Annotated in this window: 112 protein-coding genes (2 of these 112 running past the window's edge); 54 read left to right on the forward strand and 58 right to left on the reverse strand. The window is 66.1% G+C overall.

Going from position 1 to position 114393, the window contains the following annotated elements; translation table 11 throughout:
* The 3 genes from IPM80_01300 to IPM80_01310 all read right to left on the reverse strand — a co-directional run.
* On the reverse strand, nt 1–1879 hold the 5' portion of the coding sequence (locus IPM80_01300) for a PAS domain-containing protein (GenBank protein ID MBK8957079.1). 743 nt of this gene lie to the left of the window's left edge; the window shows 1879 of its 2622 coding nt (coding positions 1–1879); the start codon lies at nt 1877–1879; its stop codon lies beyond the left edge, outside the window.
* A 223-nt stretch (nt 1880–2102) separates the two neighbouring features.
* Nucleotides 2103–2738, reverse strand: a complete 636-nt coding sequence (locus tag IPM80_01305) for a glutathione S-transferase N-terminal domain-containing protein (protein MBK8957080.1) — start codon at nt 2736–2738, stop codon at nt 2103–2105.
* Nucleotides 2739–2771: 33 nt separating this feature from the next.
* Nucleotides 2772–4574: an ATP-binding cassette domain-containing protein gene (locus IPM80_01310; protein MBK8957081.1), complete on the reverse strand. Its 1803-nt coding sequence runs from the start codon at nt 4572–4574 to the stop codon at nt 2772–2774.
* Between the two features lie 120 nt (nt 4575–4694).
* Between IPM80_01310 and IPM80_01315 the strand changes: the two genes are divergently transcribed.
* From IPM80_01315 to IPM80_01325, 3 genes are read left to right on the forward strand one after another with little or no spacing between them, the layout of a single operon-like run.
* Entirely contained in the window at nt 4695–5288 is a 594-nt protein-coding gene (locus tag IPM80_01315) for a DUF938 domain-containing protein (GenBank protein MBK8957082.1), read from the forward strand.
* Between the two features lie 37 nt (nt 5289–5325).
* Nucleotides 5326–6930 (forward strand): AMP-binding protein, encoded by a 1605-nt coding sequence (locus tag IPM80_01320; protein ID MBK8957083.1) that lies wholly within the window; start codon nt 5326–5328, stop codon nt 6928–6930.
* Nucleotides 6927–7706: an SDR family oxidoreductase gene (locus IPM80_01325; protein ID MBK8957084.1), complete on the forward strand. Its 780-nt coding sequence runs from the start codon at nt 6927–6929 to the stop codon at nt 7704–7706. Before IPM80_01320 ends, IPM80_01325 begins: the two co-directional genes overlap by 4 nt.
* Nucleotides 7707–7755: 49 nt before the next feature.
* Here the strand turns inward: IPM80_01325 and gloA are convergent, their stop codons facing one another.
* The 9 genes from gloA to IPM80_01370 all read right to left on the reverse strand — a co-directional run bounded on the left by gloA (nt 7756) and on the right by IPM80_01370 (nt 15895).
* On the reverse strand, nt 7756–8262 hold the full coding sequence (gene gloA, locus IPM80_01330; GenBank protein MBK8957085.1) for a lactoylglutathione lyase: 507 nt from the start codon (nt 8260–8262) through the stop codon (nt 7756–7758).
* 97 nt (nt 8263–8359) lie between these two features.
* A complete protein-coding gene (locus tag IPM80_01335; protein MBK8957086.1) occupies nt 8360–9439 on the reverse strand; it encodes a DUF1631 family protein in 1080 nt (359 codons plus the stop codon).
* Between the two features lie 285 nt (nt 9440–9724).
* Nucleotides 9725–10291 carry a hypothetical protein gene (locus IPM80_01340; protein MBK8957087.1) on the reverse strand — a complete coding sequence of 189 codons (567 nt, stop codon included), beginning with the start codon at nt 10289–10291 and terminating at the stop codon, nt 9725–9727.
* A gap of 23 nt (nt 10292–10314) precedes the next feature.
* A complete protein-coding gene (locus IPM80_01345; GenBank protein ID MBK8957088.1) occupies nt 10315–10719 on the reverse strand; it encodes a hypothetical protein in 405 nt (134 codons plus the stop codon).
* A gap of 310 nt (nt 10720–11029) precedes the next feature.
* Nucleotides 11030–11431, reverse strand: a complete 402-nt coding sequence (locus IPM80_01350) for a carboxymuconolactone decarboxylase family protein (GenBank protein MBK8957089.1) — start codon at nt 11429–11431, stop codon at nt 11030–11032.
* Nucleotides 11432–11463: 32 nt separating this feature from the next.
* Nucleotides 11464–12546, reverse strand: coding sequence for a branched-chain amino acid aminotransferase (locus IPM80_01355; protein ID MBK8957090.1), 1083 nt, complete (start codon nt 12544–12546; stop codon nt 11464–11466).
* 34 nt (nt 12547–12580) lie between these two features.
* Nucleotides 12581–13519: an aminotransferase class IV gene (locus IPM80_01360; GenBank protein MBK8957091.1), complete on the reverse strand. Its 939-nt coding sequence runs from the start codon at nt 13517–13519 to the stop codon at nt 12581–12583.
* A 9-nt stretch (nt 13520–13528) separates the two neighbouring features.
* A complete protein-coding gene (locus tag IPM80_01365; GenBank protein ID MBK8957092.1) occupies nt 13529–14863 on the reverse strand; it encodes a hypothetical protein in 1335 nt (444 codons plus the stop codon).
* Between the two features lie 30 nt (nt 14864–14893).
* Nucleotides 14894–15895: an alpha/beta fold hydrolase gene (locus IPM80_01370; protein MBK8957093.1), complete on the reverse strand. Its 1002-nt coding sequence runs from the start codon at nt 15893–15895 to the stop codon at nt 14894–14896.
* Between the two features lie 270 nt (nt 15896–16165).
* Between IPM80_01370 and IPM80_01375 the strand changes: the two genes are divergently transcribed.
* The 8 genes from IPM80_01375 to IPM80_01410 are packed head-to-tail and all read left to right on the forward strand — an operon-like array spanning nt 16166 to nt 23283.
* Nucleotides 16166–17164, forward strand: a complete 999-nt coding sequence (locus IPM80_01375; GenBank protein ID MBK8957094.1) for a Gfo/Idh/MocA family oxidoreductase — start codon at nt 16166–16168, stop codon at nt 17162–17164.
* Nucleotides 17164–18297 carry an NAD-dependent epimerase/dehydratase family protein gene (locus IPM80_01380; protein MBK8957095.1) on the forward strand — a complete coding sequence of 378 codons (1134 nt, stop codon included), beginning with the start codon at nt 17164–17166 and terminating at the stop codon, nt 18295–18297. The genes IPM80_01375 and IPM80_01380 overlap by 1 nt, the downstream gene beginning before the upstream one ends.
* Nucleotides 18290–19000, forward strand: a complete 711-nt coding sequence (locus tag IPM80_01385) for an FkbM family methyltransferase (GenBank protein MBK8957096.1) — start codon at nt 18290–18292, stop codon at nt 18998–19000. Before IPM80_01380 ends, IPM80_01385 begins: the two co-directional genes overlap by 8 nt.
* Before the next feature lie 17 nt (nt 19001–19017).
* Nucleotides 19018–19878 (forward strand): DUF115 domain-containing protein, encoded by an 861-nt coding sequence (locus IPM80_01390; GenBank protein ID MBK8957097.1) that lies wholly within the window; start codon nt 19018–19020, stop codon nt 19876–19878.
* Nucleotides 19879–19886: 8 nt separating this feature from the next.
* Entirely contained in the window at nt 19887–20867 is a 981-nt protein-coding gene (locus IPM80_01395) for a glycosyltransferase family 2 protein (protein ID MBK8957098.1), read from the forward strand.
* A 57-nt stretch (nt 20868–20924) separates the two neighbouring features.
* Nucleotides 20925–21590, forward strand: coding sequence for an acylneuraminate cytidylyltransferase family protein (locus tag IPM80_01400; protein MBK8957099.1), 666 nt, complete (start codon nt 20925–20927; stop codon nt 21588–21590).
* Nucleotides 21587–22537: a phosphoglycerate dehydrogenase gene (locus IPM80_01405; GenBank protein ID MBK8957100.1), complete on the forward strand. Its 951-nt coding sequence runs from the start codon at nt 21587–21589 to the stop codon at nt 22535–22537. Before IPM80_01400 ends, IPM80_01405 begins: the two co-directional genes overlap by 4 nt.
* Nucleotides 22534–23283: an SDR family oxidoreductase gene (locus tag IPM80_01410; protein MBK8957101.1), complete on the forward strand. Its 750-nt coding sequence runs from the start codon at nt 22534–22536 to the stop codon at nt 23281–23283. The genes IPM80_01405 and IPM80_01410 overlap by 4 nt, the downstream gene beginning before the upstream one ends.
* A gap of 95 nt (nt 23284–23378) precedes the next feature.
* On the opposite strand, the gene IPM80_01415 is transcribed toward IPM80_01410, so the two are convergent.
* The 9 genes from IPM80_01415 to IPM80_01455 all read right to left on the reverse strand — a co-directional run bounded on the left by IPM80_01415 (nt 23379) and on the right by IPM80_01455 (nt 33055).
* Entirely contained in the window at nt 23379–24509 is a 1131-nt protein-coding gene (locus IPM80_01415) for a glycosyltransferase (GenBank protein MBK8957102.1), read from the reverse strand.
* Complete coding sequence (locus tag IPM80_01420) at nt 24506–26296, reverse strand: ABC transporter ATP-binding protein (protein MBK8957103.1); 1791 nt, start codon at nt 26294–26296, stop codon at nt 24506–24508. The genes IPM80_01415 and IPM80_01420 overlap by 4 nt, the downstream gene beginning before the upstream one ends.
* Nucleotides 26286–27437: a glycosyltransferase family 4 protein gene (locus tag IPM80_01425; protein MBK8957104.1), complete on the reverse strand. Its 1152-nt coding sequence runs from the start codon at nt 27435–27437 to the stop codon at nt 26286–26288. Before IPM80_01425 ends, IPM80_01420 begins: the two co-directional genes overlap by 11 nt.
* 34 nt (nt 27438–27471) lie before the next feature.
* Entirely contained in the window at nt 27472–28599 is a 1128-nt protein-coding gene (gene glf / locus IPM80_01430; protein MBK8957105.1) for a UDP-galactopyranose mutase, read from the reverse strand.
* Between the two features lie 116 nt (nt 28600–28715).
* A complete protein-coding gene (locus tag IPM80_01435; protein MBK8957106.1) occupies nt 28716–29000 on the reverse strand; it encodes a hypothetical protein in 285 nt (94 codons plus the stop codon).
* A gap of 14 nt (nt 29001–29014) precedes the next feature.
* Nucleotides 29015–29473 (reverse strand): flagellar export chaperone FliS, encoded by a 459-nt coding sequence (gene fliS, locus IPM80_01440; protein ID MBK8957107.1) that lies wholly within the window; start codon nt 29471–29473, stop codon nt 29015–29017.
* 121 nt (nt 29474–29594) lie between these two features.
* The gene (gene fliD / locus IPM80_01445; GenBank protein ID MBK8957108.1) at nt 29595–30974 is read right to left on the reverse strand and encodes a flagellar filament capping protein FliD; all 1380 of its coding nucleotides are present in this window, start codon (nt 30972–30974) and stop codon (nt 29595–29597) included.
* A gap of 141 nt (nt 30975–31115) precedes the next feature.
* Entirely contained in the window at nt 31116–31499 is a 384-nt protein-coding gene (locus IPM80_01450; protein ID MBK8957109.1) for a flagellar protein FlaG, read from the reverse strand.
* A gap of 80 nt (nt 31500–31579) precedes the next feature.
* Nucleotides 31580–33055 (reverse strand): flagellin, encoded by a 1476-nt coding sequence (locus tag IPM80_01455; protein ID MBK8957110.1) that lies wholly within the window; start codon nt 33053–33055, stop codon nt 31580–31582.
* 262 nt (nt 33056–33317) lie between these two features.
* Between IPM80_01455 and IPM80_01460 the strand changes: the two genes are divergently transcribed.
* Complete coding sequence (locus IPM80_01460; protein ID MBK8957111.1) at nt 33318–33773, forward strand: PaaI family thioesterase; 456 nt, start codon at nt 33318–33320, stop codon at nt 33771–33773.
* Nucleotides 33774–33840: 67 nt separating this feature from the next.
* Here IPM80_01460 and IPM80_01465 read toward each other — a convergent pair whose 3' ends face one another.
* Nucleotides 33841–34506, reverse strand: coding sequence for a glutathione S-transferase family protein (locus tag IPM80_01465; GenBank protein MBK8957112.1), 666 nt, complete (start codon nt 34504–34506; stop codon nt 33841–33843).
* Nucleotides 34507–34853: 347 nt separating this feature from the next.
* On the opposite strand from IPM80_01465, the gene IPM80_01470 reads away from it, so the two are divergent.
* Both IPM80_01470 and IPM80_01475 read left to right on the forward strand, forming a co-directional pair.
* Nucleotides 34854–36494 carry an AMP-binding protein gene (locus tag IPM80_01470; GenBank protein ID MBK8957113.1) on the forward strand — a complete coding sequence of 547 codons (1641 nt, stop codon included), beginning with the start codon at nt 34854–34856 and terminating at the stop codon, nt 36492–36494.
* Nucleotides 36495–36509: 15 nt separating this feature from the next.
* The gene (locus IPM80_01475; GenBank protein ID MBK8957114.1) at nt 36510–36734 is read left to right on the forward strand and encodes a hypothetical protein; all 225 of its coding nucleotides are present in this window, start codon (nt 36510–36512) and stop codon (nt 36732–36734) included.
* 66 nt (nt 36735–36800) lie between these two features.
* Here IPM80_01475 and IPM80_01480 read toward each other — a convergent pair whose 3' ends face one another.
* Entirely contained in the window at nt 36801–37565 is a 765-nt protein-coding gene (locus IPM80_01480) for a glucose 1-dehydrogenase (protein ID MBK8957115.1), read from the reverse strand.
* 113 nt (nt 37566–37678) lie between these two features.
* On the opposite strand from IPM80_01480, the gene IPM80_01485 reads away from it, so the two are divergent.
* A complete protein-coding gene (locus IPM80_01485) occupies nt 37679–38923 on the forward strand; it encodes a hypothetical protein (GenBank protein MBK8957116.1) in 1245 nt (414 codons plus the stop codon).
* A 12-nt stretch (nt 38924–38935) separates the two neighbouring features.
* Here the strand turns inward: IPM80_01485 and IPM80_01490 are convergent, their stop codons facing one another.
* Complete coding sequence (locus IPM80_01490) at nt 38936–39571, reverse strand: hypothetical protein (protein MBK8957117.1); 636 nt, start codon at nt 39569–39571, stop codon at nt 38936–38938.
* 147 nt (nt 39572–39718) lie between these two features.
* Here IPM80_01490 and IPM80_01495 point away from each other — a divergent pair, with 147 nt between their 5' ends.
* Entirely contained in the window at nt 39719–40387 is a 669-nt protein-coding gene (locus IPM80_01495; GenBank protein MBK8957118.1) for an EthD family reductase, read from the forward strand.
* 82 nt (nt 40388–40469) lie between these two features.
* On the opposite strand, the gene IPM80_01500 is transcribed toward IPM80_01495, so the two are convergent.
* The 3 genes from IPM80_01500 to IPM80_01510 form a co-directional block, all read right to left on the reverse strand.
* A complete protein-coding gene (locus IPM80_01500) occupies nt 40470–41579 on the reverse strand; it encodes an LLM class flavin-dependent oxidoreductase (protein MBK8957119.1) in 1110 nt (369 codons plus the stop codon).
* Between the two features lie 82 nt (nt 41580–41661).
* Nucleotides 41662–42963 (reverse strand): DUF1329 domain-containing protein, encoded by a 1302-nt coding sequence (locus IPM80_01505; protein MBK8957120.1) that lies wholly within the window; start codon nt 42961–42963, stop codon nt 41662–41664.
* Between the two features lie 11 nt (nt 42964–42974).
* The gene (locus tag IPM80_01510; protein ID MBK8957121.1) at nt 42975–43376 is read right to left on the reverse strand and encodes a VOC family protein; all 402 of its coding nucleotides are present in this window, start codon (nt 43374–43376) and stop codon (nt 42975–42977) included.
* A gap of 239 nt (nt 43377–43615) precedes the next feature.
* Here IPM80_01510 and IPM80_01515 point away from each other — a divergent pair, with 239 nt between their 5' ends.
* On the forward strand, nt 43616–44875 hold the full coding sequence (locus tag IPM80_01515; protein MBK8957122.1) for a polyhydroxyalkanoate depolymerase: 1260 nt from the start codon (nt 43616–43618) through the stop codon (nt 44873–44875).
* A gap of 108 nt (nt 44876–44983) precedes the next feature.
* Here IPM80_01515 and IPM80_01520 read toward each other — a convergent pair whose 3' ends face one another.
* Entirely contained in the window at nt 44984–45490 is a 507-nt protein-coding gene (locus IPM80_01520) for a TIGR00645 family protein (protein ID MBK8957123.1), read from the reverse strand.
* 259 nt (nt 45491–45749) lie between these two features.
* Here IPM80_01520 and IPM80_01525 point away from each other — a divergent pair, with 259 nt between their 5' ends.
* A complete protein-coding gene (locus tag IPM80_01525; GenBank protein ID MBK8957124.1) occupies nt 45750–46169 on the forward strand; it encodes an SRPBCC family protein in 420 nt (139 codons plus the stop codon).
* Between the two features lie 33 nt (nt 46170–46202).
* On the opposite strand, the gene IPM80_01530 is transcribed toward IPM80_01525, so the two are convergent.
* Both IPM80_01530 and IPM80_01535 read right to left on the reverse strand, forming a co-directional pair.
* Nucleotides 46203–47225, reverse strand: coding sequence for an LLM class flavin-dependent oxidoreductase (locus IPM80_01530; GenBank protein ID MBK8957125.1), 1023 nt, complete (start codon nt 47223–47225; stop codon nt 46203–46205).
* Nucleotides 47125–48402, reverse strand: a complete 1278-nt coding sequence (locus IPM80_01535) for an acyl-CoA/acyl-ACP dehydrogenase (protein ID MBK8957126.1) — start codon at nt 48400–48402, stop codon at nt 47125–47127. Before IPM80_01535 ends, IPM80_01530 begins: the two co-directional genes overlap by 101 nt.
* A 177-nt stretch (nt 48403–48579) precedes the next feature.
* Between IPM80_01535 and IPM80_01540 the strand changes: the two genes are divergently transcribed.
* From IPM80_01540 to IPM80_01585, 10 genes are all read left to right on the forward strand, one after another.
* Complete coding sequence (locus tag IPM80_01540; GenBank protein ID MBK8957127.1) at nt 48580–49746, forward strand: cobalamin-independent methionine synthase II family protein; 1167 nt, start codon at nt 48580–48582, stop codon at nt 49744–49746.
* Nucleotides 49747–49759: 13 nt separating this feature from the next.
* Nucleotides 49760–50761 carry a hypothetical protein gene (locus tag IPM80_01545; protein MBK8957128.1) on the forward strand — a complete coding sequence of 334 codons (1002 nt, stop codon included), beginning with the start codon at nt 49760–49762 and terminating at the stop codon, nt 50759–50761.
* 33 nt (nt 50762–50794) lie between these two features.
* Nucleotides 50795–51802: a hypothetical protein gene (locus IPM80_01550; GenBank protein MBK8957129.1), complete on the forward strand. Its 1008-nt coding sequence runs from the start codon at nt 50795–50797 to the stop codon at nt 51800–51802.
* Between the two features lie 78 nt (nt 51803–51880).
* On the forward strand, nt 51881–52837 hold the full coding sequence (locus IPM80_01555; GenBank protein ID MBK8957130.1) for a phosphotransferase family protein: 957 nt from the start codon (nt 51881–51883) through the stop codon (nt 52835–52837).
* Between the two features lie 9 nt (nt 52838–52846).
* A complete protein-coding gene (locus IPM80_01560; protein ID MBK8957131.1) occupies nt 52847–53221 on the forward strand; it encodes a hypothetical protein in 375 nt (124 codons plus the stop codon).
* Nucleotides 53222–53248: 27 nt separating this feature from the next.
* Nucleotides 53249–54022: an enoyl-CoA hydratase/isomerase family protein gene (locus tag IPM80_01565; protein MBK8957132.1), complete on the forward strand. Its 774-nt coding sequence runs from the start codon at nt 53249–53251 to the stop codon at nt 54020–54022.
* 129 nt (nt 54023–54151) lie between these two features.
* Nucleotides 54152–55330 carry an acyl-CoA dehydrogenase family protein gene (locus IPM80_01570; GenBank protein MBK8957133.1) on the forward strand — a complete coding sequence of 393 codons (1179 nt, stop codon included), beginning with the start codon at nt 54152–54154 and terminating at the stop codon, nt 55328–55330.
* A 5-nt stretch (nt 55331–55335) separates the two neighbouring features.
* A complete protein-coding gene (locus IPM80_01575; GenBank protein ID MBK8957134.1) occupies nt 55336–56220 on the forward strand; it encodes an SDR family oxidoreductase in 885 nt (294 codons plus the stop codon).
* A gap of 66 nt (nt 56221–56286) precedes the next feature.
* Complete coding sequence (locus tag IPM80_01580; protein MBK8957135.1) at nt 56287–57255, forward strand: phosphotransferase family protein; 969 nt, start codon at nt 56287–56289, stop codon at nt 57253–57255.
* Between the two features lie 10 nt (nt 57256–57265).
* Nucleotides 57266–57631 carry a hypothetical protein gene (locus IPM80_01585; protein ID MBK8957136.1) on the forward strand — a complete coding sequence of 122 codons (366 nt, stop codon included), beginning with the start codon at nt 57266–57268 and terminating at the stop codon, nt 57629–57631.
* 189 nt (nt 57632–57820) lie between these two features.
* On the opposite strand, the gene IPM80_01590 is transcribed toward IPM80_01585, so the two are convergent.
* From IPM80_01590 to IPM80_01600, 3 genes are all read right to left on the reverse strand, one after another.
* Complete coding sequence (locus IPM80_01590; GenBank protein ID MBK8957137.1) at nt 57821–58141, reverse strand: hypothetical protein; 321 nt, start codon at nt 58139–58141, stop codon at nt 57821–57823.
* 2 nt (nt 58142–58143) lie between these two features.
* Entirely contained in the window at nt 58144–58545 is a 402-nt protein-coding gene (locus IPM80_01595; GenBank protein ID MBK8957138.1) for an RNA-binding protein, read from the reverse strand.
* Between the two features lie 300 nt (nt 58546–58845).
* Nucleotides 58846–60069 carry an acyl-CoA dehydrogenase gene (locus tag IPM80_01600; protein ID MBK8957139.1) on the reverse strand — a complete coding sequence of 408 codons (1224 nt, stop codon included), beginning with the start codon at nt 60067–60069 and terminating at the stop codon, nt 58846–58848.
* Nucleotides 60070–60572: 503 nt separating this feature from the next.
* On the opposite strand from IPM80_01600, the gene IPM80_01605 reads away from it, so the two are divergent.
* The 10 genes from IPM80_01605 (at nt 60573) to IPM80_01650 (ending at nt 70517) form a co-directional block, all read left to right on the forward strand.
* Nucleotides 60573–61322, forward strand: coding sequence for an electron transfer flavoprotein subunit beta/FixA family protein (locus IPM80_01605; GenBank protein ID MBK8957140.1), 750 nt, complete (start codon nt 60573–60575; stop codon nt 61320–61322).
* Between the two features lies 1 nt (nt 61323).
* The gene (locus tag IPM80_01610) at nt 61324–62259 is read left to right on the forward strand and encodes an electron transfer flavoprotein subunit alpha/FixB family protein (GenBank protein MBK8957141.1); all 936 of its coding nucleotides are present in this window, start codon (nt 61324–61326) and stop codon (nt 62257–62259) included.
* Between the two features lie 137 nt (nt 62260–62396).
* A complete protein-coding gene (locus tag IPM80_01615; GenBank protein MBK8957142.1) occupies nt 62397–64013 on the forward strand; it encodes an electron transfer flavoprotein-ubiquinone oxidoreductase in 1617 nt (538 codons plus the stop codon).
* Between the two features lie 12 nt (nt 64014–64025).
* A complete protein-coding gene (locus IPM80_01620; protein MBK8957143.1) occupies nt 64026–64343 on the forward strand; it encodes a (2Fe-2S)-binding protein in 318 nt (105 codons plus the stop codon).
* 22 nt (nt 64344–64365) lie between these two features.
* The gene (locus IPM80_01625; GenBank protein ID MBK8957144.1) at nt 64366–65577 is read left to right on the forward strand and encodes an FAD-dependent oxidoreductase; all 1212 of its coding nucleotides are present in this window, start codon (nt 64366–64368) and stop codon (nt 65575–65577) included.
* 49 nt (nt 65578–65626) lie between these two features.
* Nucleotides 65627–65947 (forward strand): 2Fe-2S iron-sulfur cluster binding domain-containing protein, encoded by a 321-nt coding sequence (locus tag IPM80_01630; GenBank protein MBK8957145.1) that lies wholly within the window; start codon nt 65627–65629, stop codon nt 65945–65947.
* Nucleotides 65948–66006: 59 nt separating this feature from the next.
* Nucleotides 66007–66648 (forward strand): maleylacetoacetate isomerase, encoded by a 642-nt coding sequence (gene maiA, locus IPM80_01635; GenBank protein MBK8957146.1) that lies wholly within the window; start codon nt 66007–66009, stop codon nt 66646–66648.
* A 35-nt stretch (nt 66649–66683) separates the two neighbouring features.
* Entirely contained in the window at nt 66684–67724 is a 1041-nt protein-coding gene (locus IPM80_01640) for a peptidase M29 (protein ID MBK8957147.1), read from the forward strand.
* Nucleotides 67725–67752: 28 nt separating this feature from the next.
* Nucleotides 67753–69003, forward strand: coding sequence for an acyl-CoA dehydrogenase family protein (locus IPM80_01645; protein MBK8957148.1), 1251 nt, complete (start codon nt 67753–67755; stop codon nt 69001–69003).
* A complete protein-coding gene (locus tag IPM80_01650) occupies nt 69003–70517 on the forward strand; it encodes an AMP-binding protein (protein MBK8957149.1) in 1515 nt (504 codons plus the stop codon). Before IPM80_01645 ends, IPM80_01650 begins: the two co-directional genes overlap by 1 nt.
* Before the next feature lie 30 nt (nt 70518–70547).
* Here the strand turns inward: IPM80_01650 and IPM80_01655 are convergent, their stop codons facing one another.
* Entirely contained in the window at nt 70548–72911 is a 2364-nt protein-coding gene (locus IPM80_01655; protein ID MBK8957150.1) for a TonB-dependent receptor, read from the reverse strand.
* Nucleotides 72912–73157: 246 nt separating this feature from the next.
* On the opposite strand from IPM80_01655, the gene IPM80_01660 reads away from it, so the two are divergent.
* The 3 genes from IPM80_01660 (at nt 73158) to IPM80_01670 (ending at nt 76683) form a co-directional block, all read left to right on the forward strand.
* Nucleotides 73158–74843, forward strand: a complete 1686-nt coding sequence (locus IPM80_01660; GenBank protein MBK8957151.1) for an FAD-dependent oxidoreductase — start codon at nt 73158–73160, stop codon at nt 74841–74843.
* Complete coding sequence (locus IPM80_01665; protein ID MBK8957152.1) at nt 74836–75027, forward strand: hypothetical protein; 192 nt, start codon at nt 74836–74838, stop codon at nt 75025–75027. Before IPM80_01660 ends, IPM80_01665 begins: the two co-directional genes overlap by 8 nt.
* 132 nt (nt 75028–75159) lie before the next feature.
* A complete protein-coding gene (locus IPM80_01670) occupies nt 75160–76683 on the forward strand; it encodes a fumarate hydratase (GenBank protein ID MBK8957153.1) in 1524 nt (507 codons plus the stop codon).
* 121 nt (nt 76684–76804) lie between these two features.
* Here the strand turns inward: IPM80_01670 and IPM80_01675 are convergent, their stop codons facing one another.
* From IPM80_01675 to icd, 11 genes are all read right to left on the reverse strand, one after another.
* Nucleotides 76805–77467: a phosphoadenosine phosphosulfate reductase family protein gene (locus tag IPM80_01675; GenBank protein MBK8957154.1), complete on the reverse strand. Its 663-nt coding sequence runs from the start codon at nt 77465–77467 to the stop codon at nt 76805–76807.
* Nucleotides 77468–77575: 108 nt separating this feature from the next.
* Nucleotides 77576–78598 (reverse strand): LLM class flavin-dependent oxidoreductase, encoded by a 1023-nt coding sequence (locus IPM80_01680; protein ID MBK8957155.1) that lies wholly within the window; start codon nt 78596–78598, stop codon nt 77576–77578.
* A 44-nt stretch (nt 78599–78642) separates the two neighbouring features.
* A complete protein-coding gene (locus IPM80_01685; GenBank protein ID MBK8957156.1) occupies nt 78643–79407 on the reverse strand; it encodes an ABC transporter ATP-binding protein in 765 nt (254 codons plus the stop codon).
* A complete protein-coding gene (locus tag IPM80_01690; protein MBK8957157.1) occupies nt 79404–80405 on the reverse strand; it encodes an iron ABC transporter permease in 1002 nt (333 codons plus the stop codon). The genes IPM80_01685 and IPM80_01690 overlap by 4 nt, the downstream gene beginning before the upstream one ends.
* A complete protein-coding gene (locus IPM80_01695) occupies nt 80402–81175 on the reverse strand; it encodes an ABC transporter substrate-binding protein (protein ID MBK8957158.1) in 774 nt (257 codons plus the stop codon). Before IPM80_01695 ends, IPM80_01690 begins: the two co-directional genes overlap by 4 nt.
* Nucleotides 81176–81210: 35 nt before the next feature.
* The gene (locus tag IPM80_01700; protein MBK8957159.1) at nt 81211–82272 is read right to left on the reverse strand and encodes a 3-deoxy-7-phosphoheptulonate synthase; all 1062 of its coding nucleotides are present in this window, start codon (nt 82270–82272) and stop codon (nt 81211–81213) included.
* Between the two features lie 80 nt (nt 82273–82352).
* Nucleotides 82353–84479: a ferrous iron transport protein B gene (feoB, locus tag IPM80_01705; protein ID MBK8957160.1), complete on the reverse strand. Its 2127-nt coding sequence runs from the start codon at nt 84477–84479 to the stop codon at nt 82353–82355.
* 7 nt (nt 84480–84486) lie between these two features.
* Nucleotides 84487–84720: a ferrous iron transport protein A gene (locus IPM80_01710; GenBank protein MBK8957161.1), complete on the reverse strand. Its 234-nt coding sequence runs from the start codon at nt 84718–84720 to the stop codon at nt 84487–84489.
* A complete protein-coding gene (locus tag IPM80_01715) occupies nt 84717–84980 on the reverse strand; it encodes a ferrous iron transport protein A (protein MBK8957162.1) in 264 nt (87 codons plus the stop codon). Before IPM80_01715 ends, IPM80_01710 begins: the two co-directional genes overlap by 4 nt.
* A 115-nt stretch (nt 84981–85095) precedes the next feature.
* Entirely contained in the window at nt 85096–86790 is a 1695-nt protein-coding gene (aceK, locus tag IPM80_01720) for a bifunctional isocitrate dehydrogenase kinase/phosphatase (GenBank protein ID MBK8957163.1), read from the reverse strand.
* Between the two features lie 61 nt (nt 86791–86851).
* The gene (gene icd, locus IPM80_01725; protein ID MBK8957164.1) at nt 86852–88150 is read right to left on the reverse strand and encodes an NADP-dependent isocitrate dehydrogenase; all 1299 of its coding nucleotides are present in this window, start codon (nt 88148–88150) and stop codon (nt 86852–86854) included.
* A 226-nt stretch (nt 88151–88376) separates the two neighbouring features.
* Between icd and IPM80_01730 the strand changes: the two genes are divergently transcribed.
* A complete protein-coding gene (locus IPM80_01730; protein ID MBK8957165.1) occupies nt 88377–89234 on the forward strand; it encodes an NAD-dependent epimerase/dehydratase family protein in 858 nt (285 codons plus the stop codon).
* On the opposite strand, the gene IPM80_01735 is transcribed toward IPM80_01730, so the two are convergent.
* Both IPM80_01735 and IPM80_01740 read right to left on the reverse strand, forming a co-directional pair.
* Complete coding sequence (locus tag IPM80_01735; protein ID MBK8957166.1) at nt 89221–90186, reverse strand: beta-propeller fold lactonase family protein; 966 nt, start codon at nt 90184–90186, stop codon at nt 89221–89223. The genes IPM80_01730 and IPM80_01735 overlap by 14 nt on opposite strands.
* Before the next feature lie 20 nt (nt 90187–90206).
* The gene (locus IPM80_01740) at nt 90207–90740 is read right to left on the reverse strand and encodes an SRPBCC family protein (GenBank protein ID MBK8957167.1); all 534 of its coding nucleotides are present in this window, start codon (nt 90738–90740) and stop codon (nt 90207–90209) included.
* A gap of 160 nt (nt 90741–90900) precedes the next feature.
* Here IPM80_01740 and IPM80_01745 point away from each other — a divergent pair, with 160 nt between their 5' ends.
* Nucleotides 90901–92295 (forward strand): deoxyribodipyrimidine photo-lyase, encoded by a 1395-nt coding sequence (locus IPM80_01745; protein MBK8957168.1) that lies wholly within the window; start codon nt 90901–90903, stop codon nt 92293–92295.
* Nucleotides 92292–92774, forward strand: coding sequence for a DUF192 domain-containing protein (locus IPM80_01750; protein ID MBK8957169.1), 483 nt, complete (start codon nt 92292–92294; stop codon nt 92772–92774). The genes IPM80_01745 and IPM80_01750 overlap by 4 nt, the downstream gene beginning before the upstream one ends.
* Here the strand turns inward: IPM80_01750 and IPM80_01755 are convergent.
* Complete coding sequence (locus IPM80_01755) at nt 92715–93221, reverse strand: invasion associated locus B family protein (GenBank protein ID MBK8957170.1); 507 nt, start codon at nt 93219–93221, stop codon at nt 92715–92717. The two genes, IPM80_01750 and IPM80_01755, sit on opposite strands and share 60 nt — an antisense overlap.
* Before the next feature lie 30 nt (nt 93222–93251).
* Nucleotides 93252–93725: a tRNA (N6-threonylcarbamoyladenosine(37)-N6)-methyltransferase TrmO gene (gene tsaA, locus IPM80_01760; protein ID MBK8957171.1), complete on the reverse strand. Its 474-nt coding sequence runs from the start codon at nt 93723–93725 to the stop codon at nt 93252–93254.
* Between the two features lie 143 nt (nt 93726–93868).
* Here tsaA and IPM80_01765 point away from each other — a divergent pair, with 143 nt between their 5' ends.
* From IPM80_01765 to IPM80_01785, 5 genes are all read left to right on the forward strand, one after another.
* Nucleotides 93869–95086: an HDOD domain-containing protein gene (locus IPM80_01765; GenBank protein ID MBK8957172.1), complete on the forward strand. Its 1218-nt coding sequence runs from the start codon at nt 93869–93871 to the stop codon at nt 95084–95086.
* Between the two features lie 55 nt (nt 95087–95141).
* Nucleotides 95142–99509 carry a DEAD/DEAH box helicase gene (locus IPM80_01770; protein ID MBK8957173.1) on the forward strand — a complete coding sequence of 1456 codons (4368 nt, stop codon included), beginning with the start codon at nt 95142–95144 and terminating at the stop codon, nt 99507–99509.
* Between the two features lie 82 nt (nt 99510–99591).
* Nucleotides 99592–100749 carry a glycerate kinase gene (locus IPM80_01775; GenBank protein ID MBK8957174.1) on the forward strand — a complete coding sequence of 386 codons (1158 nt, stop codon included), beginning with the start codon at nt 99592–99594 and terminating at the stop codon, nt 100747–100749.
* Nucleotides 100750–100945: 196 nt separating this feature from the next.
* On the forward strand, nt 100946–101164 hold the full coding sequence (locus IPM80_01780) for a helix-turn-helix transcriptional regulator (GenBank protein MBK8957175.1): 219 nt from the start codon (nt 100946–100948) through the stop codon (nt 101162–101164).
* A 4-nt stretch (nt 101165–101168) separates the two neighbouring features.
* Nucleotides 101169–102920: a HipA domain-containing protein gene (locus IPM80_01785; protein MBK8957176.1), complete on the forward strand. Its 1752-nt coding sequence runs from the start codon at nt 101169–101171 to the stop codon at nt 102918–102920.
* 765 nt (nt 102921–103685) lie between these two features.
* Here the strand turns inward: IPM80_01785 and IPM80_01790 are convergent.
* Complete coding sequence (locus IPM80_01790) at nt 103686–104021, reverse strand: hypothetical protein (protein MBK8957177.1); 336 nt, start codon at nt 104019–104021, stop codon at nt 103686–103688.
* An 88-nt stretch (nt 104022–104109) separates the two neighbouring features.
* Between IPM80_01790 and IPM80_01795 the strand changes: the two genes are divergently transcribed.
* Entirely contained in the window at nt 104110–105363 is a 1254-nt protein-coding gene (locus IPM80_01795) for a valine--pyruvate transaminase (protein ID MBK8957178.1), read from the forward strand.
* 13 nt (nt 105364–105376) lie between these two features.
* On the opposite strand, the gene sohB is transcribed toward IPM80_01795, so the two are convergent.
* The 3 genes from sohB to IPM80_01810 form a co-directional block, all read right to left on the reverse strand.
* Nucleotides 105377–106375 (reverse strand): protease SohB, encoded by a 999-nt coding sequence (gene sohB, locus IPM80_01800; protein MBK8957179.1) that lies wholly within the window; start codon nt 106373–106375, stop codon nt 105377–105379.
* 117 nt (nt 106376–106492) lie between these two features.
* A complete protein-coding gene (locus IPM80_01805) occupies nt 106493–106777 on the reverse strand; it encodes a PilZ domain-containing protein (GenBank protein MBK8957180.1) in 285 nt (94 codons plus the stop codon).
* A gap of 319 nt (nt 106778–107096) precedes the next feature.
* Nucleotides 107097–107936, reverse strand: a complete 840-nt coding sequence (locus IPM80_01810; GenBank protein MBK8957181.1) for a PAS domain-containing protein — start codon at nt 107934–107936, stop codon at nt 107097–107099.
* A gap of 147 nt (nt 107937–108083) precedes the next feature.
* On the opposite strand from IPM80_01810, the gene queD reads away from it, so the two are divergent.
* Nucleotides 108084–108446 (forward strand): 6-carboxytetrahydropterin synthase QueD, encoded by a 363-nt coding sequence (queD, locus tag IPM80_01815; GenBank protein ID MBK8957182.1) that lies wholly within the window; start codon nt 108084–108086, stop codon nt 108444–108446.
* Nucleotides 108447–108464: 18 nt separating this feature from the next.
* Here queD and IPM80_01820 read toward each other — a convergent pair whose 3' ends face one another.
* Entirely contained in the window at nt 108465–109283 is an 819-nt protein-coding gene (locus tag IPM80_01820; GenBank protein MBK8957183.1) for an SDR family NAD(P)-dependent oxidoreductase, read from the reverse strand.
* Nucleotides 109284–109421: 138 nt separating this feature from the next.
* Between IPM80_01820 and IPM80_01825 the strand changes: the two genes are divergently transcribed.
* Nucleotides 109422–110438 (forward strand): hypothetical protein, encoded by a 1017-nt coding sequence (locus IPM80_01825; protein MBK8957184.1) that lies wholly within the window; start codon nt 109422–109424, stop codon nt 110436–110438.
* A gap of 4 nt (nt 110439–110442) precedes the next feature.
* On the opposite strand, the gene IPM80_01830 is transcribed toward IPM80_01825, so the two are convergent.
* The 3 genes from IPM80_01830 to IPM80_01840 form a co-directional block, all read right to left on the reverse strand.
* Entirely contained in the window at nt 110443–111690 is a 1248-nt protein-coding gene (locus tag IPM80_01830) for a lipoprotein-releasing ABC transporter permease subunit (protein ID MBK8957185.1), read from the reverse strand.
* Between the two features lie 270 nt (nt 111691–111960).
* Nucleotides 111961–112380 carry a GFA family protein gene (locus IPM80_01835; protein ID MBK8957186.1) on the reverse strand — a complete coding sequence of 140 codons (420 nt, stop codon included), beginning with the start codon at nt 112378–112380 and terminating at the stop codon, nt 111961–111963.
* A complete protein-coding gene (locus IPM80_01840) occupies nt 112373–112744 on the reverse strand; it encodes a DUF2237 domain-containing protein (protein ID MBK8957187.1) in 372 nt (123 codons plus the stop codon). Before IPM80_01840 ends, IPM80_01835 begins: the two co-directional genes overlap by 8 nt.
* Nucleotides 112745–112955: 211 nt before the next feature.
* Between IPM80_01840 and IPM80_01845 the strand changes: the two genes are divergently transcribed.
* Nucleotides 112956–113444 (forward strand): TlpA family protein disulfide reductase, encoded by a 489-nt coding sequence (locus IPM80_01845; protein MBK8957188.1) that lies wholly within the window; start codon nt 112956–112958, stop codon nt 113442–113444.
* A gap of 56 nt (nt 113445–113500) precedes the next feature.
* Nucleotides 113501–114145, forward strand: a complete 645-nt coding sequence (msrA, locus tag IPM80_01850; protein ID MBK8957189.1) for a peptide-methionine (S)-S-oxide reductase MsrA — start codon at nt 113501–113503, stop codon at nt 114143–114145.
* A 4-nt stretch (nt 114146–114149) separates the two neighbouring features.
* Here the strand turns inward: msrA and IPM80_01855 are convergent, their stop codons facing one another.
* Nucleotides 114150–114393, reverse strand: the 3' end of a protein-coding gene (locus tag IPM80_01855) for a xanthine dehydrogenase family protein molybdopterin-binding subunit (protein MBK8957190.1). Its footprint extends 1988 nt past the window's final position; 244 of the gene's 2232 nt are visible here — the last part of the coding sequence; its start codon lies off the right edge, out of view — the gene reads right to left on this strand; its stop codon occupies nt 114150–114152.

Raw genomic sequence — 114393 nt, forward strand, 5'->3', positions numbered from 1 at the left:
TGCCGGTATTGTCCTGTACGCGCTGGGTGAGTGACTGGATGGCCGCCGAGGTTTCTTCAATGGATGCCGCCTGTTCCTGGGTGCGGCGGTTGAGATCCTGGTTGCCCTTGGCGATTTCGGTCGCCGAGGTGCCGATGCTGTTGGCCGACTGGCCAATGCGCGTGACCATGTTCGCGAGGTTCTCGACCGAGGCGTCCATGGCATCGCGCAGCACCGCGAATTCGCCGCGGTAGTCGCCAGCCATGCGACCGCTGAGGTCGCCGGCCGCGAGACCGGTCATGACCGAGCGCGCCGAGCTGACCGGCCCGGCCATCGCATCGAGCATGGCGTTCATGCCTGCGACTATGCGACGGAAATCGCCCCAGTGGCGATCGAGTTCAGCGCGCTGGTCGAGCTGGCCGGCGCCGGCCGCCTCGACCAGCGCCGTGGCGTCTTCGATCATGGCGCGCAGTACGTCACAGCAGGTGTTGAGGTTGCTCTTGATGTCGTTGAACGCACCATGGAATTCGGTGGTGATCGGCGCCGGAATCTTGCCGTCGGCAATCGCCTTCAACTGCTCGGCAGCGATATTCAACGGCGCGGTGATGGCATCCAGCATATGGTTGACCGATTCGGCCAGCGCGCGCGTGAAGCCATGGAAACTGTCGGACTTCAGGCGACTGTCGAGACGGCCTGCGATGGCGTCGTCGAGCACTGACTGGATCTGACGCTCGGCTTCGCGCTGCTCGGTCAGGTCCACCCATTCGCATACCACGCCCAGGCGCTCGCCATGCTCGCCACGCACCGGCGTGGCAGTGACGCTGAAGGTCTTGCCGCCCAACAGCAGCTCATCGGTACGCGGCGCGCTGAGGCGCTCGAGCGCGGCGGGAATGCGGCGCTCGGTGTAGAACTGATCGATATTGCGGCCGACCATGGCGGCCGGGTTGAAATTCACGAGGTCGCGTTTGAGGTCGCCGGCGTAGCGCTGGAACATCGCCTGCGCGGTGTCGTTGACGTACACCACTTCCATGGCGTCGTTGCACAGCACGACGTTGGCGGCGGCGGCGTTCAATGCCTGCTGCACGCGCAGCGCGGCATCGGCACGTTCCTGTTCCACCCTGCGCCGCGCTTCCAGGTCGTCGAGCACGCCGTTGAACTCGGTCTGCACTGCTTCGAATTCGTGATGGAAACCGTCGAGACGCGTGGCGCTGCCTTGTTCGCTGCGCAGCGCGTGGATGGCCCGGTACAGGCGGTCGAGCGGTGAGGTGATGCCTCGGATCAGGAAGAACGACACCACGATGGCCGCCACCGCCGACAGCAGGAACATCGCCATGATCCATTTCGCGCCGCTTTGGGCGGCAGCGTCGGCCTCGACTTCAGCCTTCCGGGCGTCGGCTTCAATGAGGTCCGAGAGGCTGGACATGCGGCCTTCGAGTTCCTTGAAGGAGGCCAGGAAGCGCGGCATGCCGGCCTCGGCGACGCTGGCGTCCTGGAAGGCCCGAGTGGTGATTTCGCGGGCAGCGGTGGCGTAGGCGTCCAGCGCCGGGCGCACGTCTTCGATGGCGGTCTTGATTTCAGGGGACAGCGGCAGCGTGGCGTTGTGGTCGATGTTTTCGCGGAACGAAGTGATATGTTCCTCGACGTCGGCCACTACCTGCTTGTGGCCCGCCTCGTCACGGCTCTGCGCGGCGCGCAGGGCTGACAGCACATCGGCGCGCAGAGCGTCATGCATCATGTCGCTTTCCATGTGACCGCGCAGCGCGCCCATCTTGATGTTGACGCCAGTCAGCGCATCGCCAAGCTGCTTTTCACTGTGGTAGCCGACCAGCCCGACCACCAGTGTCGCGACGATTCCAAAGGCGGCAAATGCCCGCAGCTTCTCCTTTACGCCAAATTGCATGCTCAACGCCTGGTCAGTGTACGGAACGCACGTGGGCTCCAAGTTCACGGTGGAAGCGGCGCAGGTGCCGGTCGGCCGTGAACGACAGCCTCCCCATAGCGGCCGCCTGGCGACCGTGCTTGAGGTGAGGCGGCAAAGCTTGCCGCCATGGACGAGGAGTTGGGGCGAGGGGCTAGGCGAGCCGACGGACTGAGTGGGGATCAGATGTGCGGGGCAGCTTACGTCAGGCCTCGGCGCTGGGCCGCGCCGAGACCTTGGCGTACCAGGCGAGCGTGCGGGTGTTTTGCGGCGGGATGGCGAATTTGACCCAGGCCACGAAGTCGACGGCGCACAGCGCGGTGATGTCGGCCATGGTGTAGATATCGCCGGCCACGAACTCGCTTTCGTTGAGATAGATCTCCAGCCACTTGAAAAAGCGCGCGATGGATTGCGTGCCGCGCTCGACGAGCCCGGGAATGGCCGGTATCACCTCACCCCCGGCGCCCGGCAGCGAGCGCTGCGCAAAATTCGGATGCTGATTGCGAAATACTTCCGAGCCGCCAATCATGCCGTCGAATTCCATCTTGCGCTGGCGCGATTCGACGATCGCCATCTCCTTCGCATTGCGGCCGAGCAGCGGCGGCTCGGGTTGCACGCATTCGAAATAGCGGCAGATGGCCATCACCTCGTCGAAGCGCGTGCCGTCGTCGAGTTCCAGGGTGGGCAGCAGGCCGCGCGGATTGATGGCGAGAAACTCCGGTTTCAGATTGTCGCCCTCCAGGATGTTTACCTCGATGGTCGGCAGGCTGATGCCTTTCTCGGCAAGGAAGATGCGCGCGCGGCGCGGGTTGGGCGTGATCTTGCTGTCATAGAACTTCATTGCATGGGGCTCCTGGGATGACTGCGTCGGGAATCAGGCCGGCAGCGCCGGGTCGGTGGTCGCGCCGTCTTTGAACTGCAACTCGGCAAGCCGTGCATACAGGCCGCCTTCCTCGCTGAGATCGGCATGGGTGCCGCTGGCGACGATGCGGCCGGCATCCAGCACCACGATGCGGTCGGCGCTGCGCACGGTGGCCAGCCGATGGGCGATGACCAGCGTCGCGCGATCGCGCATCAGCGCTCTCAAGGCTTCCTGCACCAGCAGTTCCGATTCCGCGTCGAGCGCGCTGGTCGCCTCGTCCAGCAACAGGATGGCCGGCTGCTTCAATACTGCGCGCGCAATCGAGATTCGTTGCTGCTGGCCGCCCGACAGGCGCACGCCGTGTTCGCCAACCTCGGTCGCGTAGCCCTGCGGCAGCTTGTCGATGAAGTCGGCGGCCGCGGCGGCGCGCGCGGCGGCGCGCACTTCCTCGTCGCTCGCATCGGGCCGGCCGTAACGGATGTTCTCCATGATGGTGTCGGCGAACAGCACGGTGTCCTGCGCGACTATCGCGATGCGCTGGCGCAGCTCGCGCGGCGCGACGCGTGCGATGTCGACGCCATCGAGCAGGATGCGGCCCTGCTGCGGCCGATAGAAGGCCAGCGCCAGGGCCAGCACGCTGCTCTTGCCGGCGCCCGATGGCCCGACCAGGGCGATGGTCTGCCCTCGTTCGAGGTTCAGGTTGAAATCGGTGAGCGCCGGCGGCGTGGGGCGGGATGGATAGCTGAAGCCCACGCCTTCGAATCGCAACTCGCCGCGCGATGGCAGCGGCAGCGTGTCGGGCACCGCGGGCAGCGGGTGGTCGGGCTGCACCGCCAGCAGTTCGACCAGCCTGTCGGTCGCGCCTGCCGCTTGTTGCAAGGCGCCGAAGATCTCCGACAGGCCGGCGGTCGAGCCGCCGGCGAACACCGCGTACAGCAGGAACTGGCCGAGTTCGCCGCCGCTCATGCGACCGCTGACCACATCCTGCGCGCCGATCCACAGCACCAGTACCAGTGCGCCGAACACCATGGTGATGGCATAGGCGGTCAACAGGGCTCGCTGGCGGATGCGACGGCGCGCGGCGTCGAACGCGCCTTGCACGCTGGCATCGTAACGAGCGCCGTGCAACTGTTCGAGCGTGTAGGCCTGTACCAGCGGCATGGCGTTCAATACTTCGCCGGCGAGCGCCGAGGTGTCGGCCAGCCGATCCTGGCTGGCGCGCGACAAGGCGCGCACGCGACGCCCGGCAAGGATGATGGGCACCACCACCAGTGGGATCACGAGCAGGATGATGCCGGTCAGGCGCGGGCTCGTGATTGACAGCATCACCACCGCGCCAAACAGTGTCAGTGAACTGCGCAGGGCTATCGACAGGCTGCTGCCGACCACGTTCTGGATGAGCGTGGTATCGGTGGTGAGTCGCGACAGCAGTTCGCCGCTCTTGGTCACTTCGAAAAAGCTCGGGCTCAAGCCGAGCACATGGCGGAACACCGCGCTGCGGAGATCCGCCACCACCCGTTCGCCCAGCCACGACACCAGGTAGAAGCGCAGCGCGGCGAAGCAGGCGGTCGCCACCGCCAGCGCGAACAGGCCGAGGAAATAGCGGTTGACCGACGCACTGTGGGCGGCGCTCAAACCGCTGTCCACCACGTGGCGCACCGCGACCGGCATGGCGAGCGTCGACAGCGCCGCCGCCAGCAGCGCCAGCAAGGCCGCCGCAATCACCCGATGGTAGGGAGTGAGGAAGGGGCGCAGGCCACGCAGGCCGCTGAAGCGGTAGCGTGGCTTGGCGGCGGGGTCAACGGCTGCGTTCATGGCAAGGGAGGCGCGCTGCGCTTTCGAAGTGGCGCGTGACCATAGCACAGTGCGTTGTCGGCGCTGTCGCGCTATCGATCTGGCGGTGCCGAGCGCTGCGCCGCTGGATAGAATCGCGCCATGAGCCGACCGTTCAATCCCGCTGCCGAGCGCAACAAGGCGCCCATCCTTGCCGTCATCGAGCGTTACCTGCTGCGCGCCCGCACGGTGCTGGAGATCGGCGCCGGCAGCGGTCAGCACGCGCTGTTCCTGGCCGCGCAGTTGCCGCATCTGCGCTGGCAGGCGAGCGAACAGCCCAGCCAGGTGGCGGGACTGCGCGAGAATCTCGCCGGCGCGGGCCTCGCCAACCTGTGCCCCGCCATTGCGCTCGATGTGCAGCGCGAGCCCTGGCCGCTGGCGGTGGTGGATGCGGTATACGCCGCCAACGTCGTGCAGTGCATGACTTCGCCGGCATTGGCCGCGCTGTTTCGCGGCGTCGGCGCGCACCTGGCCGCCGCCGGCGTGTTCCTGCTGTATGGTCCGTTCAATCGTGACGGCCGTTTCACCAGCGAAGGCAACCAACAGCTCGACGCCTGGGCGCGCTCGTTGGATGCGGATTTCGGTCTGCGCGATCGCGCGCTGCTGGAGCAATTGGCCGCCCGCCACGGCCTCGTGCTGGACGACGATCACTGCATGCCGGCCAACAATCAGCTGTTGGTGTGGCGGCGCGCCTGATGCCGATGACTTCACCTGCCCTTGACGCTTTTTATCCATGACAGCCTCGCCCCTGCCACTCGCCGAACTGCTCGCCGCCGCGCCCGCCACCGACATCGCCGTCCATTACCAAGGCCGCGCGTTCACCCACGGCGAATTGCTGGCCGAAAGCCGACGCGTCGCGGCGGGACTGGCGGCGCGCGGGGTGGGTGAAGGTGATCGAGTAGCGGTGTGGTTGCCCAACATCCCGGCCTGGTTGTGCCTGATGTTCGCCTGCGCGCGACTCGGCGCCATCCTGGTGTCGGTCAACACGCGCTTTCGCACCCACGAAGTGGCCGACATCGTGTCGCGCGCCGGCTGCCGCGTGCTGGTGCTGTGGCCCGATTTCAAAGCCATCGATTTTGCCGGCATTCTCGCCGCCATCGAGCCGGCTGCCCTGCGCGGCGTGGAACAGGTGATCGTGTACGACGAAAGTGGCAACGCGCCGCGCGGCGAACTCATCACGGGCGTGCCGCATAGCCGCTACGCGGATCTCGCCACGCTCGAGGATGACGTTCCGCAACTCGGCAGCGCCGCACATCGCTGCGTGATCTTCACCACTTCGGGGACCACCAAGGCACCGAAGTTCGTCTGCCATGTGCAAGGCACGGTCGCGCGCCATGCCCACGACGTGGCGGTGGCCCTGGGCATGAACCGCGCTGGCGCAAAAGTGTTGCAGGCTTTGCCGCTGTGCGGCGTGTTCGGCTACACCCAGGCGCTGGCGGCGTTGGCGGCGCGCGCGCCCATGATCATGTTGCCGGTGTTCGACGCGGTACTGTGCGCGCGCCTGCTGCGCGAACTCGGCATCACGCACATGAACGGCGTCGACGACATGATGGACAGGATGTTGGCGGAAGTGGACGGGCCGCTTGCCTTTCCGAGCCTCGAACACTTCGGCTATGCGCTGTTCAACCCGGCGCTGGAGGACATCGTCGAACGCGCCGCCGCGCGCGGCGTCACACTACGCGGGCTGTACGGCATGAGTGAATGCCATGCCTTCTATGCATTGCAGCCGCTCGAACTGCCGGCCAGCGAACGCCGCAAGGGCGGCGGACGCCCGGTCGCCGCCGAAGCGCGCGTGCGCGTGCGCGATCCGGACAGCGGCGCGCTGCTCGGGGTCGGCGTCGCCGGTGAACTCGAGATCAGCGGCCCCAGCCTGTTGCACGAATATTTCGGCGACCCGCAGGCGACCGCCGCGACCTTCACCGCCGATGGGTTCCTGCGCACCGGCGATCTCGGCTACCTCGAAGCCGATGGCCGCTTCTGTTACGTGGCGCGCATGGGTGACGTGATGCGCCTCGCCGGCTTTCTGACCAGCCCGCTCGAGATCGAATCGGTCATCGACGAACACCCCGCGGTGCACAGCAGCCAGGTGGTGGCGGTCGAGGTCGACGGCGCGCCGGCCGCGGTCGCCTTCGTGCTGCCCGCCGCGGACAGTGTCGACGCGCGGCAGGTCATCGACTTTTGCGCGGCGCGGCTCGCCAGTTACAAGGTGCCGAAGCGGGTGTTCACGCTCGATGCCTTCCCGACCACCTTGAGCGCCAATGGCACCAAGATCCAGAAAAGCCGGCTGCGCGTGCTGGCGCAGGAATTGATCAACGACACGGGGGATAAACACGCATGACACGTTTGAGTACATTGAGTCGCAGCATCGCCGGCAAGGTCGCGCTGGTGACCGGCGCGGCGAGCGGCATGGGCCGCGCCACGGCGCACCTGTTCGCCGACGAGGGCGCGCATGTCGCCGTCACCGATCTCGATGCCGCCAAGGTGCAGGCGGTGGTCGACGAGATCAAGGCGGTGGGCGGTAGCGCCGAGGGCTGGACGCTGGATGTCAGTTCCAATGCCGATCGGGAGCGGGTGGTGGCGGGCATCGTCGCCAAGTGGGGCGGGCTCGACATCCTGGTCAACAATGCCGGCATCTCGAACGAGCTGCCGATCGAGGCCGCCGACTACGAGCAGGTGTGGGACCGAACCCTGGACGTGCTGCTGAAATCCCAGGTGATGCTGATCCGTACTTGCCTGCCGCACCTGCTGAAGTGCGGGGCGGGACGCATCGTCAACATCGCCTCGACCGAAGCCTTGGGCGCAAGCCGTGGCTACAGCCCTTACACCGCCGGCAAGACCGGCGTCATCGGCTTGACGCGTTCTTTGGCGGTGGAACTCGCGACGCGCGGCATCACGGTCAACTGCATCTGCCCCGGTCCCATTCGCACCGGCATGACGGCCGGCATTCCGGAAGAGGCCAAGGCGGAGTTCGCACGCCGCCGCGTGGCGCTGCGCCGTTATGCCGAACCCGAGGAGGTGGCGCAGGCGACGCTCAACTTCGTGCTGCCGGCCGCGCAGTACATCACCGGCCAGCACCTGGCGGTGGATGGCGGACTGACGATACGCAACGCCTGATGTTCAGCTGACGCCGGCCGCGTCGTCGGCCGGCGTCGAATGAGTGCGGTCAGGATGCGACGATCGCGCTCAAACCGCGCGGGCTCAGGATCTCTATCCAGTAGCCGTCCGGGTCCTTGATGAAGGCCAGTCCTTTCATCTTGCCGTCGTCGGCGCGCTTGACGAATTCCACGCCCAGTTTTTCGAATCGCTCGCAGGCGGCATAGACGTCGGGCACCGAGACGCCGATGTGGCCGAAGCCGCGCGGATCGCTGTTGCCGTTGTGGTAGCCGGCGAAATCGGGGTCGGACTCGCTGCCGTAATTGTGAGTCAGTTCCACCAATGCCGGACGGCCAAACACCCAACGCGCTCGCTCCGCGCGGTCGCTGGGAATGGTTTCACCTTCGCCCAGGTAGCCGACGAAATAGAGCGAGAACTGCATGTCGGGAAAGTCGTAGCGGTCGAGCAGGGTCATGCCCAGCACGTCCTGGTAGAAGGCAACCGAGACCTTGGGATCGCGAACCCTGAGCATGGTCTGGTTCATGACATATCCGGCGGTGGGTGAGGCGCTGGCCATCGCGTAACTCCGTAGTGCTGAATGAAGGCGAACCGACCGCGTATGACGCGGCGGCGGCAATATACCTTGCCGCCGGGCGCTTGGCAGCGCTCGTGGCTCAGTCGATGCGATCGAATGCGCGCGGCACGCGCTCGTCGTCGAGGGTCTTGTCGATGGCGTCGTAGAGTTCGCCCAGCAAGGGCACCACGCGCAGACGGATGGCGTCGTGCAGACAACGGCGCACACGCGGCGAATCGCAATACTCGACCGTCGCCTGCCACAGGATGCGGCATGCGGTGGCGGGTTGCAGCGGGTTCTCCTGCGGGTCCAATGGGTGGCCCAGCACGTTGGCCAGGCGCACGTTCAGCTGGAACAGCTTGAGCTTGAATTTCTCCGCGGCGGCGTGACCGATGGCGATGATGGTCGAATCCTGTTCAATCTCCTCATCGTCCACCACGCCGATGCGCGGACCGTCGCCGGCGTCGGCGCGCTTGAGCAGTATCGGGGCCACCGTCAGTTCCTGGGTCTGGTCGAGGTCGCTTACCACAGCGAAGGCCTGCAGGAACTGGCGTTCGATGGTACGCCCGATGGGAATGGCCTTTTCATCGAGCAGGTCGGCCTCGCTGCGCGCTTCGCGTGCCTGCGACGGCGTCGAGGTGTCGGCCTCGTGGCGCAGGCGGCGACCGGTCTCGGTGCGCAGCGTCCAGATGATGTTGGGCAGCAGTTTCTCGGCGGTCTTGCGGCAGGCGAGCATGATCTTGCGATGTTCGGCCGAACGGCCGCGGCGACTTTGCAGGGGATCACCGACACGCGCTTCGACTGCCGCCTGGGCGATGGCCTTGAGTGCGGTGCGGAGATTGTCGTCCTGGCGCTTGAAGCGCACGCCCAGGCCCACCGGCGTACGCCACATTATCTGCACTGGCGACTGCACTTTCTGGCTACTGCCGTCGGTCAGGCGCACGGAGAATTCCAGGCGCGCGCTGGTGCCCTGCTCGAGCGCTTCGCGGCCGGGCTCGGGCGTCTTCAGATCGATCTTGAGCGCCATGCCGGTGCTGCTGATGTCTTCGATCGTGCACGCAACCGCGTTGTTCTTGCGATCGAACACGATCGCGGGCAGCGAGACCTCATGTCTGATGCTGCCGCGACGACGACCCCAGTCATCGGGTCTGGTCAGGCCTTCTACTTGTTCGTCTATCACGCTGCCGTTGATTCCGCTCGCATTCGCCTATAGACCGGCTTGAACCGCCGCCGCGCTACCAGGCGCGACTTGGCTGCGGGTCACGAAGTGACCCGGTACCTTACCACCGCTGGCGCTGGGAATGGAATCAGGAATTTCGGAAAAACAGGAATTTGCGACGTACTGTCGATGGACTACATCGCGTGCGGGCAGCAAGCTACGGGTGAGATGCGCGATGCGCCGAGAAGAGTGCGTCGGGAGGGAGCGCCGGGGCCGCCGTGACGACGGCCCCGCAAGTATCTTCGATCAGTATCCGGGAGGCGCCGGTGTGCCGGGCGGAGGGTAGTTGCCGCCGGCCGGCGGCACGGTCACCGGCCCGCTCGGCGGCGGCGCGACGTAGCTCGGCTGGGTCTGCTGGTAGTTGGCGACGCTCGCCGGTACGGGCACCTGGTGACCCTTGGCATACATGCACTGGATGTAGGCGTCGTCGTAGCGTTGCTGTGCCATGTAGCCGCCCGAGGCATAGGCGTCGGTACCGGCGGCGCTGCCCAGCACCAGGCCGCTGCCGGCACCGATCGCGGCGCCGGCGCCGGCATTACCGGACGCCGCGCCGAGCAGCGCACCCGCGGCGGCGCCCACCGCCGTGCCGACCGCGGCGCTGTTGACGCCACTGTCGGACGCATTCTGCTGCGGCGACCTGATGCCCAGGGCCTGCTGCGCATAGCTCTGGCATTGGTAATCGTCGGCACGAAACTGGTCGAACGATGCGCCGTTGCCCGGCAGGGCCATCATGCTCGGGCCGCTCGGGTAAGTGGCGCAGGCGCCCAGCGCGCCGCACAGGGCGAGGACGGCGAAACGTGAGGGGGTATTCATCGGGTTCACTCCTGCGAAATGGATCAGCGCGCGGGCGGCTGCACGGTGCGCGGGTCTACCGACACCCACGGTTGGCTGCAGCTCTGCACGTAGGGGTAATAGCCGGCCGGATTCTGGCAGTAGTACCAGGTGGACGGCGCGGCGGCGGGCGCCGAGTACGAAGGCGCGGCCGGTTGACGCTGGATGTACACCGGCGGCTCGCGTTGTTCGATGATCACCGGTGGCGGACTGTAGACGTAGGGCCGGTAGGGATAGAAGAAAGGATCAGGACCCCAGTAGAAAGGATCGTTGAAGTAGAAGCCGATGCTGCCGCGGTAATGGCCGCCGTGGCCGTGACCATGTCCATGTCCGCCACGCGCGGCTGCCGAAGCGGCGCACGCGGTCAGCAGCAGCAGCACCAAGAGGCGTGCGGTCGACTGTTTGCCCATGTTTTGAACGCTCCTTTGTTGGATGTCGCGACCTCGCGGCCACCACCTTTGTGCAGGGTAGACGTCACGCGGCGCAAATGGTTGCCGGTGATACGCGCCGACTTTGCCCCCGATCATGATTGCGCTTACAGCGACATCGCGAGCCCGGGCGGCGCGTCGACCAACGACAGCGAAAGGCACACTAGGCCGGGCGACTAAACTCGTCCTGAACCAGACGCGCATGATCGCGCACGGCTACCAGTTTGATCATGACAGCCGCTCGCGAGGCGTGCCGTGATCGACGCCACGCCTCGGCCTGCAAGCGCCAGGCTCAGCTCCGCACTTTGAACAGCTCGTCGACCTCGACCTGCAGCGTCGACACCAGTCCGTTGGTGTGATGCGCCATGCCGATCACGGCCAGCAGTTCTCCATACTGCGCATCGCTCATGCCCTTGGCGCGCGCCGCTGCGGTGTGGGAGTGGATGCAATACTCGCAGGAATTCGCGACCGACACCGCGATGTAGATCAGTTCCTTGGTCAGGGGGTCGAGCGCGCCGGGCGCCATCACCGCCTTGGCGCTTTCCCAGGTGCGCTTGAGCTGCTGCGGGTTGATGGCCAGCGCTTTCCAGAAGTTGTTGATGAAGTCGGTGTTGCGGGTGGCGCGGATGTCGTCATAGACGGCGCGCACGTCGTCGTTGGCGTCTTCGTATTCAATGAGGTGTACGGTGGTCATGTCGCGTGCTCTGTCGTTCCAGGAAAAAGGACTTATGTGGCCGGCACGGTGATCTTGCGCGTCCAGCCATAGGGATCGGGCCGTTTGCCGGTCTGCAGACCGGTCAGTTCGGTGTGCAGGCGCCGCGCCACTGCCCCGGGTTGGCCGTCGCCCACCTGGATGTCGCGGCCTTCGAAGTACATATGGCCGACCGGCGCGATGACGGCGCCGGTGCCCATGCCGAAGATCTCGGTGATGCGGCCGTTGGCGAGCCCGTCCAACACCTCGCTGATGGCAATGCGGCGCTCCGTGACGGTGTAGCCGAGGTCCGGCGCCATCTGCAGCAGCGAGCGCCGCGTCACGCCATGCAGGATGGCGCCGGTCAAGACCGGCGTGACGATGTCACGGCCGTCGAACACGAAGGCGATGTTCATGGCGCCGACCTCGTCGATGTAGCGGCGCTCGACGCCGTCCAGCCACAACACCTGCTGGTAGCCCTTGGCCAGCGCCACTTCGGTGGCGGCGATCGAACCGGCGTAGTTGCCGGGCGTCTTGGCTTCGCCGGTGCCGCCACGCACGGCGCGCACGTAGTCGTCGGACACGTATACCGAGACCGGCGCGAAGCCGGCGGCGAAGTAGGGCGCGACCGGCGACAGGATGATGTAGTGCAGGTACTCGCGGCTGGCGCGCACCTCGAGGGTCTTCTCCGTGGCGATCATCACCGGGCGGATGTACAGCGCCGTGCCTTCGCGGTCCGGCACCCAGCGGTGATCGAGCGCCACCAGGGTTTCCATGGCCTCGACGTGCAGGGCCGCATCGACGCTCGGCATGCCCATGCGCCGCGCCGACTCGTTGAAGCGCTCTGCGTTGCATTGCGGGCGGAACAGGTTGATGTGACCGTCGGGACGTCGATAGGCCTTGGTGCCGTCGAAGATCATCTGGCCGTTGTGGTAGACCGTCGCCGCCGGGTCGAGCGTGATCGGCGCGTAGGCGTCGATGCGGGCGTCGTGCCAGCCGCGTTCCGGGTTGTAGCGCTGGGTGAACATGCGCGTGGAAAAGTGGCGGCCGAAGCCGAGCTGCTCGGGCAGCACCACGTCGCGCTCGGCGACGTCAAGGATGCGAATGGATGAACTCATGAAGGCACTCGTGGGTATCGATGAACAGGTTTGATCAGGGCAGCACGCGGGTGGTCCAGCGCGGGTCGTCGTGGGCATCCCAGTACGCCTGGCGCAGTGCCAGCGTGGTTTCACCGGGACGTCCGTCGCCCACCGCCTTGCCGTCCAGGCGCGTCACCGGCATCACGCCGCCGGCGGTGCTGGTGATGAAGATCTCGTCGGCCCGCGCGAGGCGCTCGGGCCCGAACATGGTGACCTCGGTGGCGATGCCCTGGCCGCGCGCGAGCTCCATGACGGTGTCGCGGGTGATGCCGAGCAGCACGCCCGAGGCCGGCGTCCAAAGGCGGCCTTCGCTCAGCACGAACAGGTTGAAGCCCGGCCCTTCCGTCACTTCGCCCGCCGCGTTCAGCAGCACCACGGTATTGGCCTCGCGCTCGAAGGCTTCGAACAGGCCGCGGGTCAGGTCCCCCCAGTGGAAGTTCTTGACCGTCGGGTCGACCGCGTCGGGCGCGATGCGCACCACCTCGCGGGCGATGGCGAGGTGCGTGCCGCGCAGTTGATCCTCGGGCTTCACCAGCCACACGTAGGGCACGGCGAAGGCGTAGAAGCGGTTCTTGAAGTTGCGTGGATCGCGGTCGCCGGGCGGCGGTGAGCCGCGCGTCACGATCATCTCGACATAGGCGTCGGCGAGGCCGCTGCGGCGCACGCATTCGATCAGCACTTCGCGCATGGCCTCGCGCGTGAGCGGCGGATTGAGTCGCAATGCGCGCCACGAACGCTCGAAGCGCGCGAGATGGTCGTCGAGGCGAAAGAAACTGCCGCGCCATGTAGCGATCACGTCGTAGGTGCAGTCGGAGCGCGTGAAGCCGGTATCGGTGATGGGGATGCGCGCCGCGTCTATCGGCACGAACTCGCCGTCGACGTGCGCGCAACCGGCGGCGTAGGCCGGATCGGATGTCGTACCGTGCAAGCCTGGGCTGGCGGGTGTGCTCATGGCCGGTCCTCAGAAGTTGTAGGACAGGTAGGTCTGGATGACCCAGAAATTCTTGTCGCCATAGACCTGGCGGGCCGCCGCGTTGGGCGTCGACCATGCCACGCCGGCGTAACCGAAGAAACGATCGCCGACGAAATGTTCGACGCCGAAGTTGAGTTCGTCCGCCCAGTTGGTCTCGGTCAAGGGCGTCGCGAAGTAATGGGGCTCTTCGAGCTGGTGATGGTAGTAGTAGAACGTCATCGACCACTGCGGGCGCGGGAAGGTCTTGAGCTTGACCATCTGCGTAATCTGGTTCTCGTTGTACAGATGGTATTCGCCGGCGATCTCGCCCTGGTACCAGGTGTCCCAGTCACGCCGGAAGATGGTGTAGAACAGGCCGCGATACTCTTCGTTGGCGCGCGTACCCGGATCGTCGCCCTGCATCCACGAGTAACGATAGGACAGGCGCGTCAGCCACGGCAGGCCGGGCACGGTGAATTCGCCCTCGGCGTACCAGGCGGTGGCATCGTTGGGCATGCCGCCGCCCTGGATGTCGCGGCCGCGCTCCAGCACCCATTCGCCATAAAGTTTCAGGGCCGGCACGCCCGGCACCTTGATGCCGGCGCCGCGCAGGTTCCACACCTTCATGCCGTCGTAGTTGAAGGCGCCACCCTGCAGGATCTCGAGGTACATCGCGCCCAAGGTGCCGAAGGTGTCGGCGGTGGTGGTCTCGATGTTGATGCCGGCGACGCGCGCGTCCTTGAAATCGGTGTCGGTGCGCAGCCAGAACAGGTCGGCGCGCAGTGGCTTGGTGTTGACCTTGAGGATGGCGGTGTTGCGCCAGGACAGGAATCCCCCTGACCAGTACTGGCCGTTCTCGCCGCCCTTGTTGTAATTGCCGTCGCCGATGATGAAGCCGTCGCCAACCGAGAATTCCTGGCCGCCCACCGACAGGTCGAGCACCTCGTTCTTCCAGCCGAGATAGGCATGATCGGTGCTCACCGCCCAATCACCGGCGCGCGCCACCTGACCCGAGAGCTCACCGTCAAGCTGGGTGGTGGCCGCCACCACCGACAAGGCGCCATAGAGCGATGAGTCTCCCACCAGCGCTTGATGCGCCAGCGGCAGGCTGAGATCCACCTTGGGCTTGGCGACGAGATAGGCCACCGAGCGCTCGGTTTCACCGGGGCTGTCGATGGCGCCGAAGCCGTAGTTGATGCCTTCGCCGTACTGCAGGGCGAGGATGGTCTTGAAACTGGGCTTGAGGTCGAGCTGCCCCAACCGCACCGATTCGAAAGCCTGCGCCGCATGCGTCGCGAGCGCGCTCGCCAGCAGCACGCCGAGCGCGCATGTGTTGTCTGTCATATCCCCTCCAACCGGCCGTTCGAACGCGCGTCAGCCCAGCAGTTCCGCCAGCGCCGCATCGATGAAGGCATTGTCCGCCGGGTCGATGCCGAAGCCGGCGCCGTGGCCCCACTTGGACGGTATCGGGCGCAGCTCGGCATTGGGCATGCGCGCGACTTCGTAGGCGTTGTCAGGCACACGGAAGTACAGATCGGTGTCACCCGGCATGACGATGGCGCGGCAGGTGATGGCTTTCAGGGCCGCCTCGAAGTCGCCGCCGAAGCGCGGGTTGGCGCTGATATCGCCGGCCATCCAGGTGCGGGCCATGGCAATCAGATCGTTCGCATCGTTGGCCAGGAAATAGCGCTGGGTGAACTTCACCACGTCATCGCGGCTGGCGAGGCCGAGCCTGGTGTAGAGCTTTTCGCGGAAGAAGTCCTGGGAGAACAGCCACGCCGAATAGACGTGACCGAAAGCCAGCACACCGCGCAGGGGCTGGCTTTCGTACCAGCCGTCTTTGAAGTCGGGATCGAGCGTGAGCGCGTTGACGGCGCTATCGACGAACACGTAGTTGTGTTCGGCCGTGCGCGCCGAGCCGCAGATCGGCGCGATGGCGTCGACCATGTCGGAAAACAGCGCGCCCCATTGGTAGCTCTGCTGCGCGCCCATGGAGAAGCCGCTCACCAGACGGATGCGTTTCACGCCCAGGTGCTCGGTCAGCAGGCGATGCTGGGCGAGCACGTTGTCGTAGACGGTGGTGAGCGGAAAGCCGCCGCGGCCATAGGGCGCGGGCGTGTTGCTGGGCGAGGTCGAGCAGCCGTTGCCGAGCATGTTGGGTATGACCACGAAGTACTTGCCGGTGTCGATGGCGCGCCCCGCGGCCACCATGAATTCCGTTTCGCCGTGGCGGCCACCGTAGAAGGTCGGCACCACGACGACATTGTCGGCGCGGGGCGCGAGGGTGCCGAAGGTCTTGTAGGCAAGCTTGACGTCGAGCGTGAAACCGCTTTGGGTGACGAAGCCCGGGATCTCGTAGTACTGCACTTCGGACATGGATGCTCCCCTTGGATGATGTTCGCCCGCGGCTGGGCGACGGCCGCCAAGCATGCATCCTAGCACCGTGACCGCGATCGCGACGCGCCTCGGGCAGCGCGCCTCGAGTCGTGCATGGCGGCGCGTTCAGAACCGTCCCGATTTGACCGCTATACAGTGGCCGGCCGGCGCGATGCCGCGTCGCGCTGCGCGCGCGGGGCGGGTATGCTTGCCGCCGACCGCATACAACAAGCAGCGGCACTATGGGTAGGGACGGCTAAGGGCGGGCGTGTGAGCGGACAATCTGCAGTCATTGTCGGTGGTGGCGCCGTCGGCGTCGATTTCCACCTGCCACGCCTCGTCACGCTGTGTGGCATGACCGCCGTGACCATCGTTGAGGTCGATGCGCGCCGCCGCGCCGAGCTTGCGATGAAGTTCGGCGCGCGCAAGGACGTGTCGGTGTTGCCGCGCTTGCCGGAAACGGCCCGCTACGACATCGCCGTCATCGCCACGCCCCCGCGCCTGCATGCGCCCTATGTCGATGACCTCAAGATGCGCTGTCGGCGACTCGTGATCGAAAAGCCGCTGGCCAACAACCTCGCCGGCGCCGAATCGATCGCGGCGAGTCTCGCCGACGCGCCCTGCCAGGCCTTCGTCTGCCACATCCGCCGCGCTCTCGGCAGTTTCGCGCTGGTGCGCGAACTGCGCCGACGCGCCACTTTCGGGCCTCTGCGCGCGGTGCAGCTCGCCGAAGGCGGCGTGTTCAGCTGGAAGGCGGCCTCGATAGGCTCGTTCTCGCGACAGCTCAACGGTGGCGGCGTGCTGCAGGACACCGGGCCCCATGCCATCGATCTGCTGTGCCAGGTTTTTGACCGACTGACGCTCGCGCGCAGTTGGATGGACGCCGATCTCAGGCACGGCGAGCAGGCCATCGAGGCCAACTGCGTGCTGCATCTGCGCGCAGACGGCGAACTGCCGGTGAGCCTGGCCCTGAGCCGCAATCGCAATTTCTCCAACCAGGCGCGTTTCGAATTCGAGGGCGCGGTGGTGAACGTCGACGTGCGCGACAACAGCCTGCGCGTCAGCCTCGATGGCGACACCGGTATCGAGGGCATCGCCCTCGGTGGGCCGCCGCAGCGCCTCGAATACCATGAATTGTTCGATGCCTTCTACCGGCGCTTCATCGTGGCCGGCGACAACCAGGGCGTGACGGTGCACGATGCGCTGCGTGTCGCCCGCATCATTGACGCAGCCTATGCCCAGGCGCTGCCGATGGCGGGGGGATTCTGATGAAGGTCGCGGTATTCGGCGGCTCGGGCTTCCTCGGCTACGACTTCGTGCGGCTCGCGCTGCGTGAGGGCGGCGTGACGCCGGTGGTGTATTCGAGCAGCGCCAAGAGCCTGTCCAATGTCGCGCGCCACGAGGTCGACGTCCGTCTCTACCCGTCGGCCGATCCGGTGTCCGTGGTGCTGGACGAAGACGTCGACCTGCTGGTCAATTTCTCTCATCCCTTCGAGCGGCGCGAGGGTATCAGCGGCCATGCGCAGGTGCAGCGCTTCGCCGAGTTCGTGGCGGCGGCGCGGCGCCGCAATCCGGACCTGCGCCTGGTCCATACGAGTTCGATGTCGGTCTACGAACCGTTCGCCAAGGGCCATGAATTCGACGAGGGCGCGCCCCTGCGCCCGCCGCGCCATGACCGCTACGCGCGCGAGAAGGTCGCCGCCGAACAGGCCTTGCTGAGCCTGCCCGACGCGCCCACCTGGCAGTTGCATGTGCGTCCGACGGTGGTCTACGGGCCGTTCTGCGGCGTGTGGACCGATCGCATCTTCGAAGCCTTCATGGCCGGTGATGTCGACTATCGCGACCTGTCCGGCCGGATCCAACCGCTCTACGGCGAAGACCTGTCGCGTTTGCTGCTCGGCGTGGTTCGTCAGTTTCGACCGGGTATCTACAACGTGCCCGGCCCCGAGAGCATGAGCTGGCAGACATTCTTCACCACTTTCGCCGACATCGTCGGCCACGGCCGCCTGCGCTTCCGCGCCGACGCCGGCGGCGCGCCCTCGTGGCTGGGTTTCTACTCGAGCAACCTGCGTGAGCTCATGCACGCGGTGCGCCGCGAGCCGGCCTTCAATCGCATCGCGCTCAGCATTGCCCGCCACCTGCCGGAGCGCAGCGTGCTGGCGATTCGCGACTTGCTGCTGGGGCGTGGCGAGCGCGCGCCGCGCGCCGCCGCAACACGCGGTTCGGAGGAATACCTGCGTGGCTTTTTCGCCGAGGATCGCGTGGTCAGCGCAGCGCGCCTTGCCCGCGACTTTCCCGATTTCCAGCCCCGTGCACTGGCCGCCTGCGCGGACGAACTCGGGCGTTACTTCCGTTATCGATTCAGTGACGACAGTTTCGTCGAGGAGCCCGCCCATGGATAAACAAGAAGTGTACGCGACGCTCAACGAGGCCTACTTTCGCGAGGATTGTCACGAGCGCCAGCTGCTCGACAACCTGCCGCGTTTCCTGGAGAACGCCGCGCTGTTCGTCGACGTCGGCGCGAGCCTTGGCCAGTACACCTTGACCGCCAGCCGCTGCATGCGCGGCGGGCGCATCATCGCGGTGGAGGCCGACCCCATCCGTCATGAAGAACTGACGCGCAATGCGGCGCGCTGGAGCGGCGAGAGCGGTCGTCGTATCGACGCGGTCTTCGCGGCCGTCGGTGACAGCGCCGGCACGGTGACCTTCTACACCACGCAATCGAACATCAGCGGTGGCCTGTTTCCGCGCCCGGCGGCGGACGGGCCGGCGTGGCAGGAGCTCACGGTGCCGAGCGTCACCCTCGACGAGCTGTGCGGCGATGAAATACCGGATTTCGTCAAGGCCGACATCGAAGGCGCCGAACTGCGCATGTTGCGCGGCGCGCGGCGCATACTCGAACACGGCCGCACCGCGTTCCTGCTCGAACTGCACGGCTGGAACGACCCGCAAGACCGCGGCGCGGAGTCGATTCCCGACTTCATGCGTCGCCACGGCTATCACGCGGTGGCGTTCTTTGAACATACCTTGTTCCTGCCGCTGGGGGCGACCTACCTGCGCGAGAAGGCCGCCGCCGGCCTGCGCCTGCTGACCGGCAGGCGCTGAGCCTCGCAGCCCACGCCATGAACGCCGACGCCCGCAGCACGCCGATGCTGCCGCATTACCTCGATGGTATGAACGCCGTCGAACGGGTGCTGTTCAAAGCGGCGCGGGCGGCACGTTGTTCGCGCGCCTTCTATGGCGCCTATTGCGGCTGGCATCGCGACCGGCCGGCCATCGCCCGCTTCGCTGGACGTCATGCCGGCCAGCGCTGTTTCATCCTCGGTGGCGGACCGTCGCTGAAGCTCATCGACCCGGCGCCGCTGCGCAACGAGGTGACTTTCGCCGTCAATGGCATTTTCCTCATCTACGACTGGCTGGGCTTCGAGCCGAGCTACTACGTGGTCGAAGATTTCCTGGTCTATGCCGATCGCTGGCGCGAGATCCGCGAGCAGGTGCGCGCCTCTAACTGTTTCTTTCCCGATCACTTCCGCTACGCGGCGTTCGATCGCGACAATCACCATTACTTTCGCGCGATTTACGACTTCGATCCGCGCTCGGGCTTCCCGCGCTTCTCGCGCAACGCGGCGCGGGTGTTGTGGATAGGCGGCACGGTCACCTATATCTGCCTGCAGCTCGCCTTGTACATGGGCTTCAAGGAGGTCTATCTCATCGGCATGGATCACAACTACCGGCGTCCGGCGCACGTCGAGAGCGTCGGCGATGTATGGACCTCCCACGGTGAAGACCCCAATCATTTCCACCCGCAGTATTTCGGCGCCGGCTACCGCTGGCACGATCCGCAGGTCGAGCGCATGGAGACCGCCTACCAGCGCGCCCGCGAAGTTTACGCGGAGGCCGGCGCACAGGTGTTCAATGCCACTGTCGGTGGGCACCTGGAAGTGTTTCCGCGCGTCGACTATGCGCAGCTCTTCTCGGCATGAGCCTGGCCATGAGTGACAGCGCGCCGCGCGTCAGCGTCATCATCCGCTGCTGCAACGAAGAGCAACACATCGGCCGCCTGCTGTCGGGCATCCTCGAGCAGACGCTGCGCGAGGTCGAGATCATCGTCGTCGATTCCGGCTCGACCGATGCCACGCTCGCCATCGCCTCGCGTTACCCGGTGCACATCCGCCACATAGCGCGCGAGGATTTCTCCTTCGGGCGGTCGTTGAACGTGGGCTGCGCGGCGGCGCGCGGCGAATTCCTGGTGATGGCCAGCGCCCACGTCTATCCCATCTACCGCGACTGGCTCGAAAAATTGATTTCGCCCTTCGCCAATCCCGAAGTGGCGGTGGTGTACGGCCAGCAGCGCGGCGACGAACGCACCAAGTACGCCGAGCAGCAGATCTTCGAGAAACTCTACCCGGCGGGCGGCATGCAGCTGATGCCGGGCTGGTTCTGCAACAACGCCAATGCGGCGGTACGCCGCGCGTTATGGCTGGAACTACCCTACGACGAGTCCCTGACCGGGCTCGAAGACCTGGCCTGGGCGAAAGCCGTTGGCCAACGCGGCCTGCGCGTCGCCTACCATGGCGAGGCGGGCGTCATCCACGTGCATGACGAGCGCTGGCGCCAGGTGCTGAACCGCTACCGGCGCGAAGCTATAGCCTTGCAACGCATCGCGCCGGAGCAGCATTTCGGCTTCGCCGATTTTGTTGCCTGCTTCGCGCGCAACGTGGTGTCCGACCTGCGTCATGCCAAGCGTGAGTCGCGCCTGCGCGAGGTCTGGCTGTCGGTGCTGCAATTCCGCTTCATGCAGTTGTGGGGCACCTATCGCGGCTTTGCGAGCGGTGCCGCGATCCCGGACAATCTCAAAGAGACTTTCTACTATCCCAAGGGGTGGGATCATGAGGCGGACATCTCGGGTGGTGAACAGCGCGCGGCGATGCGCATTCCCTACGCGGCCTTGGGCGAGGACGAGCCGGACTGAGTTCCGCGTGCGCGGGGCGTCGCGATGAGCGCGCGCAAACTGGTGGCGCTGCTGCCGATGAAGGCCCACAGCGAGCGGGTGCCGGGCAAGAATTTCCGCCTGCTCGGCAACAAGCCGCTGTATGCCTGGATGCTGGACACCTTGTTGGCGATTGACGACATCGCGACGGTGGTCGTCAATACCGACGCCAGCGCGGAACTCGTCGATGACCCGCGCTTTGCCCAGGCGCGCGTGCTGTTGCGCGAACGCAAGGCCGACCTGTGCGGGGATTTCGTCAGCATGAACCTCGTCATCGCCGACGACATCGCGGCGGTGCCTGCCGACAGCTATCTCATGACCCACGTCACCAACCCGTTCCTGTCGGCGGCGACCATCCGCGGCGCGCTGGCGGCCTACGAGGCCGGCCTCGCGTCGGGTACCGCCGATTCGCTGTTCACGGTCACCCGTCACCAGACCCGCTTCTACCGGGCCGACGGCAGCGCCATCAATCACGACCCGGCCAATCTCATCCGCACCCAGGATCTCGAACCCTGGTTCGAGGAGAATTCCTGCATGTACCTGTTCAGCGCCGCGAGCTTCGCGCGCAACCAGGCGCGCATCGGCGACCAGCCGATTTTGTTCCCGATCCCAAAACGCGAAGCGGTGGACATCGATGACCAGGATGACTGGAACGTCGCCGCCCTGCTTGCCGCCGGCATGGCTTCCGCGAGGGCCGTTTCATGACCGAATACAAGGTGCTGCTGAGTTGCCCGCCAATGCTCGGCATGCTGGGTGAATTTAGCGACGACTTCGCGGCCTGTGGCTTCGAGGTCGAGGCGCCGCAACTGGTGCAGGTGCTGAGCGAGCAGGAATTGATCGCGCGTCTGCCACACTGCGACGGCTGGATCATCGGCGACGACCCGGCCACGCGCGCGGTGCTCGAGGCCGGCGCCGCCGGGCGCCTCAAGGCCGCCGTCAAGTGGGGCATAGGCATCGACAACGTCGACGTGGCCGCTGCCCAGGCGCTCGGCCTCGGTTTCATCAACACGCCCTACATGTTCGGCGAGGAAGTGGCCGACTACGCGATGGCCTATGTCACCGGTCTCGCGCGCGAATTGTTCGTGGTCGATCGCGGCGTGCGGGCCGGGCAATGGCCCAAGCCCGCCGGCATGTCACTGCAGGGCAAGACCGTGGGGCTGGTGGGCTATGGCAGCATCGGGCGCGCCACCGCGCGGCGCCTGGCGGTGGCCGGGCTCGCGGTCCAGGTCTACGACCCTGGCGAGACCGCGGCCAGCGCCGCGCGCGACGACGGCCATGCGCCGCTGGCCTGGCCCGACGGCGTTGAACACTGCGATTTCCTGGTCTTCACCTGTGCGCTGACCGCTGCCAACCGTCACATGTTCAATGCCGAGGTGCTGGCGCGTTGCCGTCATGGCGTGCGCGTGGTGAACGTGGCGCGCGGTCCATTGATAGACACCGACGCGCTGCTGCACGGCCTTTCGAGCGGCCGCATCCACAGCGCCGCCCTCGACGTGTTCGAAGTCGAGCCGCTGCAGGGTGCGCATGCGCTGCGCAGCTTCGAGCGTGTGATCTTCGGCTCTCACAATGCATCCAACACCGCCGAGGCGGTGCGCCGCACCAGTCGCAAGGCCATCGCTGAACTGGCGCGCCTGTTGAGCGCCGCGCGATGAGCGGCAGCGTCGAAGCGGTGCTCATCACCGGCGCCGGTGGCGGCATAGGCACGGCGCTGTGCCGTGCGTTTCGCGCCGCCGGCTATCGCGTCATCGCCACCGATGCGGCGCCGTGCGAGTGCGAGTGCGACGAATTCATCGCGCTCGATCTCGCGCTGCTGGTCGCCGACCAAACACGGCGCGCGGCATTCAGCGCAGACGTCTTGGCCGCGGCGCGCGGCGCGGCCCTGCGTGTGCTCGTCAACAACGCCGCGGTGCAGACCCTGGGCGCGGCGGGCGAGGTATCGGTCGATGCCCTGCGTCACAGTCTCGACGTCAACGTCAGCGCGCCCTATGCCCTGGCGGCCTGCCTGCTCGACAGCCTCGCCGCCCACCAGGGCGTGGTGCTGAACATCGGCAGCGTGCATGCGCAGCTCACCAAGCCGGGTTTTCTCGCCTACGCGGTGAGCAAGGCCGCGCTGGCGGGCTTGACGCGCTCGATGGCGCTCGATCTCGCGCCGCGCGGCATACGCGTGAACGAGATCCGCCCCGGCGCCACCGCCACACCCATGTTGCTGGCGGGTTTCGCCCGCGACCCGCAGGCCTTGGCCGGGGTCGCCGCTATGCAGCCCCTGGGGCGCCTCGGCGAGCCGGCGGAGATTGCCGCGATGGCGGTCTTCATTGCTTCGCGCGAAGCCCGCTACGTGACGGGCGCCGCGCTACAGGTGGATGGCGGCATAGGCGCGCGCCTGCACGATCCGCTGTAGGTGCGAGCGCACGCGCAGGCTTCGGTGTCAGGCTGAAGCCTGACCCACAGGGACAGCACTTAAGAACGGATCTGAATGTGCGATTTAAATCGCACCTACAGTTTCAAGGCCAAGCGCGCCACTCGATAACGGTCGACGAGCGGCGCGCCGCCATCGCGGACGATGTCGGCCAACATCGCCACGCGGCGGGCCACGCGCGTGTCTTGAACGGTGATGCCCTGTCGTCGCAGGCGCGCCAGCAGCGCGTCGAATAGCGGCACGACGCGGGCATCGCGGCCGCGCAGCAGCGCGCCGGCATCCAGCAGTTTCAACAGGTAGTAGTCGCGCAGCACGCGGCGCGGCGCAATGCTGCTGGCCAGGCTCGTGTCGTCATCGGCCTGCATGGCCAACAAGCTCAACAGGCGCTGGTAGTCGTCGCCGGCGATACGCGAGAGGGTGGTAAAGGCGCCGGACACCGCCGCGAGCAGGGCGCAGGCCGGGTCTTCGCCCTGTGCCTGCGGACAACTTGCCAGCGCCGCGAACACCCGCTCATGCAGCAACACGTCGTGATGCTGCTGCTGGCGATTGTCGGCCGACATGCTTGCCGCATGCTTGCGGTAGTAGACGAGGCCCGCCGGGCTGTAGCGCGGCGCGTGGCCGAGGCACAGGGCGCGCAGCCAATAGTCGTAGTCCTCGCAGGCGCGCAGTTCGGTGTCGAAGCCACCCACCGCGTCGACCACCGCGCGGTGCAGCAGCCAGGCGTGGGGCGGGGCGATATTGAAATGCCACAGGCGCAGATCGAGATCGCGCGGCGCCAGCCACCACGGCGCCGCGGGCAGCGCCTCGCCGGCTTCGTTGGTGCGCAGGAACTGGCGCGTGCGGCACACGCTGACGCCGGGCCCGATCTCCGCGCGCGCGAAGGCCAGGCGCGCGGCCAGCGTGCCCGGCGCGAGCTGATCATCGGCGTCGAGAAACAAGAGGTATTCACCGCTGCACGCGGCGATGCCGGTATTACGCGCGGCGGACAGCCCCTGGTTGGCCTGGTGGATGTAACGCACGCCGGGCAGCGATGCCGCCACCGCGGCGCTGTCGTCGGTGGAGCCGTCATCGACCACCAGCACTTCGACGTCGTCCACGCTCTGTGCGCGTACGCTCTCCACGCAGGCGCGCAGAAAATGCGCATAGTTGTAGACCGGGATGATGACCGACAGGCGTCCGCGCACGCCGGCGCCGAGGCCCTGGCTCATGCGCTGCTCATCTCGCGAAATTCCGCATGGCCTTGCCGCAATTCGTCATAGGTGCCGATTGCGTCGACGGTGCCGTTTTTCAGGAACACGATGCGATCGCAGCGCCGCACGGTGCTGAGTCGGTGGGCGATCATGAGTATGGTGCGATTGCCCTTCAGCGCCGCCACCGCTTCGATGACGGCCGCCTCGGTGGTGTTGTCCAGCGCCGAGGTCGCCTCGTCCATCACCAGGATGTCGGGATTGTGATAGAGGGCGCGCGCGATGGCGATGCGCTGACGCTCGCCCCCCGACAGGCGAATGCCGCGTTCGCCGATGGCGGTGGCGAGTCCGTCGGGCAGGCGCGCCAGCAGGGGCCCGAGTTCGGCCGCTGCCGCTGCGCGCTCGACCCTTTCGACGTCGACCGCGGCCGGGTCGAGACCGAGCGCGATGTTTTCCGTCAAGCTGCCGTCGACCAGGAACAAGGCCTGCGGTACGTAGCCGAGATTGGCCTGCCACGCCGGCATGGCGTCGCGGATGTCCTGTCCGTCGACGCGAATGTGGCCGCGCGCCGGTTCCAGCACGCCGAGCACGAGATCGATGAGCGTCGACTTGCCGGCGCCGCTGGTGCCGACGATGCCGATGGCCTCGCCGCGCCGGATGACCAGCTCGACATCGCACAGGCTGTCGTGCGGCGCGCCGGGGTAGCGGTAGGCGAGGCCCGCGAGTTCCAGGCTGTCGCGGAACGGCAGCGGTGCGTGCGCAGCGGTCACGTCGTCCAGCAAGGGTTCGAGCGTGCGCAGGCCTTCGTACACGATGTCGAGCGAGGCGGCGTTGTGGCGCACTTCCGTGAAGCAATCCATGAGGCCGCGCACCGCGCCCTTCATGCGCGTCAAGGCCACCGCGAACACGCTCAAGGTCGCGATGATCTCCTGGTTGTCATTGCCGAGTTGATAGAGCATCAAGGTCACGCCGATGAGGCCGAAGATGCCGGTCAGCTCGATGAGCTGCGGGATCGCGCGCTGGATGATCTGCATGGTGCGCTGGATGCGAAACACGTTGATCAAGGCTTCACGCAGGCGTGCCAGGAAGTAGGCGGTGCGACCCAGCACGATGACTTCCTTGACGCCGCCCAAGCCCTCGGTGACGCTGCGGATCACCGCGCCGCGATAGGTCTGGGCGTCGACGCCGAGGCGTCGCACGCGGTTCTGCAGCAAGGTCGCGATGCCGATGCCGGCGCCGAGAAATCCCGCCAACCACACCAGCACGCGCAGGTCGAGGATGGCCACCAGCACCGCGCTGATGCCGCACAGGATGAAGCCGTTGCTCAAGAACTCCACCATCGGCATCAACACCCGCACCGCGAGCTGCTGACATTCCTGGTTGATGTTCCTTTGCAGCTCCGCCGAGTTGTTGCGCAGGTGGAAGACATAGGGCGCGCGCAGGTAGGCGGCGAACAGGCGGGTGCCGAGTTTCAAGGCGCGGGTCTGGGCGAAGCGCGCCTTCCAGTAGGCGAGAAACACCACGTAGGCGGTCTTGGCGCCGTACAAGGAAAACATCGCCACGCCGCCCCAGATCAGCAGGTGTTCGCGCGTCAGCCACGCCTGCCAGGCCGGCGACAGCGCATCGCGCAGCAGCGGGTTGTCGATGATCTTGTCGGGATAGGCGAGCACGGTGATGTAGAGCGGAACGACCGCCACGCCGGCCATCTCGAGGATGGCCTCGAACATCATGAGTACCACCAGCAGCACGAAGCTGCGCCGCTCGGCGCCGCTCAGCAGGAACAGGAGCTTCTGGAGACTAGTCCACATGGGCCAGGATCCGTTGCCGCGCCGGCGCGCCGGCGCAGGCTTGTTCGAGCACGGCTTCGAGGTGCGCGGCCTGCGCCGCCCAGTCCGGCACCGGCATGTCGCAGGGCGACGGCGCGGCGAGCTGCGCGGCGAGGCAGCGCTGCAGGCTGTCGATGTCATCGACCTCGTACAGACTGTGCGCCTGGCCGCTCAACAGCGTGGCCAGCGCGCCCACGCGCGCTGCCACCACCGGCGTGCGGCAGGCGATGATCTCGTAGGCCTTCTGCGGGAAGGCATAACGGCCGAAGGCGGTATCGCGCATGCAGATCACGGCCACGTCCAGCGCGCTGAACAGCTCGGGGATGCGCTCGTGGGGCAATTCGCCGAGATGGATCACGCGCGGCGCATCGGGCAGGGGCGTGGCGCCGGCGCGAGGACCTGCCAGCACCAGGTGCAGATCGGGATGCGCGGCCGAGAGCCGCTCGTAGGCGCGATACAGCGTGGCGATGCCGCGCGAGGCGTCGAGCGCGCCGGCGGTGCCGACCAGGCGTGCATTGGCCGGCAGGCCCAGGCGCGCGCGGCTCGCCGCGCGGTCGCGCGGGTGGAAGAGCTCGTGATTGATGGTGCTTTCCAGCGTGCTGACGCGTTCCGGCGGCGCGTGGCGCGCGGCAATCATGGCGCGCAGCGGCTCGCTCACGCAGGTCACCGCGTCGGCATGGCGCAGGGCATGGTGATAGGCGCGGGTCAGGCCGGGCAGGCGCGCCAGGCCAAAGCTCTCGTAGTTGTCGAACAGGTCGAGCGCGTAGGGCAGTCGCGCGGCGCGCGCGAAGTGCGCGGTCATGGCCACGTGCAGGCTGTCGGAACCGCCGAGCAGGATGTCCGGCCGAAATGCCGCGATGGCCTCATGCACGAGACGGCGGTAATCGAGCAAGCCGGGCAGCAGGGTGGCACCGAGGTCGCAGGACTGCCAGCGCAGACGGCCGGCGCCCTGTGCGTCCACGCTCGTGAAAGCCGCGGCTCGCCCACGATAGTTGAGGCACAGGCCGAGCACTTCATGGCCGCGCAAGGCCAGCTGGCGCGGCAATTCGTAGAGGCGCGCGTAGCGGTCGACGATGACGTCCTTGCGCATGTAGCGGCGTTTGAACAGGCACAGGATGCGCATCGCTCAGTCCGCGCGCCACCGCCGCCGGCGGGCGTCAGTTGTCGAGGCTGGTGTATTCATCGTCGATACCCGTCACGTCGCGCGCCGCCTTGAGCGCGGCCGCCACCACTTGGTCCATGTTGTAGTAACGATACTGTGCGAGTCGGCCGACGAACACCACGTCGCGTTCGTCGCGCGCCAGCGCCTTGTAGCGCTGGTAGCGGGATTCGTTGTCGGGATTGGGGATCGGATAGTAGGGATCGCCGTCGGCGCGCGGGAATTCCTTGACGATGGACGTGCCGCGCGTGTCCTGGCCGGTCAGGTATTTGAATTCCGTGATGCGCGTATAGGCGTGATCGTTGGGGAAGTTCACGGTGCCGGTGTGCTGGTAGCGTGGCAGGTCGTGATGTTCGTGCCGGAATTCCAGCGAACGATAGGGCAGTGCGCCGTGGCGGTAGTCGAAATAGGCGTCTATCGGGCCGCTGAAAACCGTCAGGCGCGGTCGCCAGCGCTGGCGTTCGGCAAAATAATCGACACCGGTTTCGACGCGGATGCGCGGGTGGCCGAGCATGCGCGTGAACATCCGCGTGTAGCCCTGCGCGGGCATGGCCTGGTGACGGTCGGTGAAATAGCGGTCGTCGTCGTTGCTGCGGGTCGGAATGCGCGCGGCGACGCTGGCGGCCAGTTGGTTGAGTTCGAGCCCCCATTGCTTGCGCGTGTAGCCGCGAAAGAACTTGTCGCACAGATCACGGCCGACACTCGCCAGCACCGCGTCCTCGCTGGTCAGGACCTCATCGCGCGGTTCGGCCACGCTGGCGAGGTAGGCAGCGACGCCGGCTTCGTCCAGGTCGAGGCCGTAGAGACTGTTGATGGTGGTGCGGTTGATCGGTATGGGATAGAAGCGGCCTTCCACCAGCGCCTGCACGCGATGTTCGTAGGGTCGCCAGCTCGTGAAGCGCGACAGGTAGGCGAACACGCGGCTCGATTGGGTGTGGAAGATGTGCGGACCGTAGCGATGCACGAGCACGCCGTGCGCGTCCGTCTCGTCGAAGGCATTGCCGCCGATGTGCTCGCGCCGGTCGATCACCAGCACTTGGCGTCCGGCGCTGGCCAGGCGTTCGGCGAGCACGGAGCCGGCGAAGCCGGCGCCCACCACCAGCACATCGAGCGCGGACCTCGTCATGACACTGACTGTGCCGCCGCGACAGGCCGAAGACGGAATGACGGGTAAATATCAATCACGGCGCGATTATGCCTGTGATTGGCGCGTCACGCATGAAGGCGCATGACGCGTATCGATCAGCCGTAGGCGGCCGCCACCTTGCGCGCGCTGGCCAGTTGCTGCAGTTCGGCGCGCACTTCTTCGTGGGCGGCGCGCGCCGCCGCGCTGACGCGGCCCACCGCCTGGTAGGCGTGAATGAATACCGCCTCGGTATGGGCGCGGTCGGTGTTGGGCGGCGTGGCGAGCAGCGCGGCGAGCGAAGTGGTGCACAGTTCCGCGCCGCTCCAGTCGGTGGCGATGGCGGCGGCTTCCAGCGCCCGCACCTGTTCGGCGACGGCGTCGGCCCATTCCTGCTCGCTCATCACGCGTGCCATGGTCAGCCGTAGATGCGCGCGGTCGCGCCGAGTTCGTTCTGCACCGGCACCGCGTTGCCGCGCTCGACCTGCGCTTCGATGCCCTTCCAACCGCTGCGAATTTCGCCGAGCAGCTTTTCGACTTCCGTGAGCTTGCCGTCGTCGTTGTGCAGGTTGGCCGTTACCAGCGTGCGCGTCATGTAGTCGTACAGCGCGTCGAGATTGGCGGCGATCTGTCCGCCACGCTCGTGGTTGAGGCTGGCGCGCAGGCCGTCGATGATCGACATGGCCCAGGTGATGTTGGAACCCTTGGCAGCGATGTTGCCGCGTACCATGGCGGTGCGCGCGGCGCGCAGCTTGTCGAGGGCGCCGTCCATCAGCAGCAGGATCAGTCGATGCGGCGAGGCGGTCTCGATATCGGTGCGCAGCGCGAGGCGGCTGTATTCGTCGATGGCGTTGAGCGCGTTGGGTGGGTAGCTCATCAAATCTCCTATCGGCCGTGGGGACCGTTGGTGGTCGTGGCCGCTTGCCGCGGTTCACGAACCAGCGCGTGTGAGTGCTCTTGTCTCAGTTTATCGACCTCGATCGTTCGTACTGAATCGATCAGGCGTCTTTATTTGCGTCGAATTGTTTCAATTGCGTCGTCAGGTAGTTGCTGGTGCTGTTGAGCCCGGCGACCAGTGCATCCAGCGCATTGAACTGCTTGTTCAGCGCCGCCTCCTTGCGATTCAAACGGAATTCGAGATTGGCGCGCGCGGTGGAATTGGCATCGATGCGCGCCTTCATGCTGGTTTCGCGCGCCGGGAAGATGCCGCCGGCATCGAGCATGCTCTTGGCCAGCGCCTTGAAGCGCACCGCCGCGCCGCTGGTGGCGTCGGTGAACATGCTGGCGACGCCTGCCGGGTCCTTGTTCAGCGCTTCCTGGAAAATCGCCGTGTTCAGCGCAAGACCGGTACCGTTGGCGCCATTGGTGATGCCGATCTCGGCCAGGAATTTGAACGCGCTCGAAGTGCCGGACTTGGCGTGCAGCGCATCGCGAAACTGCGACTCGATGTTCAACAGTGAACCGCGTTCGCTGCTCAGGGTTTTGCTCTTCAGATCGTTCGTCAGCTTGAAGATGGCGTTGTAGGCCGAAACCAGGGTTTGCACGTTGCTCTGGATCTTGCCGTCGTCGCGCGACACGTTGACGTTGACGGTGCCGGCGGTCACGAGGTCCAAGGTCAGTCCGGAAATCACGTCGGTGACCGAGTTGCTGGAGCTCGTCACGCTGAAGGTGTTTTCGAGTTTCAGTTCGGCGTCGAGATCGGCGCTGGTGAATCCGCCGCTGCCGTTGCGATCGGTATTGATGGTGGCCAGCGCGAAGGGATCGGGCTGATCCGTGACCGGATCGGCCAGGGTGTGGAACTTGACGTCGAGCAGGTTGGCCGAGCCGGTGCTTTTGGCCGACAGGCTCAGGTGATAACCCGAGGCATCCTTGATGGTCGAGGCGGTCACGCCGGTATTGGCGCTCGAGCTGTTGATGGCGGTGCGGATCTCGTCCAGCGTCTTGTTGCCAATTTCGATCGTGAAGCTCTTGGTGCCGACGGTGATGGCCATGGTGTCGCCCGCGGCGCCAATCTTGGTCGTGCCGGTGTCGGCGAACGTGGTGCCGGCGATCAGGCGATGGGTCTCGGCCAGGCGTTTGACTTCGATGCTGTAGGAACCGGCGCTGGCGTCGGCGCTGCCGGTGGCGGTCAGGATCTTGGCGTCGCTGGAGGTGGCCTTGGTGGCCTTGAACTTGGTCGGGTCGGAAAGATCGGAGACGGTGGTCTGGAACTGCGAGACGACGCTCTTCAATTGGCCGTAGGCGCTGAGCTGCGCCTGCATTTCGACCTGGGCGGTGCCCATCTTGACCCACGGCTGGCGCTCGATGGTCATGATCTTGCTGACGATGCCGGCGATGTCCAGGCCGGAACCGACGCCTTGGGTGCTTAGGGATGCCACGTATTCACTCCTTCAATGTCCTCGTCGGCGAACGGGTCACCGTGCGGCGATGCGCGGGAGGCGTTTCGCGAGAGAAACATTGCAAGTTCGGGGCCAAGGGCCGCGCGGCGATGCGGGGGCAAGCGGCACGCGCGCCGCGACTCAGGCCTCGTCTTGTACGAACACGCCGGCGCTTTGATCGAGGCGCGCCGCGAGTTCCAGCACTTGCTGTTCGGGGATCTGCCGAATGACTTCCTGGGTGTCCTTGTCGACGACCTTGATCACCGTACGACCGCTGCTCTCGTCCACGGAAAACTGCAGCGAGCGTTGCAGGTTCTGCACGCCCTTGCTGAGATCCTTGACGGCCTTCTCGAGCAGCTTCGCGTCGACCGGCGGCAGCTCACCGGAAACTTCCCGTGGCTGTTGCGCGGAGCGCTGCGGGGCGGTCGCCTCGGCGGTATTACTGTAAGCGGCCGCCGACGAGCGCTGCGTGCGCAACTCGGTGACGGTGGCCGGCAATTTTTGTATGGCGACATGAGTGACCATGACGCTACCTCTCCGTTGCAATGGCGCCCGGGGCACGAGACCCCGGGCGCGTCACACTGGCTTTCGCCGTCAAACTCCGCTTACTTGAGCAGCGACAGGGCCGCCTGGGGCAGGGAGTTGGCCTGCGAAACCATCGAGATACCTGCCTGCTGCAGGATCTGCGCGCGGGTCATGGAAGCCGTTTCCGCCGCGAAGTCCGCATCCTGGATACGGCCGCGAGCGGCGGAGATGTTTTCCGACACGTTCTGCAGGTTGCGGATGGTCGAATCGAAGCGGTTGAGCTTCGCGCCGAGTACCGCGCGGTTGCTGTTGATCTGGTCCAAGGCTGACTGGAAGGCCAGCAGGGCCAGGTTGGCGCCCGACTGCGTGGCAACGCTCTGCGCGTTGACCGGTGCATTCGCCAGCGTGGTGGTGGCGGAAGCGACACCCGTGATGGCCGTGCCGGTGGCGGCGGCGTCATAGGTGACGGTGGTCGAGTTCAACTTCTGGTTGAGCACGATGAGACCGTTGGCGCCGGCGTCGACCGAAGTCGTGCCCGCGGCGAAGCCGGTCGCGGTGGCGGCGGCAGCGGAGTTGATACCGACCGTGATGGCGGCGCCGGTGCGGTTGATCAGCACCAGGCGGCTCTGGTTGGCGGCGGCGCCTGCATCATTGACTGCAGTCACGCCGGTTTCACCGGACTTGGCGTTGATGTTGGCCACCAGGTCATCCATGGTGGTGTTGGCGCCGTTGCCGTCGATGGACACGCCGTTGATGGTCACCGCACCGTTGCCGATGGTCTGACCGGCGGCGCCGGTGGCGTCGGCGTCGAGCACGTCGTTGGCGGCCACGGCGGCGTTGCCGTAGGAGAACGCGTTCACGCCGGTGGTGCCGCTGACGGCGTTGATGGCGGTGATCTTGTTGACCGAGTTCTGGCCGGCGGTGACCGCTGCCAGCACGGTGCCGTTGATGCTGTCGGCGCTGCCGTCGAGGGCCGTGTCGCGGGTGTTGCGGATACGGTCGGCGAAAGTCGCGTTGGAAGCCGAGTTGATGGTGCTGTACTCGGAAGCCACACCGAGGCCGGTCGGCGACAGGTTGTTGACCGAGACGTTGATGGTTTCGTTGACGTTGGTGCCAACCTGCACGTCGGCGCTGAAGCCGCCGGTCAGGAGCTGCTGGCCGTTGTAACGGGTCTGGTTCACCACGCGCGACAGCTCGTCGATGATCTGCGTGACTTCCTGGTTCATCGAGGAACGGTCACCGTTGGTGTTGTAGCTGGCGGCCTGCAGGGCGAGGTCGTTGGCGCGCTGCAGCGACTTGGTCATTTCGTCCATCGCGCCTTCAGCGGTCTGGGCGATGGAAATACCGTCGTTCGCGTTGCGCACGGCGACCGCGAGGCCGCTGATCTGGGTGCTCATGCGCGTCGAAATCGCGAGGCCCGCCGCGTCGTCCTTGGACGAGTTGATGCGCAGACCGGAAGACAGGCGCTGGATGGAGGTGTTGAGATCCATCTGCGTCTTGTTGAGGTTGCGCTGTGCGTTGAGGGATGCGACGTTGGTATTGATTGACTGAGGCATGGAAATGCTTCCTATGAGAGGACGCCGAGAGTGTTGTGCGGCGTCATTTATCTTTGACGGATATATTCGATTTCGAATATTCACCGCCTCCGGGGAGAGTTATCGGTCGCTCGCGGCAAGAACTTTAGGACGCTATGGCAAGTGTTGCCGGGAATGCGGCAAACGCTTGCCGCGCCGCGTTTTTCCTGGCCTGCGCGCGCTGCGCGGCGCGTGTGGCATGATGCGCGGCCTGTGTCGATAAACGTGAACGGGGCCGCAATTCGTGCTTAAGGTCAATCATGAGGCGCTGGCGCGCCTCGCGCGCTATCAGTCGGGCGAACTACCGCCTCCGCCGATGTGGGAAACGGTGCCGCTGCGCCTGCTTTCCTTCGCGCCGGGACGCATAGAGATGCAGGCCCGCGCCGACGAACGGCATATCAATGCCATCGGTTCGGTGCATGGCGGCTTCGCGGCCACGGTGCTCGATACCGTGCTGGGGCTCGCCATCTACACCAGCCTCGGCGAGGCCTCGCGCCACATCACCGTCGACCTTGCGGTCAAGCTGGTGAAGGCCATCCCGCTGGCGACGCCGCTCATCGCGGCATCGGAACTGGTGCACATCTCGCGCAGCGTTGGCGTGTCGCAGGCGGTACTGCGCAGCGCCGAGGGCGTGATCTACGCCCATGGCACCACCACCTGCATGATTCAGCGCGGCGTGACCAGCACGGTCACGCCTTAGCGGCGCGCAGCCGCACCGACTTGAAAGCCGTGGCGGCGGCGCGCGCCACCGCCACGCTCGGCGCCGCTCAGGCGCTCTTCAGCGTCCACATCGGCGCTTCTTCCTCGATCAGCGCCTTGAAGCTCGGCCGCGCGAACATGCGCTGCATGAACGCCGCCAGTCTCGGGAAGCGCGCGGCGTCGACCTGGACTTGCGCATGCAGCAGGTTGACGTGCATCGAGGCGATGGCGATGTCGGCGAGCGTCAGCGTGTCGTTGACGAAGAACTGCCGGTCGCCGAGCTGCGCTTCCATGTAGGCCCAGAACGCCGGCAGTTCTTCGGCGACGGCCTTGGCGGCGTCGGCGCGCGTGGCGGCATCGGGCGGCGCCTTGCTGCGCAAGGGCGCGACGATCAACGGGAAGAACACCTTGGCGCCGGCCACCGGCACGAAGCCGCCGTCGATGTACTCCTCGAGCCATAGTGCGCGGATGTAACCATCGTCGTCGGCCGGCAGCATCGGCACGGCCTTGTTCTTGCGCTCGATGTATTGGCAGATCACGGTCGAGTCATTCACCACCTTGTCGCCGTCCATGAAGGCCGGGATCTTGCCGAGCGGGCTCACATCTCGCCAGTTGGGCGGCGGCGCGAAGGGGCTGACCGGTTCGAAATCGTAGGCAATGCCTTTCTCGGCCAGCAATACCCGCACCTTGCGCACGAAGGGCGAGACGTTGGCGCCCAGCAGTTTATATGTCATGGCGAGCTGTACTCCTTTGTTGAGGGGAATGACGCCGCGGCGCGCGGCGCGGGAAGCTGCAAGTGTATGCGCAGGAGCCCTCGTCGGGCGCGCTTGCCTGGCACGTCGACGCCCGTCACGCGCGCCGTCGTGGTGCGGGCGCGGCGATGCTGCAATGCACGCGAAAGCGTCGCTGTTTTGCCCGCCTGACAACCTTTCTAGGAGGGGTGGCGGGGTCACTTGCCATGCTATCTTTACGCCCCCGCGACAGGGCGGGAGACATACAACCAGCAGCGGGAGCGCACCGGGGGCGGATCAAGGCCCCACGCCCGGTCAACCTGCCAGTCAAACTCGAATCGGGGGAGTCAATGACGAATCTACTCAAACGCGGCACGACCTACGAAGAGGTCTACGGCAACTTCAAGTGGAACATTCCGGAGTTCTACAACATCGCCGACGATGTGTGTGACCGCTGGGCTGACGATGCCGGTCGCGTGGCGCTGGTCTATGAAGACGCGCAGAAGAAAGCTCACACCTATACCTTCGCCGACGTGCGCAAGTACGCCAACCAGCTCGCCAACACCCTCGCCAGCTGGGGCTTGAAGCGCGGCGACCGCGTGACCTTGCTGCTGGCGCAGGATCCGGAATGCGCAATCAGCCACGTGGCGTGCTGGAAGGGCGGCATGGTGTCGGGACCGTGCTCGGTGCTGTTCGGCGGCGACGCCATCACCTATCGCCTGAACGACAGCGGCGCCAAGGTGCTGATCACCGACAGCGCCAACTTTCCCAAGGTCGCGGCGCTGCGCAAGGACGCACCCAAGCTCGAGCGCGTGCTGGTGATCGACGGCGAACCGGAAGGTTCGCAGAACTTCTGGAAAGCCATCGAGGGCGCCAGCGACAAGTTCACCAACGTCAAGACCCGCGCCGACGACATCGCCTGGATCAGCTATACCTCCGGCACCACCGGTATGCCCAAGGGCTCGGTGCAGCCGCATCGCATGATGCTCGGCCACATGCCGAGCCTGGAATTCATCTACGACTTCTTCCCGCAGACCGGCGACTGCCTGTGGTCGCCGGCCGACTGGGCGTGGATGGCGGGCCTGATGGACGTCATCATGCCGGGCTGGTTCCATGGCTGTAAGGTCATCGCCACCGCCATGAAGGGCTTCGAGCCCGAAGAAGCCTATCGCATCCTCGACCAGCACGGCGTGACCCTGGCGTTGCTGACGCCGACCATGCTGAAGCTCATGCGCACCGTCGAGAACCCGCTCAGCCGCTACAACCTGAAGCTGCGCGCGGTGCTGTCGGGCGGCGAGTCGGTCGGCGCGGGCCTGCACGAGTGGGCGCTGAAGGAGCTGAAGATCAGCGTCAACGAAGGCTTCGGTCAGACCGAGTGCAACGTCATCCTCGGCAACAACGGCAAGGTGTTTCCGGTCAAGCCGGGTTCGCTCGGCAAGTCCACGCCGGGCACCATATGCGCCATCATCGACGACAACGGCAACGAAGTGCCGGTCGGCGTCGAGGGCCACATCGCCTGCAAGCGTCCGCACCCGGTCATGCTGCTCGAATACCTCAACAAGCCCGAGGCGACGCGCGACAAGTTCATCGGCGACTGGCTGATCACCGGCGACGTCGGCCACAAGGACGAGGACGGCTATTTCTGGTTCCACGGCCGCGGCGACGACGTCATCACCAGCTCCGGCTACCGCATCGGTCCCGGCGAAATCGAGGACGCGCTCCTGAAGCACCCGGCGGTGCAGATGGCGGCCGCCATCGGCGTGCCGGATCCGGTGCGTACGGAGATCATCAAGGCCTTCATCATCTTGAAGCCGGGCTTCGAGGGCACCGACAAGCTGGCCGAGGAACTGCGTGAAGACGTGCGCTCGCGCCTCGCCAAGCACGAAGTGCCGCGCATGATCGAGTTCGTGACCAGCATGCCGATGACCACCACCGGCAAGATCATGCGGCGCGAGCTGCGTGACCTGGAAAAGAAGCGTCGCGGCGAGTAGCTCCGAGGCGCGCCGATGCGTTATCGAATGCTTGCCGACGGCAGCATGGCGCCGGTGCAGAACACCGGCGACGTGGTCGAGCTGACGGTGTGGTTCACACTGGTGTGCGGCATCATCCTGTTGGGGATGGGCCTCTATGGCAAGCAGCGCTGGCTGCAGTTCTGGGGCGGGCTGACCGTCGTGTGCGTGGTCGTCTATTTCATGCGTGACGTGCTGGGCCTCGGCGCGATGCTGGCCTAGGCGGCCGGTGGCGCCGACATGCGTGCCGTGACGGCGCGCATGTCGGGGCGGCCGATGTCGATGGCCTCAGGGCGCGACGTAGCCGCCATCCACCGGCATGGCGATGCCGGTGACGAAGGACGACAGGTCCGACAACAGCCAGATCACCGCTTCACCGATTTCACCCGGCTGCCCCAGGCGGCCTATCGGTTCCTGGTCGATGAGATGCTGCGGCACCATGCCGGTGTCGGCCATCATGCGATCGACCATCGGCGTCTGGATGATGCCGGGGCATACCGCGTTCACACGGATGGCCTTGCGCGCATATTCGAGCGCCGCGCACTTGGTGATGCCGACCACGCCGTGCTTGGCGGCGCAGTAGGCGGTGCCGCCGCGCGTGCCGACCAGGCCCGCCACCGAGGCGGTGCTGACGATGCTGCCGCCGCTGCCCTGCTTCAGGAACTGTTCGACCTGGTATTTCACGCACAGCCATACGCCTTTCAGATCGACGTTGACGGTGCGGTCGTACTCGTCCTCGGTCATCTTGGTGATGCTGGTGAAATGACCTTCGATGCCGGCATTGTTGAAGGCGCCGTCGAGACGGCCATAGGCGCTGACGGTGGCCGCGATCATGGCCTGCACTTCGGAGGACTGCGTGACATCGGTCTTGACCAGCTGCGCGGTGCCGCCGTTGTTCTTGATCTCCGCGACCACCGCTTCGCCGTCCTTCAGGTTGACGTCGGCGATGGTCAGGCGCGCACCCTCTTGGGCGGCGCGCAACGCGGTGGCGCGGCCGATGCCGGTGCTGCCACCGGTGATGATGATGGCTTTGTCTTGCAACAGGCCGGGCATGGGGTCAGTCCTCATTGATTGGTTGAATGCTGCGTGGGTTCGTGAGCAGGTGGGCTTGCGCTACACTCACGGCGCCTCATGTCGAGGCCTGCTGCGATGATACTGGAAGCCAAATGAAAGTCGTCACCCCCGAAGCGGCGGTCGCCGCCATCCCCGATGCATCAACCTTGATGTTGCCCGGCGCCTGCGCCGAGCCGCGCGAGTTCTATCGCGCCTTCAGCGCCGGTGTCGATCGTTTCAAGCAATTGACGGTGGCCTCGGGGCTGTCCTTGGGGGGCTACGGATTCCTGGAGCGCGGGCTGGGCACCAATTTTCGATATCTCACCTGGCAGGCGGCGCCGCGCCTGCGTCCGCTGTTCAAGGAGAACGACCGGCGCAAGATCGCTTTCGTACCGATACGCCTGAGCGACCTCACGCGCGTGGTGCGCAAGGACGGCCCCATCCGTCCCGACGTGGTGGTGGTGCAGACTTCCTTGCCGCAGGCCGACGGCACCGTCAGCCTCGGCGTGTCGGTCGGACCGAACCCGCATCTGGTGTCGCAGGCGGCGACCGTGATCGCCGAGATGAACCCACACATGCCGGTCACCGGCGGCAACTCGCGCATTCCGCTGGAGCGCATCACCTACGGCTTCGAAGCCGACCATCCGCTCGCCCAGTACGATACCGGCGAGCCCGAGCCGCGCGACGAGAAGATCATCGAGCATGTGCTCGGCCTCGTGCCGCGCGGGGCGTGGGTGCAATTCGGCATCGGCGCGGTGCCCGACCGGGTCTTGAAGCGCCTGAACGAGATCGCGGACGTCAACCTGTATTCCGGCATGCTGACGCGCAGCCTGGTGGATTTCCTCGAGGGCGTGAAGCACCAACCGCGCGTGGTGAACGGCGAACTGGCCGGCGATCCGCGCCTGTACGACTACTGCAACGGCAACGCGGTGGTGGAAATGAACGGCCTGGATGTCACCCACAACCCGCTTGGCCTGGCGGCGCTGCCGCGCTTCGTGTCCATCAATTCATCGGTGGAGATTGATCTCATGGGCCAGAGTAATGGCGAGACCCTTGGGCCTGTCCAGATCAGCGGCGTTGGCGGCAGTCTCGATTACATCGAGGCGGCGGCCTTGTCCGAGGGCGGGGTGTCGATCATCGCGCTGCCTTCCACCACCGCCGACGATGCGCGCTCCAAGATCGTCGCGGCCCTCGCTCCCGGCAGCGTGGTAACCACGCCGCGCTATTGCATCGACTACGTGGTGACGGAGTACGGCGTCGCGCGACTGCGCGGCAAGAGTCTGTGGGAGCGGGCCGAGGCACTCATCGCCATCGCCCATCCGAAATTCCGCGATGAACTGGCCAACTCCCTGAAGTGAAGTTGGCGACGGTTACGGTGTGGGGTTGAACAAGCGCACCACTTCCAGCGGTTCGAGCAGCATGCGCATCTGTACCCGCACCACGTATTCGAGCTGGTGCGGGTTCTCGCGCACGGTGAACTTCTCGATGACCCTGCCACCCTCGGGGGCGTCGGTCTCGATCACCAGGGTGTCGTTTTCCCAGTAGGAGAGGTTGTAGCCGAAGGTGTCCTGCACCAGCTCGTCGCCCTTGGCGGAGAACACCTTGCCATTGGGATTGGGGCGGATGCTGCGCGGCAGGTTGACGTCGTAGGTGATGCGCAGACCACCGGCTTCGTCGGCGATGTCCAAGCGCTCGACCTTGACCAGCGGGTAGGCGATGCCAAGACGGCGCAGCGCCTTGGCGGGCTTGTCTTCCTTGCGCTCGCGCACCGTTTCCCAGTAGGCGAGTTGCGCCAGGTCGTAGGGCGTATTGCGCTCGCCGCCCCTTTGCATGACCGGCATCGACTCACCGCGCTTGCGCAACTTGCCCTTGATGAGTTTCTCCGGCTCGGCGCTCGATTTGCCGTCCCAGGTCCAGCCGCCAAGCATGACCGGCGCCGCGGCGGGCGCCTGCATCACGCAGCCGAGCATCACGAAACATAGGAACAGCAGCGCTCTGTTGGCCATGGGTACCGCCTGGTTGAAGTTGGCTGGCGGCGAGGGTCCAGGGATTGCGATATGCTCACGCCGCGCGCGGCATGGTGCCACGCGGCCCGCGGGGCCTCAAGCGCAGCTACACGCGCACGCCGCCCCAGGAAACAAGGATTCATGCGCATGATCAAAATCGTTTCGGTGTTGCAGCGTAAGCCCGGCATGAGTGTCGAGGACTTCCAGGCCTATTGGTTGAACAAGCATGCGCCCATCGTCAGTCGCCTGCCGGGGCTGCGTCGTTACGTGCAGTCTCACACCTTGTTGTCGGGTTATCGCAAGGCGCAGCCGGCGGCCGACGGCATCGCCGAATTATGGTTCGAGGACAGCGAGGCGCTGCGCAAGCTGAAGGACAGCACCGAGCTCGCGGCCGTGTTGGCGGACGAACCGAATTTCGTCGACATGACGCGCTTCATCCAGGTCCACACCGAGGAGCACGTGATCAAGGACGGGCCGATACCGGCCGGCGGCGTGAAGAACGTCGAGTTCGTGAAGAAGAAGGCCGGCATGCCGCTTGCCGATTTCCAGCGCCATTGGCGCGTGATCCATGGCCCCTTGGGCGCCTCGATCAAAACCGTCACGCGCTACGTGCAGAGTCATACGCGCAGCTCCGCCTACGGTCGCGGCGCCGACCCGGCCCTGGACGGCTTCGCGCTGACCTGGTTCGACAACACCGACGCCATGCGCGAATCGGCCCGCACCCGCGAATATGCCGATACGCGCGACGACGAAGACAACTTCCTGACCGTGCCGCTGGATTTCATCATCACCAAAGAGCACGTCATCGTCGCCTAGCGCTTCCGGCGCGAATGAATTCGCAGCCGGCTGTCGGACTGAAGGTTGCACGGGTGGCGCCACATCTGATATGTGCCTGCATTCAAATCATCGACGGACGCTCCCTCAGCAGGCCCGCCCAGCGCGGCATCACCTGCTCGGCGAAATCCTTGGCCATCTCGCGGATGTTCTTCAAGGGAGGCAGCAGGCTGACTTCCTTCAGGCCGTGCTGGCCGGCGATACGGATCTTCTCGGCGATTTCGCTGGGGCTGCCGACCATCGACGTGCCGTCGATCATCTCGGGCGTGACGAACTTGCGTTCGCCCGGCGCATAGAAGCTGCAGTGCCCTTCGTGGATCAGCTGGTGGCGTTTCTCCGGCGGCACCGGGAAGTTTTCAACGTGGTCGACGTACTCCTCCCAGATGCCCTTCATGTACTGCGGCACCACTTCGTCGTTCTTGGTGTAGCGCCAGATCTCGTAGACGAAATGCAACGCCACCACCACCCACGAGCCGGCGCGCTCGATGACCGCTTCATCCGTCAGCTTCTGGCCGGCCTTGAGGATCACGGCGTTGGTCAAGGTCACGGTGTGATAGTTCGACAGGTCGCGCCCGGCCTTGTCGCCGCCTTCCTTGACGTGCTTCAGGTTGTAGTCGAGCACGTCCTGCTGTTCGTTGAAAATCGACACCAGGCCGTCGCCATAGGTGCCGGCGGTGCGCAGCGCGCGCGGGCCATTGGCCGCCACGTAGATCGGAATCGGGGTTTCGATGTTGCGAAAGCCCGTGCCGTGGTTCTGCCACACGATGTCGGTGGTGCGGTCGCGGTAGGTGTAGGCCGTCTCCTTGCCTTGCAGCATGTCGCGCACCACGCGCAGGTAGTCGCGGAATTCCGCGATCGGGATCGGGTCCTGGCCCATCACGCGCATCGCGGTGTGGCCGGTGCCGATGCCGAGGAAGATGCGTCCCGGCGCGATGGCGTTGATCGACGCGATGGCGGCGGCGGTGGTCGGCGCGATGCGCGTGCCGGCAATCGCGACACCGGTGCCGATGTGGATCTTCGAGGTGTTGGCGGCGGCCAGCGCCATGGTGGCGTAGCAGTCCGACCACATCATCTGCGTGTCGGGCACCCAGGCGGCGTCGTAGCCCAGGTCTTCGAGATACTTGATGACTTGCCAGTCGGTGATGCGCGTCTGCACGTGCAGGCTGAATTTCATGGTGCGGGCTCCCCTGGTTGCGTTGGCCTGTCGACTATAGCCAGCGCCTCGGCGGAGGCCAATCCGCGCAAAGGGGGAGGGGTCAGCGGCGCCGGAAGTCGCCGCCGCCGCCGTGCCGCATGTTGCCGGCCTCGAAATCGGCGGGGCCGACGTCCGGCACGTTGAGCAGGGTCAGCAGCTGCAGCGTGGTGCAACGGTTGGCGGCAATGTCGATGGTGCTGGAGGCGGTGGGGATGGGCGCGCCGCTCGCGCGGTTGTCGGGCAGGTGCGATTCGGCATGGGCGTAGGCATTGATCACGAACTTCCACAGCTGGTCGTTGCCACGGTAGATCTTCCACAGCGCCGGCACGTAGGTCTGGGCGTCGAGGTAGAACACGCGCCGCGTGACGGCCGCCGTCGCATCGCTGGCGCGACCCTCGAGGATGATGGTCGGGCGCAGTTGCCAGCTCACCTTGGGAAAGCAGCCGGCATGGCCGTTGAAGTCGGTATGCCAGTAGTCGAAGCGGCGCGCCTTGCGCGGCGAGGGCTCGATTTGGTCGTGGCGGTAGAGCGGCAGCAGCATGTAGGTGGTGCCGAGGTAGCGCCATTGCATGGCCGGCAGGGGCCCCGAGTAGAGCAGGAAATCGGTCGGCAGGATGTCGCTGCCGAACATCGACTCCTCGTTGGAGAACGCCGCCAGGGTCTGGGTGCGGCCGAGCTGCGGAATGTAGACCCAGCCGTTCAGCGGTCGCGATTCGTCGCGATTGGCGAACACCAGCGCCTCGGTGCCGTCGTAGCTGCCGGCCTCGACCGCGCGCATGAAGAACGCGCCGTAGGCATCCTCGGGATTGCGCTCGATGTCCGGCACCGGCGCCAGCAGGTGGCGATGCATGAAGCGCATGCTGCGCCCCTCGAAGAGCATTTCGGCCTGCACCTTGGCGGCCTTCCAGTCGCGCATCTGCCACACGATCTCGGGCAGCTTGCCGCTGTCGCCGGTATAGGCGTAACGCATGTTCCAGGCGACCTTGCTGCCGGCGTCCGGGTCGTGGGGATCGGGCGCGCCGCTGAACGGCCGGCCCTGCACGAAACCGTCCAGCACGCCGGGCTGGTCGGTGAGTCGGGTCTGGTCGCGATACTTGCCGCTGGCGGTGACGAACGCGGCCGGCGGCATGAAGGACATGGGCTCACCGATCACCAGGCTCACGCTGTCACTGGCGATGAAGCGTGCGAAGTCCCGGTCGATGAACGCCGCGTGGCGGGGCAGGCTGGCGCTGTCGATGACGCTGCCCGGCCGCGGACCGATTTCATTGAGCTCGTCGATGTCGAGATCGAAATCGCCGGCCAGCGCCGGCACGCAGGCCAGCAGCGCGAAGGCGCTCCACACCAGGGACGCGAGCGCCTTCATGCCGACGACGGTCAGTCGTGAAAGAAGTTGAGTTCGATGGTCAGCCCTTCCGGGTCCTTGACGAACAGCTGGCTCAAGCGGAAATCCGGCACTTCGCGGCGCTGGAACGACACGCCCAGGCGCTCGAAGCGCGCGATGAAGTCATCGAGATCGCTGGCGCGGAACGCGATGTGGTCGACCGGCCCGGTCGGCCCCGAGATCACGTGCTCGCCGTTCTCGTAGACATAGCCGCCCTCGAAGCCGTCGTCGCCAATGTGCACCACCGGGCGGTCTTCGAGGTAGAACCAGTAACCGGGGAAGCCGAATTGCGGGCGCGGGCCGCTGGTCAGGCCCAGCACCTCGCTGTAGAAGCGCTTGGAGACTTCGAGGTCCGAGGCGTAGACGAAGTAGTGATCGAGTCGTTCTAGCGGCATGGCGGCTCCTCGTGGCTGCTGGAGATGGCGGTCGTGGCCGATATAAAGAGCGGCGACGGCCATAGCATTGGGACTCGGGCGCGCGACGTCAAGGCAAGCGCGGCGCCCCGCGCAGGCAAATGTGAATCTTCGTCCCGCTCGCCTTGGCAGTGCCCGGGGGCTGTCGTATGCTGCATCGCGATAGTCCGCGCGCCGCGTCGCGATGCTTCGCCAATCGACTCCCGCCAGGAGGGGCCTCGATGCTTTATCACCTCTACGAGTGGACCCACGCCGCGGTCAAACCCTGGCGCGCCGCGGCCAGCATGGGCCGCGTGATGCTGAACAATCCCGCCAACCCGATTTCCTACACCTACCAGGCCAAGGCCGCGTCCGCCGCGCTCGAGGTCTTCGACGGCCTGACCCGCAAGTACGCCAAGCCCGAGTTCGGCATCCGCGAGGTGTCCTGTCACGGCGGCCATATAGGCATCAGCGAGGAAATCGTCGCGCGCCTGCCGTTCTGTCACCTGCTGCATTTCAAACGCGATACCAGCCAGCTGCCGGAACGTTATCGCGAGGCGCCCAAGGTGCTGGTGGTGGCGCCGGTGTCGGGGCATTACGCCACGCTGCTGCGCGGCACGGTGCGCGCGCTGCTGGAGGACTTCGACGTCTACATCACCGACTGGATGGACGCGCGCGAAGTGCCGATGGGCGAGGGCAACTTCGACCTGCACGATTACATCGACTACGTGATGGGCTTCATGCGCCAGCTCGGGCCGGACCTGCACGTCATGGCGGTATGCCAGCCCGGCCCGGCGGTACTGTCGGCGACGGCCTTGCTGGCGGCGGCGGACGACGCCTGCCAACCGGCCACGGTCACCATCATGGGCAGTCCCATCGACACGCGTAAGAGCCCGACCCAGCCCAACCTGCTGGCCAAGAGCAAACCGCTGTCGTGGTTCAAGAAGAACGTCATCATGACGGTGCCATTTCCCAACCCCGGCGTCATGCGTCGCGTCTATCCGGGCTTCCTGCAGTTGACGGGCTTCATGACCATGAATCTCGACCGCCACCTGGATGCGCACAAGAATCTCTACCAGAACCTGGTTGCCGGCGACGGGGATTCGGTGAGTGCCCATCGCAAGTTCTACGACGAGTACCTGGCGGTGATGGACCTGTCAGCCGACTATTACCTGCAGACCATCCAGAAGGTATTCCAGGAACACCACCTGCCGGACGGGCTGCTCGAGCACCACGGTCAACGGGTGGATCTGAAGTCCATCAAGCGCACCGCACTGATGACCGTCGAAGGCGAGAACGACGACATCTCCGGCATCGGCCAGACCCAGGCCGCCCACGATCTGTGCATCAACATCCCGACCGCCAAGCGCGTTGACTACATCCAGCCCGGCGTCGGGCACTACGGCGTGTTCAATGGCTCACGCTGGCGCACCGAGATCGCGCCGCGCGTGCGGGATTTCATCTTTTCGAACAGGACGCTGGGCGTGAAACGGCCAACCTGATGGTCAGACTTAGGTGCGAATTCGCACACGACTTGCGATGCGCTACCGCAGCGCTGTTTCAATGTGCGAATAAATTCGCACCTACCGTCGCCATCGCCGGGTCCCGCCTCAATGCCCGCCGCGATGCGCCTGGAACACCATCTTGTCCAGCAGGCCCAGCAGCAACGCCGACACCACGAAAGCCATGTGGATGATGGTGTACCACAGGAGCTTGTCGTTGGGGATGGTGGCGGCCTCCATGAATTTGCCCAACAGATGAATGCTGGATATCGCGACTATCGATGCCGCGACCTTGAGCTTCAAGGTATTGGCATCGAGCTTGCCCAGCCAGTCGATATTGTGTGAGCCGTTGTCGATGTCGAGGCGCGATACGAAGTTCTCGTAACCGCTGAACATCACCATCACGATCAGGCTGCCGACCAGCGCCATGTCGATCAGGGACAGGATGGACAACACCAGCGACGCCTCCGGGATATCGATGATGTGCAGGAAGATGTGCAGGAGTTCCTGGAAGAACTTCACGCCCAGCGCCAGCAGCGCCACCGCCAGGCCGAGAAACATCGGCGCCAGCAGCCAGCGGGTGGCGAACAGGGTGCGTTCGAGGAAGATTTCCAGGGATTTCATGCTGGTGTTCCGATGCGTCGTGGCGAGGCCGGAGTATACCCGCAGGTGCGATTCCAATCGCACATTCGCCGAAATCGATGCACCGTGCGCGCCCGTGCAGACGCCGTCGAATTCACGCCAACCCGCCCGATCACGCTATCGACGCCCGCCGGCCCGGCGGCTAAGCTTTCGCACGTCCGTCTCGTCCGCGACGCTCGCTGATTCGTGCGGGCAATCAATTCGAAACAATGATTCCCAATGGAGGTTTCCGATGGCTTATAACGTAAAGGTCGAAAAGAATCTGGCCATGCCGCGCGCCAAGGTGTTTGCCGCGCTGACCGATTTCGGCGGCGTCGCCAAGATCCTGCCCGGTGCGCTGAAGTCCTGCGAACTCGTCGGCAGCGGCATCGGTTCGGTGCGCCACATCGAGCTTGCCGATGGCGGCAAGGTTTCCGAGCGTCTGGAGATGGCGCACGACAACAGCGTGTTCGCCTATTCCATCGTCGCCAACAACGCGCTGCCGGTGGAGAATTATTTCGCCTGCGTGACGCTCGCCGATGACGGCAAGGGCGGCACCAACGCGGTGTGGGCCAGCAACTGGACCGCCAAGGGCGCGCCGGAAGCGGACATCGTGCCGATGCTGGAAGGTCTGTATACCGCCCTCTTGGACGGCATCGCCAAGGCGGGCTGAGCGCCCGCCTCGACGGTCCGGAGTTCCGCGGCCTCAGACGGCGCGGAACTTCGGCATCACCTCTTTCGCGAACAGTTCCATCGACTTGGTGGCCTTGGCCGGGTCGATGCCCGGGAACTGGGTATTCATGATGAAGTCGGTGCAGCGGTACTCGCTCACGAACTTCTCCATCTTGGCCGTGACCTGCGCCGGCGTGCCGACCATGAAATGTTCGGCCAGCACCGAGTGCCGCATGTCCGACGGTTTGGTCACCGGCAACGGCGCATCGTCACCTTCCGCATCGTTGGCCTCGGCCAGGATGTCGGCGTAGAACTCCAGCATGTGCCACAGGTGGTCCTGGCATTCCTCCCAAGCCTGGTCCTCGCTTTCGGCGCAATACACCATGCGCAGCTGCGCAATGTTGAATGCCTTGGGATCGCGCCCGCTGTTGGCGAGGGTCTCCATGTACAAGGGCGCCGGATCGGGGCCCAAGGTCGCCATCAGGTGATAACCCATCTCCGCGGCGCGGGTGATGGCCTTGGGGCCGCGTGCACCGATCCAGATCGGCGGATGGGGCTGCTGTACCGGCTTCGGTGACAGGCGCGCTTCCTTGAGCTTGGTGAACTTGCCGTCGACGCTCACCGTGTCCTCGGTGAACAAGCGCTCGATGATGCGGATGCTTTCGCGCGTACGCATGCCGCGCTCGCTGCGGTTCATGCACAGCGCGTCGAATTCGTAATGCGAATAGCCTTGGCCGACGCCGAGATCGAAACGGCCGTTGGACAGGATGTCGACGTTGGCCACTTCCTCAGCCATCAACAGCGGGTGCTGGTAGGGCAGGATGATGATGAAGGTGCCGATGCGTATGGTCGCCGTGCGCATGGCGACCGCCGCGGCGGTGGTCATCAGCGAGGGGTTGTAGCCGTCGTCGGTGAAGTGGTGCTCGGTCAGCCAGATGTTGTCGTAGCCGAGTTCCTCACCGCGTTTGATCTGTTTCAAGATCTGCTCGTAGAAGTCCGGGAACGGGCGGCGCCACTTCACCGGGTTGCGGAAGTCTTCCATAAAGCCGAAGCGCATCGTGTTTCTCCCCTGGGCTGCGCGGCAGGCCCAGCACCCGTTCGCCGACGAAATTCAGGATCATTTCGCGACTGACCGGCGCGATGCGCGGGATCATCATTTCGCGGAAGTAGCGCTCGACGTGGTATTCCTTGGCATAGCCCATGCCGCCATGGGTCAGCACCGCGGTTTCGCAGGCCCGGAATCCCGCTTCGGCGGCCAGGTACTTGGCGGCATTGGCCTGCGCGCCGCATTCCTCGCCGGCGTCGTAGCGCGAGGCGGCGTCGAACACCATGAGGTTGGCGGCTTCGAGTTCCATCCAGTTGCGCGCCAGCGGGTGCTGGATGCCCTGGTTCATGCCGATGGGACGCCCGAACACTTCGCGCTGCTTGGCGTATTCGACCGCGCGGTTGAGCGCGCAGCGACCGAGCCCGACCGCTTCGGCGGCCAGCAGCACGCGCTCGGGATTCAAGCCGTGCAGGATGTAATAGAAGCCCTTGCCTTCCTCGCCGATGAGATCCTCCTTGGGCACCGGCATACCGTCGTAGAACACCGCGTTGGAATCGACCGCCGCGCGGCCCATCTTGGGGATCTCGCGCACTTCGGCGTAATCGCGGTTGAGCGTGGTGTAGAACAGCGACAGGCCGTCGGTCTTCTTCTTGACCTCGTTGCGCGCGGTGGTGCGCGCCAGCAGCAACACCTTGTTGGCGCGCTGCGCCATCGAGGTCCAGTGCTTCTGGCCGTGGATGACATAACCATCGCCCTTGCGCTCGGCGCGCACCGCAAGACTGGTGGTATCGAGACCGGCATTGGGCTCGGTGACACCGAAGCAGGCGGTTTCTTCACCGCGCAACAGCGGCGGCAGCATGCGACGCTTCTGCTCTTCGGTGCCGAACACCACCACCGGGTTGAGACCGAAGATGTTGAGGTGGATGGCCGACGCGCCGCTCATGCCGGCGCCCGATTCCGCCACGGTCTGCATCATGATGGCGGCTTCGGTGATGCCTAAACCACTGCCGCCGTATTCCTCCGGCATGGCGATGCCGAACCAGCCCGCCTCCAACACCGCCTTGGCGAACTCTTCGGGATAGCGGTGCTGCTCGTCGCAGTGGTACCAGTAGTCGGCATCGAAGCCCGCGCACAGCTTGGCGATGGCGTCGCGGATGGCCAGTTGTTCGTCGGAAAATTTGAAATCCATCGATGGGTCCTCTCGGAATGGGCCGCAGGGACGGGCGCCTCGTGGCCCGTCACTTGGCAGGGCAGTGATGGCACCATAATATCAGCCTAGACCGCTCGCGCATTCAGCCCCGGAACTCCGTCCCGACCGCGCTCTTGCGCGATACCTGCCACGTCATGCCTGGGGAGGAGAATGACCATGTTCGTCGCGACCAAAGACAAGGTGCTGCCGACCGCGATGGTGGGCTCGTTTCCGAAGCCGAGCTGGTTCAACCAGAATCTCCAGGGGCGACCGTTCAAGGTCGCGATGGGCGACTCGATGTACCGCGAACAATACCTGGACGCGGTGGCCTGCTACCTGAGCGAGCAGGAACGGGCCGGGCTCGACATCCTGGTCGACGGCGACACGCGCTTCGATCTCGAGGTCGGCGGCCGCTCTTGGTTCTTCTATACCCTCGAACGCCTGAATGGCATCAGCGGCTTTCGCGACAGTTCGCACTTTCTCGACTACGGCGACATGAAGCCCGGCCACATCCTCTACGAGGTGCAGGAGTCCTGGCACCCGCCGGCGGTCACCGACAAGATCACGCGCGGGCCGCTGCATTTCTCGGCAATCTGGAAGACCGCGCAGAAGATGAGCGACAGGCCGGTCAAGTTCGGCTCGATCTGCGCCACCTGCCTGCCCATGATGCTGTGGAACGAGTACTACGAGAACGAACGCGACATGGTGATGGACATCGCCATCGCCTTGAACGAGGAATATCGCGAGCTGGCCGACGCCGGCTGCCCGGTCATCCAGATCGAAGAACCCGTGCACCATTTCAACTGCAATGCCTTGCCGCCGTGCACGGACAAGGATCTCGAGTTCTACACCGAGGCCTTCAACCGCCAGGTCAAGGGCGTCAACACCGAGATCTGGGCGCATACCTGCTGGGGCAATCCCAACCAGCAGAGCTTCTACTGGGAGCGGCCGAGCTACGAGCGGCCCCTGCCTTACTTCCTGGCCATGGATTGCGACGTGCTGATGCTCGAAGGCGGCAGCAACCAGGCGCGCGACATCGAGCTGCTCAAACACCACAAGACCGACAAGAAGATTGGCATCGGCGTGGTCGATCACACGCGCACCACGGTCGAATCGCCGGAGCAGGTCGCGGCCACCATCCGCCACGCGCTGGAATACGTGCCGCCGGAACGGCTCATCATCACCGCCGATTGCGGCTTCGGGCGCGAAGGACTGTCGCGCCGCATTGCCCATTACAAGTGCGTGTCGCTGGTGCTGGGCACCAACATCGTCCGTCGCGAACTCGGCCTCGAAGAGGCACGGGTGAGGGTGGCGGACCCCCGTTATGCTTTCGACCAGCCCTGAAGCGGTGTTCCCGATGGCCGACTACCTCCTGACTCCCGCCGATGAATTGACCCATGCGCCTGGCGCCGAGCGGCATTTCAACGAATCGGTCTACACCAATGCCTTCGATCACGCGCGGCGTTTCGGTGGCTGGATCCGCCTCGGCAATCGCGCCAACGAAGGCTACGCGGAACTCGCGGTGTGCCTGTTCCTGCCCGACGGGCGCATGGCGCTGCAGTTTCTGCGGCCCGAGATCACGAACAATGATCGCTTCGATGCCGGCGGCATGAGCTACGAGGTGGAGCGCGCCCACGAGTGCGTGGTGATGCGTTACCAGGGCGAGGTGATGCTGGTCGCCGAGCGCGCGTGGCTGCGCAAGCCCAAGCTCATGTTCGAACGTGCTGAGCGCGTGCCCTGCGAGCTCGAATGGCGTCACACCGGCGTCTCGCCGATCTACGGCGGCGCGCCGACGCGGCCCGATCAGCAGACCATGTTCGGCCGCGACTTCTCGCTCGGGCACTTCAACCAGCACACCGCGGTGGCATCGCGGCTGCGCATCGGCGGCGTCAACTACGATTTCGACGGCTACGGCTGGCGCGATCATTCCTGGGGGCCGCGCCTGTGGCAGAACATCCTTTTCGACCGCGGCTTCTACGTGAGCTTCGGCGCCGATCGCGGCTTCACCCTGCTCAAGATCGCCAACCAGGACGGCGTGGTGCGCCGCGCCGGCGTGTTGTTCATCGACGGCAAGTACGAAACCATCACCGATCTCGATGTCTTCACCGACTGGGATGCCGACAAGGACCCCACCGCCGTCATTCTCACCGCGCGCAGCGCCAACCACAGCGCCGTCATCCACGGCCGGGTGCTGAACTGCGCGCCGCTCAGCAACCGTCGCCAGATTGGCGACGAAGTGATGAATTCCCGCATCGCCGAAGCCTTCACCGAGTTCGAATGGGACGGACGCAAGGGCTATGGCATGACCGAATACGTCGAACGATTGAACGATGGCGTGCCGGTGGCGTGGCCGCTGTAGGCGCGTCGGCACTCGAATCCAAGGATACGCACCATGCAAGCTGATGAATTTCGCCTCGTCGAAAGCGACGAGTTCAACCACACCCCGACCGCCGACAGCAATTTCAACGAGTCGGTCTACGTCAACGGTTTCGATCCCGTGCAGCGCTGCGGCGGCTGGATGCGCATCGGTAATCGCGCCAACGAAGGCTATGCCGAGGCGCAGGTGTGCCTGTACCTGCCGGACGGACGCCTGGCGGTGCAGTTCCAGCGCCCCGAGATCACTCACAACAACGCCTTCGACGCCGGCGGCCTGCGCTACACCGTGCATGAGCCCTTCCGCCACGTCAGCATGCGCTACGAGGGTGACCTGCTGGTGCTGGACGATGCGAACCTGCTGCGCGACGCGCGGCGGCTGTTCGCCGAGGCGCCGCGCACCCAGGGCGTGATTGAATTCGATCTCACCGGGGTGTCGCCCATGCATGGCGGCGAGCCGACCCGCGACGACCAGCAGACCATGTACGGCCGCGATTTTTCTTTCGGCCATTTCAATCAGCACATGCGCACGGTCGGGCGCATGGACATCGGCGGCGAGGTGGTGTCGTTCGACAGCTTTGGCTGGCGCGATCACTCCTGGGGGCCGCGCTACTGGACCAACATCCATTTCTATCGCCTGTTCATCGCCAATTTCGGCCCCGATCGCGCCCTGATGCTGCTCAAGATCACCGGTCGCGACGGCGTCACGCGGCGCTGCGGTGTGCTGCAATACGACGGTGAGTACGAGGACATCACCGACCTCGACGTCTACACCGAGTGGACCGAGCGCAAGGATCCGAAAGCCATGCGCCTCGGCGTGCGCACCGCCAGGCGCGCGGTGCAGCTGCAGGGCGAAGTCATCCAGATGGCGCCGCTCAGCAACCGCCGCAAGGTCGGCGACGAGATGCTGGCCTCGCGCATCGCCGAGGGGCTGACGATGTGGACCTGGGGCGACCGCACGGGCATAGGCGTCACCGAGTACATCGAGAACCTGAAAGACGGCCAGCCGGTCGGCTATCCGCTGTAAGTCACGGGGGCCGACATGAGCAGCAAGAGCGCGGTGAGCGACGATATGCAGGTCGTCATCGACAATTTGCGCGAGGCGGTGCGGCGTCGCTTCGGCGCGGGCAGCGACATCGCCAACATCGACCAGGCGACGGTTGGCGGCATCAACCGCACGGTGCTGTTCGATCTCGTCGAAGGCGCGGCGCGGCGTCGCCTGGTGCTGCGCCAGGAAACCTATACCACCGAGTACTCGCCGTTCCTGCCGCCGGCCAAGCAGTGGCCGCTGCTCGAGGTGTGCGTGCGCCACGGCGTGCCGGTGCCGGCACCGATCTTCGCGTTGGAGGAGGCCGACCAACTCGGGCGCGGTTACGTGGTGGCCTTCGTCGCCGGCGAGACTCTGCCGAAGAAACTCTTGCACGATGCCGCTTTCGCACCGGCACGTGCGCTCTTCACCCGCCAGGCAGCCGCGGCGCTCGCGCGGCTCCATGCCATCGATACCGCCGAGGTGGCGATGCTGAACGATGTGCCGGACAGCATCGATGCCTTGGGCGCGCAGCGCGAAGCCTACGAGATCTACGGCCAGCCGCACCCGGTGCTGGAATACGCGTTCCGCTGGCTCGAGCAGCGCCGGCCGGCGGCCACGCCCAAGGTGTTCGTGCACGGCGACTTCCGGACCGGCAACATGCTGGTGCATCCCGAGCAGGGCCTCATGGCCTTGCTCGACTGGGAATGCTCGCGGCTGTCCGCGCCCGAGGACGAACTCGGCTGGTTCTGCTCGCGCTGCTGGCGTTTCGGCGTGATGGACAAGGAGGCCGGCGGCTTCGGTACGCGCGAAGAACTGATTGCCGCCTACCAGGCGGCCGGTGGCCGCGAGATCGACCGCGAGGCATTGCACTGGTGGGAGATCTTCGCGCACCTGCGCTGGGCGCTGTACAACATCATGCAGTACTGGGGGCACGTGAACGGCCGCCGCGCGCCGGCCTTTGCGCTGTTTGGCCGCAACACCGCCTACATCGAATACGACCTGCTCATGGGCATCATGGGCCGTTACACTTGAGTCTTCATCATGGCCCACGACACCCCTGAGCTCGCCGAGATCCTGCGCACCGTGCACGAATTCATCCGCGGCGTGATGCCGCGCCTGTCGGGCATGGACCGCTACCAGGCGCTGTGTTCGCAGAACCTCATGGAGATCGCGCTGCGCGAACTCGACGAATGGCGGCCGCTGGAAACCGCCGATGACGAACGCCTGCGGCGTTTGTGCGAAGTGGGCAGCGAGGTGCCGCGCGATACGCTCGCCGCGCGCCTTGCCGCGCGTATCGCGGCCGGCGACTTCGACGGCCGCATGGACGAGCTCGAGCAGCAATTGCTGGCCCATACCGTCGCCAAGGTGCGCGTCAGCCGCCCGCAGCATCTCGCGCCCGAGCACCGCCAGGACTAAATCCACCCAACCCAGGAATCGTTCCGCATGTCTGACCACGTCATTGCATTCAGCGTCGCCGACGGCATCGCGCGCATCGTCATCGATGACGCCGCCCGCCACAACGTGGTCGGCGCGCAGTTCACCCGCGAGTTCGCCCGTGCCGCCATTGCCTGTGAAGGGCGCGACGACGTGCGCGCGGTGCTGCTGACGGCCAATGGCCGTGAGTTCTCGGTCGGCGGTGACTTGAACGAATTCCTGCGCGAGCGCGACAACCTGCGCCCGCACATCCGCGAGATGGCGACCTATTTCCACCTCGGCATCACGGTGCTGAACCGCCTGCCGGCGCCGGTGGTGTGTGCCATCAACGGCCTCGCCGCCGGCGGCGGCATGAGTCTGGCGATGATGGCCGACATGACCATCGCCACGCGCTCGGCCAAGTTCACTCTCGCCTACACGCGTTCGGGCCTGACCCCGGACGGCGGCGGCAGCTGGTTCCTGCCGCGCCTGGTCGGCGCGCAGCGCGCCTTCGACATCATGGCCACCAATCCCACGCTGACGGCGCAGCAGGCCTGTGACCTCGGCATCATCGCGCGGGTGGTGGATGACGCCGATTTCGGTGCCGAAACCGAGAAACTCCTGCGCCAGCTGGCCGATGCGCCGTCGGGCTCGGTGCAGCGGGCCAAGCGTTTGCTGCGCTCGGCGCTGTCGAATTCGCTCGAACAACACCTCGAGCTCGAGTCGCAGTCGATAGCCGAGATCGCTGCCTCGCCGACCACCCTCGCGACCCTGGAGGCGTTCTTCGCCGCGCGCAAGAAATAGACCGGGGTTTCGCCATGCCGCGGCGGCGCGTGGTGACGCCGCGCGCCGAATTACGAATAATTGCCAGCCAGTTCATCCACCGTCGCGGCGCGCGCCGCGTCGGCGTTCCACTCACGGAGATTTCCAGCCATGACCACCACCAGCAACCCCTTCGACCTCAATCCCGATCAGCGCAGCATGATGGACGAGGCCGACAAGTTCGCGAAGAACGAGCTCTACCCGCTCGCGGCGCGCATGGACAACGAAGAATGGTGGCCTGACCACGTGTTCCCGCAGATCGGCGACGCCGGTTACTTCGGCCTCACGGTGCCCGAGGAATACGGCGGCCAGGGCCTGGACTTCTTCACCAGCGGCCTGGTGTGCCAGGCCTTCGGGCGCTGGAACTACGCGCTGGCCTTGTCGTGGATTGCCCACGAGAACCTGTGCCTGAACAACATCTACCGCAATGCCAACGAGGATCAGCGTCGTCGCTACGTGCCGGGCCTGTGCTCGGGCAAGAAGATCGGCGCACTGGGCCTGACCGAACCCGGCGCCGGGTCGGACGCGCTGGGCTCGATGGCCACCACCGCGCGCAAGGTCGGCGACAAGTACATCTTGAACGGCCGCAAGATCTACATCACCAACGGCCCCATTGCCGACGTGCTGCTGGTGTACGCCAAGACCGCGCCGGAGAAGGGCGCGCACGGCATCTCGGCCTTCATCGTCGAGAAGGACTTCAAGGGCTTCAGCGTCGCGCAGAAACTCATCAAGATGGGCTTCCGCGGCAGCCAGACCGGTGAGCTGGTATTCGACGACTGCGAAGTGCCGGCCGAGAACCTGGTGGGCAAGGAGAACAACGGCGTTTCCATCGTCATGAGCGGTCTCGATCTCGAGCGCGCGGTGATTTCGCCGATCTGCGTCGGCATGGCCGAGCGCGCCTTGGAACTCACCATCCAGTACGCCAAGGACAGAAAGCAGTTCGGCAAGCCGATTGCCGAGTTCCAGATGATCCAGTCCAAGATTGCCGACATGTACGTGTGGGTGGAGGCCATGAAGGCGCTCAACTTCAAGGTGCTGGCCGAGGCCAACGATCTCGAAGTGGGCGGTGGCGGCCGCGGCATGATCCACGCCCAGACCGCGGCTTCGATCATGTACACCGCCAACATGCTGAACCGCGTGCTCGACGAAGCGGTGCAGGTGCACGGCGGTTTCGGCTACATGTGGGAATCGGAGGTCAACCGCCTGTATCGCGGCAACAAGCTGCTCGAGATCGGCGCCGGCACCACCGAGGTGCGCAAGATGATCATCAGCCGTGAACTGCTGAAGTAAGCGCGATGCACGAGCCGGTTTCCATTCCGCGCGGCAACGAGGATCTCGCCACCTGGCCGACGGTCTACGCCGCCGGCATACTCGCCGGCCACACCGTGCTGGTGTCGGGCGCCGGCAGCGGCATGGGCCGCGCCACCGCCTGGCTGGCGGCGCGGCTCGGCGCGCGCGTGATCGTCGCCGGCCGCACCGAGGCCAAGCTCGCGACGGTGGTCGACGCCATCCGCGCCGCCGGTTTCGAGGCGCACTCGCAGGTCGTCGACATCCGCGTGCGCGAGTCGGTCGATGACGCCTTCGCCGCCATCAAGGCGCGCTTCGGCGTTGTCGACGTGCTGGTCAACAGCGCCGGCGGGCAGTTCCCGCAGGCCTCCATCGACTACAGCGAAAAAGGCTGGCAGGCGGTGGTCAACACCAATCTCAACGGCACCTGGCACATGATGCACGTTGCCGCCCAACACTGGCGCGAGTCGGGCAAGGGCGGCGCGGTGGTCAACATCGTGGTGGTGAACCAGGGGCTCTACGGCGTCGCCCACACCTCGGCGGCGCGCGCCGGCGTCATCGCGTTTTCCAACAAGGCGGCGGTGGAGTGGGCGCCCTACGGCATCCGCGTCAACTGCATCGCGCCGGGCGCCATCGAGACCGAAGGCTGGGCGGTGTATTCCGAAACCACGCGGGCGCGCTACCCGAAGACCAATCCCATGATGCGCGCCGGCTCGCCGTGGGAAATCGCCGAGGCCTGCATCTTCCTCGGCGGCCCGGCCGGTCGCTTCATCAATGGCGTGACCCTGGAAGTCGACGGCGGCGGTCAGCACTGGGGCGAGATCTGGACGACCGGCAAGCCCGAGTATTTTTCCGCGGCGACGCGGCTGTGGGATGACGCGCCGGAGGGCTGAGCCGTGAGTGACAAGCAAGCCAAGCCGGTCTCGGGCGAAGCGCTGCGCGCCAGCGTCACCGACGGCCTGCGCCAGGCGGTCAAGCGCCGCTTCGGCGCGGCGGCCGACATCGAGGCGGTCGAATTCACCTCCCTCGGCGGCTCCAATCGCACCGTGCTGTTCGATCTCGTCGAGGGCGCGGCGCGGCGCCGCCTGGTGTTTCGCCAGGAGACCGTCGTTCCCGAGACCTCGCCGTTCCTCGATCCTTCGCGCCAGTTTCGCGTGCTGGAACTCTTGTACCCTGAAGGCCTGCCGGTGCCTGAACCGATATTCCAGTTCGATGCCGATGACAGCCTCGCACGTGCCTACGTGGTGGCCTTCGTGGACGGCGAGAGCCTGCCCCGACGCCTGCTCGACTCGCCACAATTCGAGCGCGCGCGTGCGCGCTTCTGCGCCCAGGCCGGGGAATTCCTCGGTCGCCTCCATGCGCTGGACCCGGCGCCCGCAGCCTTTTTGGAGGATGTGCCGGACAGCATCGATCCGATAGCCGCAACCATGACGCGCATCGAACGGTGGGGCATGTCGTTACCGGTGTTGGAGCTCGCAGTGCGCTGGCTGCAACGAAATCGCCCGCCGACCGCGCCACGACGCTTGCTGCACGGTGACTTCCGTACCGGCAACATGCTGATGGACGAGGAGGGCATACGTGCGGTGCTGGACTATGAATGCGCGCACATCGGCGCACCGATGGAGGATCTCGGCTGGCTGTGCCTGCGCTCGTTTCGTTTCGGGCTGGTCGACAAGCCGGTAGGCGGCTTTGGGCCGCGCGAGCCGTTCTACGCCGCCTATGCCGCGGCCAGCGGTCGTACGGTGGATGCCGATGAAGTGCGCTGGTGGGAGATCTTCGGCTTCATTCGCTGGGCCCATTACAACGTCATGCAGGTGTGGGGCCACCAGAGTGGCGAGCGACGTTCGACCGCCTTCGCCGCCTGCGGACGCAACATCGCATTGATTGAATACGAGCTCCTGATGACGCTCAAGGGGCACTACACGTGAGGGCATTGCCATGAGCCACCAGGATCCACCGAGCCTGGACGACCTCTTGGTCACGGTGCGCGAGTTCGTCAGCGAGATTGCGCCGCAGCTCGCCGGCCGTGACCGCTACCACGCGCTGTGCGCGGCGTTCCTGTTGGACATCGTGCGGCGCGAAGTGGCCCAAGGCGCCGACGACAGCGACGAGCGCGCGATGCTGGCGCGCTACCTGGGTCCCGACGCGGCAGGCGCGGATGGCCTGACGGCGCTGGCCCATGCCATCCGCAGCGGCGCACTCGATGAGCGCTTCGACGAATTGCTCGACGACTTGACGGGTCACGTGGTGCGGCAGGTGCGGGTCACCCGGCCCGATGCGCTCGATCCGATGCATCGAGGGTAGTCAGACTGAAGTCTGACCCACAGGGAAACGGCCCGTCGGTAGGCGAAGAGTCTGTGTGCAAGAGTGAAGACTGGGACCCCAGGGAAACGGTTGAGCACGTGGCAACGAATCTTTGTGGGTCAGACTTCAGTCTGACAAGTGAGGGCGCGCTTGAGCAGGTGCGAATTCGTTCGCGCACCACACGTCACCTCAATTCACCGCCGCGCCCATCGCCTGGTTCAAGCTCGCCAGGGCCGTGACGAACGCGGCATGGGCCGCCGGTTGCTCGACGGCGAGCGTTTTCACCACCGTCGCGAAGGTCTTCACGCAGTCATTGTGTTCGGCGAGGAGCTGTTGCAAACGGGCGGCTTCGGCCAGCGTGCGCTGACCGCCGTCTTTCACTTTCTTGTCGAGTTCGGCGAGAAAGCCGAAGTGGGCGTCCTTGCTCGCCAGCATGGCGCAGTAGGCGCGCCATGCCGGCTCGGCCGCATCGGGCAGGTTGACGACGAGTGGCGAGCTGTCGCCTGGCACGCTCAGCCGAACAGCTTCTTGACGAAGCCGAACACGCCGCCACCGCCGGCCGGCGGCGCCGCGGCCGGCGCCTTGTCGGCGCGCGGCGCGTCGCGCTGCGGGCGCGGACGCCGCTCTCCGCGATCGCTGTCGCCGCCACGTTCGCTGCGCTCGGCTTTCTGATCGCGCGGTTGCGATTCGTCGACACGCAGCTCGCGGCCCTGGAAGTCGCTGCCGTTCAAGGCCGCGATGGCGCGGCGGCCGGCTTCGTCATCCGACATCTCCACGAACCCGTAACCACGCGAGCGCTTGGTGCGGCGGTCGAAGATCACTTCGGCCGACGTCACCGTGCCGTAGGGTTCGAAAGCTTCGCGCAACTCCTCGCTCTTGACGCTGTAAGGAAGATTTCCCACGTAGATATTCATGTATGACCCTTGTCGTTATAGACCGCCTTTATTGCGTGCATTGGCGGCTGTTTCCCCCTGTGTCACCGGTCCATCGCGAGGCGCTGTGCTGTCAGCGCTCACCGTCGTGACGCTCTCCTGTCGCTGCCAGGGCGAATGAACATCGAAGGAAGCTGGCGGTTCGTGCGGGTCCATGTACCCCTCGGCATGCGGCTTTTCACACGCTGGTGAAAAACCGGTTCGCACGCGCCTAAGCCCCCGGCAGGACTGGCGAATTCAAACACAACGCACTGTCCCGCGCAAACAGCGCGAGGGCGCGCTTCAGGCGCTGAATGCCTGTATGCCGGTCTGTGCGCGGCCGAGGATCAGGGCATGCACATCATGGGTGCCTTCGTAGGTGTTGACCGCCTCGAGATTGAGCATGTGACGGATCACGTGGTACTCGTCCGAGACGCCGTTGCCGCCGTGCATGTCGCGCGCCATGCGGGCGATGTCGAGCGCCTTGCCGCAGTTGTTGCGCTTGATGAGGGAAATCGCTTCCGGCGCGCCGGTGCCGGCGTCGATCATGCGGCCGACGGCGAGCGCGGCCTGGTAGCCGAGCGCTATCTCGGTCTGCATGTCGGCGAGCTTTTTCTGGATGAGCTGGTTGGCGGCCAGCGGGCGTCCGAACTGGTTGCGGTCGAGGGTGTACTGGCGCGCCGCGTGCCAGCAGAACTCGGCGGCGCCCATCGCGCCCCAGGCGATGCCGTAGCGGGCGCGGTTCAGGCAGCCGAACGGGCCGCGCAGGCCTTTGACGTTGGGCAGCAGGTTGGCGTCCGGCACGAACACCTCGTCCATGACGATTTCGCCGGTGATGGAGGCACGCAGCGAGAACTTGCCTTCGATCTTGGGCGCTGACAGGCCGGGCATGCCGGCTTCGAGGATGAAGCCGCGGATGACGCCGTCATCAGCGGTCTTGGCCCACACCACGAACACGTCGGCGATGGGCGCGTTGGAGATCCACATCTTGTTGCCGGTCAGCTTGTAACCGCCGGGCACCTTGTGCGCGCGGCTCTTCATGCCGCCGGGGTCGGAGCCGTGATCGGGCTCGGTCAGGCCGAAGCAGCCGACGAACTCGCCGCGCGCGAGCTTGGGCAGGTATTTCATGCGCTGCGCTTCGTCGCCGTAGGCGTAGATGGGATGCATGACCAGGCTCGACTGTACGCTCATGGCCGAGCGGTAGCCGGAGTCGACGCGCTCCACTTCGCGCGCGATGAGGCCGTAGCAGACATAGGAGAGGCCCGCGCCGCCGTACTGCTCGGGCAGGGTCGAGCCCAGGAATCCGTGCTCGCCGAACTCGCTCATGATCGCTCGATCGAAATGCTCGTGGCGATGAGCGTCGCGCACCCGTGGCATGAGGTTGGCCTGGCAGAAGGCATGGGCCGCCTCACTGGTGAGGCGCTCCTCGTCGCTCAAGGCGGCGCCGAGGTGCAGGGGGTCCTGCCAGTCGAAGGGCGCTTCGGCGCTGGCGCGATGGTCATTGTGGGCGTCGGATGAAAGGCTCATGGGTGTTTCCTTGACTTGACCGGCATGCGGGCGGGCGCGGAACTATAGCATCGGGTTGCGCCGCCGCTCCGTGCCGCAGCGGGCGCCGCGCGGCGCCTGGCCCCGCGCTGGAGCGTCCTGAAACACTCACGCGAGCTTTTGTGATCACCCCCATGGGCTGGTAACATTCCGGCCGATCACGTTTTCGAACCCGTACCGCGCGGTCAGACGCTGGGCGACGCCAAGGTCGCGGTCGTCGACGCCACTGGCACACCGAAGTCACCGGCTTGCGCACGAGGCCCACGTCCCGAACACCGGCGGCGGGCTTCACGCTTTCCCGAAAGCGTGATCGATGAGGGCTGTCGCGCGTGATCACGCCGAAAGCCAGCAACGTACAAAGCCTGCCAGGATGGTCTCGCCCAACGAGGGCGCCGCCAGCGTGGCAGGCCCGGCTGCACTTGATTGCCGCCGCCCGGACCCGCGCTCACAAGGCGCGGGTATCCCCGACAGAGCAGGAGGAACGCATGAAAATCCTTGTGGCCGTCAAACGCGCCATCGATTACAACGTCAAGGCCCGCCCGAAATCCGACGGTTCGGCCGTCGACCTGGCCAACGTCAAGATGTCGATGAATCCCTTCGACGAAATCGCCGTCGAAGAAGCCATTCGTATCCAGGAAGCCGGCGGCGCCACCGAGACCATCGCGGTGTCGGTCGGTCCCAAGCAGTGCCAGGAAACCCTGCGTACCGCCATGGCCATGGGCGTCGATCGCGGCATCCTGGTCGAAACCGAAATCGAGACCCAGCCGCTGGCCGTCGCCAAGCTGCTGGCCGCCGTCATCAAGCAGGAGAGCCCGGGCCTCGTGATCCTCGGCAAGCAGGCCATCGATGACGATTCCAACCAGACCGGCCAGATGCTGGCCGCGCTGCTCGGCTGGTCGCAGGGCACGTTTGCCGCCAAGGTCACCATCGAAGGCGAGCGCCTGAAGGTGGCGCGCGAAATCGACGGTGGCATCCAGACCGTGTCGCTCAAGATGCCGGCGGTGGTGACCGCGGATCTGCGCTTGAACGAGCCGCGCTACGTGAAACTGCCGAACATCATGAAGGCCAAGAAGAAGCCGCTCGACACGCTGACGCCGGAAGGTCTCGGCATCGACATCACGCCGCGCCTGACGGTGGTCAAGGTCGCCGAGCCGCCGGCGCGCAAAGGTGGCGTCAAGGTGGCCGACGTCGAAGCCCTGATCGACAAGCTGCGCAACGAAGCGAAGGTGATTTGAGATGAGCATCCTGGTCTTAGCCGAACACAACAACGTCACGCTGGTGCCGGCGACGCTGAACGCGGTCGCGGCCGGCCTCGCCATCGGCGCCGAAGTCGATGTGCTGGTGGCGGGCGAGGGTTGCCGCGCGGTGGCCGACGCCGCCGCCGCGATCGCCGGCGTGCGCAAGGTGCTGCTGGTCGAAGCCGCGCACTATGCCCACGCCTTGCCCGAGAACCTCGCGCCGCTCATGGTCGCGGCGGCCGGCCCTTACGAGCACCTGCTCGCGGCCGCCACCACCACCGGCAAGAACGTCATGCCGCGCGTCGCAGCCCTGCTCGACGTCGCGCAGATTTCCGAAATCACCTCGGTGGTGTCCGGCGACACCTTCGTGCGTCCGATCTATGCCGGCAACGTCATGGCGACGGTCAAGTCGAGCGACGCCAAGAAAGTCATCACCGTGCGCCTGACCGCCTACGATCCGGCGCCGGCCACGGGCGGCAGCGCCGCCGTCGAAGGCATGGCGGCCGCGCCGGATGCCGGCCTCTCGCAGTGGGTGGCCGAAGAGCTGACCAAGAGCGACCGTCCCGAACTCACCGCCGCCGACATCATCGTGTCCGGTGGCCGCGGTGTCGGCAGCTCCGAGAACTTCGCCATCATCGAGGCCCTCGCCGACAAGCTCGGCGCGGCGGTCGGCGCTTCGCGCGCGGCGGTCGACGCCGGCTACGTGCCGAACGACTACCAGGTCGGCCAGACCGGCAAGGTCGTGGCGCCGACCTTGTACATCGCGGTCGGCATTTCCGGCGCCATCCAGCACCTGGCCGGCATGAAGGACAGCAAGGTCATCGTGTGCATCAACAAGGACGAGGAAGCGCCGATCTTCGGCGTCGCCGATTACGGCTTGGTCGGCGACCTGTTCAAGGAAGTGCCGGCCATGACCGCGGCGCTCGACAAGTAAGCGACGTCCGTCGCCATGAGTAGGCCGCCCGGTGACGGGCGGCACGCGCCTGCCGGCGCTCGCATTAATCAAGACAAGAGGGCCGGCACGCGCCAAGCGTCAGCGGCCAAGGGAGAGGTGCCGTGGAACGCGAAGCGATGGAATTCGACGTCGTCATCGTCGGCGGCGGGCCTGCCGGCCTGTCGGCGGCGATACGCCTGCGTCAACTCGCCATGCAGCATGGCGAAGAGCTCACCGTCTGTGTGCTCGAGAAGGGGTCCGAGATTGGCGCCCACATCATGTCCGGCGCGGTCATCGAGCCGCGCTCTCTCAACGAACTCATTCCCGACTGGCAGGCCAAGGGCGCGCCGCTCAATACGCCGGCCGGAGAAGATCGCTTCCTGTTCCTGACCGAGTCCAAGGCCTACAAGCTGCCGACGCCGCCGCAGATGCACAATCACGGCAACTACATCGTCAGCCTCGGCAACGTGTGCCGCTGGCTGGCGGAGCAGGCCACCGAACTCGGCGTCGATATCTATCCCGGCTTCGCCGCCGCCGAAGTCTTGTACCACGATGACGGCTCGGTGAAGGGCGTCGCGACCGGCGACATGGGCCGCACCCACGACGGTGAGGAAGGCCCCAATTTCGCGCCGGGCATGGAACTGCATGCGCGCCAGACGCTGTTCGGCGAGGGTTGCCGCGGTTCGCTGACCAAGACCCTGTTCCAGCGTTTCAACCTGCGCGATGGCGTCGACCCGCAGGTGTTCGGCATCGGCATCAAGGAACTGTGGGAAATCGAACCCAGCCTGCATAGACGTGGTTCCATCACCCACACCACCGGCTGGCCGATGGACATGAAGACCTACGGCGGTTCGTGGACCTATCACCTCGAGGACAACCTGGTCTCGATCGGTTTCGTGGTCGGCCTCGATTACCAGAACGCCTACCTGTCGCCGTTCGAGGAGATGCAGCGTTTCAAGACCCATCCCGAGATCCGCAAGCAGTTCGAGGGCGGTCGTCGGCTGTCCTATGGCGCGCGCGCGATCAGCGCCGGTGGCTTCCAGTCCATTCCCAAGCTGAGCTTCCCCGGCGGCCTGTTGATGGGTGACTGCGCGGGCTTTCTGAACGTGCCCAAGATCAAGGGCACCCATACCGCCATGAAGTCCGGCATGACGGCCGCCGAGGCGGTGTTCGATGCCTTGAAGGGCGGCCAGCCGGCGGGGCAGGAAGTCAAAGCCTATGCCGAGCGGCTGTCGCGTACCTGGATGTGGGATGAGCTCTACCGCGTGCGTAACATCACGCCCTCGTTCCACTGGGGCTTGCCGGCGGCGATGGCCTATTCGGCCATCGACACCTACCTGTTCCGCGGCAAGGCGCCGTGGACCTTGCGCCACCGTCCGGATCACCTGCAGCTGAAGCCGGCCGCCGAGTGCCAGCCGATCAACTACCCGAAGCCCGATGGCGCGTTGACTTTCGATCGCCTCTCGTCGGTGTTCCTCTCCAACACCAACCACGAAGAAGATCAGCCCTGCCATCTCACGCTGCGCGACACCAACGTGCCGGTGGCGGTGAACCTCGCGCGCTATGCCGGCCCCGAGCAGCGCTACTGCCCGGCCGGGGTCTACGAATTCGTGCAGGAAGGCAGCGAATCGCGCCTGCAGATCAACGCGCAGAACTGCGTGCACTGCAAGACCTGCGACATCAAGGACCCGACGCAGAACATCAACTGGGTGACGCCCGAAGGCGGCGGTGGCCCCAACTATCCCAACATGTGAGCCGAGTAGAACATGCCCAAGGTAACCTACCGTCAACAGGACGGCAGTGAGCAGACCATCGATGTGCCCGTCGGCTGGAGCCTGATGGAAGCTGCCATTCAGAACAACATCGCCGGCATCGTCGCCGAGTGCGGCGGCGGCTGCGCGTGCGCGACCTGCCATGTGTACGTGGTTGACGGCGCCGGGCTGCCGCCCATCGCCGACATGGAAGGCGACATGCTGGAGTGCACGGCGGCCGAGCGGCAGGCCAACTCGCGCCTGTCCTGCCAGATCAAGATGGCGGCCGACATGGACGGTCTGGTGGTGCTGATCCCGGCGCGCCAGACCTGACGTCGTGACCGGCAAAGCGCCCATCATCGTGGTCGGCGCCGGCCAGGCCGGCCAGCAGATCTGCGACTCGCTGCGCAAGGGCGGCTACGACGGTCACCTCATGCTGCTGGGGGACGAGCCCTGCTTGCCCTACCAGCGGCCGCCCTTGTCCAAGAAATTCCTGACCGGCGGCCTCGAGGCCGAGCGCCTGCTGCTGCGTCCGGCAAGCTGGTACGAACAGCAGCGAATCGACGTGCACCTCGATACGCGCGTCGAGCGCATCGACCGCGCGGCTTGCCGCCTGCGACTTGCGAGCGGCGAAGCGCTGACCTACAGCGGCCTCGCGTTGGCGACCGGCACGCGCGTGCGGCCAGTCACGGTGCCGGGCGCGGACGCGGCGGGCATCCATTACGTGCGCAGCCTGGCCGACGGCCAAAGCCTGGCCGCGGCCTTGAGCGGTGCGCGACGCGTGGCCGTGATCGGCGGTGGTTTCATCGGTCTCGAAGTGGCGGCCATCGCCCGCGAACAGGGCCGCGAAGTGGTGCTGATCGAAGCGCTGGAGCGGCTGATGGCGCGCGCCGTGGCGCCGCAGGTGTCGGCCTTCTACGCCGCGCTGCATCGTGCCCACGGCGTCGAGGTGCTGCTCGGCACCGGCGTCGACGCCATACGCAGCGCACAAGGCGAACACACGCTGGTGACCAGCAGCGGCGCCGAATACACGGTCGACCTCATCGTCGCCGGCATCGGCGTGGTGCCGAACAGCGAGCTCGCCGAGCAGGCCGGGCTCGAGTGTCGCAATGGCATCGTGGTCGACGATTGCGCGCGCACCAGCGATCCCTTGATCGTGGCGGCCGGTGATTGCACCTGGCACATGAACGGTTTCCTGAAACGCGAGATCCGCCTGGAGTCGGTGCAGAACGCGGTCGACCAGGCCAAGGCGGCGGCCGCCAGCCTGCTCGGCCAGAGCGCGGTGTATTGCCAGGTGCCGTGGTTCTGGTCCGACCAGTACGACGTCAAGCTGCAGATCGCCGGTATCGGCATGCCGCACGACCAGGCGGTGGTGCGCGGCGATGCGGCGAGCCATGCGTTTTCGGTGTTCTATTTCCGCGCCGGCACGCTGGTCGGCGTCGATTCGCTGAACAAGCCGGCCGAGCACATGGCGGCGCGCAAGCTGCTGGCCCAGGGCACGCCCTTGAGCGCCGCGCAGGCCGGCGACCTCGGCGTCGATCTCATGCAGGTGGCGCGCGGCGCTTGAACGGGCCGCGCCAGGTTCGAATAAAAAACACGGAGCGAGGAGTGAGGCAATGCCGAAGATAATTTACGTCGACATCAATGGCGCGCGGCGCGAATGCAACGTGGCCAACGGCGTATCGGTCATGGAAGGCGCCATCCAAAACGGCATCGCCGGCATCCTGGCCATCTGCGGAGGCAGCTGTGCGTGCAGCACCTGCCACACCTACATCGACCCGGCGTGGATGGACCGCGTGGGACCGGCCAGCGACATCGAGGACTCGACGCTCGAGCTCGCCTACGATCGCAAGCCCAATAGTCGCCTGTCGTGCCAGATCGAAGTGACCGACGCCCTCGACGGGCTGGTCGTGCACGTGGCGCAGAACGACGGTTGAGCACGGCATGATGCGCGGGCCGGCGGCAAGCAAGCGTCGCGCGGCGTGGCAGTGACGCCATGCGCGAACTCCACGACTTCCATCGCTCGAGTTCCGCGCATCGCGTGCGCATCGCGCTGGCCCTGAAGGGGCTCGACTACAAGGCCGTGCCGGTGGCGCTGCAGGACGGCGAGCATCTCGAAGCCGACTATCGCACCATCAATCCGCAGGGCCTGGTGCCGGTATACAGCGACCCGCAGATCCTGCTCAGCCAGTCATTGGCCATCATCGAGTACCTGGACGAAACCCATCCGACGCCGCCCTTGCTGCCGGCCACGCCGCTCGAGCGCGCGCGTGCCCGGCAGTTCGCGCTGCTGGTGGCCGCCGACATCCAGCCGCTGACCGGCCTGCGCGTGATGAGTTACCTGCGCGACGCCTGCCGCATGGACGTTGCCGCGCGGCGCGGATGGTTCAACCATTGGCTGATGGAAGGCCTGGACGCGCTGGAGCTGTGGCTGACGGCAAGCGAGCGCGGCGCGCGCTTTTGCGTGGGGGATGAACCGACGATTGCCGACGTGTGCCTGGTGCCGCAGCTGGAAGTGGCGCGGCGCAGCGGTATCGACGTCGACGAGTTCCCGCGGCTGGCGGCGGTCGAGGCGCGCTGCCTGGCCCTGCCGGCGTTCGTCGCGGCGCGCGTCGGGGCGCCTGCACCGTCGTCTTGAATTTTTGCGCCTTGCGCGCGTAGGGGGATCTCGCGATGTTGAACGATCAAATCGAGCAGCGCTGGCTGGCCGCTTTCATCAAGGTTTTCGAACTGTGCAAGGTGCAGGCCGGCGAGCAGGTCGCGCTGTTGGCGGAAAGCCAGTCGCGGGGTTTGAACATCGCCCTGGCACGGCTCGCGCTCGAGCAACTCGGTACCCACCCGGTCACCGTCACGGTGCCGACACCGGCCCAAGGCGCGCCGGTGCCGGTGCGCTCGACCGGCGCCAGCCAGGCCCTGAACGGTCAGGGTGCGGCGGTGGCGGCGCTGAAAGCGAGCAGCCTGGTGGTCGATCTCACCGTCGAAGGCTTGCTGCACGCGCCGCAATTGCCCGACATCCTCGGCGCCGGCGCGCGGGTGTTGATGGTCTCCAACGAGCATCCCGATGCCCTCGAGCGCCTGGTGCCGCGCGCCGAGGACGAAGCGGTGGCGCGCGCCGCCATCAAGGCATGTCGCACCGCCAGCAGCATGCGCGTGACGTCGCGCGCCGGCACCGAGCTTGCCATCGATCTCACCGACGCGCGCACCGGCGGCGTGTGGGGCTGGGCCGACAAGCCCGGCATGTTGTCGCACTGGCCCGGCGGCATCGTCGTCAATTTCCCCAAGCCGGGTTCGGTGAACGGGCGCCTGGTGATGGACGCCGGCGACATCAACCTGACGTTCAAGCGTTACCTCGTCAGCCCGGTGGAACTCGTCATCGAGAACGACTTCGTGACGGCCATCAATGGCACCGGCACCGATGCCGAACTCATGCGTCGCTACCTCGCCGCGTGGGGCGACGCCCACGCCTACGGCGTCAGCCATGTCGGCTGGGGTCTGAACGAACGCGCGCGCTACGAGGCGCTCGCCATGTACGACCAGCGCGATACCAACGGCACGGAACTGCGCGCCTTTGCCGGCAACTTCCTCTATTCGACCGGCGCCAACGAAGTCGCCGGGCGCTTCACCGAAGGGCATTTCGATCTGCCGGTGCGCAACTGCACGGTGAGCCTGGACGGTCGCGCGGTGGTTGAGGACGGCCAACTGGTGAAGGCATGACGCGCGCACGCGGCGCGAGGTGACAGGCATGACAATGAGTGAAGACGCGCCCATCTTCGACCCCGCGGCGTTTCGCCTCTCGGTGCAGGAAGCCGAACTCACGACGTTGGCGCGACGCCTCGGCCAGAACAAGTTCGCGGCGCGCGCCGCGATCTTCGATCGCGAGGCGCGTTTCCCGACCGAGAATTACCACGATCTTCGCGCCGCGGGACTGCTCGGCATCTGCGTGCCGCGCGAGCATGGCGGCTTCGGCGCCGATTACCGCGCCTACGCGCTGACCGCCGCCGAGATCGGCCGCTACTGCGGCGCCACGGCGCTGACCTGGAACATGCACGTGTGTTCCTGCCTGTGGAGCGGGCCTCTGGCCGACGGCATGGACATGAGCGCCGACGAGCGCAGCGAGCACCAGCGGCGGCGGGCGCTGCATTACGCGCGCATCATCGGCGACGGCGCCATCTACGCGCAGCCGTTCTCGGAAGGCGGCACGGCGGCGGCGGGCGCGGTGCCGTTCGCCACCACCGCGCGTCGCGACGGTGACGGCTGGCGCTTGAGCGGGCGCAAGATCTTCGCGTCGCTGTCGGGCAGCGCCGATTACTACGGCATCCTGTGCACCGAGGCCGAGGGCGACGCCGCGCTGTCGCGACGCAATACGATGTACGTCGCGGTGCCGGCCACGGCGCCGGGTCTCACCGTCACCGGCGAATGGGACCCGCTCGGCATGCGCGGCACCGTGTCGCGCACGCTGTTGCTGGACAACGTCTACGTCAGCGCCGACGAGGCCTTGATGCCGATGGGCGTGTACTACCAGGCGGCCATACGCATGCCGCACATGTTCATGACCCTGACGCCGACCTACATCGGCATTGCGCAGGCGGCCTACGATTTCACTGTGCGTTACCTGCGTGGCGAAGTGCCGGGGCAGGGCGGCGACAAGCGCCGTGGCTCACCGTCCAAGCAGCACAACATCGCCGAGATGCAGATCCGTCTCGAGCAGACCAAGAGCCTGTGGTTCCAGGCCGTATCCGAAGCGCGTATCGACCCCACGCGTGAGCAGGTGATGCGCGCCTACGCCGCGCAGTTTTCCGCCATGGAAAACGCCAACGAGCTGTGCCAGCTCGCGATCCGTACCTGCGGTGGGCAATCGATGTTGAAGTCGCTGCCGCTGGAGCGGCTCTATCGCGACAGTCGCTGCGGCTCCCTGATGCTGCCATGGAGCGCGGACCTGTGTCTCGAACGCATAGGTCGCGATGCCCTGTACCTGCCGGGCGAGAGCGACTAGTGCAAGCTTTCGCCGATTGGCTGGACCATCACGCGGCACGCACGCCGGCCAAGCCGGCGCTGATCTTCGAAGACCACTCGATAAGTTACGCCGAACTCGCGGCGCGCAGCGCGCGCCTTGCTGCGTGGCTGCAGAACGAGCGCGGCCTGGCGCCCGGCGCGCGCGTCGCGTGGCTGGGTTTCAACACCCCGGAACTGGTGGCGATGCTGTTCGCCTGCGCGCGCACGGGTCTCGTCATGCTGCCGCTCAACTGGCGTTTGTCCGACGAGGAACTGGCGGCCATCGTCGCCGACGCCGGCGCGGCGCTGGCGGTGGTAGACCGCAGCTGCGCCGATCGCGCCGAAGCGCTGGCCGGCGTGCCGCTGGTCTACGCGCGCGAACGGCGCAAGGGCTTTTCCCGCCTGCCCGACGAAGACAGCGATCCCGGATTCGCCGCCAGTTCGTTCGCGGCGCCGGAGCGCGGCGTGCTGTTGATCTATACCTCCGGCACTACCGGGCGCGCCAAGGGCGCGCTGCTCACGCAGGATGCGCTGTGCTTCAATGCGCGCAATTCGCAGCACATGCACGACATGACGGCCGCGGATCGCATCCTGACCGTGCTGCCGATGTTCCATGTCGGCGGCCTCAACATTCAGACCCTGCCGGCACTGGAATGCGGCGCGACGGTGATCCTGGAGGCGCGCTTCGAACCGGCGCGTACGCTGGACCTCATCACGCGCATGAAGCCCACCCTGACGGTGCAGGTACCCGCCACCCTGGTGGCATTGCTCGCCGATCCAGACTGGCGTACCACCGATCTCGGCAGCCTGCGTGCCTGCGCGACCGGCTCGACCGACGTACCCTTGCCGCTCATCGAGGCGCTGCACGCGCGCGGCGTGCCGGTCATCCAGATCTACGGCGCCACCGAGACCGGGCCGGTCGCCATCTACCAGCGCATCGAACATGCCCTTAGCCACGCCGGGTCCATCGGGCGCCGTGGCCTGCACACCGAGGTGCGCCTGGTGGACGAAGCGGGACGCGATGTCGCCGATGGCGTGCCGGGCGAGGTGCTGGTGCGTGGGCCGCACCTGGCCTGTGGCTACTGGGATCAGCAGGCGCGTGAAGCGGTGCCCTTCGTCGACGGCTGGTTCGCGAGCGGCGATGTCGCCGAGCGTGACGCCGACGGTTTCTACTGGTTCAAGGACCGTCGCAAGCACGTGATCATCTCGGGCGGCGAGAATATCTACCCGGCCGAACTCGAGCGCGTGATCGCGGTGAGTGGCCTGCTCCGCGAAGCGGCGGTAGCGGGACGCGCCGACCCTCACTGGGGCGAAGTGCCGGTGGTGGTGGCGGTGCGCGCCAGCGCCGAGACCGAGCGCGAAGACGTGCTCGGCCTGTTCGACGGGCACCTGGCACGTTACAAGCAACCGAAGGACGTGGTGTTCGTCGATGCCCTGCCGCGCAACGCGATGGGCAAGGTGGAAGTGCAGAAGCTCAAGGAACTGGTGAGAGGCGAGCAGCCCGGCGGCGCGTGACGCGCCGCCGGGAGCGTTGATGTCAGGTCATCAGAAATTGTAGCGGATGGTGCCGCCTACCCAGCGCGGCAGACCGTAATACTGCTCGGTCATGCCCAGCACCGCGCCGAGGTCGAAGGTCTGCACCAGGTAGCGCACGTCGGCAATGTTGTTGACGAACACGGCCGCCTCCCACTTTTCATCCAGCGTGGTGTAACTGAAACGCGCATCGCCGATGATGTAGCCCTTCTCGGTGCTGGCCTCGGCCTTGGTCAGGCTGAAGTAGTGCTTGGAGCGGTAGCGGAAGTCCGCCTGCCAGGCGAGCTTGCCGTCCATGTAGGGCCACGAGTAGCGCAACAGGCCGTTCAAGTTCCACTTCGGCGACTGCACCGGCTTGGTGTTGGCCGCGCCCAGCGGTCCCGGTCCGTCGAGGTCGACCTGCTTGACCTTCACATTGAGGTAAGCGGCGCCCAGCAGGAAATCCAGTCCTTCGATCGGTGACGCCTGGAACTCCGCTTCCACGCCATGACTGCGTGCGTCGGCATTGGTGATGAAGGTCGTCAGGCCGACGATCTGGAAAGCCTGGTAGTCGTGGTAGTCGTAGTAGAACGCCGAGGTGTTGAGGCGCGCCTTGCCGTTGAACAGCTCGACCTTGTAACCGACTTCGTAGGCATCCAGCTTCTCGGACTTGAACTTCATGTTGTTGTCGGTCAGCGGAATCACGCCGCCCGCCGGACCGAAGCTGCCGAAGTAGTCGGTGACGTCGAGTGGCGCATTGAAGCCGCCGCCCTTCACGCCACGATTCCAGCCGGCGTAGGCCAGCGAATCCTCGGTGGGTTTGAAGTTCAACTGCGCCTTGGCCGACCACAGGCTCTTGTCAATCTCGCCGTCATAGGTGCTCAGATTGGCAATGATGTTCTGGTTGCCATTGCGCATGCGCTCGCCGGGCTGGAAGTCGACCAGGTTCGACTCGTAGTGATGCTCCTTGTTCTCGTCGATGTAGCGGAAGCCGACGATACCGGTCAGTCGATCTGTAAAGTCGTATTCCGTCTGGCCGAACAGCGACCAACTGTTGGTCTCGGTGCGGTACGGGTTGTCGATGCCGAGCGGCGTGCCGTCGCCTTCGAAGACCGTGCCGTCAGTCCCGAGTATCGGACCGAATCCGCCGCCGGGCGCGTCAATCAGCGGACCGGTGAAGCCGAGGCCGCCGAGGATGCTCTGGTTGCCCGGCCTGGTGCCGTCCCAGATGCCGCTCATGAGCGGTTGTTCGGCGCCGTTCGCATCCCTGACCTTGACGCGCAGGTAGAAGAAGCCCGCCACCCAGCGCATCTTGTCGGCATCGCCGTTCAAGCGCAGTTCCTGCGAGAACTGGTCGGCGTCGGTGTTGAGGAAGAAATTGAAATCCTCGAACGGCGAGGCGTCGGAGTCTTCGATGTAATCGCGCTTGACCTCGCTGTAGTCGGTGATGGAGGTCAGCTTGATGTTGTCGCGGAAATTCCACTTGAAGGTGCCGGACACGCCGAGGGTATGCATGTCCTGGAAGCCGAAGCGGTTGTAGTCGCCAGAGAACTCGTCGTCGTCGCCGTCGCGATAGCCGTTGAAATTGCCGAGCCCGGGCGTGTAGAAGCCGTTGCCCTGGGCGTCGGGACGGGTCGAGACGTTTTCCCAGAAACCGGTGCGCACCTGCTGCAGGGAGCCACGCACGTTGAGCAGCAGCTCGGTGTCTTCGGTCGGCAGGAACAAGAGCTGGCCGCGGCCGGCGTAGTCGTTGTTGTTGCCGATGTCGTCGCCCAGGATGCGGTTGTTCACGTAGCCGTCGTCGTGGTTGGTGGCCAGCGCCACGCGCGCGCGCACCTTGTCGGTGACCGGGCCGCCGAACGCGCCCTGGAACTTGGCCTGGCCGTAGTAGCCGCCCTGGGCTTCGGCATAGCCGTCGTACTCATCGGTCGGCTTCTTGGAAATGTAATGCGCGAGGCCACCGGTGGCGTTGCGACCATAGAGCGTGCCTTGTGGGCCGCGCAGGATCTCGACGCGATCAAGGTCGAACAATTGGAAACCCGCGCTCGACATCTGGCTCAGGTACACGTCGTCGACATAGATCGAGACCGGGCTTTCCTGGTTGGTGACGAAATCGTTCTGCGCGACACCGCGTATGCCGAGTGCGAAGTTGGAGGGGCCATTGGGTTGGATGGTGCTGACGCCCGGCGCGAGGCCGGTGACTTCCTGGGCACTGCTGTAGCCGAGCTGTTGGATCTGCTTGCCGGTGTAGGCCGACACGGCGATACCGACGTCCTGTGCGCTTTGTTCGCGCTTCTGCGCGGTGACAGTGACTTCCTCCAGCACCTCGGCGTGGGCCGCCGTGGCGGTCAAGGACGCGATGGCCGCGGCGAGCGCGGCCCGTTGGAAAGTGGCCATCGTATTAACCCCTGTTCTAAAGACTGGTGACTTTCGGTTAGCCTCCTGCCCCGACCAACCGGCGCGAGGTGCGCGGCTGTCCCGCGTTCGCATCGTTGGCGGCAGTATAACAACCCCCTTTTGGAGGGTCGATACAGCGATTTATCGGATAGTTATGAAGAAAAGCTTAAGCACAGAAGCAGCAGACGCGAGGCGCATGGCCCGCCGCGCCGCCACGCGCTGCCAGCGGGTACACGGCGGCCGCCCGTGACCCGTCCCGCCGCCCAGCCGCGCTCGCTGTACTTCGAGTACCCGCATTTCGACTTCGTGCGTCCGCCCGAATTGGACGGGCAGGGCGTGCGTCATGCGGTCGCGGTGGTCGGCGCCGGGCCGGTCGGACTGACGACGGCCCTCGAACTCGCGCGGCACGGCGTCAGGGTGGTGGTGCTGGACGACAAGGCCAGTGTCAACGACGGCAGTCGCGCCATCTGTATCGCGCGCCACAGCCTCGAGGGCCTGCAACAGCTCGAGGTGGCCGAGCGCTTCATGCAAGAGGGGCTGCCGTGGACGCACGGCACATCCTATTTCCGCGGACAGCCGGTGTACCGGCTCGAGATGCCTCATGACGATGACCAGCGCTTTCCGCCCATGCTCAACCTGCAGCAGCAGTACATCGAACAGTTCCTGGTCGAGCGCGCGACGCGGGAGCCCTTGATCGAATTGCGTTGGCAGAGCCGTGTGCAAGGCGTCTCCAGTGGCGTGGACGAAGTCACGCTCGAGGTCGCGACGCCCGACGGCGACTATCGCCTGGTGGCCGATTACGTCGTTGCCGCCGATGGCGCGCGCAGTGCGGTGCGCCAGGCGCTGGGCCTCAAGCTCAAAGGCGCGGCGCACGAGGGCCGCTACGTCATCGTCGACGTGAAGATGGCCATGGACCATCCCACCGAGCGGCGCGCCTTTTTCGATTGTGCGGGCAATCCGGGCGCGACGGTGCTGGTGCATCGTCAGCCGCGCGATATCTGGCGTATCGATTACCAACTCGACGAGACGGACGATGAAGCGAGTGCGCTCGCCGAGCCCGCCATTCGTGCCAAGGTGGCGGCCATCGTCGCCATGCTCGACGAAAGCGCGCCGTGGCAGCTCGAGTGGTGGAGCATCTACAAGGCCTACACCTTGTGTCTCGACGACTATCGCCACGGACGCGTGATGTTCTGCGGCGATGCCGCGCACCTCGTGCCTATCTTTGGCGTGCGCGGCTTGAACTCGGGTTTCGCCGACGCGCTCAACGTCGGCTGGAAACTCGCGGCGGTAGTGCGCGGCCAGGCCAGCGAGGCGCTGCTCGACAGCTACACGCCCGAGCGACGCGGCGCGACCCTGGATATTTTCGCCCAGGCCACCAAGAGCACGCGCTTCATGTCGCCGCCGACGCGTGGCTACCGGCTGTTGCGCGACGCGGCCCTGGCGCTGGCGCTCGACCACGACTTCGCGCGCCGCTTGCTGGACCCGCGCCAGTCGCAACCCTACTCCTACGCCGACAGTGCGCTGTCCATGCCTGATGGTGAGGGTTTCAGCGGTGGTCCTCCGGTCGGTGCGCCGCTGCCCGAGCGGCGCTGCGGTGAGCCGGGCTACTTGCTGTCGCACCTCGGCCGGGGTTTCACCCTCATCTATTTCAGCGACGATGGCAGCGCGCCGGCCGAACTGCGCGCGGCATGCGCCACGCTGCACGTCGGCGACGCGCCGGCGCGCGTGCTGGTGATCTCGAAAAGCGCGGACGCCGCCACGCAGAGCCTGCTCGACGCCGACGGTCGACTGTTCGCGGCCCACGACGCGATTGCCGGCAGTTGTTACCTGGTGCGGCCCGATCGCCATGTCTGTGGCCGCTGGCGGCAGTGGCAGCCCGAAGCGTTGAACGCCGCCTGCGCACGCGCCATGGCGAGGCCTCGGCATGTTTGAGCACGGTCTGCCGGCGGCCGATTTCGAACTGGCCTACGAGCAGTTGGCGGCCGCGCTGGACCGTGTCGGCGAATCCCGCGAAAGCGAATTCCTGGCGCGTCTCGCACTGCTGCTGATGCAGGCCGCGCCGGAGCGAGAGGCGGTGTTGGCCGCCATCCGCGCCGCCGAAGCCGCGCTCGCCTGAGGCGCGCGGCCGGCGCCGCTATACGGCGGGCAAGACATTGGCGGACAATGCGCGGCCGGAATTTCTCACGGTCGAGCGCGCCATGGCCCCGTGGCCGACGAGGCGCGCTCGCCAATGCCCTGGAGTATCGACGTGAACGCAATCAAAGCCGCTGATGTGATCCAAAGCGTGGCCGACGCGCTGCAATACATCTCCTACTACCATCCGCCGGATTTCATCAGGAACGTGGCGCGCGCCTATGAACTGGAAGAATCCAGCGCGGCCAAGGACGCGATGGCGCAGATCCTGATCAATTCGCGCATGTGCGCCGAAGGCCACCGCCCCTTGTGCCAGGACACCGGCATCGTCAACGTGTTCTGCAAGGTCGGCATGCAGGTGCGCTGGGCGGACGACATGTCGCTGGAGGACATGATCAACGAAGGCGTGCGGCGCGCCTACAACCATCCCGACAACAAGCTGCGCGCCTCGGTGCTGTCCGATCCGGCCGGCGCGCGCAAGAACACCAAGGACAACACCCCGGCCGTCATCCATGTACAACTGGTGCCGGGCCATGAAGTCGACATCACGGTCGCGGCCAAGGGCGGCGGTTCGGAGAACAAGTCGAAGTTCGTGATGCTGAATCCCTCCGACAGCATCGTCGACTGGGTGCTTAAAACGGTGCCGACCATGGGCGCCGGCTGGTGTCCGCCGGGCATGCTCGGCATCGGCATCGGTGGCACCGCCGAGAAAGCCATGCTGATGGCGAAAGAGTCCTTGATGGACGACATCGACATGCAGGAACTGATCGCGCGCGGGCCGAGCAACCGCATCGAGGAACTGCGCATCGAACTGTACGAGAAGGTCAACGCGCTCGGCATCGGTGCGCAGGGTCTGGGCGGTCTGACCACCGTGCTCGACGTCAAGATCAAGGATTATCCGACCCATGCGGCCTCGTTGCCGGTGGCGATGATCCCGAACTGCGCGGCGACCCGTCACGTGCATTTTCATCTCGACGGTTCGGGCGTCGCGCATCTGCCGGTGCCCAAGCTCGAGGACTGGCCGAAGATCACCTGGTCGGTCGGTAACGCGCGGCGCGTGAACCTCGACACCGTGACCGCCGAGGAGATCCAGAACTGGCAGCCGGGCGAAACCATCCTGCTGTCCGGCGCCATGCTCACCGGCCGCGACGCCGCCCACAAGCGCATCGAGGAGATCTTCGCGCGCGGTGAGTCGCTGCCGGCGGGCGTCGATTTCAACGGTCGCTTCATCTACTACGTGGGCCCGGTCGACCCGGTGCGCGAGGAAGTGGTGGGACCGGCCGGCCCGACCACCGCCACGCGCATGGACAAGTTCACCGACATGATGCTTGCCAAGACCGGCCTGCTCGGCATGATCGGTAAATCCGAGCGTGGGCCGGTGGCCATCGATGCCATCAAGCGTCACAAGGCGGTGTACCTGATGGCGGTCGGTGGCGCGGCCTACCTGGTGTCCAAGGCCATTCGCCAGGCACGCGTGGTGGCGTTCGAGGACCTTGGCATGGAAGCCATCCACGAATTCGTGGTGGAGGACATGCCGGTGACAGTGGCGGTGGACAGCCGTGGCGTGTCGGTACACGACACCGGGCCGCGCGAATGGCAGGCCCGCATCGGCAAGATCCCGGTCAAGGTCGAGGCCTGAAAAGCAAGAAAGCACGCACGGCGCCGGGCCGTGCGCGATGGGGAGAGAGCGTTGGTCGTCCGGGGCTGGCGTTCAGGTGGCACGCGGCCATCGCCGCGCGCCATGCTTGCCCGGCATCAAATCACTTCAGCAGTTGCAGTCCGCATTCGAGCTTGGCGCCGGGCTTGGTCGGGTCGACATAGTCCTCGTTGTCGGGCACGCCTTGCTGGCCAAGGTACTCGGCCAGCGCCTGTTCATTCCATTCGAACACCGGCGCCACGCGCAGCGTGTTCTGGGCGCCGCGTGACACCACGCCGAGGCCGCTGCGGAATTCGTTCTGGTCGCGACGCACGCCGGTGAACCACACGTCGGGTTTGAGTTCATTGAAGGCGCGCTCGAAGGGTTCGAGCTTGGTTTCGTGGACGAAACGCGCGAACTGCGGGCTTTCGATGGCCGGCAGGCCGCCGTTGGCGGCGCGTCGTGCGACCGTGACGTGGGGCGTATAGGTGCGCAGGTTGAGCTTGAGGCGCTCGCGCAGTTCTTCGATGTAGCGGTAGGTGGCCGGCGTGTTGTAGCCGGTGTCGACCCATATCACCGGGATGTCGGGGCAGGCGCGGGTGACCATGTGCAGCAGGGCGGCGGCGCGGGGACGGAAATTGGTCGAGACCACCGGGTTGCTGGCGCGCGCCAGCGCCCAGGTGATGATCTCGGCCGCGCTCGACCCTTCCAGGTAGGCATTCGCCTCGGCGATATTGGCCGGCAAGGTCAGCGGATTGGCGCTGAAGGTGGCGTTGATGAGGCTCATGGGCCCGTCTCCATCCCGATATACGATGGAGCGGATTCTGCCTCAAACGGCATATGAGAAATTAGTTTAATTCCGCATATGAATATAGCCGCTGTTCGCGCGCAACCCTCAGCGCGCGCGGAAATGCGGCATCACTTCTTCGGCGAACAGCGCCAGGTGTTCATTCATGCGCTCCACCGGGTAGCCGGGCGGCACTGTCCACGAGTAATAGCGTTCGATGCCGGTGGCCTCCTGGTAGGCGGCGATGATGTCGACCGCCTCGGCCGGTGTCACGACATTGAGGATCCCCAGGCGGCGCAGGTCGTCGGGGCCGGTGATGGCCGGGAACAGGGCCTGGCCGGCGTCCTTCAGCCATTGGTTGTAGACCTCGATCTGGTACTGCACGTGGGGCGCCACGGCGTCGAAGGTGCGTTGCGGTGCGCGGCTCGCGATGAGCCAGAAATGTCCGCCGGCGAGGCGTCCGCGCCCCGGCCGCCCGAGCCTTTGCCATTCGTCCTGGAACAGGCGCGCCTGCTCGACCATGTCGGCGGTACCGATGTAGCCGTCGGCCAGGCGCGCCGCGCGGCGCGCGGCGGCGGGCGCAAAGCCGCCTACCCACAACGGCGGGCGCGGACGTTGCACTGGCGGCGGCGTCAGACGCAGGCCTTGCAGTTGGTAATGCTTGCCTTCGAAGTCGAGCGTTTCGCCTTCCCACAGGCGGCGGATGATCTCCAGCCCTTCATCCATCAAGGTGGCGCGGTGCCGCGTATCGCGGCCGAGGCCCGCGAACTCCTGCGGCCGGTAGCCGACACCGACGCCGAGCTCGAAGCGACCGCGCGACAGGATGTCGACCGTCGCGCAGTCTTCGGCCACGCGCACCGCGTCGTGCAGCGGCAGCAGTAGCACGCCGGTACCAATGCGGATCCGCTGCGTGCAGGCGGCCACCGCCGCCGCCAGCGGCAGGATCGAGGGCGCGTGGCCGTCGTCGCAGAAGTGGTGTTCGGTCAACCACACGTCGTCATAACCGATGGTCTCGGCCCACGCGATCTGGCGCAGATGCGCTTCGTAGAGCGCGGCGTAATCGCCATGCCATTGCGCTGGATTGCGGAACGAATACCACAGCCCGAATTTGAGCCCCTTGCTTGCTGACATCGTTCCTGCCCCTGGATGGTTGTTGGGTGTGAAGTGTTGCGCGCCTAGAGGCCGAGCGCCTGGGCGATGCCGGTATCGTGAAAGTACTCGGGCGTCACCGCGAATACCTCGGCGATGCGCGCGGCGGTCAATACCTCGCGCGGCGCGCCGTCGATGACCTTGCGGCCGTCGGCCAGCAGCAGCAGCCGATCGCAATGCCGGGCCGCGATGTTCAGATCGTGCAGTACCACGATCGCCGCGCCGCGCTGATGCGCGTGCTTGCGCAGCGCCTTCAGGATCTCGATCTGGAAACGCGGATCGAGATTGGCTATCGGTTCATCAGCGAGCAACAGCCGATGCTCGCCGGCCAGCAGGCGGGCGATGTGCACGCGCGCCAATTCGCCGCCCGACAGTTGGTCGGCGCGCCGCTCGAGCAGCGCTTCGAGGCCGCACTGGTGTATGGCCGCGGCAATCGCCTCTCGATCGTGATGGTCGAGCCTGTCGAGGGACGCACCGTGCGCGTAGCGACCCAACGCGACGATCGACGCGACCGTCATCGGCCAGTGCACGACGGCTTGTTGCGGGTGGTAACCGATGGCCTTGGCGCGTGCCGCGGCGCTCTGTCGGTGGAGGTCCGTGCCGTTCAGGGTCACGCGGCCGGCGTGCACGGGGCTGAGTCCCGCCAGGACGCGCAACAGGCTGCTCTTGCCGGCGCCGTTGGGGCCGATGATGCCCAGCACCTCGCCTGCGTCCAGGGTGAACGAGACACCGTCCAGCACCTGGCGGTGGCCATGGCGACAGCCGAGCGTGTCGACGACCAACAGGCTCATCGGTGGCCCGCCCGCGACTGCAGCACCAGGCGCAGGAAGAACGGTGCGCCGATCAAGGCCGTCACCACGCCGAGCTTGAGTTCGCCGCCGGCTAGCGGAATGCGCGTGCCGAGATCGGCGGCCAGGGTCAAGGCCGCGCCGCCCAAGGCGCTGGGCACCAATAGCGCGCCGGGCCGATGACCGACCCAGGGCCGCAGCAGGTGCGGCACGACCAGGCCCACGAATCCGATCACGCCGCTGATGGATACCGCCGCACCCACCGCCAGCGCGCTGCCGGCGATGACCTGCGCACGCGTGCGCGACAGGTTGATGCCGAGGCTTGCCGCGCTGTCTTCGCCGAGCGCCAACACGTCGAGCGCGCGACGCGTGGCGAACAGCAGGGCGAAGCCGGCGAGCATGAACGGCAGCGCCAACAGCACGTGGTCGAAACCGCGATTGGCCAGCGAACCCAGCAACCAGAAATAGATCTCGTAGGCGGCGAACGGATTGGGCGACAGGTTCAGGATCAAGGTCGTCAAGGCGCCGCTCAGGCTGTTGATGGCGACGCCGGCAAGGATCACCGTGAGGATGTCGGCGCCACGTCCCGCCAGCAGGTGGATGGCGATCACGGCCAGCAGTGCGCCCAGCATGCCGCTGGCCGGCAGCATCCATACCGCGCCGCTCGCGAGCCCGCTGTAGAACGCCGCCACCGCGCCGAGCGCGGCGCCGCCCGAGATGCCGATGATGCCGGGCTCGGACAGCGGGTTGCGCAACAGGCCCTGCAAGGCCGCGCCGGCGCTGCCGAGACTGGCGCCGACCAGGATGGCGAGCACGGTGCGCGGCAGACGGATGTCGCGCACGATGAGGGCGATGGTGGAATCGTCGGCGGGCGCGAGATGCGCGAAAACGGTGAGGGGAGAGATGAGCAAGGGGCCGATACACAGCGATGCCACCGCCAGCGCCAGCGTCGCGCCCAGCAACAGCAGCGTCGGCGCGCTGTGGCCTTGCGCCGGGCTCATGGACGCGCTCCGCGCAACAGCGCGACCGCGTCGGCGTTGAAGGCGCCGGCGCAGGTCCACAGGTTTTCCGGCACGTCGGCGCGCACGGTGCGCGCACCATCACGCGCGAACAGTTTGCGCAGGGCCGGCTGCGAGAGCTGTGCTTCGGCGAGCGACGGACGACGCGCCTGGCGTTGACTGAATACGACGATGTCGGGCCGGCTCAGCAGCAAGGCCTCCAGACTCAAGTAGCCGCCATGCGCGAGACCGACCTCGAGCGCCATGTTGCGCAGGCCCGCGTAAGCAAGCATCGCGTGCATGAGCGATGCGTCGCCGGGCGTGTAGCCATTGGGTTGATAGACCAGCGCGCGCAGCGCCGGCCGCGGCGCCGCGCCAAGCGCGGCGTCGAGTCCAGTGAGCAGGCTTTCGGCGCGTCGTTCCTCGCCGAGGACCTCAGCAAGGCGACGCAGGTTGTGGCGATAGTCCTCCACGCGATTGGCGGACGGCAGGCTCAACACGCGCAGACCGAGACGGCTCAGCATGCGGGTAGCGAGGGCGTCGGTGGTTTCGGAAGTCACCACCAGGTCGGGCCGCAGCGCGACTACTTCTTCGACCGCGCCATGGTTGACGGCGATGCGCGCGGCGCGCGCATGGAAGTGACTGAGATTGTCGTCGCGCGACAGCGCCGTGACGGACGCGATGCGGCTGTCAGGCAGCAGTTCGAACAGCAGCGAGTCGGTGCACAGGTTGAGCGAGGCGACGCGGGCGGGCGGCGCCGCGGCTGCGGCCACCGCGCCCAGCGTCAGGGCGACGAGCAGCAGGCCTCTCAGCTTGCCGCGCGCCGACGACGCACCGCGTCGGCCAGCTCGTGCAGCAGCGGCTCGGTCGTTTCCCATGACATGCAGGCGTCGGTGATGCTCTGGCCGTAGACCAGCGGCGTATCGTTGGTGTGATTCTGCTTGCCTTCCTTGAGATGGCTTTCGAGCATCACGCCGCACACCAGCTGCGAGCCGGCCGCGACCTGCGCGCACACTTCGCGCGTCACCTCGGGCTGCTTGCGATGATCCTTGCGGCTATTGCCATGGCTGCAGTCGATCATGATGCGGTCGCGCAGGCCGGCGGCGCGCAGGGCCGCGCCGGCCGCGGCCACCGAGGCGGCGTCGTGATTCGGGCCGTTGTTCGAACCACGCAGGATCAAATAACAAATATCGTTGCCGCGCGTGGTGACGATGGCGGCAATGCTCTGCTTGGTGACCGACAGGAAGTGATGCGGATGACGCGCCGCGCCGATGGCGTCGACCGCGATCTGCACGCTGCCATCGGTGCCGTTCTTGAAGCCGATCGGCATCGACGAACCGGACGCCAGTTCGCGATGAATCTGGCTCTCGGTGGTGCGCGCGCCGATTGCCCCCCAGGCCATCAGATCGGCCACGAACTGCGGCGTGATGACGTCGAGGAACTCCGAGCCGGCGGGCATGCCGCGATGCGCGAGTTCCAGCAACAGGCGGCGCGCCGCGCGCAGGCCATTGTTGATGTCGAAGGTGCCATCGAGGTGCGGGTCGTTGATGAGTCCTTTCCAGCCGATGGTGGTGCGCGGCTTTTCGAAATAGACGCGCATGATGATGCACAGGTCGGCCGACAGCGCACGCTTGGCGCTTTGCAGGCGGTCGGCGTATTCCAGCGCGGCCTTGGGATCGTGAATCGAGCACGGTCCGGTCACCACCAGCAGGCGGTCGTCTTCACCCCGCACCACGGCTTCGGCCGCGCGGCGCGCATCGGCGACGGTGTTGGCAGCCTGCTCGGATACCGGCAATTCCTCCATCAGGATGGCCGGCGAGATCAGCGGTCGGTAACCGGCGATGCGTTCGTCGTCGGTGCTATGGAACATCGAGCAGCACTCCAGGGGCGCGTTCAGCAAGGGCCGCGATGATAAAGCGGCATGGCATGGGATGCCAGCAAACAGCCGCCTCAGCCAACGGCGAGGCGGCCGCCGAACGTGACGGCGAGCCACGCGCCGAGATAGCCGAGGCTGCTCATGTATACCCATGCGAACAGCGGCCAGCGCCAGGTGCCGGTTTCGCGTCGCATGACGGCAATGGTCGACACGCATTGCAGGCACAGGGCATAGAAGATCAGAAGGCCGAACACCATCGGCAGGGTATACACAGGCGTGCCGTCGGCATGGCGGGCGGCGCGGATGCGCGAGGTCAGGGTGGTGTTGGCATTGTCCTCGGTGGTGCTGTCGACGGCATAGATGGTGCCGAGCGCGGCAATCACGACTTCGCGCGCGGGGAAAGACGCGATCACGGCGGCGGTTACCTTCCAGTCCCAGCCCAGCGGCTCGAACAAGGGTGTGACACTGCGAGAGAGACGCCCGAGGTAGCTGTCGGACAACTGCTGGGCGGCGAAGTCGGCGTCGCTCACGCCAGACGGCGGGGCGGCGTCGCGCGGGAACGACGCCAATACCCACACCACCAGCGCGACGCTGAAGATGATGGTGCCGGCGCGCTGCAGGAAAGTGACCGCGCGAGACAGCAGCTTGGACAGCACCGCACGCGGATTGGGCATGCGATAGGGCGGCATCTCCAGCAGGAAGCGCGCCTTGGCGCGCGACCAGTAGAGGCGGCTGATCAGCCACGCGGTCAACGCGCCGCCGATGATGCCGAGCATGTACAGCGCGAACAACACCAGGCCCTGCAGGTTGATGAAGCCGCCGAGGTAATGGCGCTCGGGCACGAAGGCCGCGATCAGCAGGGAATATACCGGCAGGCGCGCCGAGCAGGTCATGAAGGGCGCGGCCATGATGGTCGCGAGGCGGTCATGCCGGTTGGCGATGACGCGCGTGCCCATGATGCCCGGCACCGCGCAGGCAAAGCTCGACAGCATGGGAATGAACGATTGCCCCGACAGGCCGAGCGCGCGCATGGCGCGGTCCATGAGAAAGGCGGCGCGCGCCATGTAGCCGGTGTCTTCGAGAATGATGATGAACGTGAACAGGATGATGATCTGCGGCAGGAATACCACCACGCTGCCGACACCCGCGATCACGCCCTCGGTCACGAAGCGACTAAACAAGCCTGGCGGCAGGTGACCGCCGACCGCGGCGCCGAGTGCGCTGGTCAGGTAGTCGATGGCATCGACCAAGGGCGCTGCCCACGCGAACACCGCCTGGAACACCATCGCCATCACCAGCGCGAAGAACAGGCTGCCGAGGATGGGATGATTGACCAACTTGTCAGCGGTATCGACGGCCGCATGGCGCTGACTCGGGCCGCGTTCCTCCACGCCCTTGAGCTGCGCCTGGATCCAGCTGTAACGGTCGCGCGCTTCAAGGGTGGCAAGGTTGCGCCCGCTGCCGACGGCGAGGCGCAGCTCGGCAAGCATCGCTTCGAGCTCAGGGCCGACCCGCTGCGTGAGACGCTGCTCGGCATAGCCGCCGGCGTCGATGAGCGCGCGGCGCAGCTCGATGGCACTCGCGGCGACGCCGCGTTCCGCGAGTTGCGCCGCCAGCCGCGCGACGGCGTCCTCGAGCGCCGGGTTGAGCACCAGGTGCGGCGCGGCCGGCGCGCGCAGCACCGCGTCCAGCGCGTCTTTCAAGGTGTCGATGCCGGTACCCTGGGCGGCCGAGATCGGCACCAGCGGTACGCCGAGGCGCTGCGACAAGAGGGCGATGTCGAGCTCGACGCCCTCGGCGGCGAGGCGGTCGACCATGTTCAAGGCGATCAGGGCCGGCACCCCGGCTTCGAGGATCTGGCTGGCGAGGAACAGGTTGCGACGCAGGTTGGTTGCGTCGACCACGATCAGGGCCGCGGCCGGCGCCGACATGTCGTCGATGCCGCCGCGCAGCACGTCGACCGCGATCATTTCGTCCGGCGACATGGCCGCCAGCGAGTAGGTACCCGGCACGTCGACCAGGCGGATCTGCCGGCCGCCGACCTCGGTATAGCCGGACACCTGTTCGACGGTCACGCCGGGGTAGTTGCCGACTTTCTGGCGCAGCCCGGTGAGACGGTTGAACAGTGTGCTCTTGCCGGTATTGGGATTGCCGAGCGTGACGACTATCGGCAGGTCTTGCGACGGCTCCTGGACGCTCATGACGGGCTTACGCGGTGCGACTCACCAGCACGTTGGCCGCTTCCTTGCCGCGTAAGGACAGCGCGTAGCCGAGCACCCGCACTTCTATCGGATCGCCAGCGGGAGCGTAGCGCACGATTTCCACTTCCATGCCTTCCACCACGCCCATCTGCATGAGGCGCTGCGCGCCTTCGTCGATTTGCGCAAAACCTTCCACCACGCCCGCCTCGCCGGGGCGCAGATCCGCCAGCGTGGTGCTCATGCGCGCCTTAAGAGGCCAAACAGGGAACGGCGACGGCGTGGTTCGATGTCGACATGAATGCTTGCTGCTTCATTGCGATTGATCGCCCAGCGTTCGTTGTCGATGCCTATCAGTACCGGGTCGCCGGCGCGTAGCACGCCGATGCTGGTGCCGGGCACGATGCCGCGCGCCGCGAGGCGCGCGGTGGTATGGGGGTCGTCCGCGTCTATGGATACGATGATCGCGCGGTCGCCATGTTGCAGGTTCGATAAGGTCACCACGTCGCCTCGGGTCCTCGGCCTCGGACCGTGGGCGGTCCGCTAGTGCCTAAATAATAATTATTCTTAGTTGCAATAACAATATAGTGCGTCACGGGCGGCGCGCGCTTGATCGCGGTCAAACCGCGCCGCGGCGCGTGCCCAGCCGGTAATAGGGCGCCACTTCCGGCGCCGAGTTGGTCAGGTGCAGTTGCTTGATGTCGCGCCAGTAGTCGGCCGTCAGCATGTCGCCGTGGGTTTCCAGGAAGGCCGACTTCAACTTGTCGTCAATCGCCAGGAAGCGGATGAACTCCTGCGGGAAGATGTCGCGCGGCCCGACGTAGAACCAGTTGTCGGCGCTCATCTCGTCATCCAGGTTGTCGGCTTCCGGCACGTCGCGGAATTGGCACTCGGTCACCAGGCACAGCTCGTCGTAGTCGTAGAAGATGACGCGGCCGTGGCGCGACACGCCGAAGTTCTTCAGCAACAGGTCGCCGGCGAAGATGTTGGTCATCGCGAGATCCTTGATCGCCTGTCCGTAGTCGAGCAGCGCGGCGCGCGCGTCCTCGAACTCGTAGTCGCGCAGGTACAGGTTGAGCGGCGTGACGCGGCGTTCGGAATAGAGATGATCGATGACCAACTGGTCGCCTTCGATGCGCACCGTCTTGGAAGTGCTGGTCAGCAATTCCTCGAGCAACTCGGGCGCGAACTTCGACAGCGGGAATTCGATGTTGCGAAATTCCTGGGTATCGATCAGGCGCCCGGCGCGATCATGGTTGAAGACGAACTTGTACTTGGTCTTCACGCCGTCGTGACTGATGTTCTTGGTGTAGCCGAAGCTGTCGCGGATGACCTTGAACACCAGATCGTAGGAGGGCAGGGTGAAGACCAGCATCACCAGGCCCGGATCGCCGGCCGCGTGGATGAACTGATCGTCGCAGGCATGCAGGTGATGGAAGAACGAGCGGTAGCGTTCGGTCTTGCCCTGCCGCGCGCGGCCGAGGATGGTGTAGAGCTCGTCCAGCGGCTTGCGCGGCATCATGGCCTTGATGAAATACACCGCGCCTTCCACCGGTTCCACGTCGACCATGAAATACGAGCGTGTGAAGCCGAACAGCACGCTGACGTCGTCACTGGATGTCAAAACCGCCTCGACGCGCACACCGTCGTTGGTGTTTTCGAAGGCCAGCACGAACGGACAGTTGTGAGTCCCCCAGAACATCTTGCCGACCACGAACGCGCGGCTCGACTGGTAGAACACGTCGTGCATCATCTCCAGGCGCCGCACCGCTTCGTCGGGCGTGCCGTCGGCGCCGACCACGCGCGCGATTTCCGCGCAGATGAAGTCGACGTCGGCCTCGACGTCGACGTAGGGCGTCTTGAACTGAAAGTCGGCCAGCAGCCGCCGCACGATGGCCCGCACGTTGCTCCAGTTGACGTAGTTGTGCTGGCGCGCCGGGTAGCGCAGCGGCGCTTCGGCGCGCACCACGTCGGCGGTGTCCGAGACCTGGGTCGGATCGACGTGCAGGTCGCGCAGGATGTCGCGATGCACGGAATTGAAGAAGGTCTTGGCGAATTCGCCGTCGGGAATGTCGTCGACCCGGCTCCAGTAGATGGCGCGGATGGCGGGCAGGCGCGGCAGCAGGTCGCCTTGTTCGGGGAACTGCTTGCGCAAGGTCGCGAGGGTGCGCGACACGGATTTTTCGTAAAGCTCGATGCGTTCGCTGAGATCGGTGCGGGCGCCAGCCCAGTCGCGTGTTTCGAAGTGCGCGCGGGCGCGCTGGGTGATGCGGCGAAAATTATTGTTGTAGTTGACGAAGCCCTCGTGGATCACGGCAGCAGCCTGCCGGATCCACAAGTGCGTGTGGGGCGTGTCCAACGCTCCTCGCAGCGGCTTAGAGGTTGGCGATCAGGGCGTCGCCGAACTCGCTGCACTTGACTTCCTTGGCGCCTTCCATGAGTCGCGCGAAGTCGTAGGTGACGGTCTTCTGGCCGATGGTCTTGTCCATCGCGGCGAGGATGAGATCCGCCGCTTCGGTCCAGCCCATGTAGCGCAGCATCATCTCGCCCGACAGCAGCACCGAACCCGGGTTGACCTTGTCCTGGTTGGCGTACTTCGGCGCGGTGCCGTGGGTCGCCTCGAAGATGGCGTGACCGGTGTCGTAGTTGATGTTGCCGCCCGGCGCGATGCCGATGCCGCCGACCTGCGCGGCGAGCGCGTCGGACAGGTAGTCGCCGTTCAGGTTCATGGTCGCGATGACGTCGAAGTCGGTCGGACGGGTCATGACCTGCTGCAGGGTGATGTCGGCAATCGAGTCCTTGACCAGCACGCGACCGGCGGCCAGCGCCTTTTCCTGCTCTTCGTTGGCGGCCTTCTGACCCTTGTCGGCGACGGTGCGCTCCCACTGTTCCCAGGTGTAGGTCTCGGCGCCGAATTCCTTCTCGGCCAGCGCGTAACCCCAATTTCGGAACGCGCCTTCCGTGAACTTCATGATGTTGCCCTTATGCACGAAGGTCAGGCTCTTGCGCTTGTTGGCGATGCAGTACTTGAGCGCGGCGCGCACCAGGCGCTCGGTGCCGTCGCGCGACACGGCCTTGATGCCGATGCCGGAACTGGCCGGGAAGCGGATCTTCTTGTACGCGTCGGGGAAGGTGTCCTTGAACAGCTTCAGGAATTTTTCGTTCTCGGCGCTGCCTGCTTCGAATTCGATGCCGGCATAGATGTCTTCGGTGTTCTCGCGGAAGATGACCATGTCGACGTCCTGCGGACGCTTGACCGGCGACGGCACGCCATCGAACCAGCGCACCGGTCGCAGGCAGACATACAGGTCGAGGATCTGGCGCAGGGCGACGTTGAGGGAGCGGATGCCGCCACCGATGGGCGTGGTCAGCGGGCCCTTGATCGAGACCAGGAACTCGCGGCAGGCGTCGAGCGTTTCATCGGGCAGCCACGAGCCCATGAGGTTGTTGGCCTTTTCGCCGGCGTAGACTTCCATCCACTGGATCTGGCGCTTGCCGCCGTATGCCTTCTTCACCGCCGCGTCGAGTACGCGTACGCTCGCGCGCCAGGTGTCGGCGCCGATGCCGTCGCCCTCGATGAAGGGCACTATCGGGTTGTCCGGTACCTGAAGCTTGCCGTTGACGATTGTGATTTTCGCGCCATTGGCGGGAACTGTAATTTTCGCGGTCACCAAACTGCCTCCGACTTTCGTAATCGCATGCAAAACCGATGCTGCAATGCCACGGTGATGTTATGTGAATTGCGAAGTTGTTCGCAACTGCGCGAGCCGCCCAAGCCCCTGCCAACGCGACCATTTGCGCCTTGTCGGGACACGTTCACGCCGACGCTCGCGGCCATGGACGAGGGCGCGCGCGGCGGACATCATCGGCGCTGTCGCCACCTGCACACAGGCTTGCCCCATGACCCCATCCCTCGGCGCCGGCACGCTCTTGATCGGCTGCGGCTACCTTGGCGCGGCGATGGTGCGCGCACTCGCGCCCGGCACCGTCACGGCGCTGACTCGCGGCGCCTCGCGACACGCCGATCTCGCCGCGCGGGGAGTGCGCTGCTGGACCTGCGACCTGTCCGCGCCCGACCTCGCCGCGCGGCTCGCGCCGGCATTGGCGGACTTCGAGGGCGTGGCCGGTGTCATCGCACCGCCATCCGCGTGGAGCGACGAGGACCTGCGCCCGGCGTTGGCGCGCCTGACCGTGTCGCTGCGCACGCCGCGCGTGACGCGCGCGGTATTGGCGTCCAGCACCGCCGTCTACGGCGATGCCCACGGGCAATGGGTCGGCGCCGCCAGTCCCACGCAGGATGCCGATGCGCGAACGCGCAAGCTGCTCGCCATCGAACAGGCATGGATGGACGCGGGGCTCGACAGCTACGTGGTGCGCCTGGCCGGCTTGTACGGGCCCGGGCGCGTGATTGGACGGGACGGCATCGCGCGCGGCGAAAGCCTGCCGGGCGACGGCGACGAATGGCTCAACCTGCTGCACATTGATGACGCCGCGCGCGCCATGCTGGCGACCGCACGCGGCGCCGCGCCGCTACGCTATGCCCTGATCAGCGACGCCACGCCGGTGCTGCGCAAGGATTATTACCAAGCGCTCGCCGCCGCGCTCGGCGCGCCCGCGCCGCGCTTCGGTGCGCCGGGCGGGCGCCGGGCAGGCTCGCGGCGCTGCGATTCGGCGTCGAGCTGGGCCGCGTTGGGCCTGGACCCGCAATGGCCGGACAGTCGCGCGGCGTTGCGCGCGCTACTCGCTAGTGAAGGATGAAGCGGCCGAAGGCGCGGCTGCCATCACCGCTGGCGATGCTGCTTTCGACCGTCAGGGTGTCGGCATTGATGACCGTGACATCGTTGCTCATCCAGTTGGCGACATACACGCGCCGCGCCTCGACCTGCATGTCGATGCCTTCCGGATACTCACCGACCGCGATGCGCGCAATCTCGTGCTGTTCGACGAGGTCCAGCACCGACACCGAACTGTCGCTCTGGTTGGTCACGAACAGGCGCTGACGCAGCGGGTCGTAGACCGAGGCATAGGGCATGTCGCCGACCGCCAAGGTGCTGGCCGGCTGCAGCGATTGCAGATCGACCACCGTCACTTCGTCGCTCTGCACGTTGGCGACAAAGGCGTAATGGCCATTGGGCGAAATGGTGATGCCGTAGGGCGCCTTGCCGACCGGGATGCGCGCCTCGGTCACGCCGTTGACGGTATCGATCACGGCGACGTCGTTGTCGTCGCGGTTGGCCACCAGCAGGCGGCCGCCGTCCGGCGTCAGCGCGAGGCCGCAGGGCGTGGTGCCGGTCTTGTATTCGCCGCGTGGGCTCAAGCTCATGGCATCGAACACGCGCACCACGCCGCCATCCCAATCGGCCACGTACACGCGCCCCGAGCGGCTGTCGACGGTGATGCCGAGCGGCGTGATGCCGGCATCGACATGGTTCTGCACGGTCAGGCTGTCGATGTCGATGCTGCTCAGCTGACGACTCTTGCTGCTGGTGACGAACGCCAGCCGATGGCGGGTGTCGATGTCGATGCCGGCCGGGTCGTCGGACACGGCCAGGGTCTTGACGGTTTCGCCGCTGGCCAGCGCGATGACGCTGACCGTGGCGGCGCGCTGGTTGGTGATGAAGGCCAGCGCCTTGTCATCGTCGGCGGCACGCGCGAGACCTGCCAGCGCGGCCAGAGCGCCGACCATCACCATCGCGAAAGCGCGTGCCATGCCCGCCATCCGCCGCCGCCTTATTTCTCCACCAGTTCCTTGATGTGGGCGAGCCCACCCTGGTAGGCGCCGGTCACGGCCTTGGTGGCCGCCTCGTCGTTTTGATCGGCCGGCGGGTTGTTGTTGGGGTGGCCGCGATAGAAACCCGCGCGCCAGTCGACGGTGGAGGTGCCGTCGCCATTGTCCTTGACCGACAGGAACGACGAGTAGGTGGTGACCGGCAGCACCGCCATGTCGGTCTTGGTGATCTTGTACTTCATGCTCATGGCCGCGGCATCGTACTTTTGCAGTTCCTCGGCGATCTGCGCGCCGCCGTCCTTGCCGATGGTGAGCACGCGACTGGCGCCGACTTCGTTGCCGCCCTGGCAGTCGGACTTGACGATGCCCGGCGCCCACTTGTCGATGGTGCAGAAATCACCGATCAGCGCCCACACCTTGGCCGCCGGCGCCTTGACCACCATCGACTCCTCGACTTTCAGGCGGCTGGGACCGTGCGCAAAGCTCTGGCCGACGTATAACAGGCAGGCGAGCAACAGGAGCAGTGAACGTGTCATTGGATATCATCTCCACAGTCATGAGCGGTAAAACGATGTACGGCAAGCGCGAGTCGGCGAAAGGGGGCCATGCCCGCCGTCGGCGCATGGTAATCGCTCACCGGGAAGCGGCCAACCCGGCACGCGGCGCGATTTGCGGCATGCGGACCGGGGCGTGACCATGCGCCCGGGCATCGTGTGGTTTCGGCAGGATCTGCGCTTGCACGACAACGCCGCGCTGCATGCCGCGGTAGCGCGCGGCGCGCCGCTGGTTCTGGTGTACATACTGGAAGAGCACGGCCCATGGCGGGCCGGCGCGGCGATGCGCTACTGGTTGCACCAGTCGCTGGCGGCGCTGGCCGCCGAGCTCGCGCGCCATGGTCAGCGCTTGCTGCTGTTGCGTGGCGACGCCCGGCGGGAGCTCGCGCGTCTGCGTGAGGCCTGCGACGCCGATGCGCTGTATTTCAATCGCCGCTACGAAGCGCACGACCGCGCCGTGGACGGCGACGTCGAGCGAGCGCTGCATGGCATGTGCGAGGTGCGCGCATTCGCCAGTCATTTATTGTTCGAGCCCGATGCCGTGCGCACCGCCAGCGGCGGCCCGTATCGCGTTTTCACGCCCTATTACCGCGCCTGCCTGCAGTTGCCGTCGCCGCGCGCGCCCTTGCCCGCGCCAGCGCGTTGGCCACCCGGCGCCGCCACGCCACCCGGTCTTGCACTCCACGAACTGCAGCTCGAACCCCGCATCCCGTGGGCCGGCGGCATCGCCGCGCGCTGGCCGGCCGGCGAGCACGCGGCACATGTCGCGCTGGACGAATTCATCGATGAACGCATGCACGACTACGCGCGGGACCGCGACCGCCCTTCACTGAACGGCACCGCGGGGATGTCTCCGTATCTCGCCATCGGCGCCGTGAGCGCGCGTAGTTGCTGGCATGCGGCCCAGCAGGCCGCGCTCGTGGCGCGCGAGGCGGGGCGCCTCAGCGCCGCCGAGGCCTGGACCCGGCAATTGATCTGGCGCGAGTTCGCCTACCACCTGCTGCATCATTTTCCGCATACCGAAAGCGCACCGTTCCGTGCCGAGTGGCAGGCCTTCCCATGGCTGCACGACGCTGTGGCGCTACGCCGCTGGCAGCGCGGCATGACCGGCATTCCCTTGGTCGATGCCGGCATGCGTGAGCTGTGGCACAGCGGCTACATGCACAACCGCGTGCGCATGGTGGTGGCGTCGTGGTTGTGCAAGCACCTCGGCCAACACTGGCTAGCAGGCGCGCGGTGGTTCTGGGATACGCTCATCGATGCCGATCTGGCCAACAACACCCTGGGCTGGCAATGGAGCGCCGGCTGCGGCGCCGATGCCGCGCCGTATTTCCGCATCTTCAATCCGGTCAGTCAGAGCCTGAAGTTCGATGCGGCGGGCAACTACCTGCGCCGCTGGCTGCCGGAGCGCGCGGCGCTCGACGACAAGGCCATCCACGATCCGGCGGTGCGCGTGCCGGGCTACCCGTCAGCGATGGTCGATCTCGCGCAAGGACGGCAGCAGGCCTTGGCACGCTACGCGGCGCTGCCAAGGTGATGAGGCGATGGCTGGCGCTGCTGTGCCTGGTCTATCACGCCGCGCAGGCCGAACCGTCGTTACCGACGCGCGTGCTCAGCGTGGTGCGCGGCGACGGCGTGCGCGTCGAGCTGCGGGTGGAAATGGCGGTCAGCGCCGAACAGCGACGCGTGGGGCTGATGGGGCGCGCCGAACTGGCGGCGCGTCACGGCATGTTGTTCGATTTCGGCACGCCGACGCTCGCCACCATGTGGATGAAGAACACACTGCTGTCGCTGGACATGCTGTTCCTCGACGCGCAGGGCGAGGTGGTGTGGATAGCTGAACGCACCGCGCCCGGTTCGCTGGCGTTGATCGCGGCGCCGCTGCCGGTGCGTTACGTGCTGGAACTCAACGGCGGTGAAGCGCGCGCCCTTGGCCTCGCGGCCGGCGACAGGGCGTCAGGGTTGGGCGGCGGCCAGGGCCTTGAAGGCGGCGTCGAAACCCGTCAGCGACAGTGACACCTTGAGCGGCTTGCGCTCGCCATCGTAGAAGGTCAGGCGCAGCTGTCGCCCTTGCGACAGCTGCTGCACCGTGGCGTCACGCATCTTGAAGCTGGCGCGGCAGCCATCGGGTTCACAGCGTTCGATGGGAAAGATGGCCGGTGAGCCGCTGTCGATCTGCACGGTGATGCCGGGCGGCAGGGCGATGCCGAGCGGCAGGCTGACCAGCACCGTCGGCAATCCATCGGGCGGCGCCATGCCAATGCCGAACTGCAGAACCGGCTGGCCGCCCGCCTTCTGCACGAGGTTCTGGAACATCATGCAGTCGGCGCGGGTGCCGGCGCCCGGGCCCGAACAGCGCAAGGTCCAGCTGCCGAATACCTGTTGGGTGTCCTCTGCCTGGGCGCCGGCGGTGGCGAGCCACAGCGTGGCGATGACGAACAGGTGGCGAAGCTTGCGGCTCATGATGCGTTGCTTGGCGGAACAGCCGGCACTTTACCGTAGATCGTCCCGCGACGTGAGCGTGCGTGACCGCCACCAGTCCGGTACGCGTGGCGCGGCCACCACGTCGTAGCTGTCGTAGGGTTTCAGATCGATGAGCGGCGTGCCGTCGAAGGCGTCGAGTTTGCGCACCGTCAGGCGACCGCCATCCACGCCCAGCAATTCGACCACCGCGAGGCCCAAGCCATTGGGGTGATTGCGCCCACGCGCGGCGAACACCCCCTGCGGCGGCCGCGAGGTGTCGCCGCGCGGATGGGCGGTGAGGCGGGTCGGGGCGTTGGCGCGATGGAGCGCGAACAACACGAACAGGTGCGAGTAGCCGTCGATACCCAGCAGCCCGTCGCGGAATTCCGGCCACACCTCGATGGTCGAGACCATGTCGCGGCGGCGACGCGCCACCTCGTCGTCGGGCACGTCGGTATGGATGACGCCGATGGGCTGCAATTCGATGCGTACGTCACGGGACATGGTTTTGGTCCAAGGCAGGGGTAAAGGCGCGACCGCCCCGTGCCGATAGGGGCGTGTCGGGAATCGTTCGCGCCTGGAAGCGCGAACCACACTATAAAGCCACATGAACTGAGATGCTCCCACAGCGCAACCAGGAATCCGTCATGCCGGGGCGCTTGCGTCCGTTCGCGCCGTTCACGCAATTGTCGGCCGAGCAACTCATCGTCGCCGCCGGCCGCACCGCGCTGAAGCGCTTTCGCGACGGCGACCTGGTGTTGACGCGCGGCAGTGAAGACAGTTGCGACTATTTCCTGCTCGACGGCAACGTGGTGCTGCTGGATATCGACGGCAACTCGAAGATGATCGCGAGCGGCTCGCCCGACGCCGTCAATCCGCTCGCCCCGCTGCGGCCGGCGCTGTACGACGTGCGCGCGCTGGGTCCGGTGCTGTGCGCAAAAATGGCGCGCGGCGAAGTGGCGCTGCTGCGCGAAGCCCTGTTGCGCGCACCGCGCGGACGGACCGAGGGCGACGAGGCAGCGCTCGATGAAACGAGCGACCTGTTCCGCGATCTGGAAGGCGACATCGTCGCCGACCGCCTCAAGCTGCCGAGCCTGCCGGATCACGCGCTGCGCGTGCGTTCGGCCATCACCCACGCCGCCGCCGACAGCCGCAAGGTCGCCGACCTGCTGGCGGCCGATCCGGCGCTGGCGGCCAAGATCCTCAAAGTCGCCAACAGCCCGCTGTGCCGCGGCGACAGCACCATCAGCAACCTGCGTGACGCGGTCAATCGCATCGGCATGTTCACGGTCGGCGAGCTGGTGGTGTGCTTCTCGCTCAAGGATCTGTTCAACGCCAATTCGCCGAGCTTGCGCGAGCGCTTCGGCGAACTGGTGATCGAGGCGGTGCGCATCGGCGCCACTGCTTCGGTGATCGCCGCGCGCATCCGCGGCGTGGCGGCCGACCAGGCGCTGGTCGCCGGCCTTTTGTCGAATATCGGCGCCTACGTGGTGCTCGAACGGCTGTCCCAGCAACCGCAGCTGCTCAAGGACGACACGCGCGTCGAGCGCACGCTTGCCGCCTACACCGCGCGCTTGAGCAAGGTCATCTGCCGGCATTGGCAGTTGGGCGAGGGCGTGGTCGAGGCGGTCGGGCACGTGGCGGACTGGGATTACGAGGTCGACGGTGACGCGCGCCTTGCCGAGGTGGTGATCTGCGCGCGCTACCACAGCCTGATCAGCCTCAGGAAGACCCAGCAACTGCCGAAACCCGAAACCATCAAGGCCATGCGTATTCTCGGCGACAGCCTGACGCCGGAACTCAGCATGGACATCATTCGCGAAGCGCGGCTGCGCATCGACGCCCTGCAGCAAGCGCTGAGCTGAGACGCCGCCCGCCGCAAGCGTGGCGGCGCGCATCCCGACGCGGTAACCTCGCCGCATGCTGGGAGCTGCCTTCGATCCTGCCGTCGCGCGCTGGTTTGGCGCGAGCTTCGCCGCCGCCACGGCCTGCCAGACGCGCGCATGGGCGGCCCTCGCGACGGGCCGTCATACGCTGGTCGCCGCGCCGACAGGCTCGGGCAAGACCCTGGCCGCGTTTCTCACCGCGCTCAGCGAACTCGCGACGCGCGCACGCGCCGGCTGCCTAGCGCAGGAAACAGCGGTGCTTTACGTGTCGCCGCTGAAAGCGCTGGGCAATGACATCCAGCGCAATCTCGAACGGCCGCTGGCGGGCATCAAGGCCTTGCTTGCCGAAGAGCTGGGCGAGGCGCCCAGCATCACCACCGCGGTGCGCACCGGCGACACGCCGGCCGCGGCGCGCACGCTGATGCGCAAGCGCCCGCCGCATATCCTCGTCACCACCCCCGAGTCGCTCTACATCCTGCTGACCAGCGACAGCGGGCGCGACATGCTGCGCTCGGTGCGCACCGTCATCATCGACGAGATCCACGCCCTGGTCGGCAACAAGCGTGGTGCGCATCTCGCCCTGAGCCTGGCGCGCCTGGAGGCCTTGACGGTCGTGCCGCCGGTGCGCATCGGCCTGTCGGCGACGCAACGCCCGATAGCGCGCGTCGCGGAATTTCTCACCGGCCAGCCGCACGTGGTGCATGCCGACGCGGAGCCCGTCTGCGCGATCGTCGACGAGGGTCACAAGCGCGCCCGTGACCTCGCCATCGAGATGCCGCCGTCCCCCCTCGAGACGGTGATTTCCGCCGAAGTCGCCGGCGAGCTGCGCGCGCGCATGGTCGAACTCGTCAACCAGCATCGCAGCACGCTGGTGTTCGTCAATACGCGGCGCATGGCCGAGCGCCTGGCACGCGCGCTCGCCGACGAACTCGGTGACGACAAGGTGTGCGCGCATCACGGCAGCATGTCGCGCGAGCGGCGCCTGGATGCCGAGACGCGCCTCAAGCACGGGCATTTGAAAGTGCTGGTGGCGACCGCGTCGCTGGAGCTCGGCATCGACATCGGCGACATCGACCTGGTGTGCCAGCTCGGCACCACGCGCAGCCTGGCGATGTTCCTGCAGCGCGCCGGCCGGGCCGGCCATGCGGTCGACGGCGTGGCGCGTGCACGCCTGTTTCCCCAGACCCGTGACGAACTCGTCGAATCGATCGCGCTGCTGGACATGGTGGCGCGCGCCGAACTCGACAGCATCGAAGTGCCGCCCGGACCGCGTGACGTGCTGGCGCAGCAGGTCGTGGCCGAAGTCGCGATGGGCGAGCGGGACGTTGCGGCCTTGTACGCGATGTACCGCGCGACCTGGCCGTATCGCGAGCTGTCGCGCGAGGAATTCGACACCGTGTTGCGCATGCTGGCCGACGGATTCAGCTTCGGTCATGGCCGGCGCTCGGCCTACCTGCATCTCGACGATGTGAACGGGCGCGTGAGTGCGCGCCGCGGCGCGAAGCTGACGGCGGTGACCTGCGGCGGCGCGATTCCGGACAATGCCGACTACGACGTCATCGCCGAGCCGCAGGGCGAACGCGTCGGCACGGTCAACGAAGACTTCGCCATCGAGAGCCTGCCCGGCAACATCTTCCAGCTCGGCAACACCTCGTGGCGCGTATTGCGCGTGGAAGCGGCCGGCCTGCGTGTCGAGGATGCACGCGGCGAACCGCCCAACATGCCGTTCTGGCTGGGCGAGGCGCCGGCGCGCAGCGCGGAATTGTCGCAGGCCGTCGCGCGTCTGCGTGACCGCGCCGCGCGTCTGCTCGACGCCGATGGCGACGTGACGGCGCTGGCGCGCCAGCTGGCCGACATCGGCGGGGTAGGGGCGGTCGCGGCGCGCCAGGCGGCCGACTACCTGCTGCTCGGTTACCGCGCGCTCGGCGCGATGCCGACCCAGGACACGCTGGTGATGGAGCGCTTCTTCGACGAATCGGGCGGCATGCAGCTCGTCATCCATTCGCCTTTCGGCAGTCGCCTCAACAAGGCCTGGGGACTGGCGCTGCGCAAGCGCTTCTGCCGCACCTTCAATTTCGAACTGCAGGCGGCAGCGGTCGAAGATGCCATCGTGTTGTCGCTCGGCGCGGTGCACAGCTTCGCGCTCGATGACGTATGGCGATATCTCAACGCCGACAGCGTGCGTGATGTTTTGATCCAGGCGGTGCTGACCGCGCCGATGTTCACGGTGCGCTGGCGCTGGGTGGCCGGCTGTGCGCTCGCCATCGAGCGTTTCCGCGGTGGGCGCAAGACGCCGCCCCGCCTGTTGCGCATGAACGCCGACGATCTCGCGGCGCTGGTGTTCCCGGATCAATTGGCCTGCGCCGAGAATCTCGGCGGACGCCGCGAAGTGCCGGACCATCCGCTGGTCAACCAGGCCCTGGACGATTGCCTGTTTGACGCGATGGACATCGTCGCGCTGGAGAACCTGCTGCGCGATATCGCCGCGGGCCGCAAGCGGCTGGTGGCGCGCGATGTGACCGAACCGTCGCCGTTCGCGCTGCAGGTGTTGAATGCCAATCCCTATGCCTTCCTCGACGACGCACCGCTGGAGGAGCGCCGCACCCAGGCGGTGAGCAGCCGCCGCTGGCTGGACAGCGCCGCCGCCAAGGATCTCGCCGCGCTCGACCCGGCGGCCATCGCGCGCGTGCGCGACGAGGTCTGGCCGAGCGCCCGTAATGCCGAGGAACTGCACGATGCGCTGCTGATGCTGGGGCTCGCCAGCGAGGCCGAGTTGCGGCGCCTGGTGGACGACGCGGGCGGCGAGCGGACGTGGCTGGACGACGCGTTGCGCGCCTTGTACGAGCGCGGACGCGCGGTGCGCTGGCAGGGCCGAGTTGACGGCTGGTGCGCCACCGAGAGACGCCACGAGTTGCTGGCGCTGGAGCCGGATGCGCGACTCGACATGCATGCCATCGCCGCCGCCTACGAGCGCGTGGCGATACCCGAGCGCAGCGAAGCGGTGACCGCGCTGGTGCGCGCGCGCCTCGAAATCGTCGGCCCCACCAGCGCGGCGGCGCTGGCTGCCAGCCTGCCGTGCGAGACGCGTGAAGTGGAGCAGGCCCTGCTCGCGCTGGAACAGGCCGGCATCGCCTTGCGCGGTCATTTCAGCGCCGAGTTCGAGGCGTCCACGCAGTGGTGCGAGCGGCGCTTGCTGGCGCGCATCCATCGCTACACGCTCAATCGCCTGCGCCAGGACATCGAGGCGGTGCCGGCCGCCGCCTACTCGCGTTTTCTGCTCGACTGGCAATGCGTGACGCCGGCCGCGCGCGTCGAAGGCAGCGCCGGTCTGCACGCGGTGCTCAATCAACTGTCCGGTTTCGAAGCGCCGGTCGCGGCTTGGGAGAGTGAGATCCTGCCGGCGCGCGTGCGTGGCTACGACAGTCGCATGCTGGACGAAGCGATTCGCGCCGGACGCTACGTGTGGCTGCGCCTGAGTCCCAAGCGCAGCAGCGCGCCGCGCCTCGCCGGGACCTTGCGCACGACGCCCGTCAGCCTGGTGGCGCGCAGCCAATTGCAGGCATGGTTGGCGGTCGCCGGTCCGGAAGACGGCTGCCAGATCAGCAGCGCCGCACGCCAGGTGTTGTCCCATATCGAACAGCGGGGCGCCGCGTTCTTCGACGACATCGCCGGCGTGCGCGGCCTGCTGCGCAGCCAGGTGGAGAACGCGCTCGACGAGTTGGCGGCCGTCGGTCTCGTGACCTGCGACAGTTTCGTCGGGCTGCGCGCGCTGACCACGCCGGTGGCGCGTCGCAACCCGCTAGGGCGTCGCGCGCGCCGCACGACCTTGCCGGGCATCGAGGATGCCGGCCGCTGGGATCGCCTGGTGCGACCGGCAGTTGATTCCAAGCTCGGCGACGAAGGATTGAACGAAGAGGTGGTCGAGACCATCGCGCGGGTCCTGCTGCGACGCTACGGCGTGGTGTTCCGGCGTATCGTCGAGCGCGAAGCGGCGCTCCCGCCCTGGCGCTTGTTGCTGCGCGTGCTGCGGCGTCTCGAGTCCGCCGGCGAGATCCGCGGCGGACGTTTCGTGGCCGGCGCCACCGGCGAGCAGTTCGCGCTGCCGGATGCGGTAACGGCTTTGCGTGAGTGCGCCAGGCGCGACGACGCCGGCGTGGTGCGTGTCGCCGCGGTCGATCCGCTGAACCTGGTGGGAACGGTGTTGCCCGGCACGCGCATTCCTGCGCTCGCCAACCAGCACCTGGCCTTGGTCGGCGGCGAAGCAGTCGCCGTCAAGCGCGGCACGGACATCGAATTCTTGAAGACCTTGGATACCGCCACCATGCTGCGCGTGCGCACCGCCATGCTCGGCGGACTCGAGTCACGCGCGGGCGGCCTGCGTTCGCGTCGCCGCCCGCTCTGAAACTCCGCGATCGACTGCCTTGTACAACGCTTCGCGCGCGGCCGACGGCCCGTTGCGCGTGCCGCTGGTTTACATTGCGGCGATGAAAGTCGTCATTGCTCCCGATTCGTTCAAGGACAGCCTGGGCGCCGTCGAGGTCGCGGCGGCGCTGGCCGCCGGACTGCGGCAGGTGCTGCCCACGCTCGAAATCGTCGAGGCGCCGATGGCCGACGGCGGTGAAGGCACCTTGTTGGCCATGGCGCGCGGCGGCGGCATCCGCCTCGAGTCCGTGCGCGCGTGCAATGCCTTGGGCGAGAGGGTCGAGGCGCGTTATGGCATGCGCGACGACGGGCTCGGTGCAGTCATCGAGGTAGCCGACGTGGTCGGCCTGCAGCAGGTGCCGGTCGCGCAACGCTCGCCGATGCAAACCAGCAGCTTCGGCGTCGGCGAGCTGATACTCGCCTGCCTCGATCGTGGTGTCCGTCAGTTTCTGATCGGGCTGGGCGGCTCGGCCACCGTCGACGGTGGCGCCGGCATGCTCCAAGCGCTGGGCGCCCGCTTCTTCGACCGCCATGGCGACGCACTGCCGGCGCCCCTGCGCGGCCAGGATCTCAAGCACATCGCTGCGCTGGACCTCGGCGGGCTGGACCCGCGGCTCGCCGACTGCCGTGTCGATATCGCCAGTGACGTCGACAATCCCCTGTGCGGACCGCGCGGCGCGGCGGCGGTATTCGGACCGCAGAAGGGCGCCAGCGCTGCTGAGGTCGAAGAATTGGATGCCGGCCTGCGCGGCCTGTTCGGGCTGCTGGAAGTCGCCTGCCGACTGTCGGTCGCCGAGCGCCCGGGTGCCGGCTCCGCCGGCGGTCTGGGCGCGGCCTTGATGCTGGTGCTGAACGGGCGCCTGCGGCCGGGCGTCGAGGTGGTGATGGAAGCCGTCGACCTCGAACGGCAATTGCGCGGGGCGGCACTGGTCGTGACGGGGGAGGGCAGGGTCGATGCCCAGACCCTGTTCGGCAAGGCGCCCGCCGGCGTGGCCCGGCTCGCCCATGCCCTGGGTATCCCGGTCGTGGCCGTCGGCGGCAGCGTCGAGTCGTTGGAGGCGCTGTGGCGGTCCGGCGTATTCGATGCCATCGAAGCGGCGGTCAGCAGACCTTGCGTCATCACCGACGCGCTGCGCGACGCGTCGGCAAATCTCACCGAGGCTGGCATGCGCGTGGGCCTGTGGCTGAGCCTCGCTTCCAAACTTCATCCTTTACCTTAGCTTCGGCGGGCGCCTTAATTCCCGTCGGTACCGGCACGGGCCCGGTGCGGGCCTCGTCTCGTTCAAATCGATTGTGGGATTTGCCTGTACGGGAAAAACCTCGGCGAGATCGGGATAGAAATCCCGGTTGCCTCGGATCGGGACTTGCAATACGTTAGCCACTCCAGTGTCGATTTCATTCCCGTACGGAAACAATATGTCACCAGAAGAGCTTGGTCGCGTGATTCGTGCCGAACGGCGGCAACAGAAACTCAGGCAGGGAGAATTGGCCGCTTTGTCCGGGGTCGGGAATCGATTCTTGTCGGATCTCGAGAACGGCAAGCCCACCGTCGAACTGGGGCGCGCCATGCAGGTGCTGAACATGCTGGGCCTGACCATGACGGTCCGCGCCCGCGAGTGGCGCGACCTCGAGTAGGGTCATGGCGAGTACCGATCTCGATGTGCTGCTGAACGGCCGCGTCGCCGGCCGCTTGAGCGAATCGGCGGCCGGGCTGTGGTCGTTCGCGTACAGCCTCGGCGGCGCCGGGCAGGCGCTCGAGCCGCCCGTATCCCTGGCCTTGCCCCGGCGACAATCGGTGTACCAGGGCGACCGCGTACGCGCGGTGTTCTGCAACCTGCTGCCGGAGGGTGAGATCCGCGTGCGCCTGGCGCAGAGTCTCGGTATCTCGGAGCGCAACGACTTTGCGCTGCTGGCGCGCCTGGCAGGTGATTGCCCGGGCGCCATCAGTCTGCGCCCGAGCAACGGCGCGATGGCCGAGAAACGCGAGCCGCGGCGTCTCAACCACGCCGAGCTTCGAAACGCCATCGCCATCCTGCCCATCCACCCGCTGCTCGCCGAGGCGGACGGTCTGCGCGTGACCTTGCCGGGTGAATTCGACAAGCTGCCGGTGCGCTACGCCGACGGCGAAGTGACCTTGATGCTGGACGGGCAACTGACCACCCACATCCTCAAGCCGGCGCGACCGGCGTTGCGCGAGTCGGTCATGAACGAGGCCTACACCACGCAGTTGGCGGCTGCCTTCGGCTTGCCGGTGGCGCCCTGCGAAGTCATCCAGGGCCAGGTCGCGATGCTGTGCGTGACGCGCATCGATCGCAGCGTCGGTGAGGCGGTGAACGCCTTGCACATGGAAGACTTCTGCCAGGTGGCCGGCTTGAACCCTCACGAGAAATTCGCGCGCGAAGGCGGCCTGGGGCTGCACGACATCGCGCGCATGCTGCGTGATCTCAGTGCGCGGCCGGCGGCCGATATCCGCGCCCTCGTGCAGTGGACGATATTCAGTTTCCTGGTCGGATTCGGCGCCGGCCATGCCAAGCAGCTGGCGCTGCGCTACGGCGCTCATGCGCCGCGTCTCGCGCCCTTCTTCGGCCTGTGGTCGACCCATGTCTACCCGGGCATGAATTACCGTATGGGCTTCCCGATCGGTGGCGAAGACCGGCCGGATTGGATGACCGTCGGACGCTGGCATGAATTCGCCCGCCAGATAGGCGTGCGCGGCAGCTACGTCATAGAGCAGTTGCGTGACGCGGCACTGGGCCTGCCGCCCCTGGCCGCCGAGGTGGAGGAGCGGTTTCAGCGGCACAATGGCTACGCGGGCATCATCAGGCAGATTCGCGCCCTGATCGATCAGCGCGCACGCCAGTTGCTGGTGTCACTGGAGGCGGAGCTCTCCAAGGCGCGTGAGGCCGAAGGGAACAGCGAGCAAGGCGCCATGGCGCCGCTTGTGCGCGTCAGCGAAGAGGCGGCCGTCGACGAGCCCGTGCAAACCGTCGAGCCCACGCCCGAACCACCCATCGAGGCGCCGCCGGAACCCGAGCCTGGCGATGCGGCGCCATGCGCGCCACGCCTGCGCGCCGGCAGAAGCGTGGCGGTGACGGCGGTAGCCAGATCAGCTTGTTGCCCGAATAATTCAGGAAGCGAGCGCTTTGGGCGGTACGTAGGTGCCGTGGGAAGAGATGTCGGTCAGCAGAATCACGTCGTCGGCGAGCGGCTGCGCCAGCAGGTGCTTGCGCGAGACATTGCGGAAATCCGCGTCGAGGGAAATGTCGTTGTCGCGGCCGCGGCCGACACAATTGACCCCTTCGTGCAGGGGGTAGGTCTTGCCATTGTCGGCGACCAGCGCCCATTCGCGATTGTGTGTGAGCGAGAATTGGTGACGGGCGAGCTTGAGTGAGATTGCGCTGCCAGGCGCCAGGCGTAGCGTCACGGCCTCGCCCTGCGGCAATCGACGCAGCTCGTCACGGCTGAATTCACGCACCTCTCCGTCGGCGGTGAACATCACGGTTGCCTTGGCATCGGCGTCGGCCATGCCGGGTTCGAGCATGCTTCCCTGCATGTCGACGACCAGTCGCACGGTGGTCAAGCGGGCATGGAGATATTGCTGGTATTTGCGCAAGGCCGCGCGCACGTAGGCGTCATCGTTCGCCGGTAGTTCCACCAGGTGCGCGAACAGCGAACGCCATTCGAAATCCTTGGAAAACACCGCGACGCCCAACTGCGCCACTGCCGGACCACAGGGTACGGACTGCGCTTGGTTGGCTTCGAGAATGTCGGCGATGCGTTGGTCGAGATTGCGGATGCCATGCAACTCGGCATCGAGTTCGGCGGCCGAACGACGCATCAACTCATGCAGGCGGGCGGGCAGTACGCCGGTGCGCGCGCCCAGCGCGAATTCGAAATCGGCGAGCTGCGAGAAACGCAGCTTGTCGGTTCCCCACGGCAATTCGAGGCGTGCCCCTGCGCGGCGACCGCACAAACGGCTGATGGCACGCTTGAAGGCCTCGCTCGCGAAGGTTTTGAAGTCCGTGAAGCGCATGGATTTCAGTTAATTACGTATGAAACCTAAAGCAACTCCAAAATACTAGTGACAAGTTAAAACAGTTTCAAGCGCGTGACTGTGACCGCGTTGGGGATTCAGGCCTGCGCCCGGGGGAGACGTTCAATCGAACGGCCAGTAGTCCATGACCTTGAGCATGAAGGGTAGCCAGGAAAGCACCAGCAGCATCAAGACCACCAACTCGATGCGGATGGCGCGCGACAGGCGTGCGACTTCATTGCTGTCCGCGTCGGACATGAAGACTTTCGCCATGCACACGTCGAGCGGAATGGCGAACACCAGCATCATCATGATTGACGGCGCAATCACCGACGGCAGCAGCCGCCAGTCGTGCATGTAGGTCTTGCCGTCGGCGAACGGTGCCGCGACGATGCAGGCCAAGGCTGTCAGCATCATCAGCAGCCGCAACGTGCCTAGACTCTTGAGCCAATTGTTCAATCTGCATGCACCCGCTGTGTCGGCTGACCGGTGCGAATAATACACTACCGACCTGACCCACACGCGGGTGTACGAACTGTCCATGGCTATGCATTTTTCCAATCTCGCGTCGCGATTTGTCGGCCACACCGGCACGCGCCTGTTGATGGATGACCTTGGCGAGGTGCTGGAAAGCGATCGCGATATCTGCAACCTCGGCGGCGGCAACCCCGCGCGCATACCGGCCATGCAGGATGTGTTTCGTGCAGCGATGGCCCGGCAGTTGGAGGATGGCACCTTCGACCGCTTGAGCAGCGCTTACGATGGCCCCCAGGGCTATCGGCCGTTTCTGCGCGCCGTGGCCGGGTTGTTCCGCAAGCACTTCGGCTGGCAGTTGAGTGAAGACAATGTCGCGGTCACTGCTGGCAGCCAATCGAGCTTTTTCATCCTGTTCAACCTGCTGAGCGGCGAGTGCGCGGACGGGCGCAGCAGGCATCTGCGCCTGCCGCTGACCCCCGAATACATAGGCTACGGCGACCTCACCGCCTCGCCGGCCGCGATACAGTCGAGCCGGCCGCGCATCGAGCGCCTCGACGAGCACGCGTTCAAGTACCACATCGATTTTTCCGCCATGCATATCGATGACGACACCGGCGCGGTATGCGTGAGCCGGCCGACCAATCCCACCGGCAACGTCGTGTCCAATGACGAGTTGCACACCCTGCTCGAACTGACGCGCGACGCGGATGTGCCGTTGATTGTTGATAACGCCTACGGCGCGCCCTTCCCGGACATCATGTTCAGCGCCGGCGACCCGGTGTTCGACCAGCATGTCATCTACTGCATGAGCCTGTCCAAGCTCGGTTTGCCTGGATTGCGTACCGGTATCGTGATCGCGCGGCCGGAGATCATCGAGGCGGTGCGCAGCTTCAATGCCATCCTGTCACTCGCCTCCAGCAGCCTGGGCGCGAGCCTGGTGACCTCGTTGTTCGAGTCGGGCGAAGTATTGAGATTGGCGCGGGACGTGGTGAGGCCATTCTATCTCGAGCGCGTCACACAGGCCGTGGCCTGGTGCCACCGATACTTCGCCGGTTGTCCGTTTCGCATCCACGTGCCGGAAGGCGCCATATTCCTGTGGTTGTGGTTCGAGGGGCTGCCTGTCACCGCGCAGGCGCTGTATTCGCGCCTGAAAGCGCGCAACGTGCTGGTGATACCGGGGCAGTTCTTCTTTCCCGGTCTGCATGAAGACTGGGAACACAAGCATCAATGTCTGCGTATCTCGTACGCGCAGTCGGCGCGCGAAGTGGAGCAGGGCATCGCCATCATCGCCGAGGAAGTGCGGCGCGCCTACGCGCAGGGCTGAGCCGTGGCGCGCTTCAGGGCGCGCGCTGGCGCCGCAACTCGTGCAGCAAGCCGCGCACCGGCGCGAACATTTTCTCCATCAGCGAGCGCGGCCGCGCAAAGCGAATGCGATACACATCACGCGTCCTGGCCGCCTCCATGAGATAGGCGTCACTGGTGGCAAGCTCGTCGACCAGGCCCAGTTGCAGGGCGCGGGTGCCGAACCAGTATTCGCCGGTGCCGACCCGCTCGATGTCGAGCGCGGGCCGATGCTGCGCCACGAAACTCTTGAACAGGGCGTGGGCTTCGTCGATGTCCGCCTGGAACTTGTCGCGCCCTTCCTCGGTGTTTTCGCCGAACATGGTGAGCGTGCGCTTGTATTTGCCGGCGGTGACCAGCTCGAAGTCGATATCGTGTTTGCGCAGCAGACGGTTGAAATTGGGCACCTGGGCGACCACGCCGATGGAACCGATGATGGCGAAAGGCGCGGCCAGGATGCGATTCGCAACGCAAGCCATCATGTAACCGCCGCTGGCGGCGATCTTGTCCACCGCCACCGTGAGTTCGATGTTCCGATCGCGCAGCCTTTGCAGCTGCGAGGCCGCCAGCCCGTAGCCATGGATGGTGCCGCCGCCGCTCTCGAGCACCACCAGCACCTCGTCCTCGGGCGTGGCGACCGACAGCACCGCGGAGATCTCCCGGCGCAGGGACGCGACGGCTTCGGCGCGCAAGTCCCCTTCGAAGTCACAGACGAACAGGCGCCTGCCGCGTGGCTCGTCGCGCGCCGCCTTGCGCTGCTTGTGGGAAGCTTTCACGAGCTGCTTGAAACGCTTGGGCGGCAGCAGCCCGGCCTGCATGTCGAGTTCCAGGTCGAGCAGCTGGTCGTTGATGCATTCGACGGTGAGTCGGCTCTCCGGACGGTAACGGCGCGCGCTTCTCAAAAACAGCGCGATGACCACCAGCGGCAACAGGCACAGGGCGGCCACCGTCAGGGCCTTGGCGGCGAACAACAGGTATTCGATCAGAAAATACATCGAGCACAAACTCCGTGCGTCATGCGGCGGTCCGCTGCGCTAGTGTAGATGCTCGAATGCGTCGGGCGAACCGCTGTACGGACGGCGTCACGGCCCGGGCAGGCGCTTGCCCATCACTCACGAAGGGCGGGGCAGGGCTCCCTTCAGATAGCACTCGGTGTGGCAGATGCGCTCGACGATGCGCGCGCGCTGCGCGTCGCCGACCGAGCAGAACCACAGGCCGATTTCAAAGCCATCGTGACGTTCGCGCACCATCACCACGGTGGCGGTGAAGCGCTGCACGCGACCGCGCAAGGGGATCTCCAGGTCCACGGTGCTGCCCGCCGGCAGGTATTTTTCGGAGTGGAAACACAGCCCGACATCGCCGGCAAGCGGCTCGGGCTTGCGAAAAAGACTCGGCATCAGTGACCGTCGCCGATAGCGCAACGGAAACTGAGCCGGATGGGAGATGAAGTCGTTATTAAAATTATCGAAGCGAGCGGGACTGGCACTCGCATTGGGCATCGAGAACGGCTGAGCACGGCCTTGTTTTTGGCTGTCGTTGCTACGCATCGTCCAGACCTCGCAAATTTAATTCCTATTTTTAATAGGTTGCGAGGCTTATTTATAGTTATTTCTAGGCACGGTGTCAAGCCGTAGGACGCTTGGCCCGACGCACGCGGCGCGTGCCCGGCGGGTCTCGGGCAGAACAGAAGCGGGTGTCGCGACGGGCGTGCGGGAATCAGGCGCGAGCGCTGACATCCATCCAGGCACCGACCACTTCGATGGTCGCGCCCTCGGCGTCGCGGACCGCGCGCATCGAGTCGACGACGGTGACGTAGGTGCCGTCGCGGTGACGCACCCGGTATTCGACGACGGCGAAGTTGCCGTCTGCCTCGGTCAAGGACTTCAGCACCTCGCGGTAACGGGCGGCGTCGGCGGGATGCAGCAGCTCGCGCCAGAATCCGGCGTCGACCACCGCGGCGGTGCGCTCGAAGCCGGTCAGGCGGTGGAAGTTCTTGCTGATATAGCTCGGGTGTAGCTGTCCGTCTTCACAGGAAAAGCTGTAGAGCACCGCCGGGCTGAACTCGACCCAGTACTCGAGCAGTTCATTGGCCTCGTCAAGGTCCTGGATCTTTTCGTCGAGTTCGGCATTGATGCGCGCCAGCTGTTCGCGCAAACGGCGCTCGTCGCCGCGCATGTCGAAATAGGCGCGCGCCTCGGCGAGCGTGGTGGCGAGGCTCTGTGCTTGCCAGGGCATGCGCACCACGCGAAACACGCTGCCGTCCTGCAGGGCAGCGAGCGCGGTTTCGAGCGCATTCTCTGCGACGACCATGATGCCTACCGTATCCGGCCAGCATCGCTGACGGGTTCGCTGCAGTTCCAGGCATGCCGCTTCCGCTTCTTGCGAGGCATCGGTGATGAGTAGCGCGATGCCCGCATCGTCGTTCAATATCCGCTCGGCTTCCTGCGTCGACGCGACCAGCAGGCATTCGAAGTCCGCGCGCAACAGCGTTGCCATTTCGGCGGCCAGTCCGGGCGACAGGGCGACACACAGCGCTTTCGGTCTCGTTGAATTCATACGTGCATCACGCCCCGTGTACCTGTGCCGACGAGCGCGGACCCGTCGCCGTGCCGCGCGCGTCCGCATCGCTTGGCATTATGACAGCGGAACGGGCCGCGTGAGCGGCGCGCGGCGGCTGTCGACAGGGCGATGTTATGATGGGTCATGGACCTCTTTTTCAGTTTTGACTTCGCTGCCGCCCGCTCATTGCCGCGGCTTCCGGCCAGCCATCGTTGCAGCCGCCTGCACGGGCACACGTTTCACGTCGAATTGTCCATTCGCGGTGAACTCGGCGACGAATCGGGCTGGATTGTCGACTTCGATGATGTCGACCGCGCGATGACGGAACTGAAGGAGCGCCTGGATCATCGCCTGTTGAACGAGATCCCGGGACTCGAGAATCCGACCACGGAGAGCTTGGCGCAGTGGCTGTGGGAGGCTATCGTCGGGCCGTTCCCGGGACTGTATTGCGTGACGGTGCAGGAGCATCCGTCACGCGGTGTGCGGTATTACGGGCCGGGCGCCTGACGCCCGTCGAGCGGAAGGTCAGGTTGGCATCGGATGCCAGCCGGCGTCGGCCCACAGCTGTCCGCTGACGGCGGAATTGCGGATCAGAAAACTGATCGCGTCGGCGATTTCTTCGGGGCGGATGAGGCGCTTGATCTGGGTGGCCGGCAGCACCTGGTTCTGGATGTAATCCTCGCCCAGCGCACGCACCATCGGCGTGTCGGTGAAGCCGGGATGGAGAACAGCGCAGCGCACGCCGTAGTACATCGCCTCTTTCATCAAGGTCGACGCGGCGCCCTCGAGGCCAACCTTGGTGGTGGCGTAGGAAATCTGCCCCTTGTTGCCCTGCGAAGAGACCGAGCCGATGAACACGATGACACCCTGGGTGCCTTCGTCGGCAGACCATTGCTTGAGGCCGCGCGTGAAGCGATCCTCGGCGAGTTGCGCAACCATCTCCAGCGCCCAGTAAACCGGCGCGATGAGGTTGACTTCCATGACCAGGCGGAAGTGTTCGATGGGGTAGAGATTGGCCTTGCCCTTTTCCTTGTTCATGCGCACGGCGAGTGCATCACGGGTGATGCCGGCCGCCGGCACGCAGATGTTGATCGGGCCGTATTCGTGACGCATGGTCTCGAATACTTCGTGCCGGAAGGTGGCGTCGGTGGTGTCGCCCTGGAATGCGCGCGCCACGCGACCGCCGTGGATGCCGTTGAGTTCGGTGGCGACTTCGTGCACCGCGTTCGACAGGTCGACCAAGGCGATCGCCGCCACGCCCTGCTTGCACAACTCTGCCGCGGCGGCGCGGCCGATGCCGCTGGCCGCGCCCGTGATGACGGCGACTTTGCCCTTGATATCCATTGATTATTTGTTTCCGGGAGTGGGTTACGCCGGCATTATTATGGACTTCATGATGCATCGCAATAATGCTGGCGCCGCCGACCGGGGACGTGTTTCGCACTGCTTGGCGCGTCCGTACATGACCGGGGGGCGCGGCGTGTGAGTGGACATCCCGCCTACCTGGAGGCCGCGCCCTGCCCCAGCCTGCGCGCTGCGTTCAGCTATTCGCAGGCGCAACTTGCCGCGCTGCTCGCCGCGTTCGCCGCGCACGAAACGCGCCTGTCGTGCATCGAAACCATTGCCGTCGGTGGCTCGCTGGGACGCTACGAAGCCGGTGCGGCGTCCGACGTCGATTGCATCGTGGTCGTGAAGGACGACGCGGGCGCGGCCGAGACCGGGCATGCGCTTGCGCTCGTCCACGAGCTGTTTGCGGCGTCGCCGTTCAAGCTGCCCAAGGCCGACGGGATCTACCGCCAGGGCATCGCGCGTGGATGTTTGCTCGACAAGGCGGCGCTCGGCAGTCTCGACGAGGCGCCTGCGGTATTCGGCAAGCGCATCCAATTGCTGCTCGACGCGCGGCCGCTGTTCGCCGCCGCTTCCTTCGCGGACCTGCAGCGCGCGATCGTCGATTGGTACCGCAGCGATTTTCTGGTCGCGAAGCCAGCGCGGGCATGGACCTACCTGTGCAACGATCTCATGCGCTACCTGCATTCCTACGCGGGCTGGCAACAGTTCAAGTTCGAGCGCGGCAGCGATGACAGTTGGCAGCTCAGACAGGCGAAATTCCGTACCAGCCGGCTCCTGACCTTTGCCGCCATGATGTTCGTGCTGGGTGACAGCGACCGGCGCAGCGACAAGGCCGCCTGCCTCGAGGCGCAGCTTGCCGATACGCCCCTGCAGCGGCTTTACACCATCATGCAACGCTACGACGCGGCGGCCTATCGGCAACTCGTGATGGCCTACGAAGACGCGTTTGCCCTGCTGGCCGACCCCGGCGTGCGCGCCGCCCTCGTCGCCACCGGGCCGGACGGAGATTCGCGCTTGGGCGCCGACTTCCATCCGCGTTATGAAGACATTCGCGCCGCGTCCGCGCGGCTGTCGCGCATCCTGACCGGGTTTGCAATGGCGCGACGGGCGGAGTGGGGTGAGCGCTTCTTCGAGCGCTGGCTGTTCTAGGCCGCTATTCGAAATGCACCGCGCGCGCCGGTTGAATGGCGGCAGCGCGCAAGGCCGGGTAGACGGTCGCCAGCAGGGACAGGAACAGGCTCGCGCCGACCACGCTCAGCAAGTCCTCGGCGCGCAGGTCGGCGGGCAGGTAGTCGAGGAAATAGACGTCGGAATTCAACAGGTCGATGCCGAATACCGCCTCCAGCAATTGCATGGCATTCTGACTTTCCGCGGCGCCCCAGGCGCCCAGCGCCAGGCCAAGCCCCGCACCGACCACGCCGAGCATCAAGCCCTGCGCGAGGAACAAGCCGACGATCTGCAGGCGTGTGGTGCCCACCGTGCGCAGGATCGCGATGTCGCGCGTTTTCTCGGTCACGATCATGATCATGTTGGCGGCGATGTTGAAGGCCGCCACGGCGATGATCAGCACCAGGATCACGAACATGATGTGCTTCTGCGATTTCAGCGCCAGGAAGAAGTTGCGTTCGTACTGCGTCCAGTCGACGGCACGAAAGCCCGGCCCCAGTTGTCGTGCGATTTCGCTGCTGACCAGCGGCGCCATGGCCGGGTCGTGCAGACGTGTGCGTACCCCCGAGATCGCGGCACCGACGTGGAACAGTCGACGCGCGTGATCGATGTGGGTGACGACGAGGCGCGCATCGTACTGATGCATGCCGGTATGGAAACTACCCGCCACGCGCAGTCGCTCGTAGCGCGGCGCCAGCGCCTTGCCGTACTCATCCCACTGCGGCACCACCAGCGTGACCTGGTCGCCGGCCGCCGCGCCCAGCTTCTTGGCCAGGGCCTCGCCGAGCAGCACGTCGCCGCGCGTGGCATCCAGGGCATCCAGCAGTCCGGCCGGCAGGTAGTTGGCGAGATCCGTGACCTGCGTTTCGCGGGCGGGATCGATGCCCTCGATGATGGTGCCCGTGACCTTGCCCTTGCGCGTCAACATGCCGCTGGCGCGCACGTAGGGCGACAACGCCACCACGCGCGGGTCGGCCAGGACGCGCCGCTCGAGGGCCGGCCAGTCGGCAATCAGGCCGCTGTCGCTGAGCAACACCGCGTGGGACGACATACCCAGCACATGGCGCACCACTTCGCGCTCGAAACCATTCATCACGGACAGCACGATGATCAGCGCGCCGACGCCGAGCGCGATGCCGGCGATCGAGACGAAGGTGACGAAGGACGCAAAGCGGTTGCTGCGCTTGGTGGTGATGTAGCGCAGCGCAATGAACAAGGGAAAAGGCTGAAACACGGGCGACCCGGTGGTGGCGCAAACTGCGTGGGATTATGTCACGGCCGCGGCACGATGCTGAAACAGTGGGGGGCGCATCGCTGCGCCCCCCAAAATGTCGCACTTAGAGAGGAGTGGCACGAGACTCTTGGGTAAAGCCGCGGCCTGCAACAGTCTTAGCAGCATGTGTGCCAAGCTGCCGAACGCTTATTATCAGCTGGTTAGGCGACCAGCCGTGCGGCGCCGCGCACTGTCGCTGACCGCCAGGCACAGCGCTGGTGCGCGAACACGCTAGGGGCGAGTGCGCGCCGCGAGGCGCGCGGCATGCTGTTCCCAATGCTGGCCGTCGAAGGCGGCGACCGTGACGCTCTCGAGTCCGCGCGGGTCGAGGCAACGCAGGTTGACGCTGTAGCCATCGGGATTGGAGCGCGGCACGTAGAAGGCCTTGACCCCGCAGTGTCGGCAGAACGTGTGGCGCGCGACGCCGGAGTTGAAGCAGTAGGTGGTGAGCGCGTCGTGAGCGGTGAGCAGCGTGAAGCGCGCGGCAGGCACCAGCAGGTGCAGGTAACCCGCCTTGCGGCATATCGAACAGTTGCAGTCTTCGACAATGATCTCCGGCGGCGTCATCACCGTGAAGCGTACGGCGCCGCAATGGCAGGCGCCGGCATGCTCGCGCGACGCGCCGTCCGCGGCCCGTGGGCTGTCAGCCATCGTGGAAGGCGACCTGTTCCAGAATATTCAGCGGCACGGTGTCGGCGACCGCCTGGTGAGTGGCGCGCAGGTGCACGCGCGCGACGATGCCTTCCTGGAAAGCCTCTATCCAGCGCGGCAGGCATACGCACCAACGGTCACCGGGCAGCAGGCCGGGGAAGCCCATTTCGAGGCGCGGTGTCAAAAGATCGTTGCCGCGCTGGCGCGAGAACAGCAGGAATTCCTCGCTCATTTCCACGCAGATGGTGTGTTGACCGACGTCCTCGGCGCAGGTGTTGCAGCAACCGTCGCGAAAGAAGCCGGTCAGGGGATCGAGCGAGCAGCTTTCCAGCGGCGTACCAAGCACGTTGAGGGTGACGGACATCGTGAAGGAATTTCCTGTGGCGGACGTAGAAGACGCGATGGTCAGGCTGTTCGCGTCACGGCGGCCGTGACGCAGGGGCAATGGTAGACTTCGGCTCGAGCGGCGGGCAAGGCGCCCGGGCACCGCGCCGCAAATCGTCAACCGATCAGGATGGCCGTCCTCTGTCATGCGCCTGCTGTCGCCAACATGCCTACGCCGGCTTGCGTGCCTGGTGCTGCTTGCGTGCGCGGCGCCGACGCTATCGGCGGCCGACGACACCGCGCCCGACTGGACGCTGGAGACGAGCACGGGGCGCAGCGTGCACTTTCACGATGACGCGCGCGGCGCGCCGTCGGTGTTGTTCTTCTGGGCGAGCTGGTGTCCCCATTGCGGGGCTGCGCTGCCCGCCATGGCGGCGTTACACCAGGAGTTCGCGCCACGCGGTGTGCACTTCTACGCGATGAACATCTGGGAGGACGGCGATGCGGTCGCCTATTTCAAGCGACATGGCTACCATTTGCCGTTGTTCCTGGCCGCCGACCTGGTGGCTGAAGACTATGGCGTCGAGGGCACGCCGGCGGTGATCGTGGTGGACCCCGATCTCAAGCTGCGGGATTTGAACATCGACGGCGCCGCGCCGCGCGAGATTGCCGCGTCCTTGCGGCTCTATCTCGACGCGGCATTGAACCAGGCGCCTGCGCGGACGGTCACCGAAAGGTGAGGTCCTAGGCCGCGGCCTCCAACTCGCGGTACCTGTCACAAGCAAACACGGGAGTCATGATCATGTTGGGAAGACGTAAAGCCATGAGCATGCCGGCGCCGCATGAAGCGCTGCCCGGCCGTCCAGTCTCGATGCCGGTGCCGGCACGACATTTCGTGCTCGGCACATCGCTGGTCGCGCCTTTTCCGGCCGGCAGTGAAGTCGCCTATTTCGGACTCGGTTGTTTCTGGGGCGCGGAGAAACGCTTCTGGCAGATCCCGGGGGTGTATACCACCGCGGTCGGCTATGCCGGCGGACTGACGCCCAATCCCACCTACCACGAGGTGTGCAGCGGCATGACCGGCCACAACGAAGTGGTGATGGTGGTGTTCGATAGCGCGAAGCTCGAATACGGCAGCCTCTTGAAGGCGTTCTGGGAGGCGCACGATCCGACCCAGGGCATGCGCCAGGGCAATGATCTCGGCACGCAGTACCGCTCCGGCATCTACTGCACCAGCGATGCCCAGCGCCAACATGCGCAGGCCTCGCAGGAGCGCTTTCAGCGCGCGCTGGCGGCGGCGGGCTATGGCGCCATCACCACCGAGATCCTCGACGCGCCGGCCTTCTACTACGCCGAGGAATATCACCAGCAATACCTGGCCAAGAATCCGGACGGCTATTGCGGCCTGGGCGGCACCGGCGTGCGCTGTTCGGACGGCTGAGACCTCACACCGCCAGCGGCAGACGGCGCTGGCGCCTGCCGGTGAGGCGTGCGAGCGCGTTGGCGACCGCCGGCGCGATGGGTGGCACGCCGGGCTCGCCGATGCCACCCGGCGCGTCCGCACTGTCCAGCACCTGCACCTCGATGGTCGGCGTCCGTGCCAGGTCAAGCACGCGGTAGTCGGAAAAATTGCGGCGCTGGATGCGGCCCTCTTCGTAGGCGGCGTCGCCATGCAGCGCCGCCGTCAAA

Source organism: Pseudomonadota bacterium (genome assembly GCA_016719885.1).
Lineage (GTDB): Bacteria > Pseudomonadota > Gammaproteobacteria.

Excerpts from the sequence above, each read along its gene's own strand:
- IPM80_01630 (MBK8957145.1), top strand. The coding sequence starts at position 65,627 with ATGCCGAAGATAATTTACGTCGACATCAATGGCGCGCGGCGCGAATGC.
- IPM80_01755 (MBK8957170.1), bottom strand. The coding sequence starts at position 93,221 with ATGAGCCGCAAGCTTCGCCACCTGTTCGTCATCGCCACGCTGTGGCTC.
- IPM80_01745 (MBK8957168.1), top strand. The coding sequence starts at position 90,901 with ATGCGCCCGGGCATCGTGTGGTTTCGGCAGGATCTGCGCTTGCACGAC.
- IPM80_01525 (MBK8957124.1), top strand. The coding sequence starts at position 45,750 with ATGGCTTATAACGTAAAGGTCGAAAAGAATCTGGCCATGCCGCGCGCC.
- IPM80_01435 (MBK8957106.1), bottom strand. The coding sequence starts at position 29,000 with ATGAGCGAGCAGGAATGGGCCGACGCCGTCGCCGAACAGGTGCGGGCG.
- IPM80_01385 (MBK8957096.1), top strand. The coding sequence starts at position 18,290 with ATGGATAAACAAGAAGTGTACGCGACGCTCAACGAGGCCTACTTTCGC.
- IPM80_01455 (MBK8957110.1), bottom strand. The coding sequence starts at position 33,055 with ATGCCTCAGTCAATCAATACCAACGTCGCATCCCTCAACGCACAGCGC.
- IPM80_01450 (MBK8957109.1), bottom strand. The coding sequence starts at position 31,499 with ATGGTCACTCATGTCGCCATACAAAAATTGCCGGCCACCGTCACCGAG.
- IPM80_01785 (MBK8957176.1), top strand. The coding sequence starts at position 101,169 with ATGGCGAGTACCGATCTCGATGTGCTGCTGAACGGCCGCGTCGCCGGC.
- IPM80_01805 (MBK8957180.1), bottom strand. The coding sequence starts at position 106,777 with ATGCCGAGTCTTTTTCGCAAGCCCGAGCCGCTTGCCGGCGATGTCGGG.
- tsaA (MBK8957171.1), bottom strand. The coding sequence starts at position 93,725 with ATGTCCCGTGACGTACGCATCGAATTGCAGCCCATCGGCGTCATCCAT.
- IPM80_01345 (MBK8957088.1), bottom strand. The coding sequence starts at position 10,719 with ATGGGCAAACAGTCGACCGCACGCCTCTTGGTGCTGCTGCTGCTGACC.
- IPM80_01325 (MBK8957084.1), top strand. The coding sequence starts at position 6,927 with ATGACACGTTTGAGTACATTGAGTCGCAGCATCGCCGGCAAGGTCGCG.
- IPM80_01370 (MBK8957093.1), bottom strand. The coding sequence starts at position 15,895 with ATGTCCGAAGTGCAGTACTACGAGATCCCGGGCTTCGTCACCCAAAGC.
- IPM80_01565 (MBK8957132.1), top strand. The coding sequence starts at position 53,249 with ATGTCTGACCACGTCATTGCATTCAGCGTCGCCGACGGCATCGCGCGC.
- IPM80_01620 (MBK8957143.1), top strand. The coding sequence starts at position 64,026 with ATGCCCAAGGTAACCTACCGTCAACAGGACGGCAGTGAGCAGACCATC.
- IPM80_01310 (MBK8957081.1), bottom strand. The coding sequence starts at position 4,574 with ATGAACGCAGCCGTTGACCCCGCCGCCAAGCCACGCTACCGCTTCAGC.
- IPM80_01535 (MBK8957126.1), bottom strand. The coding sequence starts at position 48,402 with ATGGATTTCAAATTTTCCGACGAACAACTGGCCATCCGCGACGCCATC.
- IPM80_01320 (MBK8957083.1), top strand. The coding sequence starts at position 5,326 with ATGACAGCCTCGCCCCTGCCACTCGCCGAACTGCTCGCCGCCGCGCCC.
- fliS (MBK8957107.1), bottom strand. The coding sequence starts at position 29,473 with ATGAGCTACCCACCCAACGCGCTCAACGCCATCGACGAATACAGCCGC.
- IPM80_01600 (MBK8957139.1), bottom strand. The coding sequence starts at position 60,069 with ATGAGCCTTTCATCCGACGCCCACAATGACCATCGCGCCAGCGCCGAA.
- IPM80_01415 (MBK8957102.1), bottom strand. The coding sequence starts at position 24,509 with ATGAGCCAGGGCCTCGGCGCCGGCGTGCGCGGACGCCTGTCGGTCATC.
- IPM80_01480 (MBK8957115.1), bottom strand. The coding sequence starts at position 37,565 with ATGCCCGGCCTGTTGCAAGACAAAGCCATCATCATCACCGGTGGCAGC.
- IPM80_01770 (MBK8957173.1), top strand. The coding sequence starts at position 95,142 with ATGCTGGGAGCTGCCTTCGATCCTGCCGTCGCGCGCTGGTTTGGCGCG.
- IPM80_01420 (MBK8957103.1), bottom strand. The coding sequence starts at position 26,296 with ATGTGGACTAGTCTCCAGAAGCTCCTGTTCCTGCTGAGCGGCGCCGAG.
- IPM80_01365 (MBK8957092.1), bottom strand. The coding sequence starts at position 14,863 with ATGACAGACAACACATGCGCGCTCGGCGTGCTGCTGGCGAGCGCGCTC.
- queD (MBK8957182.1), top strand. The coding sequence starts at position 108,084 with ATGGACCTCTTTTTCAGTTTTGACTTCGCTGCCGCCCGCTCATTGCCG.
- IPM80_01465 (MBK8957112.1), bottom strand. The coding sequence starts at position 34,506 with ATGACATATAAACTGCTGGGCGCCAACGTCTCGCCCTTCGTGCGCAAG.
- IPM80_01730 (MBK8957165.1), top strand. The coding sequence starts at position 88,377 with ATGACCCCATCCCTCGGCGCCGGCACGCTCTTGATCGGCTGCGGCTAC.
- IPM80_01490 (MBK8957117.1), bottom strand. The coding sequence starts at position 39,571 with ATGGCCAACAGAGCGCTGCTGTTCCTATGTTTCGTGATGCTCGGCTGC.
- IPM80_01680 (MBK8957155.1), bottom strand. The coding sequence starts at position 78,598 with ATGTCAGCAAGCAAGGGGCTCAAATTCGGGCTGTGGTATTCGTTCCGC.
- IPM80_01835 (MBK8957186.1), bottom strand. The coding sequence starts at position 112,380 with ATGGCTGACAGCCCACGGGCCGCGGACGGCGCGTCGCGCGAGCATGCC.
- IPM80_01470 (MBK8957113.1), top strand. The coding sequence starts at position 34,854 with ATGACGAATCTACTCAAACGCGGCACGACCTACGAAGAGGTCTACGGC.
- IPM80_01515 (MBK8957122.1), top strand. The coding sequence starts at position 43,616 with ATGCTTTATCACCTCTACGAGTGGACCCACGCCGCGGTCAAACCCTGG.
- IPM80_01400 (MBK8957099.1), top strand. The coding sequence starts at position 20,925 with ATGAAGGCCCACAGCGAGCGGGTGCCGGGCAAGAATTTCCGCCTGCTC.
- IPM80_01595 (MBK8957138.1), bottom strand. The coding sequence starts at position 58,545 with ATGAATATCTACGTGGGAAATCTTCCTTACAGCGTCAAGAGCGAGGAG.
- feoB (MBK8957160.1), bottom strand. The coding sequence starts at position 84,479 with ATGAGCGTCCAGGAGCCGTCGCAAGACCTGCCGATAGTCGTCACGCTC.
- IPM80_01545 (MBK8957128.1), top strand. The coding sequence starts at position 49,760 with ATGGCCGACTACCTCCTGACTCCCGCCGATGAATTGACCCATGCGCCT.
- IPM80_01615 (MBK8957142.1), top strand. The coding sequence starts at position 62,397 with ATGGAATTCGACGTCGTCATCGTCGGCGGCGGGCCTGCCGGCCTGTCG.
- IPM80_01405 (MBK8957100.1), top strand. The coding sequence starts at position 21,587 with ATGACCGAATACAAGGTGCTGCTGAGTTGCCCGCCAATGCTCGGCATG.
- IPM80_01780 (MBK8957175.1), top strand. The coding sequence starts at position 100,946 with ATGTCACCAGAAGAGCTTGGTCGCGTGATTCGTGCCGAACGGCGGCAA.
- IPM80_01350 (MBK8957089.1), bottom strand. The coding sequence starts at position 11,431 with ATGACCACCGTACACCTCATTGAATACGAAGACGCCAACGACGACGTG.
- glf (MBK8957105.1), bottom strand. The coding sequence starts at position 28,599 with ATGACGAGGTCCGCGCTCGATGTGCTGGTGGTGGGCGCCGGCTTCGCC.
- IPM80_01475 (MBK8957114.1), top strand. The coding sequence starts at position 36,510 with ATGCGTTATCGAATGCTTGCCGACGGCAGCATGGCGCCGGTGCAGAAC.
- IPM80_01775 (MBK8957174.1), top strand. The coding sequence starts at position 99,592 with ATGAAAGTCGTCATTGCTCCCGATTCGTTCAAGGACAGCCTGGGCGCC.
- IPM80_01700 (MBK8957159.1), bottom strand. The coding sequence starts at position 82,272 with ATGTTCCATAGCACCGACGACGAACGCATCGCCGGTTACCGACCGCTG.
- IPM80_01645 (MBK8957148.1), top strand. The coding sequence starts at position 67,753 with ATGACAATGAGTGAAGACGCGCCCATCTTCGACCCCGCGGCGTTTCGC.
- IPM80_01510 (MBK8957121.1), bottom strand. The coding sequence starts at position 43,376 with ATGCCGCTAGAACGACTCGATCACTACTTCGTCTACGCCTCGGACCTC.
- IPM80_01610 (MBK8957141.1), top strand. The coding sequence starts at position 61,324 with ATGAGCATCCTGGTCTTAGCCGAACACAACAACGTCACGCTGGTGCCG.
- IPM80_01840 (MBK8957187.1), bottom strand. The coding sequence starts at position 112,744 with ATGTCCGTCACCCTCAACGTGCTTGGTACGCCGCTGGAAAGCTGCTCG.
- msrA (MBK8957189.1), top strand. The coding sequence starts at position 113,501 with ATGATCATGTTGGGAAGACGTAAAGCCATGAGCATGCCGGCGCCGCAT.
- IPM80_01710 (MBK8957161.1), bottom strand. The coding sequence starts at position 84,720 with ATGAGCACCACGCTGGCGGATCTGCGCCCCGGCGAGGCGGGCGTGGTG.
- IPM80_01500 (MBK8957119.1), bottom strand. The coding sequence starts at position 41,579 with ATGAAATTCAGCCTGCACGTGCAGACGCGCATCACCGACTGGCAAGTC.
- IPM80_01675 (MBK8957154.1), bottom strand. The coding sequence starts at position 77,467 with ATGAGCCTCATCAACGCCACCTTCAGCGCCAATCCGCTGACCTTGCCG.
- IPM80_01575 (MBK8957134.1), top strand. The coding sequence starts at position 55,336 with ATGCACGAGCCGGTTTCCATTCCGCGCGGCAACGAGGATCTCGCCACC.
- IPM80_01685 (MBK8957156.1), bottom strand. The coding sequence starts at position 79,407 with ATGAGCCTGTTGGTCGTCGACACGCTCGGCTGTCGCCATGGCCACCGC.
- sohB (MBK8957179.1), bottom strand. The coding sequence starts at position 106,375 with ATGTATTTTCTGATCGAATACCTGTTGTTCGCCGCCAAGGCCCTGACG.
- IPM80_01485 (MBK8957116.1), top strand. The coding sequence starts at position 37,679 with ATGAAAGTCGTCACCCCCGAAGCGGCGGTCGCCGCCATCCCCGATGCA.
- IPM80_01570 (MBK8957133.1), top strand. The coding sequence starts at position 54,152 with ATGACCACCACCAGCAACCCCTTCGACCTCAATCCCGATCAGCGCAGC.
- IPM80_01390 (MBK8957097.1), top strand. The coding sequence starts at position 19,018 with ATGAACGCCGACGCCCGCAGCACGCCGATGCTGCCGCATTACCTCGAT.
- IPM80_01765 (MBK8957172.1), top strand. The coding sequence starts at position 93,869 with ATGCCGGGGCGCTTGCGTCCGTTCGCGCCGTTCACGCAATTGTCGGCC.
- IPM80_01360 (MBK8957091.1), bottom strand. The coding sequence starts at position 13,519 with ATGAGCACACCCGCCAGCCCAGGCTTGCACGGTACGACATCCGATCCG.
- IPM80_01735 (MBK8957166.1), bottom strand. The coding sequence starts at position 90,186 with ATGGCACGCGCTTTCGCGATGGTGATGGTCGGCGCTCTGGCCGCGCTG.
- IPM80_01495 (MBK8957118.1), top strand. The coding sequence starts at position 39,719 with ATGATCAAAATCGTTTCGGTGTTGCAGCGTAAGCCCGGCATGAGTGTC.
- IPM80_01540 (MBK8957127.1), top strand. The coding sequence starts at position 48,580 with ATGTTCGTCGCGACCAAAGACAAGGTGCTGCCGACCGCGATGGTGGGC.
- IPM80_01795 (MBK8957178.1), top strand. The coding sequence starts at position 104,110 with ATGCATTTTTCCAATCTCGCGTCGCGATTTGTCGGCCACACCGGCACG.
- IPM80_01640 (MBK8957147.1), top strand. The coding sequence starts at position 66,684 with ATGTTGAACGATCAAATCGAGCAGCGCTGGCTGGCCGCTTTCATCAAG.
- gloA (MBK8957085.1), bottom strand. The coding sequence starts at position 8,262 with ATGGCCAGCGCCTCACCCACCGCCGGATATGTCATGAACCAGACCATG.
- IPM80_01505 (MBK8957120.1), bottom strand. The coding sequence starts at position 42,963 with ATGAAGGCGCTCGCGTCCCTGGTGTGGAGCGCCTTCGCGCTGCTGGCC.
- IPM80_01530 (MBK8957125.1), bottom strand. The coding sequence starts at position 47,225 with ATGCGCTTCGGCTTTATGGAAGACTTCCGCAACCCGGTGAAGTGGCGC.
- maiA (MBK8957146.1), top strand. The coding sequence starts at position 66,007 with ATGCGCGAACTCCACGACTTCCATCGCTCGAGTTCCGCGCATCGCGTG.
- IPM80_01425 (MBK8957104.1), bottom strand. The coding sequence starts at position 27,437 with ATGCGCATCCTGTGCCTGTTCAAACGCCGCTACATGCGCAAGGACGTC.
- IPM80_01655 (MBK8957150.1), bottom strand. The coding sequence starts at position 72,911 with ATGGCCACTTTCCAACGGGCCGCGCTCGCCGCGGCCATCGCGTCCTTG.
- IPM80_01380 (MBK8957095.1), top strand. The coding sequence starts at position 17,164 with ATGAAGGTCGCGGTATTCGGCGGCTCGGGCTTCCTCGGCTACGACTTC.
- IPM80_01315 (MBK8957082.1), top strand. The coding sequence starts at position 4,695 with ATGAGCCGACCGTTCAATCCCGCTGCCGAGCGCAACAAGGCGCCCATC.
- IPM80_01810 (MBK8957181.1), bottom strand. The coding sequence starts at position 107,936 with ATGAATTCAACGAGACCGAAAGCGCTGTGTGTCGCCCTGTCGCCCGGA.
- IPM80_01395 (MBK8957098.1), top strand. The coding sequence starts at position 19,887 with ATGAGTGACAGCGCGCCGCGCGTCAGCGTCATCATCCGCTGCTGCAAC.
- IPM80_01340 (MBK8957087.1), bottom strand. The coding sequence starts at position 10,291 with ATGAATACCCCCTCACGTTTCGCCGTCCTCGCCCTGTGCGGCGCGCTG.
- IPM80_01355 (MBK8957090.1), bottom strand. The coding sequence starts at position 12,546 with ATGAGTTCATCCATTCGCATCCTTGACGTCGCCGAGCGCGACGTGGTG.
- IPM80_01550 (MBK8957129.1), top strand. The coding sequence starts at position 50,795 with ATGCAAGCTGATGAATTTCGCCTCGTCGAAAGCGACGAGTTCAACCAC.
- IPM80_01560 (MBK8957131.1), top strand. The coding sequence starts at position 52,847 with ATGGCCCACGACACCCCTGAGCTCGCCGAGATCCTGCGCACCGTGCAC.
- IPM80_01820 (MBK8957183.1), bottom strand. The coding sequence starts at position 109,283 with ATGGATATCAAGGGCAAAGTCGCCGTCATCACGGGCGCGGCCAGCGGC.
- IPM80_01305 (MBK8957080.1), bottom strand. The coding sequence starts at position 2,738 with ATGAAGTTCTATGACAGCAAGATCACGCCCAACCCGCGCCGCGCGCGC.
- IPM80_01690 (MBK8957157.1), bottom strand. The coding sequence starts at position 80,405 with ATGAGCCCGGCGCAAGGCCACAGCGCGCCGACGCTGCTGTTGCTGGGC.
- IPM80_01665 (MBK8957152.1), top strand. The coding sequence starts at position 74,836 with ATGTTTGAGCACGGTCTGCCGGCGGCCGATTTCGAACTGGCCTACGAG.
- IPM80_01585 (MBK8957136.1), top strand. The coding sequence starts at position 57,266 with ATGAGCCACCAGGATCCACCGAGCCTGGACGACCTCTTGGTCACGGTG.
- IPM80_01410 (MBK8957101.1), top strand. The coding sequence starts at position 22,534 with ATGAGCGGCAGCGTCGAAGCGGTGCTCATCACCGGCGCCGGTGGCGGC.
- IPM80_01740 (MBK8957167.1), bottom strand. The coding sequence starts at position 90,740 with ATGACACGTTCACTGCTCCTGTTGCTCGCCTGCCTGTTATACGTCGGC.
- IPM80_01605 (MBK8957140.1), top strand. The coding sequence starts at position 60,573 with ATGAAAATCCTTGTGGCCGTCAAACGCGCCATCGATTACAACGTCAAG.